General features: G+C 72.0%; 99 protein-coding genes and 1 tRNA gene (2 of these 100 running past the window's edge). 59 read left to right on the top strand and 41 right to left on the bottom strand.

Features of this window, described 5'->3' with window-relative positions:
• The 5 genes in view from rsmA to lptF are tightly spaced (at most 10 nt apart) and all read right to left on the bottom strand, a layout consistent with a single transcriptional unit that may run on beyond the window.
• On the bottom strand, nt 1-701 hold the 5' portion of the coding sequence (rsmA, locus tag ABL310_RS00745; RefSeq protein ID WP_349369815.1) for a 16S rRNA (adenine(1518)-N(6)/adenine(1519)-N(6))-dimethyltransferase RsmA. The gene continues 166 nt to the left of window position 1, outside the view; only the first 701 of its 867 coding nucleotides appear in the window; it begins with the start codon at nt 699-701; its stop codon lies off the left edge, out of view.
• A gap of 10 nt (nt 702-711) precedes the next feature.
• The gene (gene pdxA / locus ABL310_RS00740; protein ID WP_349369814.1) at nt 712-1,737 is read right to left on the bottom strand and encodes a 4-hydroxythreonine-4-phosphate dehydrogenase PdxA; all 1,026 of its coding nucleotides are present in this window, start codon (nt 1,735-1,737) and stop codon (nt 712-714) included.
• A gap of 3 nt (nt 1,738-1,740) precedes the next feature.
• Nucleotides 1,741-4,257: an LPS-assembly protein LptD gene (locus ABL310_RS00735; RefSeq protein ID WP_349369813.1), complete on the bottom strand. Its 2,517-nt coding sequence runs from the start codon at nt 4,255-4,257 to the stop codon at nt 1,741-1,743.
• Nucleotides 4,257-5,342: an LPS export ABC transporter permease LptG gene (lptG, locus tag ABL310_RS00730; protein WP_349369812.1), complete on the bottom strand. Its 1,086-nt coding sequence runs from the start codon at nt 5,340-5,342 to the stop codon at nt 4,257-4,259. The genes ABL310_RS00735 and lptG overlap by 1 nt, the downstream gene beginning before the upstream one ends.
• A 2-nt stretch (nt 5,343-5,344) precedes the next feature.
• Complete coding sequence (gene lptF, locus ABL310_RS00725; RefSeq protein ID WP_349369811.1) at nt 5,345-6,508, bottom strand: LPS export ABC transporter permease LptF; 1,164 nt, start codon at nt 6,506-6,508, stop codon at nt 5,345-5,347.
• Between the two features lie 149 nt (nt 6,509-6,657).
• Here lptF and purB point away from each other — a divergent pair, with 149 nt between their 5' ends.
• Together purB and ABL310_RS00715 are read left to right on the top strand one after the other, a co-directional pair.
• Entirely contained in the window at nt 6,658-7,971 is a 1,314-nt protein-coding gene (purB, locus tag ABL310_RS00720) for an adenylosuccinate lyase (RefSeq protein WP_349369810.1), read from the top strand.
• A gap of 61 nt (nt 7,972-8,032) precedes the next feature.
• Entirely contained in the window at nt 8,033-9,295 is a 1,263-nt protein-coding gene (locus ABL310_RS00715; RefSeq protein ID WP_349369809.1) for a cyclopropane-fatty-acyl-phospholipid synthase family protein, read from the top strand.
• Between the two features lie 55 nt (nt 9,296-9,350).
• Here the strand turns inward: ABL310_RS00715 and ABL310_RS00710 are convergent, their stop codons facing one another.
• Nucleotides 9,351-10,259 (bottom strand): aldo/keto reductase, encoded by a 909-nt coding sequence (locus tag ABL310_RS00710; protein ID WP_349369808.1) that lies wholly within the window; start codon nt 10,257-10,259, stop codon nt 9,351-9,353.
• A 140-nt stretch (nt 10,260-10,399) separates the two neighbouring features.
• On the opposite strand from ABL310_RS00710, the gene ABL310_RS00705 reads away from it, so the two are divergent.
• The 9 genes from ABL310_RS00705 (at nt 10,400) to ABL310_RS00665 (ending at nt 19,283) form a co-directional block, all read left to right on the top strand.
• The gene (locus tag ABL310_RS00705) at nt 10,400-11,359 is read left to right on the top strand and encodes a C45 family autoproteolytic acyltransferase/hydolase (protein WP_349369807.1); all 960 of its coding nucleotides are present in this window, start codon (nt 10,400-10,402) and stop codon (nt 11,357-11,359) included.
• 114 nt (nt 11,360-11,473) lie between these two features.
• Entirely contained in the window at nt 11,474-12,382 is a 909-nt protein-coding gene (locus tag ABL310_RS00700) for a lipid kinase (protein WP_349369806.1), read from the top strand.
• 87 nt (nt 12,383-12,469) lie between these two features.
• Nucleotides 12,470-13,312 carry an N-formylglutamate amidohydrolase gene (locus tag ABL310_RS00695; protein WP_349369805.1) on the top strand — a complete coding sequence of 281 codons (843 nt, stop codon included), beginning with the start codon at nt 12,470-12,472 and terminating at the stop codon, nt 13,310-13,312.
• A complete protein-coding gene (locus tag ABL310_RS00690) occupies nt 13,309-15,168 on the top strand; it encodes a tyrosine/phenylalanine carboxypeptidase domain-containing protein (protein WP_349369804.1) in 1,860 nt (619 codons plus the stop codon). Before ABL310_RS00695 ends, ABL310_RS00690 begins: the two co-directional genes overlap by 4 nt.
• Before the next feature lie 391 nt (nt 15,169-15,559).
• Entirely contained in the window at nt 15,560-16,594 is a 1,035-nt protein-coding gene (locus ABL310_RS00685) for a glutathione synthase (RefSeq protein WP_349369803.1), read from the top strand.
• Nucleotides 16,595-16,674: 80 nt separating this feature from the next.
• Nucleotides 16,675-17,091, top strand: a complete 417-nt coding sequence (locus ABL310_RS00680; RefSeq protein WP_349369802.1) for a hypothetical protein — start codon at nt 16,675-16,677, stop codon at nt 17,089-17,091.
• 211 nt (nt 17,092-17,302) lie between these two features.
• Complete coding sequence (locus ABL310_RS00675) at nt 17,303-17,818, top strand: L-2-amino-thiazoline-4-carboxylic acid hydrolase (protein ID WP_349369801.1); 516 nt, start codon at nt 17,303-17,305, stop codon at nt 17,816-17,818.
• Nucleotides 17,815-18,927 carry an alpha/beta hydrolase gene (locus ABL310_RS00670; RefSeq protein ID WP_349369800.1) on the top strand — a complete coding sequence of 371 codons (1,113 nt, stop codon included), beginning with the start codon at nt 17,815-17,817 and terminating at the stop codon, nt 18,925-18,927. The genes ABL310_RS00675 and ABL310_RS00670 overlap by 4 nt, the downstream gene beginning before the upstream one ends.
• Nucleotides 18,928-19,013: 86 nt before the next feature.
• A complete protein-coding gene (locus ABL310_RS00665) occupies nt 19,014-19,283 on the top strand; it encodes a hypothetical protein (RefSeq protein WP_349369799.1) in 270 nt (89 codons plus the stop codon).
• Between the two features lie 10 nt (nt 19,284-19,293).
• Here the strand turns inward: ABL310_RS00665 and ABL310_RS00660 are convergent, their stop codons facing one another.
• Nucleotides 19,294-20,787: a ferredoxin reductase family protein gene (locus ABL310_RS00660; RefSeq protein ID WP_349369798.1), complete on the bottom strand. Its 1,494-nt coding sequence runs from the start codon at nt 20,785-20,787 to the stop codon at nt 19,294-19,296.
• A 137-nt stretch (nt 20,788-20,924) separates the two neighbouring features.
• Between ABL310_RS00660 and ABL310_RS00655 the strand changes: the two genes are divergently transcribed.
• Genes ABL310_RS00655 through ABL310_RS00635 form a run of 5 tightly spaced genes read left to right on the top strand, consistent with a single transcriptional unit; the run spans nt 20,925 to nt 25,773 of the window.
• On the top strand, nt 20,925-21,740 hold the full coding sequence (locus tag ABL310_RS00655) for a cytochrome c oxidase assembly protein (protein ID WP_349369797.1): 816 nt from the start codon (nt 20,925-20,927) through the stop codon (nt 21,738-21,740).
• 11 nt (nt 21,741-21,751) lie between these two features.
• Nucleotides 21,752-22,744: a c-type cytochrome gene (locus ABL310_RS00650; RefSeq protein WP_349369796.1), complete on the top strand. Its 993-nt coding sequence runs from the start codon at nt 21,752-21,754 to the stop codon at nt 22,742-22,744.
• A gap of 4 nt (nt 22,745-22,748) precedes the next feature.
• Nucleotides 22,749-24,761, top strand: coding sequence for a cytochrome c oxidase subunit I (gene ctaD / locus ABL310_RS00645; RefSeq protein ID WP_349369795.1), 2,013 nt, complete (start codon nt 22,749-22,751; stop codon nt 24,759-24,761).
• 4 nt (nt 24,762-24,765) lie between these two features.
• Entirely contained in the window at nt 24,766-25,368 is a 603-nt protein-coding gene (locus tag ABL310_RS00640; protein WP_349369794.1) for a cytochrome c oxidase subunit 3, read from the top strand.
• Between the two features lie 9 nt (nt 25,369-25,377).
• A complete protein-coding gene (locus ABL310_RS00635) occupies nt 25,378-25,773 on the top strand; it encodes a hypothetical protein (RefSeq protein ID WP_349369793.1) in 396 nt (131 codons plus the stop codon).
• A gap of 287 nt (nt 25,774-26,060) precedes the next feature.
• Here the strand turns inward: ABL310_RS00635 and ABL310_RS00630 are convergent, their stop codons facing one another.
• Together ABL310_RS00630 and ABL310_RS00625 are read right to left on the bottom strand one after the other, a co-directional pair.
• Nucleotides 26,061-27,437 (bottom strand): PleD family two-component system response regulator, encoded by a 1,377-nt coding sequence (locus ABL310_RS00630; RefSeq protein ID WP_349369792.1) that lies wholly within the window; start codon nt 27,435-27,437, stop codon nt 26,061-26,063.
• A 14-nt stretch (nt 27,438-27,451) separates the two neighbouring features.
• A complete protein-coding gene (locus tag ABL310_RS00625; protein ID WP_349369791.1) occupies nt 27,452-27,823 on the bottom strand; it encodes a response regulator in 372 nt (123 codons plus the stop codon).
• A 111-nt stretch (nt 27,824-27,934) separates the two neighbouring features.
• Between ABL310_RS00625 and ABL310_RS00620 the strand changes: the two genes are divergently transcribed.
• Nucleotides 27,935-28,234: a DUF3572 family protein gene (locus ABL310_RS00620; protein WP_349369790.1), complete on the top strand. Its 300-nt coding sequence runs from the start codon at nt 27,935-27,937 to the stop codon at nt 28,232-28,234.
• A gap of 11 nt (nt 28,235-28,245) precedes the next feature.
• Nucleotides 28,246-29,538: a DNA polymerase IV gene (locus tag ABL310_RS00615; RefSeq protein ID WP_349369789.1), complete on the top strand. Its 1,293-nt coding sequence runs from the start codon at nt 28,246-28,248 to the stop codon at nt 29,536-29,538.
• Between the two features lie 69 nt (nt 29,539-29,607).
• Here ABL310_RS00615 and clpX read toward each other — a convergent pair whose 3' ends face one another.
• From clpX to ABL310_RS00585, 6 genes are all read right to left on the bottom strand, one after another.
• A complete protein-coding gene (gene clpX / locus ABL310_RS00610) occupies nt 29,608-30,870 on the bottom strand; it encodes an ATP-dependent Clp protease ATP-binding subunit ClpX (protein WP_349369788.1) in 1,263 nt (420 codons plus the stop codon).
• A 266-nt stretch (nt 30,871-31,136) separates the two neighbouring features.
• Nucleotides 31,137-31,763: an ATP-dependent Clp protease proteolytic subunit gene (locus tag ABL310_RS00605; protein WP_349369787.1), complete on the bottom strand. Its 627-nt coding sequence runs from the start codon at nt 31,761-31,763 to the stop codon at nt 31,137-31,139.
• A gap of 88 nt (nt 31,764-31,851) precedes the next feature.
• Nucleotides 31,852-33,258, bottom strand: coding sequence for a trigger factor (tig, locus tag ABL310_RS00600; protein WP_349369786.1), 1,407 nt, complete (start codon nt 33,256-33,258; stop codon nt 31,852-31,854).
• A gap of 129 nt (nt 33,259-33,387) precedes the next feature.
• Nucleotides 33,388-33,472: transfer RNA gene (locus ABL310_RS00595), tRNA-Leu, on the bottom strand.
• Nucleotides 33,473-33,557: 85 nt separating this feature from the next.
• Nucleotides 33,558-33,704 carry a hypothetical protein gene (locus ABL310_RS00590; RefSeq protein WP_349369785.1) on the bottom strand — a complete coding sequence of 49 codons (147 nt, stop codon included), beginning with the start codon at nt 33,702-33,704 and terminating at the stop codon, nt 33,558-33,560.
• 117 nt (nt 33,705-33,821) lie between these two features.
• Nucleotides 33,822-35,330, bottom strand: a complete 1,509-nt coding sequence (locus ABL310_RS00585) for an NAD(P)H-hydrate dehydratase (protein WP_349369784.1) — start codon at nt 35,328-35,330, stop codon at nt 33,822-33,824.
• Between the two features lie 225 nt (nt 35,331-35,555).
• On the opposite strand from ABL310_RS00585, the gene ABL310_RS00580 reads away from it, so the two are divergent.
• Together ABL310_RS00580 and glnA are read left to right on the top strand one after the other, a co-directional pair.
• Nucleotides 35,556-35,894, top strand: a complete 339-nt coding sequence (locus ABL310_RS00580; protein ID WP_349369783.1) for a P-II family nitrogen regulator — start codon at nt 35,556-35,558, stop codon at nt 35,892-35,894.
• Between the two features lie 94 nt (nt 35,895-35,988).
• The gene (glnA, locus tag ABL310_RS00575) at nt 35,989-37,398 is read left to right on the top strand and encodes a type I glutamate--ammonia ligase (RefSeq protein ID WP_349369782.1); all 1,410 of its coding nucleotides are present in this window, start codon (nt 35,989-35,991) and stop codon (nt 37,396-37,398) included.
• Between the two features lie 571 nt (nt 37,399-37,969).
• Here the strand turns inward: glnA and ABL310_RS00570 are convergent.
• The 4 genes from ABL310_RS00570 to ABL310_RS00555 form a co-directional block, all read right to left on the bottom strand.
• Nucleotides 37,970-38,755, bottom strand: a complete 786-nt coding sequence (locus ABL310_RS00570) for an ABC transporter permease (RefSeq protein ID WP_349369781.1) — start codon at nt 38,753-38,755, stop codon at nt 37,970-37,972.
• A gap of 17 nt (nt 38,756-38,772) precedes the next feature.
• A complete protein-coding gene (locus ABL310_RS00565; RefSeq protein WP_374730358.1) occupies nt 38,773-39,564 on the bottom strand; it encodes an ABC transporter ATP-binding protein in 792 nt (263 codons plus the stop codon).
• Nucleotides 39,565-39,658: 94 nt separating this feature from the next.
• Nucleotides 39,659-40,720 (bottom strand): ABC transporter substrate-binding protein, encoded by a 1,062-nt coding sequence (locus tag ABL310_RS00560; RefSeq protein WP_349369780.1) that lies wholly within the window; start codon nt 40,718-40,720, stop codon nt 39,659-39,661.
• A 295-nt stretch (nt 40,721-41,015) separates the two neighbouring features.
• Nucleotides 41,016-41,495, bottom strand: coding sequence for an Lrp/AsnC ligand binding domain-containing protein (locus ABL310_RS00555; protein ID WP_349369779.1), 480 nt, complete (start codon nt 41,493-41,495; stop codon nt 41,016-41,018).
• Nucleotides 41,496-41,618: 123 nt separating this feature from the next.
• Between ABL310_RS00555 and putA the strand changes: the two genes are divergently transcribed.
• Entirely contained in the window at nt 41,619-44,723 is a 3,105-nt protein-coding gene (gene putA, locus ABL310_RS00550; RefSeq protein ID WP_349369778.1) for a bifunctional proline dehydrogenase/L-glutamate gamma-semialdehyde dehydrogenase PutA, read from the top strand.
• Nucleotides 44,724-44,798: 75 nt separating this feature from the next.
• On the opposite strand, the gene ABL310_RS00545 is transcribed toward putA, so the two are convergent.
• Nucleotides 44,799-45,026, bottom strand: coding sequence for a hypothetical protein (locus ABL310_RS00545; protein WP_349369777.1), 228 nt, complete (start codon nt 45,024-45,026; stop codon nt 44,799-44,801).
• A 13-nt stretch (nt 45,027-45,039) separates the two neighbouring features.
• On the bottom strand, nt 45,040-45,414 hold the full coding sequence (locus ABL310_RS00540) for a hypothetical protein (protein WP_349369776.1): 375 nt from the start codon (nt 45,412-45,414) through the stop codon (nt 45,040-45,042).
• A gap of 193 nt (nt 45,415-45,607) precedes the next feature.
• Here ABL310_RS00540 and ABL310_RS00535 point away from each other — a divergent pair, with 193 nt between their 5' ends.
• Complete coding sequence (locus tag ABL310_RS00535; protein ID WP_349369775.1) at nt 45,608-47,686, top strand: CHASE domain-containing protein; 2,079 nt, start codon at nt 45,608-45,610, stop codon at nt 47,684-47,686.
• A gap of 69 nt (nt 47,687-47,755) precedes the next feature.
• On the opposite strand, the gene ahcY is transcribed toward ABL310_RS00535, so the two are convergent.
• From ahcY to ABL310_RS00510, 5 genes are all read right to left on the bottom strand, one after another.
• Complete coding sequence (ahcY, locus tag ABL310_RS00530; protein WP_349369774.1) at nt 47,756-49,156, bottom strand: adenosylhomocysteinase; 1,401 nt, start codon at nt 49,154-49,156, stop codon at nt 47,756-47,758.
• 133 nt (nt 49,157-49,289) lie between these two features.
• Nucleotides 49,290-49,943, bottom strand: coding sequence for a LysE family translocator (locus tag ABL310_RS00525; RefSeq protein WP_349369773.1), 654 nt, complete (start codon nt 49,941-49,943; stop codon nt 49,290-49,292).
• 220 nt (nt 49,944-50,163) lie between these two features.
• Nucleotides 50,164-50,874 (bottom strand): helix-turn-helix domain-containing protein, encoded by a 711-nt coding sequence (locus tag ABL310_RS00520; RefSeq protein WP_349369772.1) that lies wholly within the window; start codon nt 50,872-50,874, stop codon nt 50,164-50,166.
• Nucleotides 50,875-51,062: 188 nt separating this feature from the next.
• Entirely contained in the window at nt 51,063-51,401 is a 339-nt protein-coding gene (locus ABL310_RS00515; RefSeq protein WP_349369771.1) for a response regulator, read from the bottom strand.
• A gap of 270 nt (nt 51,402-51,671) precedes the next feature.
• Complete coding sequence (locus tag ABL310_RS00510; RefSeq protein ID WP_349369770.1) at nt 51,672-52,172, bottom strand: universal stress protein; 501 nt, start codon at nt 52,170-52,172, stop codon at nt 51,672-51,674.
• 187 nt (nt 52,173-52,359) lie between these two features.
• Here ABL310_RS00510 and ABL310_RS00505 point away from each other — a divergent pair, with 187 nt between their 5' ends.
• The gene (locus ABL310_RS00505) at nt 52,360-54,129 is read left to right on the top strand and encodes a cation:proton antiporter (protein ID WP_349369769.1); all 1,770 of its coding nucleotides are present in this window, start codon (nt 52,360-52,362) and stop codon (nt 54,127-54,129) included.
• A 199-nt stretch (nt 54,130-54,328) separates the two neighbouring features.
• Nucleotides 54,329-54,685 (top strand): hypothetical protein, encoded by a 357-nt coding sequence (locus ABL310_RS00500; protein WP_349369768.1) that lies wholly within the window; start codon nt 54,329-54,331, stop codon nt 54,683-54,685.
• Nucleotides 54,686-54,692: 7 nt separating this feature from the next.
• Here ABL310_RS00500 and ABL310_RS00495 read toward each other — a convergent pair whose 3' ends face one another.
• From ABL310_RS00495 to ABL310_RS00465, 7 genes are all read right to left on the bottom strand, one after another.
• Nucleotides 54,693-55,544 carry an inositol monophosphatase family protein gene (locus ABL310_RS00495; RefSeq protein ID WP_349369767.1) on the bottom strand — a complete coding sequence of 284 codons (852 nt, stop codon included), beginning with the start codon at nt 55,542-55,544 and terminating at the stop codon, nt 54,693-54,695.
• Between the two features lie 28 nt (nt 55,545-55,572).
• Nucleotides 55,573-56,478: a diacylglycerol kinase family protein gene (locus ABL310_RS00490; RefSeq protein WP_349369766.1), complete on the bottom strand. Its 906-nt coding sequence runs from the start codon at nt 56,476-56,478 to the stop codon at nt 55,573-55,575.
• A gap of 44 nt (nt 56,479-56,522) precedes the next feature.
• A complete protein-coding gene (locus ABL310_RS00485; protein ID WP_349369765.1) occupies nt 56,523-56,855 on the bottom strand; it encodes an HPr family phosphocarrier protein in 333 nt (110 codons plus the stop codon).
• A 1-nt stretch (nt 56,856) separates the two neighbouring features.
• The gene (locus ABL310_RS00480; protein WP_349372133.1) at nt 56,857-57,258 is read right to left on the bottom strand and encodes a PTS sugar transporter subunit IIA; all 402 of its coding nucleotides are present in this window, start codon (nt 57,256-57,258) and stop codon (nt 56,857-56,859) included.
• Between the two features lie 92 nt (nt 57,259-57,350).
• Nucleotides 57,351-57,833: an HPr kinase/phosphatase C-terminal domain-containing protein gene (locus ABL310_RS00475; RefSeq protein ID WP_349369764.1), complete on the bottom strand. Its 483-nt coding sequence runs from the start codon at nt 57,831-57,833 to the stop codon at nt 57,351-57,353.
• Nucleotides 57,833-59,581 (bottom strand): stimulus-sensing domain-containing protein, encoded by a 1,749-nt coding sequence (locus ABL310_RS00470; protein ID WP_349372132.1) that lies wholly within the window; start codon nt 59,579-59,581, stop codon nt 57,833-57,835. The genes ABL310_RS00475 and ABL310_RS00470 overlap by 1 nt, the downstream gene beginning before the upstream one ends.
• 179 nt (nt 59,582-59,760) lie before the next feature.
• Nucleotides 59,761-60,459: a response regulator transcription factor gene (locus ABL310_RS00465; RefSeq protein ID WP_349369763.1), complete on the bottom strand. Its 699-nt coding sequence runs from the start codon at nt 60,457-60,459 to the stop codon at nt 59,761-59,763.
• Between the two features lie 198 nt (nt 60,460-60,657).
• Between ABL310_RS00465 and ABL310_RS00460 the strand changes: the two genes are divergently transcribed.
• The 3 genes from ABL310_RS00460 to ABL310_RS00450 all read left to right on the top strand — a co-directional run bounded on the left by ABL310_RS00460 (nt 60,658) and on the right by ABL310_RS00450 (nt 63,785).
• On the top strand, nt 60,658-61,452 hold the full coding sequence (locus ABL310_RS00460) for a DUF2470 domain-containing protein (protein WP_349369762.1): 795 nt from the start codon (nt 60,658-60,660) through the stop codon (nt 61,450-61,452).
• Nucleotides 61,449-61,964, top strand: coding sequence for a GNAT family N-acetyltransferase (locus ABL310_RS00455; protein ID WP_349369761.1), 516 nt, complete (start codon nt 61,449-61,451; stop codon nt 61,962-61,964). Before ABL310_RS00460 ends, ABL310_RS00455 begins: the two co-directional genes overlap by 4 nt.
• Before the next feature lie 210 nt (nt 61,965-62,174).
• A complete protein-coding gene (locus tag ABL310_RS00450) occupies nt 62,175-63,785 on the top strand; it encodes a phosphoenolpyruvate carboxykinase (protein ID WP_349369760.1) in 1,611 nt (536 codons plus the stop codon).
• A gap of 10 nt (nt 63,786-63,795) precedes the next feature.
• On the opposite strand, the gene ABL310_RS00445 is transcribed toward ABL310_RS00450, so the two are convergent.
• Complete coding sequence (locus ABL310_RS00445; protein WP_349369759.1) at nt 63,796-64,305, bottom strand: 2'-5' RNA ligase family protein; 510 nt, start codon at nt 64,303-64,305, stop codon at nt 63,796-63,798.
• 157 nt (nt 64,306-64,462) lie between these two features.
• On the opposite strand from ABL310_RS00445, the gene ABL310_RS00440 reads away from it, so the two are divergent.
• The 4 genes from ABL310_RS00440 (at nt 64,463) to ABL310_RS00425 (ending at nt 68,646) form a co-directional block, all read left to right on the top strand.
• Entirely contained in the window at nt 64,463-66,163 is a 1,701-nt protein-coding gene (locus tag ABL310_RS00440) for a histidine kinase dimerization/phosphoacceptor domain -containing protein (RefSeq protein WP_349369758.1), read from the top strand.
• A gap of 108 nt (nt 66,164-66,271) precedes the next feature.
• A complete protein-coding gene (locus ABL310_RS00435) occupies nt 66,272-67,141 on the top strand; it encodes a YicC/YloC family endoribonuclease (protein ID WP_349369757.1) in 870 nt (289 codons plus the stop codon).
• Between the two features lie 5 nt (nt 67,142-67,146).
• Complete coding sequence (gene gmk, locus ABL310_RS00430; protein ID WP_349369756.1) at nt 67,147-67,812, top strand: guanylate kinase; 666 nt, start codon at nt 67,147-67,149, stop codon at nt 67,810-67,812.
• 111 nt (nt 67,813-67,923) lie between these two features.
• Nucleotides 67,924-68,646 (top strand): tyrosine-protein phosphatase, encoded by a 723-nt coding sequence (locus ABL310_RS00425; RefSeq protein ID WP_349372131.1) that lies wholly within the window; start codon nt 67,924-67,926, stop codon nt 68,644-68,646.
• Here the strand turns inward: ABL310_RS00425 and ABL310_RS00420 are convergent.
• Entirely contained in the window at nt 68,591-69,415 is an 825-nt protein-coding gene (locus tag ABL310_RS00420; protein WP_349369755.1) for a methyltransferase domain-containing protein, read from the bottom strand. The genes ABL310_RS00425 and ABL310_RS00420 overlap by 56 nt on opposite strands.
• Before the next feature lie 229 nt (nt 69,416-69,644).
• On the opposite strand from ABL310_RS00420, the gene ABL310_RS00415 reads away from it, so the two are divergent.
• Nucleotides 69,645-71,534 carry a DEAD/DEAH box helicase gene (locus tag ABL310_RS00415; protein ID WP_349369754.1) on the top strand — a complete coding sequence of 630 codons (1,890 nt, stop codon included), beginning with the start codon at nt 69,645-69,647 and terminating at the stop codon, nt 71,532-71,534.
• Between the two features lie 24 nt (nt 71,535-71,558).
• Here the strand turns inward: ABL310_RS00415 and ABL310_RS00410 are convergent, their stop codons facing one another.
• Nucleotides 71,559-76,403, bottom strand: coding sequence for an NAD-glutamate dehydrogenase (locus ABL310_RS00410; RefSeq protein ID WP_374730357.1), 4,845 nt, complete (start codon nt 76,401-76,403; stop codon nt 71,559-71,561).
• Nucleotides 76,404-76,518: 115 nt separating this feature from the next.
• Here ABL310_RS00410 and ABL310_RS00405 point away from each other — a divergent pair, with 115 nt between their 5' ends.
• The 5 genes from ABL310_RS00405 (at nt 76,519) to tenA (ending at nt 80,230) form a co-directional block, all read left to right on the top strand.
• Nucleotides 76,519-77,148, top strand: coding sequence for a peroxidase-related enzyme (locus ABL310_RS00405; protein WP_349369753.1), 630 nt, complete (start codon nt 76,519-76,521; stop codon nt 77,146-77,148).
• A gap of 75 nt (nt 77,149-77,223) precedes the next feature.
• Nucleotides 77,224-78,606 (top strand): S8 family serine peptidase, encoded by a 1,383-nt coding sequence (locus tag ABL310_RS00400; protein ID WP_349369752.1) that lies wholly within the window; start codon nt 77,224-77,226, stop codon nt 78,604-78,606.
• A 124-nt stretch (nt 78,607-78,730) separates the two neighbouring features.
• The gene (locus ABL310_RS00395) at nt 78,731-78,973 is read left to right on the top strand and encodes a hypothetical protein (RefSeq protein WP_349369751.1); all 243 of its coding nucleotides are present in this window, start codon (nt 78,731-78,733) and stop codon (nt 78,971-78,973) included.
• A gap of 115 nt (nt 78,974-79,088) precedes the next feature.
• Nucleotides 79,089-79,463 carry a DUF2794 domain-containing protein gene (locus ABL310_RS00390; RefSeq protein WP_349369750.1) on the top strand — a complete coding sequence of 125 codons (375 nt, stop codon included), beginning with the start codon at nt 79,089-79,091 and terminating at the stop codon, nt 79,461-79,463.
• A gap of 104 nt (nt 79,464-79,567) precedes the next feature.
• Nucleotides 79,568-80,230 (top strand): thiaminase II, encoded by a 663-nt coding sequence (gene tenA, locus ABL310_RS00385; RefSeq protein WP_349369749.1) that lies wholly within the window; start codon nt 79,568-79,570, stop codon nt 80,228-80,230.
• Between the two features lie 4 nt (nt 80,231-80,234).
• Here the strand turns inward: tenA and ABL310_RS00380 are convergent, their stop codons facing one another.
• Nucleotides 80,235-81,509, bottom strand: a complete 1,275-nt coding sequence (locus tag ABL310_RS00380) for a D-alanyl-D-alanine carboxypeptidase family protein (RefSeq protein ID WP_349369748.1) — start codon at nt 81,507-81,509, stop codon at nt 80,235-80,237.
• A gap of 202 nt (nt 81,510-81,711) precedes the next feature.
• Between ABL310_RS00380 and ABL310_RS00375 the strand changes: the two genes are divergently transcribed.
• From ABL310_RS00375 to ABL310_RS00295, 17 genes are all read left to right on the top strand, one after another.
• A complete protein-coding gene (locus tag ABL310_RS00375; RefSeq protein WP_349369747.1) occupies nt 81,712-82,611 on the top strand; it encodes a DMT family transporter in 900 nt (299 codons plus the stop codon).
• Nucleotides 82,612-82,824: 213 nt separating this feature from the next.
• Nucleotides 82,825-83,865, top strand: a complete 1,041-nt coding sequence (locus tag ABL310_RS00370; protein ID WP_349369746.1) for a thiamine pyrophosphate-dependent dehydrogenase E1 component subunit alpha — start codon at nt 82,825-82,827, stop codon at nt 83,863-83,865.
• The gene (locus ABL310_RS00365; protein WP_349369745.1) at nt 83,865-84,866 is read left to right on the top strand and encodes a pyruvate dehydrogenase complex E1 component subunit beta; all 1,002 of its coding nucleotides are present in this window, start codon (nt 83,865-83,867) and stop codon (nt 84,864-84,866) included. Before ABL310_RS00370 ends, ABL310_RS00365 begins: the two co-directional genes overlap by 1 nt.
• 27 nt (nt 84,867-84,893) lie before the next feature.
• Nucleotides 84,894-85,922, top strand: a complete 1,029-nt coding sequence (locus tag ABL310_RS00360) for a DctP family TRAP transporter solute-binding subunit (protein ID WP_349369744.1) — start codon at nt 84,894-84,896, stop codon at nt 85,920-85,922.
• A 268-nt stretch (nt 85,923-86,190) separates the two neighbouring features.
• Nucleotides 86,191-86,745: a TRAP transporter small permease gene (locus tag ABL310_RS00355; RefSeq protein WP_349369743.1), complete on the top strand. Its 555-nt coding sequence runs from the start codon at nt 86,191-86,193 to the stop codon at nt 86,743-86,745.
• Entirely contained in the window at nt 86,745-88,043 is a 1,299-nt protein-coding gene (locus tag ABL310_RS00350) for a TRAP transporter large permease (RefSeq protein ID WP_349369742.1), read from the top strand. The genes ABL310_RS00355 and ABL310_RS00350 overlap by 1 nt, the downstream gene beginning before the upstream one ends.
• A 240-nt stretch (nt 88,044-88,283) precedes the next feature.
• Nucleotides 88,284-90,005 carry a thiamine pyrophosphate-binding protein gene (locus ABL310_RS00345; RefSeq protein WP_349369741.1) on the top strand — a complete coding sequence of 574 codons (1,722 nt, stop codon included), beginning with the start codon at nt 88,284-88,286 and terminating at the stop codon, nt 90,003-90,005.
• Complete coding sequence (locus ABL310_RS00340; protein WP_349369740.1) at nt 89,995-90,798, top strand: hypothetical protein; 804 nt, start codon at nt 89,995-89,997, stop codon at nt 90,796-90,798. Before ABL310_RS00345 ends, ABL310_RS00340 begins: the two co-directional genes overlap by 11 nt.
• Nucleotides 90,799-90,914: 116 nt before the next feature.
• Entirely contained in the window at nt 90,915-92,456 is a 1,542-nt protein-coding gene (locus ABL310_RS00335; protein WP_349369739.1) for an aromatic amino acid lyase, read from the top strand.
• Between the two features lie 65 nt (nt 92,457-92,521).
• Nucleotides 92,522-93,427 (top strand): ABC transporter substrate-binding protein, encoded by a 906-nt coding sequence (locus ABL310_RS00330; protein WP_349369738.1) that lies wholly within the window; start codon nt 92,522-92,524, stop codon nt 93,425-93,427.
• Between the two features lie 169 nt (nt 93,428-93,596).
• Entirely contained in the window at nt 93,597-94,799 is a 1,203-nt protein-coding gene (locus tag ABL310_RS00325) for an ABC transporter permease (RefSeq protein ID WP_349369737.1), read from the top strand.
• Entirely contained in the window at nt 94,796-95,731 is a 936-nt protein-coding gene (locus ABL310_RS00320) for an ABC transporter ATP-binding protein (RefSeq protein WP_349369736.1), read from the top strand. The genes ABL310_RS00325 and ABL310_RS00320 overlap by 4 nt, the downstream gene beginning before the upstream one ends.
• Nucleotides 95,728-96,468 carry an ABC transporter permease gene (locus tag ABL310_RS00315; protein ID WP_349369735.1) on the top strand — a complete coding sequence of 247 codons (741 nt, stop codon included), beginning with the start codon at nt 95,728-95,730 and terminating at the stop codon, nt 96,466-96,468. The genes ABL310_RS00320 and ABL310_RS00315 overlap by 4 nt, the downstream gene beginning before the upstream one ends.
• A gap of 115 nt (nt 96,469-96,583) precedes the next feature.
• On the top strand, nt 96,584-97,963 hold the full coding sequence (locus ABL310_RS00310) for an amidohydrolase family protein (RefSeq protein WP_349369734.1): 1,380 nt from the start codon (nt 96,584-96,586) through the stop codon (nt 97,961-97,963).
• Nucleotides 97,960-99,231 (top strand): Zn-dependent hydrolase, encoded by a 1,272-nt coding sequence (locus tag ABL310_RS00305; protein ID WP_349369733.1) that lies wholly within the window; start codon nt 97,960-97,962, stop codon nt 99,229-99,231. Before ABL310_RS00310 ends, ABL310_RS00305 begins: the two co-directional genes overlap by 4 nt.
• Nucleotides 99,232-99,234: 3 nt before the next feature.
• On the top strand, nt 99,235-100,329 hold the full coding sequence (locus ABL310_RS00300; RefSeq protein ID WP_349369732.1) for a DUF917 domain-containing protein: 1,095 nt from the start codon (nt 99,235-99,237) through the stop codon (nt 100,327-100,329).
• Nucleotides 100,330-100,576: 247 nt separating this feature from the next.
• On the top strand, nt 100,577-102,238 hold the full coding sequence (locus ABL310_RS00295; protein WP_349369731.1) for a urocanate hydratase: 1,662 nt from the start codon (nt 100,577-100,579) through the stop codon (nt 102,236-102,238).
• A 32-nt stretch (nt 102,239-102,270) separates the two neighbouring features.
• Here ABL310_RS00295 and ABL310_RS00290 read toward each other — a convergent pair whose 3' ends face one another.
• Both ABL310_RS00290 and ABL310_RS00285 read right to left on the bottom strand, forming a co-directional pair.
• Complete coding sequence (locus tag ABL310_RS00290) at nt 102,271-102,963, bottom strand: transglycosylase SLT domain-containing protein (protein WP_349369730.1); 693 nt, start codon at nt 102,961-102,963, stop codon at nt 102,271-102,273.
• Between the two features lie 275 nt (nt 102,964-103,238).
• Nucleotides 103,239-104,384: a GlxA family transcriptional regulator gene (locus tag ABL310_RS00285; protein WP_349369729.1), complete on the bottom strand. Its 1,146-nt coding sequence runs from the start codon at nt 104,382-104,384 to the stop codon at nt 103,239-103,241.
• Nucleotides 104,385-104,709: 325 nt separating this feature from the next.
• Here ABL310_RS00285 and ABL310_RS00280 point away from each other — a divergent pair, with 325 nt between their 5' ends.
• Nucleotides 104,710-107,220 carry an FAD-dependent oxidoreductase gene (locus ABL310_RS00280; protein WP_349369728.1) on the top strand — a complete coding sequence of 837 codons (2,511 nt, stop codon included), beginning with the start codon at nt 104,710-104,712 and terminating at the stop codon, nt 107,218-107,220.
• Nucleotides 107,221-107,325: 105 nt separating this feature from the next.
• Nucleotides 107,326-108,390 carry a GlxA family transcriptional regulator gene (locus tag ABL310_RS00275; protein ID WP_349369727.1) on the top strand — a complete coding sequence of 355 codons (1,065 nt, stop codon included), beginning with the start codon at nt 107,326-107,328 and terminating at the stop codon, nt 108,388-108,390.
• A 7-nt stretch (nt 108,391-108,397) separates the two neighbouring features.
• Here ABL310_RS00275 and ABL310_RS00270 read toward each other — a convergent pair whose 3' ends face one another.
• Complete coding sequence (locus ABL310_RS00270) at nt 108,398-109,081, bottom strand: NAD-binding protein (RefSeq protein WP_349369726.1); 684 nt, start codon at nt 109,079-109,081, stop codon at nt 108,398-108,400.
• 18 nt (nt 109,082-109,099) lie between these two features.
• Nucleotides 109,100-110,590, bottom strand: a complete 1,491-nt coding sequence (locus tag ABL310_RS00265) for a potassium transporter TrkG (RefSeq protein ID WP_349369725.1) — start codon at nt 110,588-110,590, stop codon at nt 109,100-109,102.
• A 317-nt stretch (nt 110,591-110,907) separates the two neighbouring features.
• Between ABL310_RS00265 and ABL310_RS00260 the strand changes: the two genes are divergently transcribed.
• The 3 genes in view from ABL310_RS00260 to ABL310_RS00250 are tightly spaced (at most 12 nt apart) and all read left to right on the top strand, a layout consistent with a single transcriptional unit that may run on beyond the window.
• On the top strand, nt 110,908-112,164 hold the full coding sequence (locus ABL310_RS00260) for a sarcosine oxidase subunit beta family protein (RefSeq protein WP_349369724.1): 1,257 nt from the start codon (nt 110,908-110,910) through the stop codon (nt 112,162-112,164).
• Nucleotides 112,165-112,176: 12 nt separating this feature from the next.
• A complete protein-coding gene (locus tag ABL310_RS00255) occupies nt 112,177-112,470 on the top strand; it encodes a sarcosine oxidase subunit delta (protein WP_349369723.1) in 294 nt (97 codons plus the stop codon).
• A protein-coding gene (locus ABL310_RS00250) for a sarcosine oxidase subunit alpha family protein (RefSeq protein WP_349369722.1) crosses the window boundary here: on the top strand, nt 112,467-113,073 show its 5' portion. Its footprint extends 2,390 nt past the window's final position; only the first 607 of its 2,997 coding nucleotides appear in the window; it begins with the start codon at nt 112,467-112,469; its stop codon lies beyond the right edge, outside the window. Before ABL310_RS00255 ends, ABL310_RS00250 begins: the two co-directional genes overlap by 4 nt.

The following is a 113,073-nucleotide window of genomic DNA, read 5'->3' as shown; positions in this document are numbered from 1 at the left end:
AAGGCGGCGGCGGTGACGGCTTCGAGCGCGCGGACGTCGCAGGGCGCGGGGTCCGGGCGGGGGATCAGCTGGACGACGCTGGAGGTCACCTTCGGCGGGGGCACGAAGGCGGAGGGCGGCACGTCGAAGAGGATGCGCGCCTGCGTGCGCCAGCCGCAGAGCACGCCGAGGCGGCCGTAATTCGCCCTGTCGCCCTCGTCCGCGACGATGCGCTCGGCCACCTCGCGCTGGAACATGAGGGTGAGGCTCTCCCAGAAGGGCGGCCAGTCCCGCGTCGCGACCCAGCCGGTGAGGAGCTGGGTGCCGACGTTGTAGGGCAGGTTGGCGACGATCCGCGGCCTCCCCTCCCCCGGGCCGTTCTCGAGCAGAGCCCGCGGGTCGAAGGCGGCGGCGTCCGCCTCGACCACCGTGAGCCGGCCCGGATAGCGCTCGGCGATCATCGCCAGCGCCGGCAGGCAGCGGGCGTCGCGCTCGACGGCCACCACATGCGCCGCGCCGCCGGCGAGAAGCACGCGGGTGAGCCCGCCGGGGCCGGGGCCGACCTCCAGCACCCGCGCGCCGGCGAGCGGCCCTGAGGCGCGGGCGATGCGGCTCGTCAGGTTGAGGTCGAACAGGAAGTTCTGGCCGAGCTGCTTCTTCGGCGCGAGGTCGAAGTCCCGCACCACCTCCCGCAGCGGCGGGAGGTCGTCGATGGCGCTCATGGGGCCGCGCTCATGCCGCGCGCTCGCGCGCCGCGAGCCGCCCGGCGAGCCGGATCGCGGCGATCAGGCTGTCGGGCCGCGCCATCCCCTTCCCCGCGATGTCGAAGGCCGTGCCGTGATCCGGCGAGGTGCGCACGAAGGGCAGGCCGAGCGTGACGTTCACCGCCTCGTCGAAGGCGATGGTCTTGATCGGGACGAGCGCCTGGTCGTGATACATCGCGAGCGCGGCGTCGTAGGTCGACCGGGCGCGCGCGTGGAACAGCGTGTCCGCCGGATGGGGCCCGGTGGCGTCGATCCCCTCTTCCCGCAGCGTCGCGATGGCGGGCGCGATGATCTCGATCTCCTCGCGGCCCATGGCCCCGCTCTCGCCGGCATGCGGATTGAGACCCGCGAGCGCGAGACGCGGCTTGGCGACGCCGAAGCGGCTGCGAAGGTCGTGCGCCACGATCCGCGCCGTGGCGAGGATGCGTTCGCGCGTCAGCGCCTCCGGCACGTCCGCGAGGGCGATGTGCACCGTCACCGGGACCACGGCGAGCCCCTCGCTCCAGAGCATCATCACCGAGAGCGGCGGCGCCTCGCCGGGCTTCGCCGCGAGCGCCGCGAGATATTCCGTGTGGCCCGGATGCGCGAACCCGGCTTCGTAGAGCACGGCCTTGGCGATGGGGCAGGTGACGACGCCGCCGGCGCGCCCCGCCTGCGCCAGGGAGACGGCGCGGTCGATCGATTCGATCACGGCGGCGGCGTTGGCGCTGTCGGGCCGGCCGGGCGTCGCAGAGACCGGGGCCTCGAGCGGCAGCACGGGAAGCGCCTGGGCGAAGGTCGCCGGCGCCTCCTCGATGGTCGCGACGGCCTTCACCGGCGTCGGCGCGCCGAGCTCGGCGGCGACGCGCTCCAGATGCGCGGGATCCGCGATGATCGCGAAGGGCGGCAGGGCCTGCGCCTCCCGCGCCCGCCATGCGGCGAGCGCGATCTCCGGGCCGATCCCGGCCGGGTCCCCGAGGGTGAGGGCGAGGGGAGCGGGACGCGCCGCGCTCATGGCTCAATCGCGCCCGTCGCGCTGGTCGAGGTCCTGCGAGACGCCGACCTCGCCCAGAGTCAGCAGCTCGAGCCGCGCCAGGAGGGTGCGGTTGTAGCGCGAGCCGCCGGTCGTGCCGCTCACCGGGGTCGACGTGAGCGTCACGGTGAACGTCGTGCACTCGTCGACATAGCCCGCGCCGACCGCCAACGACGCGATCGCCTGGCTGTTGAGCCCGCCGGTCGCCTGCTGACGGTACTTGTCGAGATCGAGCGTCACGGCGCTCGACAGGAACCAGTTCTCGTCGAGGTTCAGCCGGCCCGACGCGACGACGCCCTCACGCGCTCGCGAATTGCCGAGCTCCGGCTGCGGCGAGAAGCGTGCGTAGAGCACGGAGCCGGTCAGCGGCCCCAGCCGGCCCGCCATGTCGGCCTCGAGGCGCTCGATCGAGAAATCCTCCCGGTCGAAGCGCGCCCGTGCGCCGAAGCGCAGGTCCTGATGCGGCCGGAACTCCAGGCGCCCGACGTAATCCGAGAAACGCCGGTCGAGCCCGGACGAGAGGCCGGCATTGACCAGCCCGTCCTCGCGGAACGAGTTCCGGCCGGCGAGCTGCGCGGACTGGCCGAAGACGCCGTGGACGAACACGCCGTTGTCGCCGTTGAACGTGTACTGAACGCCGTAATTCGCCCGCACGCCGCCTTCGGTGCGGTCGAAGCCGGAGAACTTGTCCCACTCGAACAGGGTCGAGGTGTCGAAGACGAGGCCCTGCGCGTCCTCGTTCGGGAACTCGCCCGCATGGATCTCGTCGGGCCGCGCGATCACCTGCACGATGGGCTCGATCACCTGGGTGCCGCCGGCGATCGAGCCGACGAGCGGGAAGCGATAGTCCAGGCCGATCGCCGGCATAACGCGGCCGTAGAAGCTGTCGTCGCGTCCGGTGAAGCTGCGGATGTTCGCGTTCTCGAAGCCCTGCGTGTCCGGCGAGAACCAGATCCCGTCCGCGCGCGCATAGGCGAAAGGCGTCCAGGCCTGGCCGATCCCGTCGACGAAGCGCCGCCGCCAGCTGGCCTGCGTGGTGAGGCGCGTGTAGCTGCCCGACAGCCCGAGCGCCAGGCAGTCGCGATCGTAGACGGTGCAGGTCCGGTAGTCGGCGGCGAGGCCCGGCGTCACGACGGTCCGAGCGTTCCCGTTCAGCCCCTGGAACTGCGCCGCCTCGCGGGTCAGGCTCGTGAGGTTCGCCGTGAGGCCGAGCTCTCCCCCGATCGGTTCCGGCGCCGCGAATCGCCGGTCGTAATCCACCACCGGGTGGACCACCGGCTGATGCTTCTGGAAGTCGGCGGAGGACAGCCCCTCGAAATAGTAGGCGCGGGCGTCGAAGAACGAGCGCTCGCCCTGCCCGGTGAGATAGACGGTCGAGACCGCCTCGCTGCGGTAGGTCGAGGTGACGTTCTCGCTGGCGAGACCGTAATCCTCCAGGAAGAACCGGTCCGACAGAAGGGTGATGTCCCAGCCGAAGCTCCAGCGGGGATTGATGGTGAAGCGCGCGACGGACTCGATCATGCCGCGCGCGTCGTCGTACCCCTCCGGAGGCTTCGACCGGTTGAAGGCGTCGGGCTCGTTCTCGAAGATGCCGACGGCGCGGATCGAGTAGGAGCCCGTCAGCAGCCGGTGGCGCCATTGCACGTCGCCCAGGACGCCCTGCCGGGACAGGTAGGCCGGCCGCAGCGTGATGTCGTAGTTGGGCGCGAGATTGATGAAGAACGGCACCCGCGCGCCGTTGCCGAGCTTTTCGGAGACGATCGCGGTCGGGGTCAGGAAACCCGTCTTGCGGCGCACCGACGGGTCGGGGGACCAGAAATAGGGCACGTAGGCGATCGGGACGCCGGCGAACTCGAGCGTCGCGTTCTCGTAGTAGATCGTGCGCTCTTCGTTGTCATGGATGATCCGCGCCGCCTTGACCTGCCACAGCGGCGGGCGTTGCGGATTGCGCGCGCAGGGCTCGCAGGTCGTGTAGGTGCCGCGCTCGAAGACGAGCTGCTCGCCCTCGATCCGCTCCGCGCGCGGCGCGGTGAAGCGACCCGTGGCCGTGCGGCCGTTCTCGACGACCGTCTGCTCGACGCGCAGGGAATCGATGAAGCCGGAGCGGAAATCCTCGGTGAGCTCGAAGCGCTCTCCGGTCACGACCGTGCCGTCGGCCTGCACGAGCCGCGCGTTGCCCTGGGCGAAGACGCGCCCGGTATTGCGATCGTAGACGACGCGATCGGCCTGCAGGGTGCGGCCGTCGTAGTTCATCTCGACGTTGCCGACCGCCGCTACCGTGTCGCGATCGTTGTCGTAGACGATCTGGTCGGCCTCGACGAGAAGACGGGCGTTCGGATCGGCAGCGGCGTCCTGCGCGAACGAATCGGCGAGCGTGCCCTGGGCCAGCACGGGGCCGTGCAGGAAAGCGGCCCCCAGGGCGGTCGCCAGGGCCAGCCGTGCGATTCCGTACTTCACCCGTCCCATCCCGGTCCCGCGCCGGCGCGCCCGGAAGGCGGCCATCAGCCGTCCTCCTTGTGCAACAGCACGAGCACGCCCAGCAAACTCCCTACCGCTGCCGGAAACCATGCGGCGAGGGTGGTCCCCACCAGACCCGATCCGCCGAGGTCTTCCATCAGCTCCGTCGCCACATAAAGCAGGAATCCTGCCGCTACGCCACCCAGAACCATCTGCCCCACGCCACCGAACCGGAAGAATCTTAAGGAAACGGAAGCCGCCACCAGGATCATGGCGACGAACAGGAGCGGGCGCGCCATCAAGGCCTCGCGCTGAAGCCGGTAGCGCGTCGCGTCGAGGCCGGCGCGCTCCGTCGACTCGGCGATGTCGTCCAGCGCCCAGAAGGGCACGGAATCGGGCGGCGTGAAGCTGGTACGCAGCTGATCCGGCGCGAGGCTCGAGGCGAGCTGGTAGCGCGCATAGCTCTGCGGCTCGACGTCGAGCGCGGTCACCCGCGCGTCCGTCAGCTCCCAGAAGCCCTCGCGCAGCATGCCCTCGCGCGCCTCGATGCGCTCGACGAATCGCCCTTCCCGATCGAAGACGAAGGCGGTGAGGCGGGCCACGCGCGTCGAGCCCTCGACGGCGCCCTCGGCCCGGATGATGGCCGTCCCCTCGGGGCTGCGCTGCCGGATCCAGACGTTCCGGCTCGCGGCGAGCCCTTCAGGGCGCGCGAAGAGCTGCGCCTCCCAGGCGCTGGCCTGCTGCTTCAAGGTCGAGGCGAGCGGGTTGTAGACGAGGACCGCGAAGAGCCCGATCACCACCGCGACGAGGACGCCCGGGGCGAGGAACTGCCAGGCGGAGACGCCGGACGCCCTGGCCACCACCAGCTCGAGCTTGCGCGACAGGTTGAGGAGCGTGATCATCGCCCCGAACAGCACCGCGAACGGCAGCACCTGCTCCGCCACGGCCGGCGTACGCAGGAGCGACAGGAGCGCCATCTCCGCGGCGCCGACGTTCTCCGCATCGCCCGCCTGACGCAGCCCCTCGACGAAGTCGAGCACGTAGACCAGCACGAACACCGTCAGGAAGACGCCGAGGATCGTGCGCACGAAGCGTATGGCGAGGTAGCCGCCGAAGGTCGCGCCGACCATGCTCACGGCCTCCGCAGGGACGAGACGAGCCGCGCGGGGCTCGCGACCCGCGCCAACGCGTCGATCCGCGCGTGGAGCGCGGACGCCTGCTGCGGGCGCAGGATCACCCAGAGGCCGGCGGCGATCGTCGCGAGCGGCACGGCGTAGACCAGGATCACACCCCCTGCGGAGCCCACCGCCGCGCTCGTCGCGGCGAAACCCGCCCCGCGCACGGCCCCCATGGCGAGGATCGCGCCGCCGATCGCGGCGCCGCGCCCCTGCCGGGTCGTGACCGCCTGGCCGAGCGCGGCGAAGGCGATCGCCACGCCGGCGAGGGGGTAGAGCCAGCTGGTCAGGCGATCGTGCAGCTCCGCGCGGAAGCGTCCGGGCACGACCTTGTAGTAGGGATCCTCGGGGTCCGGCGAGAACAAAGCCGCCGTCGACTGCTCGCGCGGCTTGTAGAGGATCGCGCCCTGCTCCGGTCCGAAGGCGGCGAGGTCGATGGCGTAGCGCTCGAAGGTGACGATGGAGCCGTCTCCGCGGCTGCCCTGCTGGCGGTGGATGCTGCCCTTGTCGAGGATCAGGTAGCTGGCGCCGTCGCTCTCCGCGACCAGCCCGCGCTCGGCCACGTAGACGACGACCCGCTGCGGGTCGCGGGAATCCTGGAGGAAGATGCCGAGCAGCGCGTCGCCCGCCCGGTCGCGGTAGGAGAAGGTGATGCCCTGGTCGAGCTCGGTGAACTGGCCGGCGCGCACCAGGTTGGCGACGAAGTCGGCACGGATCTGCGTGATCAGCGTGCGCAGCTCGGCGAAGCTCGCCGGCATCAGCCACAGCGTGTTGAGCGCGATCACCACGGCGACCCCGGCGCCGAGCACCGCGAAGGGCCGCATCAGCCGCGCCGGCGACATGCCGGCCGCCGCCGCCACCACCCATTCGGAATCGCCGTTGAGCTTGTTGAGCGTATAGATCGCGGCGATGAACAGGGCCACCGGTGCGATGACGGTGACGAGGGCCGGCAGGGAGAGCGCGGTCACCACCAGGAAGACCACGAAGGTCTGGCCCTTGCCGGTGATCAGGTCGAGCTCCCGCAGCGCCTGCGTGATCCAGATCACTCCGGTCAGCCCGACGAGGATCGTCAGGAACGCGGACAGCACGGTTCCGAAGATGTAGCGTTCGATGCGCGTCATGCGGCGATGGCTCCGCCGACGTCGCTAAACCCGTCTCGCGCCGCGCGCAAGCGCAGCCGGGACACAGCTGCGCGAGCACGGGCCCGCTTCACCCGCCCGCCCGCGCGTGCTAACGCGCTCCCTCGCGCCGCCCAGACAGGAAGACAGCCATGGTTCCCCGCTATTCCCGCCCCGAGATGACCGCGCTCTGGGAGCCGCAGGCCAAGTTCCGGATCTGGTTCGAGATCGAGGCGCACGCCACCTCGGCGATGGCGGAGCTCGGGATCGTGCCTCGGGAAGCGGCGGACGTGATCTGGGAGAAGGGCTCGGCCGCGACCTTCGACGTCGATCGCATCGACGCCATCGAGCGCGAGACCAAGCACGACGTCATCGCCTTCCTCACGCATCTCGCCGAGATCGTCGGCCCCGAGGCGCGATTCGTGCACCAGGGCATGACCTCGTCCGACGTGCTCGACACGACGCTCTCCGTCCAGCTCACCCGCGCCGCCGACATCCTTCTGGCCGATCTCGACGCGCTGCTCGCGGCGCTGGAGCGGCGCGCGCACGAGCACAAGCTGACCCCGACCATCGGCCGCTCGCACGGCATCCACGCCGAGCCGACCACCTTCGGCGTGAAGCTCGCCCAGGCCTATGCCGAGTTCGACCGCTGCCGCGCCCGCCTCGTGGCCGCCCGCGCCGAGATCGCCACCTGCGCCATCTCGGGGGCCGTCGGCACCTTCGCCAACATCGACCCGCGGGTGGAGGAGTACGTCGCCGAGAAGCTCGGGCTCGCGCCGGAGCCGGTCTCGACGCAGGTGATCCCCCGCGACCGCCACGCCATGTTCTTCGCCACGCTCGCCGTGATCGCCTCCTCGATCGAGCGGCTCGCCACCGAGATCCGCCACCTGCAGCGCACCGAGGTGCTGGAGGCGGAGGAATACTTCTCCGCCGGCCAGAAGGGCTCCTCGGCCATGCCCCACAAGCGCAACCCGGTTCTGACCGAGAACCTCACGGGCCTCGCCCGCATGGTGCGCGCCTATTGCATCCCGGCCATGGAGAACGTGGCGCTCTGGCACGAGCGCGACATCTCGCATTCCTCCGTCGAGCGCATGATCGGCCCGGACGCCACCATCACGCTGGACTTCGCGCTCGCCCGCCTCACCGGCGTCGTCGACAAGCTGCTGATCTATCCCGAGCGGATGCAGGCCAATCTCGATCGGCTCGGCGGGCTGATCCACTCCCAGCGCGTGCTGCTCGCGCTCACCCAGAAGGGCGTCTCCCGCGAGGACGCCTATGCGCTCGTCCAGCGCAACGCCATGCCGGTCTGGCGCGGCGAGGGGGACTTCCTGACGCTGCTGAAGGCGGACCCGGAGGTTTCGGCGAAGCTGACGGACGGGGAGCTCGAGGCGCTGTTCGATCTGGGATATCATCTGAAGCACGTCGATACGATCTTCGCGCGCGTCTTCGAGCGAGCGCGGCAGTAATCGAAACCGATCGGCATTCTCCCGCGTTGGCGTCCTGCGACAAACCTTCGCGGGGGATGCCATGGAACCTGTGTTGCGTCGCTTCTGCGACATGGCCGTGCGGGGCGGCCGTCTCGAGGTCGTCACCGCCGGGGGAAACCGCTTCGTCTCGGGCGACGGCCTCGGCGAGCCCGACGTGACGATGCGCTTTACCGACAAGGCCGCCGAGCGGGCGCTCGTCCTCTATCCCGAGATGAAGCTCGGCGAGCTGATCATGGACGGGCGTATCGTCCTCGACCGCGGGACGATCTACGATCTGCTCGAGCTGCTGATGCGCGGGCGCCCGGGCGGGCGCGGCGTCTTCGGCTCGCGGCTGATGAAGAAGCTGCGGCGGGCGGCGCTCGCTCTGTTCTCGCGCAACGGCGAGCGCCGGGCGCGCGAGAACGTGCACCACCACTACGACCTCGACCACAGGCTCTACGACCTCTTCCTCGACGTCGACCGGCAGTACAGCTGCGCCTATTTCGCCCGGCCGGACATGACGCTCGACGAGGCGCAGCAGGCCAAGAAGCGCCACGTCGCCGCGAAGCTGCTGGTCGAGCCCGGGCAGAGCGTGCTCGACATCGGCTGCGGCTGGGGCGGGCTCGCGCTTTATCTCGCCGGCGTCGCGGGGGCGGGTCGGGTCACCGGCGTCACGCTCTCCACGGAGCAGCACGAGATGGCCCGCGAGCGCGCCGCGCGCGAGGGCCTCGCCAACCGGGTCGAGATCGCGCTCGAGGACTACCGGCGCGTCCAGGGCACGTTCGATCGCATCGTCTCGGTGGGCATGTTCGAGCATGTCGGCGCGGCGCATCACCAGGAATTCTTCGACACCGCGGCGCGGCTCCTCGACCGCGACGGCGTGATGCTGCTGCACACGATCGGCGCCACGGGCGAGCCGGGGCCGACCAACCCCTGGATCAAGCGCTACATCTTCCCCGGCGGCCACATCCCGGCGCTGTCCGAGATGATGCCCGCCATCGAGCGCTCGGGGCTCAGGCTCGCCGACGTCGAGGTGCTGCGCCTGCACTACGCCGAGACCTTGAAGGTCTGGCGCGAGCGCTTCCTGGCCCGGCGCGAGGAGGCGGCGCGGCTCTACGACGAGCGCTTCTGCCGGATGTGGGAGTTCTATCTCGCGAGCTGCGAGGCGGTCTTCCGCTTCGAGGATCTCGTCGTCTTCCAGCTGCAGCTCACCCACCGCAACGACGTCGTTCCGATCACGCGCGACTACGTCGCCGAGCGCGAGCGCATGCTGGCGGATCTCGAAGCCGGCACCGGGCGGGAGGGGCGGCGTCGGACCGGATGACGCGGGGCGATCCTTCGCGAGGCGCGCCCGCCGCCGCGCCTCGCGGGCGGCCGAGCTAGGGAACGGCGCGCCCCGTTGCGGCTTCGAGCAGCGCGAACCAGTCCTGCAGCTCCATGCGCACGCCGTCCGCGGCGGCGAGATCCGCGAGCCGGGCGGCGCTCGTCGTGCCGAGCACGGGAACCGGCTTCGAGGGCAGCCGCAGCAGCCAGGCGACGGCGAGCGGGCCGGGACCGGAGAGGCCGTACCTGTCGGCGAGAGCCGCAAGGGTCTGCGCGAACGCGCCCTGCGGCGGGCTCGAGAACAGGCGCCCGCCGCCGAGCGGCGACCAGATCATCGGCGCCATGCGCTGCGCCTGGAGATGGTCGAGCACGCCGCTCGTCAGCGCCTCGGTCTGCAGCACGGAGAGCTCGATCTGGTTCGTCACGAGCGGGATCGACAGACGCGCGGCGAGGAGGCGCATCTGCTCGACCGTGTAGTTCGACACGCCCACGTGCCCGATCTTGCCCTCGGCGACGAGCGCCTCCATCGTGGCTGCGACCTCGTCGGCGTCGAGCAGCGGGTCGGGGCGGTGGAGCAGCAGCACGTCGACGCGCTCGACCCCGAGATTGGCGAGCGAGCGCTCGACCGAGGCGCGGATATGGGCCGCGCTCGAATCGTAATGCTTCACGCGATGCCCGGGACGTGCCGGCGAGATCAGCGCGATGCCGCACTTGGTCACGATCTCGATGCGGCTCTTCAGGGCCGGCGCCAGGGCCAGAGCCTCGCCGAACAGCGCCTCGATGGCGTAGTGGCCGTAGATGTCGGCGTGGTCGAAGCTGGTGATGCCGAGATCGAGGCAGGTCTCGATCATGCGAAGCAACCCCTGAGGCGTGCGGGTCTCCGGCGCGTCGAGGGCGCGCCAAGGACCCCAGACGAGCCGCGAGAGCGTGGGGCCGTTCGGATGCAGAGCTTGACGGGCGACCATGGAACCTCTCCTGCGTCCGTGGCAGATACCGCGGGCGGCGCGCATCGGCAACCCTCGCGGCGCGCCACGGCCGAGATCCGACTTGCGCGCACGTCGAAATTTCACCTAGCGTACGCGCATGGCAGGCGGAGGACGATGACGTGCGTCTCGTCGCGATCGCGGAAGACAGGCCCGGGCCGAAATGGCGCGCGCGCTTCGAGGCGCTGTGGCCACGCTACCGGCCCTGGATGAGCCGGGCCGCCTTCGACCGGCCGCTCGCCGAGCGCCGCGCCGCGCTCGCCGCGCACATGCCGGAGCTCGTGCCGGTCTACGAGCGGCTCTGCGATCTCGCCGGCGACGACCCGGTGGCGCACGCCCTGCTCACGGGGTGGGGGCCGCCGCCGGTGGTGAGGGGCTGCGCGGTGGCGGTCTCTCCGGAGACCGAGCCGGTGCTCGTGCGCAACTACGACTTCACCTCGGATTTCTTCGAAGGCACCCTGCATCACGGCCGCTGGAGCGGCGGCCCGACGGTGATCGCGTCCAGCGAGGTGCTGCTCGGCGCGCTCGACGGGATCAACGACGCGGGGCTGGCCGCGGCGCTGACCTTCGGCGGACGGCCGGTCGTAGGCGAGGGGTTCGGCAATCCCTGGCTCGTGCGCTACGTGCTCGAGACCTGCGCAACGGTCGAGGAGGCGATCGCCGCTCTCGTGCGCATCCCCTCGGCCATGTCGACCAACATCGTCGTCATGGACCGCACCGGGGCGCACGCGGTCGCCATGCTGAATCCGGATCGCGAGCCGGTCGTGACGCGCGCGCCGGTTTCGACCAACCACCAGACGACCATCGACTGGCCGGAGGGCGCCGCGCGCTCGCAGACGCTCGAGCGGCGCGATCTCCTCACCCGCCTGCGCGAGACGCCCGGCGCGACGCGGGAGGACCTGGTCGCCGCCTTCCTCGCGCCGCCGATTCTGCGCGAGGACTTCACGGGCGTGATGGGCACCTTCTACACCGCCGTCTACCGCCCGGCGGAGGGCGCGGTGACCTTCCGCTGGCCGGATCGCCCCGCCTGGGAGCAGCGGCTCGACCGCTTCGAGGAGGGCGCGCGGGAGATCCCCGGCTAAGGGGGGGGGCGGAACCCTCCGCGCCCGCCGGGGTTCGTTGCCCGCCGCGGGGCGCGGCCCCATATGCGCGGGGCGGGCCCGCATGCGGAACCGCCGTCCGGAGACCCCGCCTCGATGACCGTCCTCGCCCAGACCGAGACCACCGCGCCCGCCCGTCCCGGGCGCGTGCTGCTCCTCGTCAACCCGCACAGCCGCCGCGGGGCGGCGTGCCTCGACGCCGTCGCGGGGGCGCTGGAGGCGCGGGGCATCGCGGTCGTGACGGAGACCTTCTCGGCGGCGCGGGAGGTGTCGGAGGACATCCGCCGCCGGGCCGGGGAGGTCGACGCGGTCGTCGTCTGCGGCGGCGACGGGACGGTGAACGCCGCCCTGCCCGGCATTCTCGAGACCGGCCTGCCGCTCGGCGTCGCGCCCTGCGGCACGGCGAACGATTTCGCGCGCACGCTGGGCCTGCCGGCGGACCCCGTCGCGGCCATGGACGCCGTCGCCGCCGGGCGCACGCGGCGGATCGACCTCGGCACGGTGAACGGCCGGCCGTTCCTGAACGTGGCCTCGATCGGGCTCTCGGTCGATCTGGCCAAGGCGCTCTGCAAGGAGCGCAAGCGGGTGTGGGGGCGGCTCGCCTACGCGCTCGTCGCGCTGCGGGTGGGCCTGAGGGCGCGGCCCTTCCGGGCGACCATCGTCTCGCGCTCGGGCGAGGCGCGGGTGTCGTCCTACCAGATCGCGGTCGGGAACGGGCGCTTCTACGGGGGCGGCGTCGTGGTGGAGGAGACCGCGACGATCGACGACGGCACGCTCGACCTCTACAGCCTCGAGGCGAAGAACGTCTGGCGGCTCGCCCTGATGATGCGCTGCTTCGCGCGCGGCGCGCACGGGGCCTGGGCGGACGTGCGCACGGAGCGCTGCGTCGATTTCGAGGTGCGCACCCGCCGGCCGCGGGAGGTGAACGCCGACGGCGAGATCCTGGCGCGGACGCCGGCGCGGTTCTCCATCCTGCCGCAGGCGATCGCGGTGTTCGCGGCCTGAGGCGTGGCGGGGCGCGGGCCGGAACCCGCACGCGGCCGCCGGGCTTGAACGGGAGGTTCACCCGCGCGAGGGAGGGCGCCCGTTCCGATGACCGCATCCGACGCTGCGACGCCCCGCCCGCCGATCCATCCGGCGCTGGTCTCGCCGGATCATCTCTTCCCCGTGGTCGAGGGGCCGGGGCCGGTGGTGGCGCTCGCGGTGCATGCGGGCCACGAGATCCGCGCCGACCTCCTGGCGTACTGCCTGCTGTCGGAGGCGGAGCGCCTGCGCGAGGAGGATCCGTTCACGGAGGTGCTGGCCGAGGCCTGCCCGACGCGGCTCGTCGCGCGCCGCTCCCGCTTCGAGGCCGACCTGAACCGCACGCGCGCGAGCGCGCTGTGCGAGACGCCGGAGGAGTGCTGGGGCCTGCGGGTCTGGCGCGAGGAGGCGGCGCCCGGCCTCGTGGCGATCGCGCAGGCCGAGCACGACGCGTTCTACGCGCGGCTGGCGGATCTGCTGCGACGCATCGAGGCGCGGCACGGGCGCTTCGTCGTCTTCGACCTGCACAGCTACAACCATCGCCGCGACGGCCCGGACGCGCCGCCGGCGCCGGCGGAGGACAATCCCGAGATCAATCTCGGCACCGGCACGATGGACCGCGCCTATTGGGCGCCGGTGGTGGAGCGCTTCCTCGCCGAGATGCGCGCCGTGCGGATCGCGGGCGCGGCGCTCGACGTGCGGGAGAACGTGAAGTTCGAAGGCCGCGAGGTCGCGCGCTTCGTGCACGAGGGCTTTCCCGAGACGGGCTGCGTGCTGGCGATCGAGGCGAAGAAGACCTTCGTGGACGAGTGGACGGGCGCGCTCGACCTGGCCCGCCTCCTGGCCCTGCGCGAGGCGCTCGGGCGCGCGGCGGCGGGCGTCGCGCAGGCGCTGGGCGAGGTAGGGCGATGAGGGATGCGCCCGATCCGGATCCCGCGCGCCACCCCGCCGAAATCGCCGCGCGGCTGCGGGCGGGCGAGCCCGTCGACGTCGCCTGGCCGGGCGGGCGGCTGCGGGTCGAGCGGCCGCAGCCCACCCTGTTCGTCGCGCGCGCCGGGGCGGAGACGCCCCTCGCCTCGCTGCTGGTGGGGCAGGATTCCGTGCTGGTCGGCGCGGACGAGACGGTGGACGCGCTCGCGCCCGCGGCGCTGGCGGCGCTCGCCGAGCGCTTCGGCCGCGCGCTCCTGGTCGAGCTGTGGGTCGACGGGGAGGCCGCGGGGGAGCGCGACGGCGTGCTCGTCGCGCCGGAGCGCGGCGCGCCGGACCGGATGATGGAGACCTTCGAGCACGCGCTCGCCCGCGATGCGATCAACCACCGCCCCTGGCGGCTCGGCATCACGGTCGTCGACGCCGTCGCACCGCCGGGGCGTGCGCCCCTCGCGCCGCGGGAGGGCGTCTATGCGCTGGGCCTCGCGCTCGCGCCGCTGTGGGGCGAGGACGGCGTGACCCGGCCGGTAGCCTTGCGCGACGCGCGGCGCGGGCTCGGGCGGGCCCTGCGCGAGGCCGCCTACGATTTCGGCCATCGCCACGCCCGGGTGGGCGCGCCGCACGTCCACGCGCTCGGCCGGCGGGACGTGACGCGGGCGGCCTTCGAGGCCGACGCCGCCCTGTGCGCGGTGGGCGAGACCTATTCGCTCCTCCTCGACGTGACGCCCGTGAACGTCCCCGCCGCCCGCGCGGCCTATCGCGCCGGCGAGGGCGCGCGGGCGCCGGACTTCCACTACCGCCCGCTCGGGCTCGATCCGGCGACGATGAAGCGCGCGCTCTGGTCGGTGGATCTCGACCCGGTGGAGGACCCCGCCCTTCACGATCTCCTCGCGTCGAAGCGCGAGGAGATCGACCGCGAGATCTCCCTGCTCGCCGGGCGCTGCGGCCCGCGCTTCCTGGCCGACGCGCTCGCCTTGTTCGGCGGCGTCGATCCCGGCCTGCGGGCCCTGGCGCGGGACCTCCTCGCCATCCTGCCGCCGCCGCGGGCGGAGACGGCAGGGGCGGATAGGACTGGGGCGCAGACGACGGGGGCGCGGGTCTCGGTCGAGGCCCTGTGCGCCCGGGCCGAGGCGGAGATCGCCGCGCTCAAGGCCCGCGACCCGAGCCTCGCCGCGCGGGTGGAGCGGCGGGACGACGCCGCCGGGCTCCTGGTCGCCAAGGGCGATCTCCTGGTAGGGCCGGACGCGGCGGTGACGGAAGGCCGGCTCGAGGCCCTGATCCAGCACGAGATCGGCATCCACGTCGTCACCCGCCACAACGGCGCGCGCCAGCCGCTGCGCCAGCTCGAGACCGGGATGGCGGGCTACGAGGAGACGCAGGAGGGCCTCGCCGTGCTCGCCGAATACGCGGTGGGCGGGCTCGGCCGCGGGCGGCTGCGGCTCCTCGCCGGGCGGGTGCTCGCGGTGGACGCGCTGGTCGACGGGGCGGGCTTCGTCGAGATCGTCCGGCTGCTGGCCCGCGAGCACGGCTTTCCCGGGGACGTCGCCTTCACGGTCGCCGTGCGCGTCGTGCGCGGCGGCGGGCTGACCAAGGACGCGGTCTATCTGCGCGGCTTCGCGCGGGTGCTGGAGCGCCTCGCCGCCGGCGCGCGGCTGGAGGACATGCTCGTCGGCAAGATCGCCCTCGACGCCTGGCCGGTGGTGGAGGAGCTCGCCTGGCGCGGCGTTCTCGCCCCGCCGCGCCTCCTGCCCGGCTTCCTCGACGACCCCGCCGCGCGGGAGCGCCTGGAACGCGCCCGCGCCGGCCTCGACGTCCGCGCCATCGCGCGGGCGTGCCCGTGAGGCCTTGGTCGCGTTCCCCTCTCGCCGGTGGCTGGTCGGTCCAAACGTCTCCTGCGGCGAAGGCGCTTCGCGGGATGGTCGCGACCCGAAGCGCAGAGCGCCGACGGGCTCCCCTCGCCCTCGCGGCTGTTCAGACGCTGGACATGGTGGACGGGTGTGCCCAGACATGGTGGACGCTTGACAGGGACGGAAAGCGTCTCGCGTCGGCCCTTTGCGCCCCGCACCGTCGGCCGTCGGCGTCATGCCGCACGAGACGTGTGCATCAGCCAGCCGCGAGGAAGCGGGGAGTCCGCCGGCAGCGCCGATCCGGGAGACGGGACCCTCCACCCGCCTCGCTCGTTTCGCCCGCGGGCGCCGCGCGGTCGCGCGCGCCTCGCACGGGAGACGCCAGATGCGCATCGGGTTCGTGGTCAACGACATCGCGGGCGAGACGGCGGGCTACACCACGACGCTGATCGCGCGGGAGGCGCTGGCGCGGGGGCACGCGGTGTTCTACCTGCCGGTCGACGCCTTCTCGCTCGGCGGAGACGACGTGGCGGCGGCGCACGCCCGCCGGCCGCCGCGGGAGGCGGCGGGGTCGACGGAGGCGCTGGTCGCGGCTTTGCGCGAGGCCGCGCCGGAGCGCGTCGGGCTCGCCGGGCTCGACGTCCTGATGCTGCGCAACGACCCGGCCGAGGACGTGGGCGCACGGCCCTGGGCGCGGCTCGCGGGCGTGTCCTTCGCGCGCTTCGCGGCGGAGGCGGGGGTGATCGTGCTCAACGATCCCGACGGCCTCGCCCGCAATCTCGACAAGCTCGCCCTCGAGCACTACCCCGCCGAGATCCGCCCGCGCTCGCTGGTCACCCGCGAGCTCGACGAGGTCCGCGCCTTCGCCGACGAGACCGAGGGCGCGATCGTGATCAAGCCGCTCGCGGGCTCGGGCGGGCGCAACGTCTTCTTGGTGCGGAGCGAGGACCGGACGAACCTGAAGCAGATGGTGCGCGCCATCCTGGCCGAGGGCTACGTGCTGGCGCAGGAGGCGCTGCCCGAGGCGGCGGGGGGCGACGTGCGGCTCTTCCTGATGAACGGGCGCATCCTCGACTGCGACGGCCGCGCGGCGGCGCTGCGGCGCATCCCGAAGGGCGGCGAGGCGCGCGCCAACATCAGCCAGGGCGCCGGGGTCGAGCCGGTGGAGGTGAGCGACGCCATGCGCCGGCTGGCCGACCTGGTGCGCCCGCGCCTCGTGGCGGACGGGCTGTTCCTCGTCGGCCTCGACGTGGTGGGCGACAAGCTCCTCGAGATCAACGTCTTCAGCCCCGGCGGCCTCGGCCGCCTCGCCGCCGCGGGCGGCCCCGACGCCGCCCCCGCCATCGTCGACGCGCTGGAGCGCAAGGCGGCGATCAAGGCGCGCGGGACCTGGCCGAACGGGCTCCTCGCCACGCTCTGAGGATCGGTGACCACCGGATGGCGCCGGGCCCGCGCCTCGCGCAGGATGGGCGGCGCTTCTTTCGGGTGGGGAGGGACACGATGTCCGAGATGGAGGTGATCGGGCTCGCCGGCTTCGCGGTTGCGGCGACGATCATGCTGCTGGTGACGCAGACCAAGGAGCGGGTCTCCTGGCCGGCCTGGCTCGTGCCGGCGGCGGCGGTCGTCCCTCTCGCCGGCTTGGCGGGCATCGCCATGGCCGAGGCGGGGCTCTTCGGCTTCTGGCCGCTGATGACGGGCTCGCCCTGGGGCCTGCAGATCTGGCTCGATCGCCTGGCCAGCGTGGCCGTGGCCTTCTTCCTCCTGCAGAACCGCGCGCGGGCGGCGGGGATGAAGTCGGAGGTCTGGGTGCTCGCGGTGATCTTCACCGGCGCCGTCGGGCTCGTGGCGATGCTGGCGCGGACGGTCCACCTCGAGGGCCGCAAGCCCGCCGCGACGCCGATGCGAACGGCGCGGTGAAGGGACGCCGCCTTCCCGCCGGGGAGGTGGGCCGCGAAGCGGTCCGGAGGGGCGGCGCATCGTGCCTCGCGAAGGGTGCTCGTCGGGCGCGGAAGCCTGTCCTGCCCCTACGGGGAAGGAAGAACGGGGCGCCGCTCCTTTCGGGCGCGGGGCTCGCGCTCTATGCTCGCTCCCCGGTCGACGCCCCCTGCCGCCCGCGAAGGAGCCCTCCATGGATCCCTCCACGATCCCCGTTCTCGTCAAGCGCCGCCTGCAGGCGGAGGTGATCGGGCCGATCTATGCCGAAATGGTCGCGGCGCTCGGGGAGGAGCAGGCCTCGGCCATCCTCGATTCGGCCATCCGCAAGGCGGCGATCGCCGAGGGGCGGGGCTATGCCGCGCGGGCCGAGGGCGGGACCTCGATGGCGGACTTCATCGCGCTCTACGAGCACTGGATGCGCGGCGGCGCGCTCGAGGTCGAGGTGCTGGAGGCGAGCGACACGCGCTTCGACTTCGACGTCGTGCGCTGCCGCTACGCCGAGACCTACAGGGAGATGGGGCTCGGGCACGTGGGCCATCTCCTCTCCTGCAACCGCGACGGCACGTTCTGCCAGGGCTACGATCCGCGGATCCGCATGGAGCGCGAGACCACGATCATGCAGGGCGCCCGGCGCTGCACCTTCCGCTACGGCTGGGTGGAGGACGAGGACGCCGAGGCGGGGGCGCGAAACGAAGGCGGCGCGGCATGAGCCTTCCGGGATTGCCCCCGGGCGTCTCCTCGCGCCGCATCGACAACGGCAACGGCCTCGTCATGCACGTGCTGGAGGCGGGGCCGGAGGACGCTCCCCTGCTCCTCCTGCTGCACGGGTTTCCGGAGCTCGCCTATTCGTGGCGCAAGGTGATGCCGCTCCTCGCCGCGGCGGGCCATCGGGTCGTCGCGCCCGACCAGCGCGGCTACGGCCTGACCACCGGCTGGACGGCGGATTACGACGACGATCTCGCGCCCTACCGGATGACGAACCTCGTCACCGACGCGCTCGGCCTCGTGACGGCGCTCGGGCGCACCCGCGTGACGGCGGTGATCGGGCACGATTTCGGCTCGCCGGTCGCGGCCTGGTGCGGGCTGATCCGCCCCGACGTGTTCCGCGCCGTGGTGATGATGAGCGCGCCCTTCGCCGGCCCGCCGTCCCTGCCGCGCCCGGCGCCGGACGAGGCGATCCATCGCGCGCTGGCGGCCCTGCCGCGGCCGCGCAAGCATTATCAAGGCTACTATGCCACCCGCGCCGCCGACGCCGACATGCGATACGCGCCGCAGGGTCTCGCCGCCTTCCTGCGCGCCTATTATCACGTGAAGAGCGCCGACTGGCCGGACAATCGTCCCCACCCGCTCCCGGGCTGGACGGCGGAGGCGCTCGCGACGCTTCCGACCTACTACGTCATGGACCGCGATCGCACCATGGCGGAGACGGTGGCGCCGCACGCGCCCTCGCCGGAAGAGGCCGCGGCCTGCTCGTGGCTGACGGAGGCGGAGCTCGCGGTCTATGCGGAGAGCTTCGCCCGCACCGGCTTCCAGGGCGGGCTCGACTGGTATCGCTGCGGCGTCGACCCCGAGATCGCCGGCGCCCTGGCGCTCTTTTCCGGGCGACGCATAGACGTGCCCGCCACCTTCGTCGCGGGAGCGGCGGATTGGGGCGTCTACCAGGTCCCCGGCGCGTTCGAGGCCATGGCGACCCGCGCCAGCTCGGACTTCCGCGGCGCGACGCTGATCGAGGGCGCGGGCCATTGGGTGCAGCAGGAGCAGCCGGAACGGACGGCGGCGGCCGTGCTCGCTTTCCTGGAGGGCTGCGCGAATCGGTGAGGCGGCTAGCGACGCTTGCATGCGCGCAAGGGCCGCCGCACCATGGGTGCGGGGCCGCGTCGGGCCTCGACGACAAGGAGCACGCCATGAACGGGATCGGTCGCGCCGTCCTCGCCCTCGCCTTCCTCGCCGCCCCGTCCGCGCTCGCCCAGGAGATGGGCGACGTCGCCGCGGGCGGGGCCTATTACGCGGAGAATTGCGCCGAGTGCCACGAGGCGCCCGCAGAGCTCGCGGGGCAGCTCGACCAGGCCGACCCGCAGGCCACCCGCGCGGAGCTCGAGGAGTTCCTCGCCGACCACTTCGCCGAGGACGAGACGGACCGGGCGAACGTGATCGCCTACCTGCTGTCGATCTGACCCGGCGCGCTCAGCGCAGGGCGAAGACCAGCACGCCCGCCGCCAATGCCGCGCCGATGAGGCGGACGCGCAGGCGCTCGGCGCGGTCGTGGCGGGAGAGCGTGCCGTCGGCGTAGTCGAAGCGCTCGTAGAGCACGTTGTCGAAGGGCAGCCCGCACGCGAGCAGCCCGTCGGCGGCGGCGACCATGAAGGGGCCGGGGCCGCAGATCATGGCCAGCGCCCGGGCCGGGTCGAGCCCCGCGAGGAGGTCGTCGAGCGTGCCGCGGTCGAGCCGGCCGAGCGCGCCCTCGTAGCCGGGCCCACCTTCCTCGCAGAGCGTGGTGACGGTCAGATCTCGGCGCGCGGCGATCTCCCGCAGCGTGTCGAGGCCGACCAGCCGGTCCGGCCCGCCGGCCGCGACGAGGACGCGGATCGGGCGGAGATCGTCGGCGAGGTCGAGATCCCGGGCGAGGCCGAGGATCGGCGCGATGCCGGCGCCGCCGGCGATCAGCAGGATCGCGTCCGCTTCGCGGTCCTCGCGGGCGAAGGCGCCGTGGGGGCCGTCGAGCCCCGCGCGCGTGCCGGGCGCGAGCTCCCCGATGCGGCCCGTGTAGTCGCCGGCCTCCTTGATCACCAAGGCGACCTCGGATTCGCGTGGGGAGGAGGCGATGGAGAAGGGGTGGTCGAAGAGCGGGAAGAGCCGCGGGGCGGTGGTGAGCCAGACGAACTGGCCGGCGCGGAACGGGAAGGGCTTCCCGCTCTCGCGCCGGAAGGCGAGCCGCCAGAGGCCGCGCCCGACGCGCTCGTTGCGCACGAGCCGCCAGGGATCGGAGCGGATCGCCCAGGTGCGAAAGACGTAGACGAGCACGACGCTCGCCGCCGCGCCCGCGGCCGCGACGAGCCAGAACCCGGCGAGCGCGGCGACGTCCTGCGCGTAGCCGCCGACCTCGATCGCGTGCGCCGCGCCGAAGCCCACCGCGGCGAGGCCGAGGATCACGTGCGAGGCGCGCCAGGCCTCGTAGCTCACGGGCAGGCGCGGGCGCAGCACGGCGAGGCCGACCACGGCGATCGCCGCGAGCCAGGCGACGAGGCCGAGCCGGTATTGCGCCGAGGTGAAGTAGATCTCGAGCGTCATCCATCCCCGCGAAGGCGAGCGCAGGAAGCCGGGCACCGCGTAGAGGAAGGGGTGGGCGATCACGAAGAGCGCGAGGATGCGCGCGGCGACCTTGTGGAAGGCCATGGTGCGGTCGATGCCGACGCGGCCCGACAGGGTCGGGAAGCGGCCGGAGCTGGCGAATTGCAGGGCGAGCATGGCGAGGCCGGCCATGCCGAGCCCCGTCGCGGCCTCGCGCCATGCGTTCCCCGGCCCGTCCGGGGCGAGGGCGGCGAGGAGGAGCGGCAGGAGCGCCAGCGCGAGATAGGCGGCGGCGAGCGCCCAGCCCGGCAGGCCGCGGGCGGACGGCGGCGGCGCGAGGGCGGTGGGCGTGGAGGGCTTCGGCGAGCTGGCGGGGCGGGTTTCGTCCATGATCCGTCCGGGAGGGCGCGTCGTCGGCCGCAGACTGCGTGGCGACGGCGCGCCGCGCAAGCGCGGGGAAGCCCGAACGGGGCCCCGCCGAACTCTCCTCGGCTCCGGGGCGTTGCCGAGCCGTGACGGAGGCCCTCATGTCCCCGACCGACATCCCCTATTGCGGTCCGCCGCCCGGGCCGGGCGCGGCGACGTGGAATCTCGATCCGGTGCTGCTCGCGGCCTTCGCGGCGGCGGCGATCGGGTACGCGCGCGGCGCACGGGCGGCGGGCGCGAGCGGTGCGGAGCGGGGGAGCTTCGCCGCGGGCTGGGCCGTTCTGCTGCTCGCCTTCGTCTCGCCGCTCTGCCAGATCGGCGTCGCGCTGTTCGCGGCGCGCGTGGGGCAGCACGTCCTGGCGACGCTCGTGGCCGCGCCGCTGATCGTGGTCGGCCGCGGGGGGCTCGCGCTCGCCGGCCTGCTGCCCCGCCCGCCCGTGCGATCGGCGCCCGCGGCGGCGCCCGCGGCCCTGCTGGCGGTCGGTCCCGTCGCGTTCGCGCTCATGCTGTGGACCTGGCACGTGGGCCCGCCCTACGACGCGACGCTGACCAGCGACGCGATCTACTGGGCCATGCATCTGAGCCTGTTCGGCGCGGCGCTCCTGCTCTGGTGGGGGCTCGTGCGCGCCCCACGCGATCTCGGCGTCGCCGCGATCCTGGTCGCGCTCGTCACCGGCATGCAGATGAGCCTGCTCGGCATCGCGCTGACCTTCGCCGGGGGGCCCTGGTTCGCGTCCCACCTCTCCACGACCGCGGCCTGGGGGCTCACCCCGCTCGAGGACCAGCAGCTCGGCGGGCTGACCATGTGGATGCCCGGCATGATCCTGATGGTCGCGAACGCGCTTCTCGCCTTCTGGGCGGCGCTGCGGCGGCTCGAGGCGCGCGCGCCGGGCTGGAGCGCGCAGCACACACGATGAACCTGCGCCCGATGATCCATCGCACCGCCGCGCTCTCGCTCGTTCTCCTCCTCGCCGCCTGCTCCTCGGAGCAGGCGATGACCGCGCCCGCCTCGGAGGACGCGGCGCGCGTGGCGGGGCTGTGGTGGGCCTTCCTCGGCTTCGCGAGCTTCGTCTTCGCGCTCGTGATCGGCCTCGTGATCGCGGCGATGCGCACGACCTTCACCGAGCCCGCCATGCCGATCGAGACGCGGCGCGGCTGGACGCTCGTCATCGGGGGCGGCGTGGTGCTGCCGCTGATCGCCGTGGTCGGCCTCGTCGGCTCGGGGCTGTGGATCGGCGGCGTCGTCGCTCGAAACGAGGAGCCGGCGGACCTCACCGTCGAGGTCGCGGGAAAGCGCTGGTGGTGGGAGGTGATCTACCGCGACGCGGACGGCGAGGAGATCGCCCGCACGGCGAACGAGATCGTGCTCCCCGTCGGGCGCACGGCGCGTGTGCTGCTCACCTCCGACAACGTCATCCACTCCTTCTGGGCGCCCAACCTCCAGGGCAAGACCGACATGATCCCCGGCCGCGTCAACGAGAGCCGGCTCACCCCGGCGAGGACCGGCCGGTTCCGCGGCCAGTGCGCCGAGTTCTGCGGCGTGCAGCACGCCTACATGGCCTTCGTCGTCGAGGTGATCGAGGCGGACGCCTTCGACGCCTGGCTCGCCCGGCAGGCGCGCCCGCGGACCGTTCCCGCCGACCCGCTGCTGCGCCGGGGCCTCGCGGTCTTCCTCGAGGCCGATTGCGGGACCTGCCACGCCATTCGCGGCACGCCGGCCGAGGGCGAGATGGGGCCCGACCTCACCCACCTCGCCGCCCGGGAGACCCTCGCGGCCGGCACGATCCCCAACACGAAGGGCCACCTCGCCGGCTGGATCGGCGATCCGCAGAAGGTCAAGCCCGGGGTGCTGATGCCGGCGACCGCCCTCGAGCCCGACGATCAGGAGGCGCTCCTCGCCTACCTGACGTCGCTCCGGTGACGCCATGGACGAGCGACGCGAGGACGGGCGTCCGGGGGACGTGGACTGGCGCGAACGGCGCGGGGCGGACCCGTCGGAGAGCCGCGAGGCGCCGGGCGGGCCGCCCACGGAGGAGCGCCAGGAGCCGCTGCACCCGGCGATCGAGGACGACGCGGAGGAGACGCGCCGCCTCGCCGAGACCTGGGCGGCGCCCACGGGCTTCGTCGGCTGGTTCACGCCGGTGAACCAGCGCATCATCGGCCGGCGCTTCATCGTCACCGCCTTCGTCTATTTCGTGCTCGCGGGGCTGCTCGGCGTCGCCATGCGGCTCCAACTCGCGGTCCCGGAAAACGATCTGCTCGCCCCGGACATCTACAACCAGTTCTTCACCGTGCACGGCACGGCGATGATGTTCCTCTTCGCCATTCCGGTGCTCGAGGGCTTCGCGCTCTTCGTCGTGCCGATGATGATCGGCACGCGGGACATGGCCTTCCCGCGGCTCAACGCCTTCGGCTACTACGTCTACCTGATCGGCTCGGCGATCTTCTTCCTGATGCTCGTCGTCGGCATGGCGCCCAAGGCGGGCTGGTTCAACTACGTGCCGCTCGCCGGCAAGCTCTACGAGCCGGGCATCGGCGTCGACATCTGGACGACGATGATCACCTTCATCGAGGTCTCGGCGCTCACCGCGGCGGTCGAGCTCATCGTCACCATCCTCAAGCTGCGCGCGCCGGGCATGACGTTGAACCGCATGCCGGTCTTCGTCTGGGCCTCGCTGGTGATGGCCTTCATGATCGTCTTCGCCATGCCGGCGATCATCGTGGCGTCGAGCCTCCTCATCCTCGACCGGCTCGTCGGCACCGGCTTCTTCGTGCCGGAGATGGGGGGCGACCCGCTGCTCTGGCAGCACCTGTTCTGGTTCTTCGGCCACCCGGAGGTCTACATCGTGCTGGTGCCGGCGCTCGGCATCGTCTCGACCATCGTCACCACCTTCACCCAGCGCTCGCTGTTCGGCTACACCGCGATCGTGATCTCGATCGTGGCGACGGGCTTCGTCTCCTTCGGGCTGTGGGTGCACCACATGTTCGCGACGGGCCTGCCGCATCTGGGCATGTCCTTCTTCATGGCGGCGTCGGCCATGATCGCCATTCCCAACGGGGTGCAGGTGTTCTGCTGGATCGCGACCATGTGGGGCTCGCGCATCCGCCTCGCGACGCCGATGCTCTACGTGCTCGGCTTCTTCTGGGTGTTCGTCATGGGCGGGCTGACGGGGGTGATGGTCGCCTCCATCCCGTTCGACCTGCAGGTGCACGACACCTATTTCCTGGTGGCGCACTTCCACTACGTGCTGATCGGCGGCTCGGTGATGCCGGTGATCGGCGCCCTGTACTATTGGTACCCGCAGCTCACCGGGCGGATGATGAACGAGGTGGCCGGCAAGATCTCCTTCGCCCTCGTCTTCGTCGGCTTCAACGTCGCCTTCTTCCCGATGCACCAGCTCGGCTTGGACGGCATGCCGCGGCGGGTCTACACCTATCTCGAGGAGAGCGGCTGGGGCGACCTGAACCTGCTCGCCACGATCGGCGCCGTGGTGCTGGCCGCCGGCTTCGCCACGACGATGGTCAACGCGTTGGCGAGCCTGCGCTGGGGCGCGAAGGCGCGGCGCAACCCTTGGGACGCCGAGACGCTGGAATGGGCCACCGAGAGCCCGCCGCCGCCCTACAACCACCGCCACATCCCGATCGTGAAGAGCCGCGAGCCGGTCTGGGACTGGCGCGAGATGAAGGAGCGGCCCGTCGTCACCGGCCTGCGCTCGGACCGGCGCGAGGTGGTCGTCACCTCGATCCTCGACGCCGAGCCGCAGGCGGTGCAGGTGCTGCCGGCGCCGACGATCTGGCCGTTCCTGTCGGCGGTGGCGGCCTCGGTCGGCTTCATCGGCATCCTGTTCCACCCGATCTTCTTCGTGGTGAGCTTCTTCCTCGCCTTCTTCTCCTTCGTCGGCTGGTTCTGGCCGCGGCGGCCCTGGCAGGAGGATTGAGCGGATGCGGCAATATTCCGGCGCGGACGTCTCCGGCCTCACTCGCTTCTCCAAGCAGAAGCACCCGCTCTACGTGGGCATCCTGGGGCTGATCGCGATCGAGCTCTCCGTCGTGGCGCTGCTGACGGTGAGCTGTCTCTACCTGATGCTCACCGCGCCCGCCTGGCCGCCGGCCGGGCTCGAGCCGGCGCCGCTGCTGTGGCCGTCGATCAACCTGGGACTGCTGATCGCCTCGATGGCCGCCATGCGCGTCGCCGGAAACCGCATCACGGCAGGCGACCGGCGCGGGCTGATCGTCGGCCTGCTCACGGCGGTCTCGCTGCACGCGCTCGTCCTCGTCTTCCGCAGCCTGGAGATGGCGGCCTACGACTTCCGCTGGGACGACCACGTCTACGGCTCGTTGATGTGGACGATCTCGGGCTTCCACTTCACCCACGTGGCCTCCGCCATCGTCGGCACCCTCGTCGTCGCGATCCTGGCGGTGAAGGGCTACTTCACGCCCGAGCGCCAGCTCGGCGTCGTGGTCGACACGCTCTACTGGAACTTCGTCTCCGCCGCCTGGATCCCCTTCTATCTCGCCCTCTATTGGGGCCCGCGGCTGATCTGAGGAGGCTCGATGGAGACCGACGACGAAGCGCATGCGCGCCGCTACCGCACGCCGGCCGGAATCATGGCGCTCTGGGCCGGCTGGGCGCTCGGGCCGCTCGCCTGGGCGCTGCACCAGAACGCCTCGTTCTGGATCATTCCCGCCCTGTGCGAGGGCGACACGCTCTGGCCGCTGTGGACCATCTCCGCCGTGACGCTCGCCATCGCCGCCGCCGGCGGCGCGATCTCCTACCGCGCCTTCCGCCGCCTCGGCGACGGATGGCCCCGCGGCGAAGGCGGGGACGTGCCGGCGCGCTCGCGCTTCCTCGCGGCTGCGGGGGTGGCGATCGCGGCCTTGTCCGTGCTCGGGATCGTCGTTGAGAGCGCAGGGCTCGCGGTGCTCGACGTCTGCGCGGGCGTGCCCTGAGGCGCGGCGGGGCGGGCGCCGGGAAGAGGTGGCCGGCCGGAAGCGGTCATGAGGAGGCCATTGTCCGCTTCCAGGCCGGCCTTGCCCTACGAAAACCCAGGAGATGCGGCGGACCTGGACATCGAGGGCGTTCGAGAGGCGCCGATCCCCGTGCGAAACCTTCGGGAATGCGACGCCGTTGGGGACACCCTACAGCAAGCCGCATGCGGCGCAACAGCGATCGCGCCGCACCCGGCATTCATTCTTCGTAAAGGTTAAGATTGGCGGCGGCGAGGGCCCTGGGCCACTCAGGCGGCCGAGGCGACGACCCGGTTCCGGCCCTGCTGCTTGGCCTGGTAGAGAGCGAGGTCGGCGCGCTTGAGGATCTCGGCCGGCGAGCGATCCTCGAGCGTGCGCGCGGCGACGCCGATGGAGACCGTGACAGGGATGGCGCGCGTGCCCTGGTGGATGGCGAAGGGCTCGGACTCGATCCGCTCGCAGATGCGCTCGGCCACGGCGCGGGCGCTCTCGAGCCCCGTATCGGGCACGACCACCACGACCTCCTCGCCGCCGAAGCGGGCGACCACGTCGATGCCGCGGGTCTGGGAGCGGATGCGGGTCGCGAACTCGCGCAGCACCTCGTCGCCCGCGTCGTGACCGAAGGTGTCGTTGACGGCCTTGAAGCGGTCGATGTCGAGGACGAGCACCGAGAGCGGGCGCGCGCGAAGCGTCGCCTCGTCGAAGAGGGCGGCGAGATGGCTGTCGAGATAGCGGCGATTGTGCAGGCCGGTGAGCGCGTCGGTGACGGCGAGCTCCATCGAGACCTGCACGCTCTCGCGCAGGCGCTCCGAGAAACGCTTGCGCCGCACCTGGGTCCGCACGCGCGCGACGAGCTCGTTGCGGTCGACCGGGCGCACGAGGAAGTCGTGCACGCCGATGTCGAGGCCGCGCAGGATGCGCCCGCGATCCTCGGCCTCGGCGATCATCAGGACCGCGAGATCGCGGGTGCGCTCCAGCGAGCGCAGCTGCGAGCACAGGCGCAGGCCATCGAAGTCGACGAGGTCGAGGGAGACGAGAACGACGTCGTAGCTGGCCTCCGCGGCGCGAATCAGCGCCTGGTGCGGGTCGGTCTCGACCTCGACCCGGTGCTGCTGCGAAAGCGTCGCGAACAGGCGCTCGTAGGAGGAGCGGCGGTCGTCGACGATCAGCACCTGGGCGTCCTGGCCGTGCTCCGCGGCTGCGGCGGCGAGCGGGTCGCCCACGAGGCCGTAGTCGCGCGAGGCCATGGCGCGGGTGCGCAGCTCGTCCGTGACGGACTTCAGCCTGACGAGGGAACGCACGCGCGCGAACAGGGCCGCGTCGTCGACGGGCTTCGTCAGGAAGTCGTCGGCGCCGGCGTCGAGGCCCTTGAGCCGGTCGCTCGGCTGGTCGAGGGCGGTGACCATGACGACCGGGAGGTGCGCGGTCGCCGGCGCGTTCTTCAGGCGGCGGCAGACCTCGAACCCGTCCATGCCCGGCATCATCACGTCGAGCAGGACGATGTCGGCGAGGCCCTGCTCGCAGATCGCCAGCGCGTCCGGCCCGTTCATGGCCGTGACCACGTCGAAGTACTCCGCCGAGAGCTTGGCTTCGAGCAGCTTGACGTTGGGAAGGATGTCGTCGACGACGAGCACGCGGGCGGTCATGTCAGGTCCCTCCCTCAGGCCGCGCCGACATAGGTGCGCACGGTCTCGAGGAACTTCGCCACCGAGATCGGCTTCGACAGGTAGGCCTCGCAGCCCCCCTCCCGGATGCGCTCCTCGTCGCCCTTCATGGCGAAGGCGGTCACGGCGACGACGGGGATCGCGCGCAGCTCCTCGTCCTCCTTCAGCCATTTGGTCACCTCGAGGCCGGAGACCTCGGGGAGCTGGATGTCCATCAGGATCAGGTCGGGGCGATGCGCGCGGGCGAGCTCCATCGCCTCGATGCCGCTCGCCGTCTTCAGCGTGGAGAAGCCGTGCGCCTCGAGAAGATCGTTGAAGAGCTTCATGTTGAGCTCGTTGTCCTCGACGATGAGCACGGTCTTGTTCATCCTGGACCCCTCGGACCGCGAACCGTCGGACATGCCCGCCGCTTGCGTTCGATCGATGCCCGCGTTCTACCCTATACCTATTGACGAATGGTCAAATTGGAAGTCGACGCCGTGAGAACCGAACGGAACTTAGCACGCCTGAGCAGAGCCGAGGCCGAGGAGATCGCCGGGGGCGCGCTCGGCGTGATCGCCGCCGACGAGGAGCGCCTCTGGCGCTTCCTCGATCTCACCGGGCTCGCGCCCGATTCGCTGCGCGCCGCGGCGGCGCGGCCCGGCTTCGCGGCGGCGGTGCTCGACCACGTCGCCGCCGACGAGGCGCTGCTGCTCGACGTCGCGCGTGCCCTCGACGTCCCGCCGGAACGGGTGGCGCGGGCCCAGGCGCTTCTGTCGCCGCAGGCCTTCGAGGAATAGGAGCGCGGGCCATGGGCGCCGAGGCTCCGAGCGCCGTCCTGTGCCGCGACTGCCTCGCCCTCGCCCCGGCGGCGACGGCAGGCCGGCCGCGATGCCGCGCCTGCGGCTCGCCGCGCACCGTGTCGCACGCGGAGCTCCTCGCGCTGTCGATGGCGCACATCGACTGCGACGCCTTCTTCGCGACGATCGAGAAACGCGACGATCCCGCGCTCGCCGACAAGCCGCTCATCATCGGTGGCGGGCGACGCGGCGTCGTCTCGACTTGCTGTTACATCGCCCGCACCTACGGGGTGCGCTCCGCCATGCCCATGTTCAAGGCGCTCGACGCCTGCCCGGATGCGGTGGTGATTCGCCCGAACATGGCGAAATACGCCGCCGTCGGGCGGGAGGTCCGCGCCCTGATGCGCGACCTCACGCCGCTGGTCGAGCCGCTGTCGATCGACGAGGCCTTCCTCGACCTCTCCGGCACGGAGCGGCTCCACGGGGCGCCGCCGGCGGCGACGCTGGCGCGCTTCGCGGCGCGCGTGGAGAAGGAGATCGGCATCACCGTCTCGGTCGGCCTCGCGCCGAACAAGTTCCTGGCCAAGATCGCCTCCGACCTCGACAAGCCCCGCGGCTTCGCCGTGATCGGCGCGGCCGAGGCGGCGTCCTTCCTGGCGGAGCGCTCCGTCGGGCTCCTGCCCGGGGTCGGGGCCGTGGCGCAGAAGCGGCTCGCCCAGGCCGGCATCACCCGGATCGGGCAGATCGCCCGCGCCGACCCGGCGCGCCTCGTCGCCGTCGCGGGCCGCGACGGGCTGCGGCTGCAGGCGCTCGCGAAGGGCCGCGACGATCGGAAGGTCGAGCCCGAACGCGAGACGAAGAGCGTCTCGGCCGAGACGACGTTCGAGACGGACATCGGAGCGCTGGAGGCTTTGGAGCCGATCCTCTGGCGCCTCTCCGAGAAGGTGGCGGCGCGGCTGGTCGCGGAGGGGCATGCGGCGCGCGCGGTGACGCTGAAGCTCAAGCAGGCCGACTTCAAGCTGCGCACGCGCACGGTCTCCGGGCTGCCGCCGACGCAGCTCGCGAGCCGGCTCTACGAGGCGGGGCGTCGGCTGCTCGTCGAGGAATGCGACGGCGCCGCCTTTCGGCTGATCGGCATCGGGGCGGGCGATCTCGACGATCCGGCGCTCGCCGACCGCGGCGACCTCGCAGACCCGAACGCACCGCGCGAGAAGAGCCGCGCGGAGGCCATCGCCGCCCTGCGCGCTCGCTTCGGCGACGCGGCCGTGCAGCGGGGAATCGTGCTGAGGGACAAGGATCGCTGACGGGGCCCGCCAACGAAAAGGGCGCCCGGCAGGGCGCCCTCTCGTGGTTCCGTAGCCGCGCGCGTCGCCTCAGGCGCTGGCGCTCTGCTCGCCGCGCTCGGCGTGGATGAGGAGAGGACCGGACTTGCCCTCGATCGTCTCGGGGCTGATCACCACCTGCTCCACCGATTCCATGCCCGGCAGGTCGTACATCGTGTCGAGCAGGATCGCCTCGAGGATCGAGCGCAGGCCGCGCGCGCCGGTCTTGCGCTCGATCGCCTTGCGGGCGACCATCTTGAGCGCCTCGTCCTGGAACGTGAGCGTCACGTTCTCCATGTCGAACAGGCGGGCGTACTGCTTCACCAGCGCGTTCTTCGGCTCCTTCAGGATCTTGACGAGCGCCTCCTCGTCGAGGTCCTCGAGGGTGGCGAGAACCGGCAGGCGGCCGACGAACTCGGGGATGAGGCCGAACTTCAGCAGGTCCTCGGGCTCCACCTCGCGGAAGATCTCGCCGGTGCGGCGGTCGTCCGGCGCGGCGACCTTGGCGCCGAAGCCGATGGAGGAGCCCTTGCCGCGCTGGGAGATGATCTTCTCCAGCCCCGCGAAGGCGCCGCCGCAGATGAACAGGATGTTCGTCGTGTCGACCTGCAGGAATTCCTGCTGGGGATGCTTGCGCCCGCCCTGCGGCGGCACGGAGGCGACGGTGCCCTCCATGATCTTGAGGAGCGCCTGCTGCACGCCCTCGCCCGACACGTCGCGGGTGATCGAGGGATTGTCCGACTTGCGGGAGATCTTGTCGATCTCGTCGATGTAGACGATGCCGCGCTGCGCCCGCTCGACGTTGTAGTCGGAGGCCTGCAGGAGCTTGAGAATGATGTTCTCGACGTCCTCGCCGACGTAGCCCGCCTCGGTGAGCGTGGTGGCGTCGGCCATGGTGAAGGGCACGTCGAGGATGCGGGCGAGCGTCTGGGCGAGCAGCGTCTTGCCCGAGCCGGTGGGCCCGATGAGCAGGATGTTCGACTTGTTCAGCTCGACGTCGGAATGTTTCGAGGCGTGCGCCAGGCGCTTGTAGTGGTTGTGCACCGCCACCGACAGGACCTTCTTCGCGTGGCCCTGGCCGATCACGTAGTCGTCGAGGACGGCGCGAATCTCCTTCGGCGTCGGCACGCCGTCGCGGGACTTGACCAGCGAGGTCTTGGATTCCTCGCGGATGATGTCCATGCACAGCTCGACGCACTCGTCGCAGATGAACACCGTGGGCCCGGCGATCAGCTTGCGCACCTCGTGCTGGCTCTTGCCGCAGAAGGAGCAGTACAGCGTGCTCTTCGAATCGGTGCCGCCGGTCTTGCTCATGTCCCATCTCCAATGCGAGCCCGGATTGCGAGGCCCGGGCCGTTCTCAGTCATATAGGCGGCGGGCTAACAAAATGTAGCCCCGTTCTCGAACGCATCCGTCCGCACGGCCCGCGCCGCGCGCCCGGCCCCCCCGCCAGGGTCAAGCGACGCGCCCGATCGGCGGTTCCGGCTTCATGCAAACACGCGCGGGCGCGCCGATCAATAGGCGAACGGGCGCGTGCGACATAAGCCGCACACGCCCGTGCAGATGGCATGGCGACGGGCTCAGACCGGCGCCGCTTCCGGACGCTGCGTCAGCACCTCGTCGATGAGGCCGAACTCCTTGGCCGCGTCGGCGGTCATGAAGTAGTCGCGCTCCAGCGCGTTCTCGATCGCGGCGAGGTCCTTGCCCGTGTGCTTGACGTAGATCTCGTTGAGGCGACGCTTCAGCGCCTCGATCTCGCGGGCGTGGATGAGGATGTCCGTCGCCTGGCCCTGGAAGCCGCCGGAGGGCTGGTGGACCATGATCCGCGCGTTCGGCAGGGCGAATCGCTGGCCGGGCGTGCCGGCGCAGAGCAGCAGCGAGCCCATCGACGCCGCCTGGCCGACGCACAGCGTCGAGACCGGATTGCGGATGAACTGCATGGTGTCGTAGATCGACAGGCCCGAGGTCACCACGCCGCCGGGCGAGTTGATGTAGAAGGAGATCTCCTTCTTCGGGTTCTCGGCCTCGAGATAGAGGAGCTGCGCCACGATGAGCGACGCGGAATAGTCCTCCACAGGGCCGGTCATGAAGATGATGTTCTCGCGCAGGAGGCGCGAATAGATGTCGAAGGCGCGCTCGCCGCGGGCCGATTGCTCGACGACCATCGGCACGAGCGTGTTGTTGTAGACCTCGAAGGGATCTCTCATCGTCTCACGGCTCCCGGTGACGGACGGGCCGCGCCGGAGGGCGCGGCCGCTCTTTGTCTTCGTGAGGTGGGTTGAAGAACCCGCCCGATCAAGCCTCGTCGGACTTCGCCGGCTCCGCCGTCTCGGCGCTCGCCGTCGGGGAGGCGCTCTCCTCCTCCTCGTCGGCGAACAGCTCCTCGCGGGAGACCGTCTTCTCGTCCACCTTCACCTCCGAGAGGATATGGTCGACGACCTTCTCCTCGAACAGGGGCGCACGGATCTCGGCCAGGGCCTGGGGGTTCTTCTGGTAGAACTCCCACACCTGGCGCTCCTGGCCGGGATACTGCCGGGCGCGCTCGATCAGGCCCTGGGTGACCTCGTCGTCCGAGACCTTGATCTCGTTCTTCTCGCCGATCTGGGCCAGCACGAGGCCCAGCCGCACGCGCCGCTCGGCGATCTTGCGGTACTCGACCTTGGCCTCCTCCTCCGTGGTGCCTTCGTCGGCGAAGGACTTCCCGGAGCGCTGCATGTCGGCCATGACCTGCTGCCAGACGCTCTGGAACTCCTGGTCGACGAGCGTCGGCGGCAGCTCGAAGGCGTACTTCTCGTCGAGCCGGTCGAGCAGCTCCTTCTTGACCTTCCGGCGCGACTGGGCGTCGAAGTCCTTCTGGACGGCGCCGCGCAGGGCGTCCTTGAGGGCGTCGAGGCTCTCCATGCCGTAGGTCTTGGCAAACTCGTCGTCGAGGGTCACCTCGCCCGGCGCCTGGATCTCCTTCACGGTGACCGCGAACGACGCCTCCTTGCCGGCGAGATGCTGCGCCGGATAGGCCTCGGGGAAGGTGACGACGACCGTGCGGTCCTCGCCGGCCTTGGCGCCCTTCAGCTGCTCCTCGAAGCCGGGGATGAAGGTGCCCGAGCCGATCTCGACCGTGACGCCCTCGCCCTTGCCGCCCTCGAACTCCTCGCCGTCGATGGAGCCGACGAAGTCGACGACCACGCGGTCGCCCTCGTCCGCCGCCGCGTCCTCGCCCTTGGGCTCGAAGGGCTTCGTCTGCGCGGCCATGCGGTCGAGGCCTTCCTGGACCTCGGCGTCGGAGACCTCGGCGACGGGCTTCGTCACCGCGACGTCCGAGAGATCCGCCAGCTCGAAGGCCGGCAGGACCTCGAGCGCCACCTTGAAGGCGAGATCGGTCTTGGCGTCGAGCGCCTTCTCCATCTCGTCCTTGTCCTCGGGGAACTCGTAGCGGGGCTGGTTGGCGAGCTTGAGCGCGTTCTCGTCGACGATCTTGCGCTCCGCCTCGGCGACGGCGTTCTGCACGACCTCGGCCATGACCGAGCGGCCATAGAGGCGGCGCAGATGCGCGACCGGCACCTTGCCGGGCCGGAAGCCGTTGATCCGCACGCGGTCCTTCAGGGTCGCGAGCTCGTCGCCGAGCCGCTTCTCGAGCTCGGAGGCCGGCAGGACCACCTGGAATTCCCGCTTCAACCCGTCCGACAGCGTCTCCGTCACCTGCATCGCGTCTATCCGTTCTCGTCCTCAGAAATGCGCGTGAGGCCTCCAGCGCTCCCGACGATCGGGGCACGGCCGCAGGCCGCGCCGCCCCATCGTACCGGAAAGCTCCGGAAACCCCGTTTCCGACGGCCTTGGTGCGGGCGGAGGGACTCGAACCCCCACGACTTTCGCCACCGGAACCTAAATCCGGCGCGTCTACCAATTCCGCCACGCCCGCGCCTCGGGGCGGCGGACCGCCCCTCACCGGGTCGCGGCTCTATATCACGCCCGAACGCGGACGCACCAAAAAAATCGAGCCACCCTCACGCGTCGCGCAGGAGGGCGTAGATCACCACCGCGACGAAGGCGCCGCCCACGACGAGCGTGCTGGCGGCGAGGGAGAGATTCAAGTCCTCGACGAAGGCCGCCCCGCCGATCGCGAGGCCGGCGACGAACAGGAGACGCAGCATGCGACGATCCTCCGGCCGGATTGTCCCGAAACGGCACGAATCGGGCCCGTCCGGGCGGCATCGCGCGCGTTCCGCAGGGTGAGGCGCAAGCGGCGTGCCGGGGGTGGGCGGTGGAGTTCAGGCCGACAGGAAGCCCGCGAGCACCCCCGGCAGCGCCTCCGGCAAGTCCTCCGCGATCAGCCCCGGCCCCAGCCGCTCGGCGCAGCGCCCGTGCAGGTTCACCGCCGCGCAGGCGGCCTCGAAGGCGGGCATGCCCTGCGCCAGGAGGCCGGCGGCGAAGCCGGCGAGCACGTCGCCGGCGCCGGCGGTGGCGAGGAAGGGCGTGCCCGTGGCGTTGATCGCGGCGCGGCCGTCGGGGGCGGCGATGACGCTGTCGGGGCCCTTGTGGACCAGGATCGCGCCGGTGGCGGCGGCGCCGGCGCGGGCGGCTGCGAGCTTCGAGGAGGCCTCGCGCGCGGGCGCATGGGCGGAGAAGAGCTTGCCGAACTCCCCCGCATGCGGGGTCAGCACCGCCGCGCGCATGCGCCGGCAGGCGGCGGCGAGGGCCTCGTGCTCGCCGGCATAGGCGGTGAGCGCGTCGGCGTCGAGGACGAGGGCGCGCTTTGCGGCGTGCGCGGCGCGTGCCGCCGCCTCGACCAGCGCCCGGGCGCGGTCGCGGCCGAGCCCGGGGCCGAGCGCCACGACGGTGATCCGCTCGTCGGCGAGGAGCCCCTCCAGATCGGCGGCGTCGTCGCAGGGGCGCAGCATGATCGCGGTGAGCTGGGCCGCGTTCACGGCGAGCGCGTCGCGCGGCGAGCCGACGGTGACCGCGCCGGCGCCGATCCGCAGCGCGCCGCGGGCGACCATGCGCGCCGCGCCGGTGGCGTCGGCGGGGCCGGAGAGGACGAGGGCGTGGCCACGGGAATATTTGTGCGCGTCGAGCGCCGGGCGCGGGAAGCACGGCTCCCACAGGGGCGCCTCGTCGGCGAAGGTCGTCGGCGCGAGGCTCGCGATCACCCCGTCCGGGATGCCGATGTCGGCGAGGCGCAGGCGGCCGCAGAGGGTGCGGCCGGGCAGGAGCAGGTGCCCGGGCTTGCGCCGCGCGAAGGTGACGGTGACGCTCGCCTGCGCGGCGTATCCCCTCACCGCGCCGGTGTCGCCGTCGAGGCCCGACGGCACGTCCACCGCGACCACGGGCGCGCCGCTCTGCGCGACGGCGCGCAGGAAGGACGCCGGGTCGCCCTCGATCGGGCGGGCGAGCCCCGCGCCGAACAGGGCGTCGATCACGAGATCCGCCGCGGCGGGATCGGCGGCGCAGAGCGGGATCGTGTCGCCGGGCCAGCGCGAGGCGGCGTCGGCGGCGTCGCCCTTCAGGGCCTCGCGGGCGCCCAGCAGAGCGACGACCACGGCGTGGCCCGTCTCGGCGAGGAGGCGCGCGGCGACGAAGCCGTCTCCGCCGTTGTTGCCCGGTCCGCAGGCGACGAGCACGCGGCGCCGGCTCTCGGAGGCGGGCGGCAGCAGCTCGGCGGCGGCCGCGGCGACGGCGGCGCCCGCCGCCTCCATCAGGGCCGGGCCGGAGACGCCGCCGGCGATCGCGCGACGGTCGGCCTCGTGCATCTCGGCCGTCGAGAGCAGACAATGCATCATTTTTCGCCGCCTCCTGCCTGCCTCGCGCCCCCTCTGCGCGGCCGCGACTCAGAGCGTATCGCCAGACCGCCTCGGGGATAGGCGATTGCACAGAATATGTGCAATCGCCGCCGCAAAACCGATCAGCTCGCCTTCTCGCCTGCGCGCGCGTGGTGATATGACATCCTGCGCGGACCCGCGGCCCGCGCCGAAGACGCTCAACCGACGACCGAAGGCGAAGCCGACATGCGAAAGATCGAGGCGATCATCAAGCCGTTCAAGCTCGACGAAGTGAAGGAAGCGCTTCAGGACGTCGGGCTGCAGGGGATCACGGTCATCGAGGCCAAGGGTTTCGGCCGCCAGAAGGGCCATACCGAGCTCTATCGCGGCGCGGAGTACGTCGTGGACTTCCTGCCCAAGGTGAAGCTGGAGATCGTGCTGGCCGACGAGCTCGTCGAGAAGGCCGTCGAGGCCATCCGCAAGGCCGCGCAGACCGGCCGCATCGGCGATGGCAAGATTTTTGTATCGACGATCGACGAGGCGATCCGCATCCGCACCGGCGAGACCGGGGCAGACGCGATCTGACCCGCGCTCACCCGCCAAGACCAAGCCGCGGCCGCCCGGCCAGCGGAAACACAATCCTGCCCTGAAGACCCCCTGAGAAGAGGACTACCCGGACATGCAGACCGCCAACGACGTGCTCAAGGCGATCAAGGACAACGACGTCAAGTACGTCGACTTCCGCTTCACCGATCCGAAGGGCAAGTGGCAGCACGTCACGTTCGACGTGTCCTTCGTGGACGAGGACACCTTCGCGGACGGCATCATGTTCGACGGCTCGTCGATCGCCGGCTGGAAGGCCATCAACGAATCCGACATGACGCTGATGCCGGACCCGGAGACGGCCTGCATCGACCCGTTCTTCTCGGCGACCACCATGTCGATCGTCTGCGACGTGCTCGAGCCCGCCTCCGGCGAGCCCTACGGCCGCGACCCGCGCGGCACCGCCAAGAAGGCCGAGGCCTACCTCAAGACGCTGGGCCTGGGCGACACCGCCTTCTTCGGCCCCGAGGCCGAGTTCTTCGTCTTCGACGACGTGAAGTTCGCCGCCGACCCCTACAACGTCTCCTTCCAGGTCGACTCGACCGAGCTGCCGACCAACGGCATGCGCGCGTACGAGGGCGGCAACATGGGTCACCGGATCCAGATGAAGGCCGGCTACTTCCCGGTCCCGCCGCTCGATTCCGGGCAGGACATGCGCTCGGAGATGCTCGCGGCCATGGCCGAGATGGGCGTCAAGGTCGAGAAGCACCACCACGAGGTCGCCTCGGCCCAGCACGAGCTCGGCATGAAGTTCGACACGCTGGTGCGCATGGCCGACCTGATGCAGGTCTACAAGTACTGCATCCACAACGTCGCCGCCTCGTTCGGCAAGTCGGCGACCTTCATGCCGAAGCCGGTCTACGGCGACAACGGCTCGGGCATGCACGTCCACCAGTCGATCTGGAAGGACGGCAAGCCGCTCTTCGCCGGCGACAAGTACGCCGACCTCTCCCAGGAGTGCCTCTACTACATCGGCGGCATCATCAAGCACGCCAAGGCGCTCAACGCCTTCACCAACCCGTCGACGAACTCCTACAAGCGTCTCGTCCCGGGCTTCGAGGCGCCGGTGCTGCTGGCCTATTCCTCGCGCAACCGCTCGGCGTCCTGCCGCATCCCGTGGACGACCTCGCCGAAGGCCAAGCGCGTCGAGGTCCGCTTCCCCGACCCTACGGCGAACCCCTACCTCGCCTTCGCCGCGCTGCTGATGGCCGGTCTCGACGGCATCACCAACAAGATCGACCCCGGCTCGGCGATGGACAAGGACCTCTACGACCTGCCGCCGCGCGAGCTCAAGAAGATCCCGACCGTCTGCGGCTCGCTGCGCGAGGCCCTCACGGCGCTGGACAAGGACCGCGGCTTCCTCAAGGCCGGCGGCGTCTTCGACGACGACCAGATCGACGCCTATATCGAGCTGAAGATGCAGGAAGTCATCAAGTTCGAGCACACGCCGCACCCGGTCGAGTACGTGATGTACTACTCGGTCTGATCCGGCGTCCGGACGACCTTCCGAAACACGGGAAGCCGGGGCCTCGCGCCCCGGCTTTTCGTTTCGGGGCGCGAGGGGTGGACCGCTCGTGGGTCGCACGGCATCGACGACGCGACAGGCCTGTGCGCCTCTCACCCCCGCACCCTCTCCACGAGGGATAGCCGATGCACACGTCTATGGCTTGAAAGGTGTAGGAGCGACGCACAGTCCTTCCTTCCCTGTAGGGGAAGGTGGCGCCGCGCGTAGCGCGGTGACGGATGGGGCGCGGCGCGAAGCGACGCGTTCCGCGAAGCGGAACCTCCGGGCGGCGTCCCTCGCGACCGTCGCATTTCGGCTTCGCCGAACGCGCGTGCCGCGCGCCCCATCCGTCTCGGCTTCGCCGAGACACCTTCCCCTACAGGGAAGGAAGAAAGTCGGCGCGCTCCGCGAACCCTTCCGGACCAGCACTTTCTCGGCCCTCTGCGGTCCGGACCATTCGGGAAGCGACCAGCTACGAGGAGAGGGGAGACCGTCGCCGCTTCCGCCTGCGGGTCGCGCGCATCCGAGGGAGCGCCCTCGCCGCAGAGGCGCCCTACCCCGCCGCCATCTGCGAGCGCTGGGCCCAGCCGGTCATGCGCTTCTCGACGATGGCGGTGGCGGCGTACATGATGACGCCCAGCACGGCCAGCGCGATCAGGGCGGCGAACAGGAGCGGGACGTTGAAGTCGGCCGAGGCGCGGGCCATCAGGTTGCCGACGCCGAAATTCGAGGCGTTGTACTCGGCGATGACGGAGCCGACGAAGGCGAGCGTGATCGCCACCTTCAAGGAGCCGAAGAAATAGGGCATCGCGCGCGGGATGCCGACCTTGACGATGATGTCGCGCTTCGAGGCGCCGAGCGCGCGCAGCACGTCCTCGGTCTCGGGCTCGATCGTGGCGAGGCCCGTCGCGACGTTCACGACGATGGGAAAGAACGAGATCAGGAAGGCGGTGAGCACCGGCGGCAGCCAGCCGACGCCGAACCAGATCACCAGGATCGGCACCACGGCGACCTTCGGGATGGCGTTGAAGCCCACCAGCAGCGGGTAGGAGCCGGCGTGCACCAGCCGCGAGGCGCCGAGCGCCATGCCGAGCAACAGCCCGAAGCCGACCGCCAGCGCGAAGCCCGCGATCGTCATCCAGGCGGTGTGGAACGAGTGCAGCATCAGCGGATCGCGGAACTGCCAGAGCGCCTCCGCGACGACGCTCGGCGCCGGCAGCACGAAGACCGACATGCCGGTGATCCGGACCAGGATCTCCCACAAAACGAAGAAGCCGATGGTGAACAGCCACGGCGCGGCGGCGAGGGTCGCCCGGCGGCGGCGCTTCTGATGCGTCATGGTCGCTCCCCGGCGCCTCAGGCCGCCTGCCGCGCGTCGGCGATGTGGCCGCGCAGCTCGTGGACGATGTCGGTGAACTGGGAGGTGTACATCACCTCGATGTCGCGCGGGCGCGGGATGTCCACCTCCCGCTCGGCGATGATCCGGCCGGGCCGCGCCGACATGCAGAACACGCGATCGGCGAGGAACACCGCCTCGCGCAGGTCGTGGGTGACGAGGATCACGGTGAAGCCCTGCTCCGCGTGCAGATCGCGGATGATGCACCACAATTCCTCGCGCGTGAACGCGTCCAGCGCGCCGAAGGGCTCGTCCAGCATCAAGAGCTTCGGCTCGTGGATCAGCGCGCGGCACAGCGAGGCGCGCTGCTGCATGCCGCCCGAGAGCTGCCAGGGATATTTCGACCCCTGCCCCTTCAGCCCGACCTCGGCGAGGAGATGCTCGGCGCGGGCGACGTATTCGGCCTTGTTGCGGCGCAGGCGCGCGCGGTGGGGCTGGACGATCTCGAGCGGGAGCAGCAGGTTGTCGAGGGTGGTGCGCCAGGGCAGCATCACCGGGTTCTGGAAGGCCATGCCGGCGAGCTTGACGGGCTTCGTCACCTCCTCGCCGCCGACGATGACGGTGCCCTTGGCGGGAAACTGCAGGCCGGTGGCGAGCTTCATCACGGTCGACTTGCCGCAGCCCGACGGGCCGACGATGGCGGCGAACTCGCCCTCGCGCACCTTCAGCGACATGTGCTCGACCGCGGGCGCGCCGTCCTCGGCGCCGGAATAGATGTGGGTGACGTCGTGGATGTCGACGAAGGCCTGCAAGAACACTCTCCCGAGGAACGCCTCCTCTTCCCGAAGGCGAGGCCCCGGCGCGGACGCCGGGGCCGGCATGGTCTCGTACGCCGGAAGCGGAGGCTCAGTTGAGCATCCGCTCCTCCTTCGGCGGCAGGTACTCGGACGTGAACACGTCCTCCAGCGCCGGGCGGTTCTCGAAGTCGAAGGTCAGGTCGATCTGGTCGAGGGCCGCCTCGTAGCGCTCCGGATCGATGTCGCCGAAGCCGCGCTCGGCGGTCTCCTCCGTGAGGATGTTGTTCTCGATCGTCATGCGCCAGCGGTCGGCCTCGACCTCCTGGCGGGCGACGTCGTTGTACTGCACCACGTAGGCCGCCCCGGCTTCCGGATCGGCGATCGTGTCCTCGAGCCCGCGCAGGAAGGCGCGCAGGAAGCCGGCCACCGCCTCGGGATCGGACTCGAGGAAGTCCGGATCGGCCATGATCACGTTGCCGTAGAGCTCGACGCCGTAATCGCCGAAATTGATCACGACGATGTCGTCCTCCGGCACGCCGCGGGCGGCGAGGTTGATGGCCGAGGACATCGAGAAGCCGAACACGGCGTCGACCTCGCCCTGGGCGAGCATCGGCTCGCGGACGGGGAAGCCGACGTTCTCGAACGTCATGTTCCAGGCCTCCTCGTCGATGTCGTTGACGTCCTTGAAGATCGGCCACTGGGCGTAGGCGGCGTCGGCGGCGGGCGCGCCGAAGGTCTTGCCCTCGAGGCTCTCGAGATCCTCGGTGATGCCGCGCGAGGCGCGCCCGACGATGGCGAAGGCCGGCTTGTTGTAGACCATCATCACCGCCTTGACCGGCTCGGAATCCGGCGAGGAGCGGTAGCGGATCAGCGAGTTGAAGTCGCCGAAGGCCATGTCGTAGGGCCCGGACGCGACGCGGTTGATCGACTCGACCGAGCCGGCGCCGGCGTCGATGGTGACGTCGAGCCCCTCCTCCTCGAAATAGCCCTTCTCCAGCGCGGCCAGGAACGGCGCGGACGGGCCCTCGAAGCGCCAGTCGAGGGAGAAGCGCAGCGGCGTCAGGTCGCCCTGCGCGAGCGCGGGCGCCGCGGCGAGGCCGGAGAGCGCGACGCCTCCGGCGAAGGCGGCGAGCAGGCTGCGGCGGGTGAGGCGGGCGAGGCGGGATGTCATCGGATCGACGCTCCTGGGGACTCGTGCGGGTCGGTGGCGGCTGCGCGGCTTCTGGCAAGGGCCGTGCCGGTTCGGACGGGTCCGTCGCGGCCCGACCATGCAAGCACAAAGCGCCGCTGCGTCAAGCGCGTTGCCGCTTTGTTGGGCAGAAATGTGGAATACGCCCGCACAAGACGAAAGCAATTCGAACATCTGTGAAGTGTAAAAAGAGGCGGTGCGGTGATCGGGCCGCGCCGCGCCGATTTGGCGCCTCCCGAGGGCGCGCGGAGCGCCGGCGCCGACGGGTGACCCGCGCCTACCCTCGAACCGGCAGCGCCCCGTCGGTCTTCACCTCCTCCATCACCGCGTAGGTGCGCGTCTCGCGCACGCCCGGCAGCGCCAGCAGCACGTCGCCGAGGAAGCGGCGATACGCCGTCATGTCGGAGACGCGGGTCTTCACCAGGTAGTCGAAGCCGCCCGCCACCATGTGGCACTCGAGCACCTCGGGCGCGCGGCGCACCGCTTCGGCGAACCGTTCGAAGACGTCGGGCGTCGTCTTGTCGAGGGAGACCTCGACGAAGACGAGCAGGCCGAGCCCGACGCGGTGCGGGTTGAGCCGCGCCGAGAAGCCCTCGATCACGCCCTCCTTCTGCAGCCGCCGCAGGCGCTCGCCCGTGGCGGTGGGCGAGAGGCCGATCCGCTCGGCGAGATCGACGGCGGAGATGCGCCCGTCCTCCTGCAGGACGGCGAGGATGCGGTGGTCGGTCCGGTCGAGATCCGCGGGTTTCACGGCCATACGCCTCTCCAGCCGCGGAAGATGCGGCCGTACCTAGAATACGCCACTGGAGGCGCGGCGCAAGACGGATTATGCTGGACATATCTCCGGCGCATCGTCGCCGATCCTCTCGGGAGCCCGCCCATGGACGCCGCCGCCCCTGTTCCCGTGCCCGCGTTCGCCGCCCCCTATGCGGAGGACGACGTCGTCCTCGCCCGCCGCCTGTTCGCGCAGGCGCCCGCCGACGCCGCGACCGAGACGCGCGCCGACGGTCTCGCCCGCGACCTGATCGGCGCGATCCGCGCCGAGGAGCGCGGCTTCGGCGGCGTCGAGGACCTGCTGCGGGAATACGCGCTCTCCACCCGCGAGGGGCTCGCGCTGATGGTGCTCGCCGAGGCGCTCCTGCGCGTGCCGGACGCCGAGACCGCCGACCGGCTGATCGAGGACAAGCTCGGCCAGGGCGACTTCGCCCACCACGAGGCGAAGTCCGGCGCCTTCCTGGTCTCCGCCTCGGCCTGGGCACTGGGGATCACGGCGCGCGTCATCCGCCCCGGCGAGACGCCGGAGGGCATCCTCGCGCAGATGACGAAGCGGCTGGGCCTGCCCACCGTGCGCACGGCGACCCGCCGGGCCATGCGGGTGCTCGGCTCGCATTTCGTGCTGGGCCAGACCATCGAGGAGGCGCTGAACCGGGCGCGCTCCGGCAAGGCGCGGGTCTACCGCTATTCCTTCGACATGCTGGGCGAGGGCGCGCGCACGGCGGAGGACGCCGAGCGCTACTTCCGGAGCTACGCCGACGCCATCGACGCCATCGGCCGCGGGGCGGGCAACGAGCCCCTGCCGAACCGCCCCGGCATCTCGGTGAAGCTCTCGGCGCTGCATCCGCGCTACGAGCCGCTCTCGCGCGAGCGGGTGCTGGCCGAGCTGACGCCGCGGGTCGTCGATCTCGCCCGGCAGGCGAAGGGCTACGACCTCAACTTCACCGTCGACGCCGAGGAGGCGGACCGGCTCGAGCTCTCGCTCGAGGTGATCGAGGCCGCCTTCGCCGACCCCTCCCTCGCCGGCTGGGACGGCTTCGGCCTCGCGGTGCAGGCCTACCAGAAGCGCGCCCTCGCCGTGATCGACCACGTGGCGGCGCTGGCCGAGCGCTTCGACCGGCGCATGATGGTGCGCCTCGTCAAGGGCGCCTATTGGGACACCGAGGTGAAGCGCGCCCAGGAGCGCGGCCTGCCGGACTATCCCGTCTTCACCCGCAAGGCGATGACGGACCTGAACTTCACGGCCTGCGCCGAGCGCATGCTGCAGGCGCGCCCGCGGCTCTTCCCCCAGTTCGCCACCCACAACGCGCTGACGGTGGCCGAGATCGTCGCCCGTGCGGGCGACGGCGAGGGCTACGAGTTCCAGCGCCTGCACGGCATGGGCGAGGCGCTCTACGGCCGCCTGCGCGAGCGCTCGCCGGGCATCGGCTGCCGCGTCTACGCGCCGGTCGGCGGCCACCGCGACCTCCTCGCCTATCTGGTCCGCCGCCTGCTCGAGAACGGCGCGAACTCCTCCTTCGTCTCGGTGGCGGCCGATCCGAGCGTGCCCGTCGAGCAGCTGCTCACCCGGCCGCAGGACGCGATCGGCGATCCGCGTCGGGCGCGGCACTCGAAGCTGCCGCTGCCGCGGGACCTCTACGGGGCCGAGCGGGCCAATTCGCGGGGCGTCGAGCTCGGCGACCGCGCGGCGCTCGCCGCCTTCGCCGAGGAGATCGAGGCCGGCCGCGCCGGCGAGGCCGAGGCCGCGCCGATCGTCTCCGGCAAGCGCCTCGACGGCGCGCGGCGCCCGGTGACGAGCCCGGTCGACGGCCGCACGACCGCCGGCCACGTGGTCGAGACCCGGCTCGAGGACGCCGACGCCGCCGTCGCCGCCGCCGCGGCGGCCTGGCCGCGCTGGGCGGGAACCGCGGCCGCGACCCGCGCCGGCGCCCTGAAGCGCCTCGGCGACCTGCTCGAGCGCGACCGCGGCCGCCTCGTCCACCTGATGCAGGTCGAGGCCGGCAAGACCATCGACGACGCGCTCGCCGAGATCCGCGAGGCGGTGGATTTCTGCCGCTACTACGCGATCGAGGCCGAGCGCCTCTTCGGCGCGCCGCGGGACCTGCCGGGGCCGACCGGTGAGACCAATCGGCTGACGCTGCGTGGGCGCGGCGTCTTCGTCGCGATCTCGCCCTGGAACTTCCCGCTCGCCATCTTCACCGGCCAGATCGCCGCCGCGCTCGCCGCCGGCAACACGGTGGTGGCGAAGCCGGCCGAGCAGACGCCGCTCGTCGCCGCGCACGCCGCGCGGCTGTTTCACGAGGCCGGCGTGCCGGCGGACGCCCTCGCCTTCCTTCCCGGGGACGGCTCCGTCGGCGCGCGGCTCGTGGCGCATCCCGCCATCGCAGGCGTCGTCTTCACCGGCTCGACCGAGGTGGCGCGGCTGATCGCCCGGGCGCTCGCGGCGAAGGACGGGCCGATCGTCCCGCTGATCGCGGAGACCGGCGGCATCAACGCCATGATCGTCGACGCGACCGCGCTGCCCGAGCAGGTGGCCGACGACGTCGTCATGTCCGCCTTCCGCTCCGCCGGCCAGCGCTGCTCGGCCCTGCGGCTGCTCTGCGTGCAGGAGGACGTCGCCGACAAGATGATCGCCATGATCGCCGGCGCGGCGCGCGAGCTGAAGGTGGGCGATCCGCGGGACCTCTCGGTCCAGGTCGGCCCGGTGATCGACGCGGAGGCGAAGGCCGGGCTCGAGGCGCATATCGCCAAGAGCGCGAAGGCCGCGAAGGCGACGCATCTGGCCATGAAGGGGCCCGCCGAGGGGACCTATGTCGGCCCGCATCTCTTCGAGCTGGCGAAGCCGGAGGACCTCGGGGTCGAGATCTTCGGGCCGGTGCTGCACGTGATCCGCTACCGCGCGCCGGACCTCGACCGGCTCCTCGACGCGATCGACGCCAAGGGCTACGGCCTGACGCTCGGCGTGCATTCGCGCATCGAGGCCACGGTCGAGCGCGTGGTGCGGCGGATGACGACGGGCAACGTCTACGTCAACCGCAACATGATCGGCGCGGTCGTGGGCGTGCAGCCCTTCGGCGGCCACGGCCTCTCCGGCACCGGCCCCAAGGCCGGCGGCCCGCACTACCTCCTGCGCTTCGCCACCGAGCAGGTGGTGACGATCAACACCGCCGCGGCGGGCGGCAACGCGGCCCTGATCGCGATGGAGGAGTGAGCCGGCATGCGAAAAGCGCCCGCGGCGGGGCCACGGGCGCTCCGGGTTCGTTCGGCCGGTGACGGCCCGGTCGGCTCATTTGGAGCCCTTGTCCCCCTGGCGCACCCCGTGAGAGCGCGACAGAGCCGGCTCCTGGCCCTCGTGGTCGAGGGCGCCGGAGGGCGGCGCCTCGGGGGACGGGTGCGGATGCATGCCCTCGTCCGCCGTGCGGTGCTCGGGGATGTCGGCGTGCGGATCGTTCTTGCGCTTCATCTCGAGCGCCTTCTCGGCGTTCTTCTGCTGCTCGGTCTTCTCGCCTGCCATGGCGATCGCCTCCTTATTTCCTCGACGTCTCGTCCGGGGTCTTGTCGCCCGGCTCGGCCGGCTCGCCGGTGATCGTGCGCTCGAGATCGCTGATCCCGGAGACGTGCCGGTGACCCATGTGGGTGTCGGCGTGGCCGTGGCCGTGCTGGCGGGGATCGTTGGGATCGCCCGCGTGCTTGTCCGGCGCGTCCGAGCCGTCTTCCGCGTGCTCGCGCGCCGTCTGCTCGCGCTCGAGCTCCTCGGGCGCGCGGCCCGGATGCTCGCCGAAGGTCTCGTCCGTCGTCGAGGGCTTGCGGGTGAGCGGGCTCTGCTTGGGCGCGTGGCCCATCTCCTGGTTCCGCTTCAGCGCGGCCCGGGCCTTCTCCTCCTCGGAGCGGGGATCGTGCATGGCGCCCTCCTTTCGGCTGCTTCCTGTGGGCCGCTCGGCCATCTCGGAAAGGCAACGCCGGGCGCGGAAGCCGCGTTCCGCCGGGTTCGGCGCCCCGGTGCGTCGGGCCGCGCGCTGGAGCTTCGCGCCGCGATCTGGCACACTTCCGCATCGGGAGGCGAACGACCGCAAGGTGGCGCCACACGAGGAACCCATGACCGAATCGCCTGCAGGAGGCCGTACCGGCCATCGCGCCTGGCCGGAGATCGCGGCCGTCGCCACGGGCCTCCTCCTCACCGCCATCGCGACGCTCCTGATCTGGCGGAGCGCCGCGGACCGCCGCGCCGCCGAGCTCGCGGGCGCGGCCGACAGCTACGCCATCGCGGTGGAGCGCCGGCTGGCGCTCGGCGCCCAGGTGCCGCGCGCGCTCGCCGCCCTGATCGAGGCGCAGGGCGGGACGGTCGGGCGCGCCGCCTACGAGAGCTTCGTCGCCAATCTCCTCGACGAGGCGCCGAGCCTGGTGATCACGGGCTGGTTCCCGGCGACCCGCGTCGCGGACGTCCCGACCTTCGAAGCGCGCCTCGCGTCCGAAGGCTACGCGCAGACGCGCCTCCGGGGGCCAGACGGCTGCGATCCGCGCGCGGCCGCGCGGCCGCTCTACCCGACGGCTCTCGTCGCGCCTCTCGCCGGCAACGAGGGCGTGATCGGCTTCGACATCGGCTGCATGGACAATCGCCGGGCCGCGGTGGAGCGCGCCCGCGACACGGGCCGCACCTCGGCCACGCGCCGGCTGGTGCTGGTCTCGCCGCCGGGCGTCAGCGCGGTCAACCTCTATGCGCCCGTCTACCGCGAGGCCGCGACCGGCGACTCGGTCGCCGCTCGGCGCGAGGGCTTCATCGGCGCGGTGGGCGTGGCGATGCGTCTCGACCTGCTCGTCGGCGACGCCTTCGCGCCGCTCGTGTCGGCGCCTCTCTTCGTCAGCCTCCACGATCTCGACGCCCCGCCGGCGGACCGGCTCCTGCTCGAGGCCTCGGCGCAGACCCGCTCCGTGGTGCGGGATCCTCTCCCCGTCGATCCCGCGGCGGCGGCGCTCGAGCGCGGATTCGACTTCGCCGGCCGCCGATGGCTGCTGCGCTTCGAGCCCTTGCCCGGGGCGCTCGCGGTCTCGCCGCTCCTGCCCGGCCTCGTGCTGATGAGCGGCCTGCTCGCCACCTTCGTGGCGTCGGGCGCGCTCTGGATGCTGCGCCAGCGCGCGCTGCAGGCCGCGTCCGCCGCGACGCACGCGACGAAGCTCAACCGCGTCCTGCGCGACAGCGAGGAGCGCATGCGGCGCATCCTCGACAACCTGTTCGCCTTCGTCGGGATATTGGAGCCGGACGGCACCGTGCTCGAGGCGAACCGGGCGCCCCTGCGCGCGGCCGGGCTCGACATCTCCGACGTGCGCGGCAAGAAGTTCTGGGAATGCTTCTGGTGGTCGCACGACCCGGCGATCCAGGCCGATCTCGAGGCCGCCGTGGCGCGCGCCCGGGCCGGCGAGACGGTGCGCTACGACGTCCCGGTGCGCGTCGCCGGCGACGGGCGGATGATCATCGACTTCCAGCTCGCTCCCGCCCGCGACGAGGCCGGGCGGGTGACGCACATCATCCCCTCGGCCATCGACGTCTCCGAGCGCAAGAAGGCGGAGGACAGCCTGCTGCTGCTCGCCGCCGAGGTCGACCACCGCGCCAAGAACATGCTCGCCATCGTCCAGGCCATGCTCAACCTCGCCCGCGGCGACGACGTGCCGACCTTCCGGGCCGCGCTGCAGGGCCGCATCGCCGCCCTGGCGCGCGCGCACACGCTGCTCGCCGACAGCCGCTGGGAGGGCGCCGATCTCGGCCGGCTGGTCCACGAGGAGCTCGCCCCCTACGGACCGGGACGCGTCGAGATCGACGGACCGGCGGCGCGGATGACGCCGCCCGCGGCGCAGGCGATCGCCATGGCGCTGCACGAGCTCGCCACCAACGCGGCCAAGCACGGCGCCCTGTCGACGCCGGAGGGCCGCGTGTCCGTCACCTGGCGGCCGGCGCACGAGGGCGCCCTCGCCCTGACCTGGTCGGAGACCGGCGGACCGACGCCGCAGCCGCCGAAGCGCCGCGGCTTCGGCTCGACGGTGATCGCGCGCGCCGTCGAGGGTCAGCTCGACGGCGCGCTCGCGCTGCGCTGGCGCGACGAGGGGCTGATGTGCCGGATGACCATCCCGCCCCATTGCCACGGCCCGCCGCCGCCGGCGGAAGCCGCCGCGGAGGCCTGATCGGCTCGACGAAGAAGCCCGGCGGACGCGCGTCCGCCGGGCTCGATGACGTCGCCGGGATGGCGCCGCTCAGTAGCGGTAGTGCTCCGGCTTGAACGGGCCGGTCTCCTTGACGCCGATGTACTCGGCCTGGTCCGGACGCAGCTTGGAGAGCTTGGCGCCGATCTTCTCGAGGTGGAGCATGGCCACCTTCTCGTCGAGGTGCTTGGGCAGCACGTAGACCTTGTTCTCGTACTTGCCCTGGTTCGTCCACAGCTCGATCTGGGCGAGCGTCTGGTTGGTGAACGAGGCGGACATGACGAAGGACGGATGGCCCATGGCGTTGCCGAGGTTCACCAGGCGCCCCTCCGAGAGGAGGATGATGCGCTTGCCGTCGGGGAACTCGATCTCGTCGACCTGCGGCTTGATGTTGTTCCACTTGTAATTGCGCAGGGCCTGAACCTGGATCTCGTTGTCGAAGTGGCCGATGTTGCAGACGATGGCGCGGTCCTTCATGGCGCGCATGTGGTCGGCCGTGATCACGTCCTTGTTGCCGGTGGCGGTGACGAAGATGTCGGCGCGCGGGGCGGCGTCCTCCATCGTCACGACCTCGTAGCCCTCCATGGCCGCCTGCAGGGCGCAGATCGGGTCGACCTCGGAGACGACGACGCGGCAGCCGGCCTGGCGGAGCGACGCGGCCGAGCCCTTGCCGACGTCGCCGTAGCCCGCGACCATGGCGACCTTGCCGGCCATCATCACGTCGGTGCCGCGGCGGATGCCGTCGACGAGCGACTCGCGGCAGCCGTACAGGTTGTCGAACTTCGACTTCGTGACCGAGTCGTTCACGTTGATGGCCGGGAAGAGCAGCTTGCCCTCCTTGGCCATGATGTAGAGCCGGTGCACGCCCGTGGTCGTCTCCTCCGAGACGCCCTTGATCGAGGTGGCGAGCTCGTTGAACCAGCCCTTCGGCTTCTCGCCCAGCAGGCGATGGATCAGCGCGAAGAGGATCTCCTCCTCCTCGGAGCCCGGCTTCGACAGGAAGGCGGTGTCGCCGTCCTCGGCGCGCTTGCCGAGATGGACGAGCATGGTGGCGTCGCCGCCGTCGTCGAGGATCATGTTGGGCATGCCGCCGCCGTGCCAGTCGAACAGCTTGGCGGTGTAGTCCCAGTAGTCCTTCAGGCTCTCGCCCTTCCAGGCGAAGACCGGGATGCCGGCGGCGGCGATGGCCGCGGCGGCGTGGTCCTGCGTCGAGTAGATGTTGCACGACACCCAGCGGATGTCCGCGCCGAGCGCCTTGAGCGTCTCGATGAGCACGGCCGTCTGGATCGTCATGTGCAGCGAGCCGGCGATGCGCGCGCCCTTGAGCGGCTGGCTCGGCCCGTATTCCTCGCGCGTGGCCATCAGGCCCGGCATCTCGGTCTCGGCGATCGAGATCTCCTTGCGACCCCAGTCTGCGAGCGAGATGTCCTTGACGATGTAATCGTGCGCCATCGTGAAAAATCCTCTGCGTATGTCGGTTCGCGCCCCCTGTAGCAGAGGACGGACCGCATGGCAATCAACATATAAACATGTCTTTATGTCCTTTCCGCGGCGACACGGACGCCGCGGAGCGGAGGCGGCCGCCTCAGCGCGTCGCGGTGAGGATCTTGAGCGCGAAGACGCCGAACACGCCGGCGAAGGCGAGGTCGATGCCGCGCAACAGCCGCGGACGGGCGCGCACCGTCGCGAGCACGCGCTCGGCGCCGAGAATCATCAGCACCGCGAGCGGCACCGAGACGGCGATGAAGTAGAGCCCCAGGAAGACGAGCTTGCCCGTGGCGTCGGGGTCCCCGGCGACGACGAACTGGGGGAGGAAGGTGACGAAGAACAGGATCACCTTCGGGTTCGTCAGGTTGACGCCGAGCCCCAGCAGCCAGGTGGCCCGCAGGCCGATCCGGTTCGGCCCGGTCGCCTTCACGCTCAGCGCCGAGCCGTTGCGCACGGCGTCGACGGCGAGCCAGAGCAGGTAGAGCCCGCCGACCCATTTCAGGACCGCGAAGCCCGTCTCGGACGCCGCGAGCAGCGCCGAGACGCCGAGCGCGGCGAGCAGCGTGTGCACCGCGGCCCCCGTCATGGCGCCGGCCATGGCGGCGATCCCCGCCGCACGGCCGCCCTGCACGGTCTTGGCCAGGAACAGGCTCATGTCCGGCCCGGGCGTGGCGAACAGCACGACGGAGGCCGCGGTGAAGAGGAACAGGGTGTCGAGGTCGGGAAGGAAGCTGAAGGCGGAGAAGCTCATGCGGCGCCTCGGAGGCGTCGGCGCGCGCCGGCGCGCCGTCGGACGCCTACATGCCGCGCCGCGGGCGCGGGCGCCAGGGGGAACGCCGGGCTCCGCTCGAAAAAAAGGCCGCCTCGGCGAGGCGGCCTCTTGCAGGCGGGGAAGAGCTGCGGCGCTTCCCTCGGGAGGAACGGATACGCTCGGGAAACGGGATCGGGACGATCGGCCCGGCGCGAGCCGGTCAGTGCGACCCGGTGAGATGGCACAGGCGGCAGACGTTGGCGATCTCGACGCTGTCCTGCTTGTCGTAGGCGATGACGCCGTCGCGGCGCAGGCTCGAGAAGGCGCGGCTGACCGTCTCGATCGTCAGGCCGAGATAGTCCGCGATCTCCTGGCGCGTCATGGCGAGGTCGACGCGGGTCGCGCCCTCGCCCTTCACCGGGCCGGCGCAGGCGAAGCCGCCGCGATTGGGCACGAGGCGCATGATGAAGGTCGCGACGCGCTCCTGCGCCGACTTGCGGCCGAGCAGCAGAGCGTGGTCGTGCAGAGCGCACATCTGCTGGCGCAGGCGGGCGAACAGCCGGTCCCGCAGGGGCGCCTCGGAATCGATGGTGCGCTTGTCGTAGACGACGACCCGAACCGCGGTCAGCGCCTCGGCGGCGACGTCCGAGACGTCCGTGGCCGAGAGCCCGAACACGTCGCCGACGCCGAGCACCTCGATGATCTGGCGCCGGCCGTCGGGCAGGAGCTTGAACAGGATCACGCCGCCTTCCAGCACCTCGTAGACGGAGCTGGCGGCGTCGCCCTCGTCGAGAATGAGCGCGCGGTGATGGTAGGAGAAGACCTTTCCCTTCTCCGGCTTCTCCGCGGCGGGCGCGCCGGAGAAGCGCAAGCTCCAGCCGGAATCGAACTTCGCGTTGGTGAAATCGGAGCGGTAGTGACGCGCATCCATATGACAGATCCTCGACAGGGTGCCCGGGGGAACGGAGCGATCGAACGCGTCGAGGATTACGGCGAGCGGCCCCGATGCGCATCGGGAGATGCCCTTAAGCATGATGCCGTCGGGAAATTCCCGCGGGCGAAAATGCCGCAGAGAAAGGCGCGGTTCACGGAGCGTTCGAAGAAGGCATGCCGCGACCGCTACAGAAAAGCGGTGATCTCCTCCGCCTCGAGCGGCTTGCGCAGCAGCGGCGTCGTCGGCAGCCCGCGCAGCATCGCGTCGATGTCGGCCCGCGGCTTGCCGGAGATGGCGACGATCCGCGGCGCGCGCTCCTGGGCCGAAAGCCAGCGGATCACGTCGGACCCGGAGATCCCCGGCAGGCCGAGATCGACGAAGACGATGTCGCGCGGTCCCGGCGGGCCGGCGCGCAGGAAGCTCTCCCCGTCCGCGTAGGCGCGGGCGGCGAAGCCGAGGGCGGACACGAGCTCGATGAGGGAGTCGCGTACGCCGAAATCGTCTTCGACGATGTGAATTCTCACAGGGGGCCTCTCGCCTTCGGGCGGCATTCTACGCGACGTTCCAGGTCGAAACGGTACCCACTCCATGTCAGGATCGCCTTGAGCGGTATCAAGTAAGCAGTTATCCCGGCGTGGGCGTCGGTCGAAGGCGGGGGAGCGGCAGCGACTATGCACGGCCCGCGGCCCGCCGCTCAAGTATCGCACAAGCACGTATGCGGATGCGTCCGGAGACGGCTATGCAACGCGCGGCCCGTTCCGGCCGTTGCTCGACGGGCGTCACGGGCGGCTCCGTCAGCCGGCCAGCGCGTCGATCTCCTCGTCGGTGAGGCTGCCCGGCACGATGACGACGGGGAGCGGGAACGTGCTCGCGGCGACCCCGGCGAAGTTGGTCACGAGCGGGCCCGGGCCTTCGCTGGAGGTGCCGGCGGCCAGCACCATGAAGGCGATGTCCGCGTCCTCGTCGATGAGCTTGAGGATCTCGTCCTGCTTCTTGCCGACGCGGATCACCCGCTCGGGCTCGACGCCCGCGGCCTCGCGAGCGAGCTCGGCCGCCTTGTCCAGCTGCTCGTTGGCCTCTTCCTCGGCCTCCGCCCGCATGACGTCCCCGACCCCGAGCCACTCGAAGCTCTCCGGCGGCGCCGAGACCGCGAGCATCACGAGCTTCGCGCCGAGCCGGGCGACGCGGCGAGCGGCGAAGCGCACCGCGCGCGAGCATTCCGGCGTGTCGTCCACGAAGACCAGGAACTTCGGGCGATGGCCCTGCTCGTAGGACCGTCGACGAGAGAAAGGCATGCAGCGGCTCCGCCGTCCCGCGGCGCCCCACCGCGCCGCGCAGCGATGCTGCCTCTCGACGCCGCGCGAGGCAAGCGCGGCCGTCGGGAGAGAGCGCCCGCGCCGGCCCGCGCGTTGATCTCCCGCATTGATTTCGCGCGCCGAAGGGGCGAGCGTCGGCCGTATATTTCACAGGAGCGCGCTGCGTATGGAGCATCATGTCGGCATCCCCCATCTGCGCGAGATCATCGTCTTCCTGATCGCGGCCGGCGTGATGGTGCCGTTGTTCCACCGGATGCGGATCAGCCCGGTGCTCGGCTATCTCGTCGTCGGCGGCGCGATCGGGCCCTTCGGGCTCGGCCTGTGGGCGGCGGATTTCCCCGTCCTGCACTGGGTCGTCATCGACGATCTCGCGGGCGTGCAGGCGCTCGCCGAGCTCGGCGTGATCTTCCTCCTCTTCGTCATCGGGCTCGAGCTCTCGCTGGAGCGGCTGTGGGCCATGCGCCGGCTGGTCTTCGGGCTGGGCTCCGCGCAGATCCTGATCACGGGGACGATCATCGGCGTCATCGCCTGGGAGTTCGGCAACTCGATCCCCGCCTCGATCGTGCTCGGCGCCTGCCTCGCCTTGTCCTCGACCGCGATCGTGATGCAGCTCCTGATGCAGCGCCGTCGGCTCGGCACGCCGCTGGGGCGCTCGTCCTTCTCGATCCTGCTGATGCAGGATCTCGCGGTGGTGCCGATCCTGTTCGTCGTGGGCGTGCTCGGCGCCAAGGTCGAGGGCAATCTCGGGCTCGACCTCGCGATCGCGCTGGGCAAGGCGGTCCTGACCATCGGCGGCATCTACGCCATCGGCCGGCTGGTGCTGCGCCCGGCCCTGCGCATCGCGGCGCAGACGCGCAGCCCCGAGATGTTCATGGCGGCGATCCTGCTCACCGTCATCGGCATCTCCGCCATCACCGGCGCCGTCGGCCTGTCGATGGCGCTCGGCGCCTTCCTGGCGGGGCTTCTGCTCGCGGAAACCGAGTACCGGCACACGGTCGAGGTCGACATCGAGCCGTTCAAGGGCCTGATGCTCGGCCTGTTCTTCATGTCGGTGGGCATGGGGATCGACTGGCGGGTGATCGCGCAGGAGCCCTTCTGGATCGGCGCCTCCGTGATCGGCCTGTTCGTGCTCAAGGCGCTCGTCACCGCCGGCCTGTGCCTCGCCTTCGGGCTGGGCCGCTCGACGGCCATCGAGACCGGGCTGCTGCTCGGCCAGGGCGGCGAGTTCGCCTTCATCGTGGTCGGCCTCGCCATGAGCCTGACGCTCATCCCGCTCGACGTCGGCCAGTTCATGCTGATCGTCGCGGGCCTGACCATGCTGGTGACGCCGCTCGTCGCGGGCGCGGCCGAGCGGCTGGCGAGCCTGCTCGACACGGGCTCGTCGGACGTGGCCGCGCACGCGGTCGAGACCATGGGCAAGGTCGAGGGCCACGTCATCCTCGCCGGCTTCGGACGGGTGGGGCGCACCCTGGTCGAGTCGCTCCAGGCGGAGGCGCTGCCCTTCGTCGCCATCGACGCGGACGCCCCGGCCGTCGCCGCGGCGCGCAAGCAGGGCCTGCCGGTCTATTACGGAGACGCCTCGCGGCTGGAGATGCTGGAGCGCGCCCATATCGAGCGGGCGAGCGCCGTGGTGCTGACGATGGACAGCCCCCAGGCGGCGGAGGCCATCGCCAAGGCGATCCGCAAGGCCTGGCCGATCATCCCGATCTACGCCCGCGCCCGCGACCGGGCCCATGCGGCGCGCCTGATCGAGGCGGGCGCCACGGTCGCGGTCCCGGAGGCGTTCGAGGCGAGCCTTCAGCTCGCCGGGCGCGTGCTCGAAGGCTTCGGCGTCGACGAGGACGTGGTGCGCCGCCGGCTGGAGCAGCAGCGGGACATCGCCGCGCTCGGGCCTCTCAGCGGCGGCGTCGGCGCACGAGGCGCAGGACTTCCCTGAAAAGGATGGCGCGGCGCAGGAAACGGAACATGACGGCGTCCTTTCGGCTGATGTCGGGGAACACCGTCAACCGTCGGCGCGCGCCGGGGTTCGACGCGAGCGGCGGGTCGCCGACAAACGGGCGCGCGATTGCGAAATCTCAACCGGCGGCTCCGACGGGGAGGAGAGACTTCCTGTCCCACCACGGAAGGAGGTTCTCATGACCCTGATCCACCGCACGCTCCTCGCCGTCGCCGCCGCGCTGATCGCCGCGCCCGCCTTCGGGCAGGTGACCCAGCAGGAGGAGATCACGCAATACGACCAGCCGCAGCAATGCGACTGCTTCTTCCTGCAGGACCGCGTGGCCGTGCCCGGCGTCGGCCGCTCCGAGGGCGGCGAGCTCACCCCGCGCCAGGAGATCACCCAGTACGACGCCCCGGCGCAGTGCGACTGCTTCATGGAGCAGGGTCGGATCGTGATCGAGGATCCGGAGGCGACCGGCACGATCATCGTGCGCCGCCCCCTCTCGGCCCGCGAGCTGGAGACCCTGTACCAGGACGGGAACGGCAGCGACTGAGCGCCCCTCAGGCGCCGAGGCGCGCGTCCAGCGCCTCGGCCGAGCCCAGCGCGATCTCGCCGCGCCAGCGGGCGAGATCGCCGTCTGGCGCCTGAAAGCGCTCGAGGCGCCGCCAGGGGCCGTCGCGGTCGCGGGTGCGCGCCTCGCCGCCCGCGGCCTCGACGAGCGCGATCCCGCCCGCCACGTCCCAGACGTTGGGCGCGGCGAAGCGCGCCGCGGCGAGCAGCCCGGCCGCGACGAAGGCGCACTCGATCGCGGCCGAGCCGGTCTTGCGCAGGTCGTAGGGACCCGCCTTGCCGGCCCCGCCGTGCGGATCGCCCGCGAGGCGACGGCGCACGGCCGGGTCCGGCGCGGGATCGAGCGGCGTCTCGTCGAAGCCGAGCCCGCCGCCCATGCGGGCGTGATACACGCCGGCGCGGAGCGCGTGGCTCGTCGAGCACCACAGCGCCCCCGCCACGGGCCGGCCGCGATGCAGCACGCCGATCGAGGCGGCGAAGAGCGGAAAGCCGTTGACGAAGTTCGTCGTGCCGTCGACGGGGTCGACCGCCCAGATCACGTCGTGGCCGCGACCGGGACGCTCCGGCATCTCCTCGCCGATCACGTCGTGATCCGGGAAGCGCTCGGCCAGCGTCGCGCGGATCAGCGCCTCGACGGCGTGGTCGACCTCGGAGACCGGGTCGAGCCAGGCGCCCTCCTCGCGGGTCTTGTAGCGCACGTCCCGGCGGCCACCGAGCGCGGAGACGATCTCCGCGCCCGCGAGGCGGGCGAGCACGATGGCGGTGCGCTCGATGGCGACCAGCGTGTCGTGGGGCAATGGGGCGTCGGTCTCGGAGGAGGCTTGGTGGGAGGAGGCGGTCATGGCGGGTCTCTCCGTCGGGGTCTCGCGCTCACGGCGCACGGCGCGGCGGCGGGACGAGCACCGCGATGGGGTGGGCGCGCGCGGCGATGGCGAGCCGCTCGGAGGCGCGCGCCTCGCGCATGTCGTCGTCGACCCGCAGCGCGGCGCCCTCGGGCGGCGCGAGCGTCACCTGCCGCGCACGACGGCGGGCGAGCGGCGCAGGCGCGTCGCCACCATGCTCCAGCCAGGCCAGGAAGGCGCCGCGATCGGCGGCGGGCAGCGTCGCGATCTCGAGCACGCCCGAGCCGGGCCGCATCGCGGAGAGCCGCAGGTTCGGGCCGCTGAGCCCGACGTTCAGCACGGCCGCGAGCAGGACGTCCTCGGCCACCGGCGCGGCGCCGTCGAGCCCCAGCGCCACCCGGATCGCCGGGGCGTCGCGGACCGCCTCGGCGAGGCGCGCGCGGCCGTGGGCGAGCTTCGCCGCGCCGTCGAGCCCGGTTCCGCCGGCGGCCGCGAGCCCCGCCGCGAGCGCGCCGACGTCCACGGTCTCGACGAAGGGCGTCTCGCCCGAGCCGTCCGCGACGAGGCCGAGCCGGAACGCCGCCGGCTCGGCCGCGCCGATCCCGGCGACGAGGTCGCGCCAGGGCCGGCAGACGCCGATGGCGCGGGCGAGATTGTTCGCCGTTCCCAGCGGCAGGAGGGCGAGCGGCGGCGCGGCGCCGTCGAGGCGCGCCATCGCCTTCGCCACGGTCCCGTCCCCGCCGGCGACGACGACGAGGTCGACAGGCTCGGTGCGCGCGGCGGCGAAGGCGGCGTCGAGATCGTCACCCTTCGCGGAGACGGCGCGTGCGGCATAGCCGGCGGCGCGCAGGGCGTCCGTGATCGCCTCGCAGGGAACGGGTCGATCTCCGGCTGTCGGGTTGTGGACGAGAAGCGCGGTCCGTGCGGGCGTCATGCGGGCTGAGACGCGCCGCACGCGCCGGAGTTCCGCGCACGCGTCTACTCGTCCTCGCCGAAGCGGCCGGCGAGGAGCGCCGCGAGCGCGTCGAGCACGCCCTCGGCCTGCGGGCCCGTCGCGTCCACGCGGATCGTCGTGCCCTGCGCGGCGGCGAGCGTGAGGAGCCCCATGATCGAGCGGCCGCCCACCGTCTCCCCGCAGCGGGAGACGCTGACCTCGGCCTCGAAGCGCTCCACGGTCTGGACGAACTTCGCGGAGGCGCGGGCGTGGAGGCCCTTGCGGTTGACGATGGCGAGCTCGCGGCTCAGCGCGCCGGCGGCGGGCGCCTCGTCGGCGGGGCACTCGTCGAGATCGGGGCGGGGCTCGGCGCTCATCTCATTTCCCCGCGAGCACGTGGGAGGCGACGTTGATGTACTTGCGCCCGGCCTCCTGCGCGTGGAGCACGGCCTGCGCCAGCGGCTCGAGATCGCGCACGCTCGCGAGCTTGATCAGCATGGGCAGGTTGATGCCGGCCACCACCTCGACCATGCGGCCGTTCATGCAGGACAGAGCGAGGTTCGAGGGCGTGCCGCCGAACATGTCGGTGAGCACGACGACGCCCGCGCCGGACTCGACCCGGCGCACGGCGTCGAGGATGTCGCCGCGGCGCGCTTCCATGTCGTCGTCGGGGCCGATCGTGATCGTCTCGATCTGCTCCTGGGGGCCGACCACGTGCTCCAGGGCGGCGCGGAACTCCGTCGCCAGCTGGCCGTGGGTGACGAGCACCATTCCGATCATGTGGACCTGCATCCGTCGCTCGGCTGAGCGGAGCCGCTATTTTGTGCACTGCGAAGCCGAACGCAAGGGCATCCCGCCATTCCGCCAGCCGTTCACGTCACCAGTGTGACAGATAATCCCCCAAGGCGCTCCAGCGCAATCGCCGCAATTCCGTCGTCGGCGAACGACAGGAGACGCGGCAGTCTGACGCGGAGAATCGTGGCGTCAAGCGCCTCCGCATCGGGCAGGCGCGGCGGCGGCGTCGCGTCGCGGTCGATCACGAGGCGCAGGACCGCCGCCTCCTGGTGCGTCACGGCCAGGATCCCGAGCCCGCGCCGCTCGATCCGCCCGGCCAGAACGGGGTGCGGCCTCGCGACGAGACGCCCGTGCCGATGCGCCACGCGCACCCGGTCGTCGCCGACGAGGCGGGCATGGAGCCCGCGCAGGCGCGCCGCGTCCAGGATCTCGAGCGCGAGCCGCGACTTCCCCGCGCCCGACGGTCCCCGGATCAGGATCCCCGCCTCGCCGACGACGACGCAGGTGGCGTGGAACGTCGTCTCCTCGCTCGCGACCGGCGTCTGCGCCGCCGGCGCCATCACCCGCGCTCCCGGGCGGGGAGCGTCACCACGAAGCGGGCGCCGAGGCGGCGGGGCTCGCCGTCGGGCCCGGCGGCGCCCAGGCGGTTCTCGGCGCGGATCGTGCCGCGATGGGCCGCGACGATCTGGCGGGAGATCGAGAGGCCGAGGCCCGAGTTCTGGCCGAAGCCCTGCTCGGGCCGGTCGGTGTAGAAGCGCTCGAAGATGCGCTCCAGCGCGTGATCGGGGATGCCCGGCCCCTCGTCCTCCACCGTCATGCGCACGACCTCGCCCTCGCGTTCCAGCGCGACCCGCACCGTGCCCCCGGGCGGGGAGAAGGAGCGGGCGTTGTCGAGGAGGTTGCGCACGACCTGTCCGAGGCGGCCGTCGTTGCCGAGCACGACGAAGCCGCGCCCCTCGCCGTTCGCGCCGCCTTGGGCCCCGCCCTTGCGCGGATGCGGCCGGCGGATCTCGAGCGCGATCGGCGCGTCCTCGGGACGGCGCACGTCGTTCGAGATCGAGACCACCGCGCCGAGGAGCCTCGCCATGTCGACGGGCTCCGCCTCCGAGCGGGCGAGCTCGGCGTCGAGGCGGGAGGCGTCCGAAATGTCGGAGATCAGGCGATCCAGCCGGCGCACGTCGTGCTGGATGATGTCGAGGAGCCGCGCGCGCGAGTCGTCGGACCGCGCGAGCGGCAGCGTCTCCACCGCGCTGCGCAGCGAGGTGAGCGGGTTCTTCAGCTCGTGCGCGACGTCGGCGGCGAAGCTCTCGATCGCCTCGATCCGGTCGTAGAGCGCCTCCGTCATCTCGCGCAGCGCGCCGGAGAGATGGCCGATCTCGTCGGCGCGGCCGGTGAAGTCCGGGATCTCCTGACGCGACTTGATGCCCCGGCGCACCCGCTCGGCCGCCTCGGCGAGGCGCGAGACCGGCCCGGCGATGGCGTTGGCGAGGAGCAGCGAGAGCACGATCATCACCGCCGCCGCCACCATGAACACCTGGAGCAGCGCGAAGCGCTCGGAGGCGATGATGGCGTCGATGTCGCCGCCCTGCGTCGAGAGCAGCAGGACGCCGCGCACGGCGCGCTGGCGCTGGATCGGCACCGCCACGGAGACGATGGTCTCGCCGGCGGGGTTGAGCCGCACGACCGAGGAGCGTTCGCCGGAAAGCGCCTGGCGCACCTCCGGGAAGGTCCGTCCGTCCGTCGGACCGATGGTCTCGAGCGAGGGCGCGGCGCGCGGCGCGAAGACGTCGCGCACGGCGATCCAGGCGCGCTCCAGCGCGGATGGCGGCTCGGTCTGGATCGGCGGGAGGTCGAGGCGCAGGATGTCGCCGCGCGAGTAGAGAGCGCGGGTGTCGAGCAGCAGGATCGCCTCGCGGTCGTAGACGCGCGCGCGGGTGCGCGTCGGCGTCACGAGTCGGCGCAGGAGGGGGGCGACCTGCTCCGGGTTGATCGAGAACTCGAGCGGCGAGAACAATTCGTCGGTGAGGACGGAGCTCTCGCCGGTCTGCATCTGCAGGAGCCGGTCCGGGTCGATCAGGATCGTGTCGGAATCGACGGTGGCGGAGGCGGCGATGGCGCCGGCGATGATCTCGCCCTGGGTCAGCAGGCTCTGGACGCGGGCCTCGATCAGCCCCTCGCGAAACTGGTTGAGGTAGAGGAAGCCGAAGAAGAGCGCGACGAGCCCCGCGAGGTTGAGCACCACGATGCGGCGCACGAGGCTCGACGAGGCCCGGCTCGTCGCCCGGCGCCAGGTGGCGCGCAGCTTCAGGACGAGACCCCTGCGCGCCCGCCGGCTGGCGAACCCGGTCTCCCCGCGCGGGAGCTCCGCCGGAAGCGGGCCGGCCGAGAGCTCGCCCGCCGCGCCGTCGCGCCGGACGTGGTCCTCGTCGTGCCCGTGCCGGCCTGCATCCACGCGCGACCCCGTTCTCTCGGGTTTTCCGAATCCGCTCAGGTTTCCTTGAAGCGATAGCCCACGCCGTAGAGCGTCTCGATCATGTCGAAGGACGTGTCCACCGCCTTGAACTTCTTGCGCAGGCGCTTGATGTGGCTGTCGATGGTGCGGTCGTCGACATAGACCTGGTCGTCGTAGGCGGCGTCCATCAGGGCGTTGCGGCTCTTCACCACGCCGGGGCGCTGGGCGAGCGACTGCAGGATCAGGAACTCGGTGACCGTCAGCGTCACCGGCTCGCCCTTCCAGGTGCAGGTGTGGCGCTCCGGGTCCATCACCAGCTGGCCGCGCTCCAGCGCCTTCGTGTCCGGCTCGCGCGCGACCGTGACGTCCTTGGGCGCGAAGCGGCGCAGCACCGCCTTGACGCGCTCGACGAGGAGGCGCTGCGAGAACGGCTTCCGGATGAAGTCGTCCGCGCCCATCTTCAGGCCGAACAGCTCGTCGATCTCCTCGTCCTTCGAGGTCAGGAAGATCACCGGCAGGTCGGACTTCTGCCGCAGCCGGCGCAGCAGCTCCATGCCGTCCATGCGCGGCATCTTGATGTCGAAGATCGCGAGGTCGGGCGGGGTCTGCCGCAGGCCGTCGAGGGCGGAGGCGCCGTCGGTGTAGGTCTGGATGCGATAGCCTTCCGCCTCGAGCGCGATGGACACCGAGGTGAGGATGTTGCGATCGTCGTCGACGAGGGCGATGGTGGGCATCGAAGCTCCCGATGTCTGTCGGCCGGCGCTGCGCCGGACGGCGCGGGGCGCGTATCGTCCCGCGACGCTTCCGAGAGGGTGCGGCGAACCGATCCGCCCCTCTCGCCACAATGTGCAAATCGGCCGAATTTATGGCGGTTTACCACGGATCACCGCATGTGGGCAAAGCGGGGCGGGTTCGAAAGAGGGACGGAGTCGATGGCCGGCGAAAAGAATCTGGGCGAGAGCGGGGTCTCCGAGGAGGCGCGCGCCATCCTCGAGCGGGTGGGGCCGGACCCGTCCTACGACGGGCTCACGGTGGCGAAGACGCTTTTGCGCGCGATCCGTTCCGGCGCGCTGGCGACGCTCGACCGCGAGAGCGGCTTTCCCTTCGCCACCCTCGTCACCGTGGCGACCGACGTCGACGGCGCGCCGCTCTTCCTGATGTCGCGCCTGTCCGGCCACACGGCGAACCTCGAGCGCGACGAGCGCGCGAGCGTGCTCCTCGCCGAGCGCGGCAAGGGCGACCCCCTCGCCCATCCCCGCCTCACCGTCCTCGGCCGGATCGCCCGCACGGACGATCCGCGCGCCCGCGCCCGCTTCCTCGCCCGCCATCCGAAGGCGCAGCTCTATGCGGGCTTCGGCGATTTCGCGATCTTCCGCATGGACGTCGAGGGCGCGCATCTCAACGGCGGCTTCGCCCGGGCCATGGCGGTCGGCGCGGGCGACCTCCTCACCCGCATCGACGACGCCGAGAGCCTGCTCGCGCTCGAGGAGGGCGCGGTGGCCCACATGAACGAGGATCACAGCGACGCGCTCGCCCTCTACGCCACCCGCCTCGCCAAGGCGCCGGAGGCGGACTGGCGCGCCACCGGGATCGACCCCGACGGCATCGACCTCGCCGCCGGCGACCTGACGGCGCGCGTGCCCTTCCCCGAGCGCGTCGCCGAGGGCGGGCGGCTGCGCAAGGCGCTGAAGGAGATGGCCGATCGGGCGCGGGAGATGGACGTGTGAATGCGCCGGCCGCCCCGCCCCTGCGCATCCGCCCGGCCACGCCGGCGGATGCCGACGCCGTCTCCGCCGTGCTCGCCGCCTCCTACGGAACGCTGTTCCAGGGCTGGTACGCTCCCGCCGTGCTCGAGGCGGCGCTGCCGCTGATGATCCGCGCCAACCCCGCGCTCCTCGCCTGCGGGACCTATCGTGTCGCGCAGGACGAGACCGGCCGGATCGTCGCCTGCGGCGGCTGGACGGCCGAGGCCCCCGGCGGCGCCGAGAGCCCGCCGGACACGGGCCACATCCGCCACGTCGCCACGCATCCCGACCTTCTGCGCCGCGGCGCGGCGCGCCTCATCGTCGAGACGGCGCTCGCGGAAGCCCGCGCCCGCGGCAAGAGCCGGATGGAGTGCCTCTCGACGCTCCAGGCGGAGGCGTTCTACGCGCGCATGGGGTTTGCGGCGGTGGAGCGGGTGGTCGCGCCGATCGGGCCCGGCGGGTTCCCTTCGGTCAGGATGGTGCGGTCTTTCTGATCCACGTCTTCGCGCCCCCCGCCCAAAGTCGCGCTTCCCCTGCTGTTGCAGCGTCGCTCCCGACCCTCTAAACCCTTGTTCCACGTGCGGAATGCGCAAAAAATCATGCATCCGCACGCAGAACGGGGGCGTTGACCGTCCGCTCGCGACGCCTCGGCGGCGGGCGCAGGGTCACGATGAGGCAAGCTCACGAGAAGGAGGGCGAAACCCGTGGAGAATCTCGGCGTCTACAACAGCGCTCAGGGCGCGGACACGTTCGGCCTGCGCAAGCTCGCGCGCGTGTACTGGAACCTCGAGGCGCCCGCGCTCTACGAGCGGTCCATCGCGCGCGGCGAGGCGCAGCTCGCGGCCGGCGGGTCGCTCGTCGCCGAGACGGGAGTGCATACGGGCCGCTCGCCGAAGGACAAGTTCCTGGTGCGCGACGCGACGACCGAGAGCACGGTGTGGTGGGACGCGAACGGCGCCATCACGCCCGAGCAGTTCGACGCGCTGCTCGAGGACTTCCGGGCCCACGCCGAGGGCAAGGAGCTCTTCGCGCAGGACCTGTTCGGCGGCGCCGATCCGGCCTACCGCGTGCGCACCCGCGTCTACACGGAATACGCCTGGCACTCGCTGTTCATCAGGAACCTGCTGCGCCGGCCCGAGATCGACACGGTGCGTTCGTTCGTGCCCGAGCTCACCATCATCGACCTGCCCTCGTTCAAGGCCGACCCCGCCCGCCACGGCTGCCGTTCCGAGACGGTCATCGCCATGGACCTCACCCGCAAGATCGTGCTGATCGGCGGCACGTCCTATGCGGGCGAGATGAAGAAGTCGGTCTTCACCTACCTGAACTTCGTCCTGCCCGAGAAGGGCGTCATGCCGATGCACTGCTCGGCCAACATGTCCGAGCCGAAGGACGTGGCCCTGTTCTTCGGCCTCTCCGGCACCGGCAAGACCACGCTCTCCAACGATCCCGGCCGCCCGCTGATCGGCGACGACGAGCACGGCTGGGGGCCGCAGGGCGTGTTCAACTTCGAGGGCGGCTGCTACGCCAAGACCATCCGCCTCTCCGCCGACGCCGAGCCCGAGATCTACGCCACCACCCGGCGCTTCGGCACGGTGCTGGAGAACGTCGTCCTCGACCCCCACACCCGCGAGCCGGATTTCGACGACGCGTCCAAGACCGAGAACACGCGCTGCGCCTACCCGCTGGACTTCATCCCGGGCGCCTCCGAGAGCGGGCGGGCGGGCCAGCCCAAGAACATCGTCATGCTCACCTGCGACGCCTTCGGCGTCTTGCCGCCGATCGCCAAGCTGACGAGCGCCGAGGCGATGTACCACTTCCTGTCCGGCTACACGGCGAAGGTCGCGGGCACCGAGAAGGGCGTGACGGAGCCGCAGGCGACGTTCTCCACCTGCTTCGGCGCGCCCTTCATGCCGCGCCCGCCGTCGGTCTACGGGAACATGCTGCGCGAATTGATCGCGCGTCACCACGTCGACTGCTGGCTCGTCAACACCGGCTGGACCGGGGGCATGCACGGGGTCGGACGGCGCATGCCGATCCGCGTCACGCGGCGCCTCCTCTCGGCGGCGCTCGACGGGTCGCTGGCGAAGGCGGATTTCCGGCAGGACCCCTATTTCGGCTTCGCCGTGCCCACCTCGGTGCCGGGCATCGAGCCGCACATCCTCTATCCGGTCAAGACCTGGCAGAACAAGGCGCTGTTCGCGCAGACGGCGAAGAAGCTGATCGGCATGTTCGAGGAGAACTTCAAGCGCTTCGAGGCGGACGTCGACGACGACGTGCGCGCCGCCGCGCCGTCCATGTCGATCGCGGCCTGAAGCGGGCGGCTCACGCGCCGCCCGCGAAGGGAAAGCGCCCGGCCGGCTCCCACGGGCCGCCGCGATAGCGCCACAGCAGCAGCCCCTCCCCGGTGACGGGGAAGGGCGCGAAGCCCGCCTGGAGCCTGGCGAGCAGCGCCTTCGCCGCGCGCGGATCGACCTTGTTCTGGATCGTCACGTGCGGCGCGATCGCCTGCGCGTCCTGCGGGCCGAGAGAGGGCGCGAAGCGCCGCGCCAGCGCCCGGCGCAGGGCGACGACGCCCTCGCCCTCCAGCCGATAGGCCACGCCGCGCCCGAGAAAGCGCAGGCCCGCGCAGGTCATCGGCAGCGGCCCGCGCGCCGCCGCCGCCTCCGCCAGCCCCGCCGCGATCGCCTCCTCCTCCGCGCCCGGCAGCTTGTGGAAGAGGGTGAGGTGCGCCGGGATCAGGTTCCGCTCGGGCGGGAAATGCGCGCGCCGCGCGGCGTCGAAGACCGCGAAGGCGGCCTCGTCGAGGGCGAGGGTGACGATCAAGGGGTCCATGAGGGGGAGGTAGGGCGCGGACCCGCCGACGGCGCGCCGTCGACCCCGGTTTTACGCGCGCGCCTTCTCGGCGTATGCTTCGACGCTTGGCGACGGTCGCGTCCACGAGGCCCGATCGTCGTCGCGGACCGCCGCCGCGTCCGCCGAAAGCCGCGCCATGTCGCTCGCCGCACGCCTCGCCGTGCTGATCCTCGCCGCCGTCCTGCCCCTCGTCGTCGCCCTCCTCGCCGGACAGAAGGACCTCTATCGGGAGATGGAGGCCGACGTGCGCGCGGAGGCGCTGCAGCAGGCCCGTTTCCTGGCCGGAGACCTGTCGCAGCTCGTCGACGGCATCCGCCAGGTCCAGGCCGTGCTCGCCGGCACGCCGCAGATCCGCGGCGGCGACGCCGAGGGCTGCAGCGAGACCCTGCAACGCATCGTGGACGGGCAGGCGCTGATGAACAACGTCCTCGTCGCCGATGCGAAGGGCGACATCTGGTGCGACGGCGTGCACCGGCCGGAGGACGTGCGCATCTTCAACGTCGCGGATCGCCGCTACTTCCGGCGGGCGCGCGCCGAGCGGGCCTTCAGCGTCGACGGCTACGCCATCGGCCGCTCGACGGACGCGCCGGTGGTGCACTTCGCGACGCCCGTCGAGACCGCGACGGGCGGCTTCGCCGGCGTCGTGATCACCGCGGTCGACCTGCGCGCCCTCGCCGCGCGGCTGCAGCGGCCGATCTGGACCGACGGCCAGGCCATCCTCGTCGCCGATCGCGACGGCGTGGTGCTGGTGCGCCATCCCGACAACCAGGCCTATCTCGGCCGGCGCATGACGCCGGAGCTGCTCGCGCTTCTCGACGATCCGGGCGCCGGAGGCGTCGAGATCGCCGCCACGGTGGACGGCGTGCCGCGCGTGATCGGCTACGTGCCGCCCGCCGCCAACCCCGGAGGCTTCTACGTCGGCGTCGGCGTGAGCCGGACGGAGGCCTACGCCATCCTCGACCGGGCGAACCTCCAGGGCGTGCTGCTGACGCTCGGCGCCGGTGCGGCCGCGGCGCTCGCCGCCTGGCTGGTCGCGAGCCGGACGGTCCGCCGGCCCGTGGGCCAGCTCCTCGCCGCGACGGAGCGTTGGCGGGGCGGGGATCTCTCAGCCCGCGCGGACCTCTCGGGCGCCGGCGAGATCGCCGAGCTCGGCCACGCCTTCGATGCGCTCGCGAACGACCTCGAGGGCACGCTCGACCGCAAGGAGATGCTGCTGCGCGAGCTCGCGCACCGGACGATGAACAACCTCCAGGTTCTCGGCTCCCTGCTCACGCTGCAGAAGCGCAGCGTCGGCGACGACGCGGCCCGCCGCGAGCTGGACGAGGCGGCCGGCCGCGTGAAGGCGATGGCCGCCGCCTACCGCAACCTGCACCGTTCCGACCACGCCGGAGCCGCGGTCGATTTCGCGCAGCTCCTCGACGAGCTCTGCGCCAGCATGCAAGACGGGCTGATGCGCGAGGGCGCCCGGATCGAGGTGCGTTCGATGCCGCTCGTGCTCACCGCCGATCGCGCGATGCCGCTCGCGCTCGCGGCGAACGAGCTCCTCACCAACGCCGTGAAATACGGCGGCGCGCGCGACGTGGTGGTCGAGCTCGCGCCGGAAGAGGCCGGCTGGCGTCTCGCCGTCGGCAACCAGGGCCCGCCGCTGCCGGAGGGCTTCGATCCGAGCCGCAGCTCCGGCTTCGGGCTGCGCATGGTGGCCACCATGGCCGAGCAGGCCGGCGGGCGGCTCGCCTGCGACTCGCGGGACGGCTGGACGCGATTCACCGTGCTGTTCGTCCCCGCCGTGCCGGGGAAGCGAGCGGACGTCGCCGAGGCCGGCGGCGAGACCGCGTGAGCCGCGTGGGCGCGCGGCGCTCTTGCCGCTTGTGAGCGCGCGCCGGCGCGCCTATGGTCCCGCGCACTTTCGGGATCGGGGAGGCCGAGGCGCGTGGGCGTTGCGAGCATGACGGGATTCGCCCGCGAGGCGGGCGCGACGGGCGCCGTCTCCTGGGCGCTCGAGGCGAAATCGGTCAATGGCCGCGGGCTCGACGTGCGCCTGCGCACGCCGCCGGGCTTCGACGCCGTCGGCGAGGAGGCGCGCCGGATCCTGTCGAAGGCGCTCGCCCGCGGGCAGGTGCAGCTGTCGCTGACGCTCCAGCGCGCGGCGGGCGCCCCGAAGGTGCGCGTCAATCGCGAGGTGCTGCAGGGCCTGCTCGACGCCCTCGCCGAGGTCCGCGTGCCCGACGGGATCGCCCCCGCCTCCCTCGACGGGCTCCTCGCCGTGCGCGGCGTGGTCGAGCTCGACGAAGGCGAGCGCGACGCGGATCCCGCCGCGCTCGATGCCGACCTGCGCGCCGCGCTGCCGCGGCTCGCGGAGGCGCTCCTCGCCGCGCGACGCGAGGAGGGCGCGGCGCTGGAGAGCGTGATCGAGGGGCATCTCGCGACCATCGCCGATCTCGTGGCGCAGGCGGAGGCTCATCCCGGCCGCAGCCCGGAGGCGATTCGCGCCCGGCTCGCGGCGCAGGTCGCGGCGCTCGGCGAGACCGGCGGCGGCCTCGACCCCGCGCGGCTCCATCAGGAGGCGGCGCTGCTCGCCACCCGCGCCGACATCCGCGAGGAGCTCGACCGGCTCTCCGCCCACGTCGCCCAGGCGCGGGCGCTCCTCGCCGAGGGCGGCGCCGTGGGCCGGCGCCTCGATTTCCTCGCCCAGGAATTCGGCCGCGAGGCCAACACCCTGTGCGCCAAGGCGAACGACGTGACCCTCTCGCAGATCGGGCTCGCGCTCAAGCACGTCGTCGACCAGCTGCGCGAGCAGGTGCAGAACGTGGAGTGATTCGGATGCCCTCCGAGACGAGCCGCACGCGACGCGGCGTGATGCTGATCATCGCCTCGCCCTCCGGCGCGGGCAAGTCGACCCTCGCCCGCCTCCTGCTCCAGACCGACAAGGACATCACCATGTCGGTCTCGGTCACCACGCGCCAGCGCCGCGCGTCCGAGGTCGACGGCGTGCACTACCGCTTCATCACCGTGCGCGACTTCGAGCTGATGCGCGAGCGCGGCGAGCTGCTCGAGCACGCCGAGGTGCACGGCAACTTCTACGGCACGCCCCGTGCGCCGGTCGAGCAGGCGCTGGAGGACGGCCGCGACGTCCTGTTCGACATCGACGTCCAGGGCACGCTGCAGCTCTACGAGACCATGCGGCCGGACGTCGCCTCGGTGTTCATCCTGCCGCCCTCCATCGCCGAGCTCGAGAAGCGCCTCGCCCGCCGGGCCGAGGACGACCACGCGACCATCCGCCGCCGGCTGAAGACGGCGCTCGGCGAGATCGCCCGCTGGCGGGACTACGACTACGTGCTGGTCAACGACGATCTGGAGCGGACCTTCCACGATCTCGAGGCGATCCTGAAGGCCGAGAGGGTGCGCCGGACGCGCCGCGAGAATCTGGCGCCGCTGGTCGACGGGCTCGTCGGGGATCTCGAGACCGTGCTCGCCTCGGAGGCGTGACCGGCAGCGACGCGCCGCCGCGACCCGCGCTCTTGCCCGCGGGCCCCGCCGCTGCTAGTCGCCATGGCGAAGCCGCCCTACCCGGACGGGGCGGCCTGGGAAAACCCGAACGTGCTCAACCGCTTCCGCACCGACGAGACCCGCCATGCGCGGCGCCTGGCGCGCATCGCCCGGTGGGATCGCCCGATCGAGGGCGTGGCGGGTCGGCTGCGGGCGTGGGCGAACATGATGCTCGTCGACCACGGCGTCTTCCGGCTGGCCTATCTCAACCTGCACAAGGTGTCGGAGACGCTCTGGCGCGCGGCCCAGCCGGCGCCGCATCAGCTGGCGCGCCTGCGCGACAAGGGCCTGCGCACGGTGGTCTACCTGCGCGGCGGGCGCGAGCACGGCTCCTGGCAATTGCAGAAGGAATGCTGCGACGCGCTCGGGCTCACCCTCGTCGACTTCGTGGTGCGCTCGCGCGCCGCGCCGGACAAGGAGACGATGCTGCGCGCGCGGGAGTTCTTCGCGTCGGTGCAGTACCCCGCTCTCGTCCATTGCAAGTCGGGCGCGGACCGCGCCGGCTTCGTCTCGGCGCTCTACCTCCTGGTCCACGAGGGCCGCAGCGCCGACGAGGCTCTGGGGCAGCTCTCCCTCGCCTACGGCCATTTCCGCTTCGCCAAGACCGGCATCCTCGACGCCTTCTTCGAGGCCTATCGCGACGAGGGCGAGGCGCACGGGCTCTCCTTCGAGGAGTGGATCGAGACCCGCTACGATCCCGAGCGGCTGGAGCGGGACTTCAAGCCGGGCGTCCTGTCGGACATCCTGGTCGACAAGGTGATGCATCGCGAGTGAGGGATGCGGCCTCGCCGCCCCCGCCGTCCCGCCGCACGGCCCCCGCGCCGTTCGCCGCCGGCACCAGCACCGGCACGAAGCGCGTGCCGCGCCGGGTCTGGCGCACCATGAGCGGCCGGTGCAGCTGCTTCGTCGCCTCGACCACGTGAACACCGGCGAAAGGCAGGTTGAGCCGCGTGCCGATCCGCTCCCAGGCGGGCGCCGAGGAGCGCAGCGTCCGCGAGCGGAGCGGCGGGACGTAGAGCGTCTCCGTCCAGCTCTCCGGCGTGAACAGGGTGCGGCGCATCAGGGCCTTCAGCTGGCCGCGGGAATAGGGCTGGCCGTGGCCGAAGGGGGTGACGTCCATGCGCGCCCAGAGCCCCCCGCGATTGGGCACTACGGCGGCGAGCCGGCCGCCGGGGGCGAGCACCCGCCAGATCTCGTAGAACAGCTCGTTGGGGTCCTCCGAGTTCTCGAGCGCATGGACGAGCAGCACCCGGTCCATGCAGCCGTCGGGGAGCGGCAGCATCAGGCTGTCGGCGAGGCAGGAGGCCGAGCGGCCGTCCGCCGGCCAGGCCTCCACGCCCTGCGCCGCCGGCATGAAGGCGAGCGTGCGCTCGGCCGTCCCGCGCGCGGCGTCGAGATAAGGCGTCGCGTAGCCGAGCCCCATCACGCGCGCGCCGGCGCTCGGCGCGAGAAAGCCCGCCAGCGCGCGCCCGACGAATCGCTTCGCGGTCTCGCCGAGGGGGCTGTCGTAGAACGCACGCAGCGCGACGACGTCCAGGGTCATGCTTCGCGCTCTCCTCCCTGAGACAGGAATGACGCGCCGCGGCGCGATGCGCAACCCGGGGCGCAGCCATGCGCGGATCGGCCCTCGCATTTCGGGCCGCGATCGACTATGTAGCCTTCACGCGCGCGGCTCGCTCGGCCGCCTTTCTCCTCGTCAGACGTCGGACTCGATCGGCGACGCCGGCCTCCATGGCCGGTCGGGGAGCCTTCTGCACGGTACGAACGACCACATGCCCTTTCCCGCGACCCATCCCCTCATCGCCGAGGCGCTCGACGCGCGCGGCTATTCCGAGCCGACGCCGGTGCAGGCCGCCGTGCTGGCGCCCGGGCACGAGGGGCGCGATCTCCTCGTCTCGGCCCAGACCGGCTCCGGCAAGACCGTCGCCTTCGGTCTCGCCCTCGCAGAGACGCTGATCGGGGCCTCGCCGCTCCTGGTGCCCTCGCTCGCGCCGCGCGCGCTGGTGATCGCGCCGACCCGGGAGCTCGCGCTCCAGGTCGAGCGCGAGCTCGCCTGGCTCTACGGCGAGACCGGCGCGCGCATCGTCGCCTGCGTCGGCGGCATGGATCCGCGGCGCGAGCGCCGCGCGCTCGAGGTGGGCGCGGACATCGTCGTGGGCACGCCGGGGCGCCTGCGCGACCATCTCGAGCGCGGCGCGCTCGACCTCTCCGGGCTCGAGGCCGCGGTGCTCGACGAGGCCGACGAGATGCTCGATCTCGGCTTCCGCGAGGACCTGACCTTCATTCTCGAGGCCGCGCCGGCGGAGCGCCGCACGCTGCTGTTCTCGGCCACGATCCCGCCGGACATCGCCAAGCTCGCCCGCGACCACCAGCGCGACGCCATGCGCATCGACACGGTGCGGCGCGACACGCCGCACGCCGACATCGCCTACCGCGCCATCCGCGTCTCCCCGCGCGAGGCGGAGCTCGCGGTGGTCAACGTCCTGCGCTATTTCGAGGCGCGCGGGGCCATGGTGTTCTGCGCCACCCGCGAGCAGGTGCGCCACCTCCATGCGAGCCTCGTCGAGCGCGGCTTCGCCGCCGTGGCGCTCTCGGGCGAGCTCTCCCAGGCCGAGCGCGGCCACGCGCTGCAGAGCCTGCGCGACGGGCGCGCCAAGGTCTGCGTCGCCACCGACGTCGCCGCCCGCGGCATCGACCTGCCGCATCTCGACCTCGTCGTCCACGCCGACCTGCCGAACGACCGCGACACGCTGCTCCATCGCTCGGGCCGCACCGGCCGCGCCGGCCGCAAGGGCGTGTGCGCGCTGATCGTGCCCGTGAACCGCCGCCGCAAGGCGGAGGGGCTGATCGCCGCCGCGCGCATCGACGTCGAATGGTCCGGTCCGCCGACCTTCGAGGACATCCGCGCCGAGGACCGCAAGCGCTTCCTCGCCGACCCGTTGCTCTCGCAGGCGCCGGCCGAGGACGAGCTCGAGACGGCGCGCGCGCTGATGGCGGAGAAGTCCCCCGAGGAGATCGCCGCGGCCCTCGTTCGCCTCCACCGCGCCCGCCTGCCGGCGCCGGAGGACGTCTGCGATCCCGGCGAGCGCCCGCAGCGCCGCCCGCGCGAGGAGCGCGGCGAGCGTCCCGAGCGGGGCGCGAAGCCCTACGAGCCGCGCGGCTTCGAGCCGCGCGAGCGACAGCCCCGAGAAGCGCGCGAGCGCCAGCCGATGGCGTGGTTCTCGCTCAGCGTCGGCCGCCGCGCCAACGCGGATCCGAAATGGCTCCTGCCGCTGATCTGCCGCCTCGGCGGGATCACCCGCGACGAGGTCGGCCCGATCCGCATCTTCCCCGAGGAGACGCGGGTGGGCATCGCCCTCGACGCCGCCGACCGGTTCGCCGAGGGCGCGCTCGGCGCCAACGACGAGAACGTCCGGGTCACCCGCGCCGAGGGCGCGCCGGGACCGCAAGGCGGCTTCGGCGACAAGCGCGGGTCCGGCCCGCGCCGGGACGGGCCGAAGGGCTTCGGCGGGAAGGGGTCCGGCAAGGGAATGGGCAAGGGCTTCGGCAAGGGCGTCGAGAAGGGAGCCGGGAAAGGTCCCGGCTGGAAGGGCGCGGCGACGGGCGCCGCCGCCGCCGACGCCCGCCCGCCGCGCAAGGAGCGCCGCCACGCCGGTGCGTGACGGCGCACCGCGTCCGGCGAGACCTCACCCGCGGGTGAGGTCGCCGAGCAGGCTCGCGGCGACCGTCAGCTTCGAGAGCGTCAGCCCCGACGAGACGATGCCGTCCACCGCGGTGCGGATGCGGGTGACGTCGGGGCGGCGCGCGCACCAGGCCTCCACCGCCTCGCGGCCGGAGCCCTCCTCCTGGGCGATCTCGGCGGTGAGCCGGCGATGGGCGTCGGCGACGCCGGAGAGCGCGCGCTCGAGCGCCAGGCGGTCGTAATAGTCCGCGATCGGCACGTCGCGCCCCTGCGCCGCGAGGACGCCGAGCCGGAACGTCTCGTCGAGCGCGAAATAGGTCGCCGCCACGTCGCGGATCGAGCGCCCCGCCTCGCCGGCGATGAGCGTGATGTCCGGCGCGGCGACGAGGATCGGCAGCGCGGCGAGCCGGCTCGCCAGCATCTCCGGCACCGCCTGCGCGGTCAGCGTCGCCGTGCGCTCGCGCCAGAGCAGCTGCGCCGCGTCCGGCAGGCAGTCGACCAGCGCGTCCTCCACCGCGACGACGCCCTCCCGGAAGCGCCCGACGATGGCCTCGAGCGGCGCCTCGTCGAGATCGACGTTGCGGATGAACCAGCCGATGCGGTTCATCGCGAGCTCCTCGAGCTCGGCGTAGAGCCGCAGCTGCATCGACCCGGTCGCGATCGTGTCGAGCCCGTCGACGCCGGCGTTGAGCGCGACGAGGCCGAAGGAATCGCGGGCCGCCGCATAGGCCGCCGCGATGGTCGGCGCGTCGGCGCCGGTGGCGTCGGCGAGGCGGGCGATCACCGTCGGGCCGCCCCGATTGACGATGGCGTTGGAGAGCTGGGTGGCGATGATCTCCCGGCGCAGCCGGTGCGTCTGGATCGCGTCCTCGAAGCGCTCGCGCAGCGCGGCGGGGAAGTAGCGGTCGAGCTCGCGGCCGAGATAGGGGTCGTCCGGCACGGCGCTCTCGAGCAGCTGATCGTAGAGCTGCAGCTTGGCATAGGCGAGGAGCACCGCGAGCTCGGGCCGCGTCAGGCCCTCGCCGGCCTCGGCGCGGGCCGTGAGCGCAACGTCGTCGGGGAGCTGCTCCACGCTGCGGTCGAGCCGGCCCTCGTGCTCGAGCCCCTGCATCAGGCGCCGCACGAAGCCGACGTCTCCCGCCCCGCGCCGCTCGGCAAGCGAGAGCGAGAGCGTCTGGAGGTAGTTGTTGCGCAGGACGAGCCCGGCCACCTCCTCCGTCATGTCGGCGAGAAGCGCGTTGCGGGCCTCGGGCGTGAGCCGCCCGTCGCGCTCGGGCGTATCGAGGGCGATCTTGATGTTGACCTCGACGTCGGAGGTGTTGACCCCGGCCGAGTTGTCGATGGCGTCGGTGTTGAGCCGCACGCCGTGGCGGGCCGCCTCGATGCGGCCGAGCTGGGTGACGCCGAGATTGGCGCCCTCGCCGATGACCCGCGCGCGCAGCTCCGCCCCCGTGACGCGGATCGCGTCGTTGGCGCGGTCGCCGACCTGCTCGTCGCTCTCGCCCGCGGCACGGATGTAGGTCCCGATGCCGCCGAACCAGAGCAGGTCGACGCGCATGCGCAGGATCGCCCGCATCACCTCGAAGGGCGTCGCCGTGCGCTGGTCGAGGTCGAGCAGCGCGCGCATCTCGTCGGAGAGCGGAATGGCCTTCATCTGGCGCGAGAACACGCCGCCGCCCTTGGAGATCTTCGCCGCGTCGTAGTCCGCCCAGGAGGACCGGCCCATCTCGAACAGGCGCTGGCGCTCGACGAAGGAGGCCTCCGGATCCGGGTTCGGATCGATGAAGACGTCGCGGTGGTCGAAGGCGGCGACGAGCTTGACCGCCCGCGAGAGCAGCAGGCCGTTGCCGAAGACGTCGCCCGACATGTCGCCGACGCCGGCCACCGTCACGGGCTCCGACTGCACGTCGACGTCGATCTCGCGGAAGTGCCGCTTCACCGCCTCCCAGGCGCCCCGCGCCGTGATGCCCATCTTCTTGTGGTCGTAGCCGTTGGACCCGCCCGAGGCGAAGGCGTCGCCGAGCCAGTGGCCGCGCTCCAGCGAGATGGCGTTCGCGGTGTCGGAGAAGGTCGCCGTGCCCTTGTCGGCGGCCACGACGAGATAGGGGTCGTCGCCGTCGTGGCGCACCGTGTCCGCCGGCGGGCGGGTGTCGTCGCCGACGATGTTGTCCGTGAGCTCGAGCAGGGTGTCGATGAAGACCTTGTAGCTCTCCCGCCCCTCCTCGAACCAGGCCTGGCGGTCCTCGTGGGCGGGCGGGAGCTTCTTGGGCACGAAGCCGCCCTTGGCGCCCACCGGCACGATGACCGCGTTCTTCACCTGCTGCGCCTTGACGAGGCCCAGCACCTCGGTGCGGAAGTCCTGCGGCCGGTCCGACCAGCGCAAGCCCCCGCGGGCGACCTTGCCGAAGCGCAGGTGCACGCCCTCGACGCGGGGCGAGTAGACGAAGATCTCGTAGAGCGGCCGCGGCAGCGGCATCGCCTCCACCCTGGCGCAGGCGAACTTGAAGGCGATGGTCCGGCGCGGATGGCCGCTTGCCTCGAGCTGGAAGTAGTTCGTCCGTAGCGCCGCCTCGACCAGGTTGACGAAGCGCCTGAGGATGCGGTCGTCGTCGAGGCTCTGCACGGCGCCGAGCATCTCCTCGATCGTCTCGCGCGCGAGGCTCTCGGCCTCCTCGCGCGGGCGCGTCTCGGAGGCGCGGGGGTCGAAGCGGGCGTAGAAGTAGGCGACGATCGCCGCGGCGATGGCGGGATGCCGCGCCAAGGTCGTGGCGAGGTAGTCCTGGCCGTAGGGGATGCGCACCTGGCGCAGGTAGCGGCCGAGCGCGCGGATCATGGCGACGTCGCGCCAGCCGAGCTCGGCCTCGAGCACCAGCTTGTTGAACCCGTCCGACTCGGCGAAGCCGCGGAAGAGCGCGAGCAGCGCCGCCTCGATCGGCTTCTCGATGCGCTCGATGGTGATCGGCCCGCCGGCGGCGCGGGTCAGCGTCATGTCGTGCAGCCAGACCCGCTCCGCCTCGCTCGCGCCGGCGGGGACGACGCGGTAGGTCCGCTCGTTCACCACGTGGAAGCCGAGATTCTCCAGAAGCGGCACGCGCTCGGACAGGGGCAGGCCGGCGCCGCGGGAGAGCACCTTCAGGTTCACGCGCGTTTCCGGATCGCCCTCGCGCCGGTAGAGATCGACCGCCCGCGGCCGCTCGGCCGAGACGCGCTCCACGATCAGGATGTCCCGGATCGCCTCGTGAGCGGAGAAGGCTTCGCGATAGGCGGCGTTGAACGCGTCGGCGTAGCGCGCGGCGAGGTCCCGTCCCCGAGGGCCGCCGATCTCCTCGCGCAGCGCGTCGCGCAGCGCGTCGCCCCAGGTGCGCACGATCGCCCCGACGCCGTCCTCCAGAGCCTCCCGCGAGACGTCCGGCGTGGCGCCCTCCTCGCGGCCGATGATGTAGTGCGTGCGCGCGAGCGGGCCCTCCGGATAGGCCGGGTAGGCGGCCGACACGCGGCCCTGGTAGACGCCGGCGAGGAACTCGCCGACCCGGCGGCGCACCTGCGTGTCGTAGCGATCCTTCGGGATGAAGACGAGGACGGAGACGAAGCGGTCGAACTCGTCCGGCCGCGCCAGCACGCGCACGCGTGGCCGATCGGACAGGTTCATGATCTCCAGCGCGAAGCGGTAGAGCGTCTCCTCGTCGATCTGGAAGAGCTCGTCGCGCGGATAGTTCTCGAGCACGTTGATCAGCGCGCGCCCGGCATGGCTCTGCGGGTCGAAGCGGGCACGTTGGAGCACCTTCTCGCGCTTGAGCCGCAGCACGGGCACGTCGTCGGTGGATTCGGTGTAGGCGCTCGCGGTGAACAGGCCGACGACGCGCAATTCGCCCATCACCTCGCCGGTGTCGGAGAACAGCTTCACGCCGATATAGTCGAGATGCGCCCGGCGGTGGACGCGGGACTTCACGTTGGCCTTGGTGATGATCAGCGCCGAGGGCTTCTGCAGGAAGGCGCGCACCTCGGGCGTCATGGCGACGAGCTCGCGCCCGCGGCGCAGCACCTTGACCGAGCGATCGCGCAGGATGCCGAGGCCCGAGCCCTCGATCGGCTCTGCGGCCACGTCGCCGTGGGGGAAGCGGTACTCGCGCACGCCCAGCAGCGTGAAGTTGTCGGCCGCGATCCACTCGAGAAAGGCCAGCGCCTCCTCGGTCTCCTGCTTCGGCAGGGGCGGGGGCGTCTCGCGGTAGCGCCGAATCGCGCCGTGAAGGCGCTCGCGCATGGCCGGCCAGTCGGCGACCGCGACCGCGACGTCGGAATAGACCCGCTCGAGCCCGGACCGCAGCCGCTCCAGCGCGGCGTCGTCGACCTCGTCGAGATGGATGTGGATCAGGCTCTCGCGGATCGCCCCTTGCGGCTCCACGTCGTGGGCGGGGCCGAGAAGCTCGAGGAGGCGCCCCTCTCCGTCCCGCCGCACGGCGAGGATCGGATGCGCGACGAGGCGCGGCTCGTGGCCCTGGTCGACGATCTCGGCGAGCGTCGAGTCGAGCAGGAACGGCATGTCGTCGTTGACCGCCTCGATCACGGTGAGCTCGAGGGCGCGATCGGCGCGCGGAAACTCGCGGTCGACGACGGCCAGATCGTGCCGCGGCGCGTGCGGATCGATCACGCGCGGCTTGCGCAGATGGGCGAAGGCCTCCGCGGCGAGGGCCGCGAGCTCCTCGGGGCCGTAGCGGTCGAGATCCTCGCGCGGCGTCTGCCCGAACAGGTCGTCGACCGTTCGGGGCGGGGTCTGCTCGCTGCGCTTCTCCTCGAGCGCCGCCATCGCCGCGGCGATCGCCGCCGTCTCCTCGCCCTCGATCCGGTCCATCCCGCACGCCCCTCGCTTCGGCTGTCGTCGGTTCGGCTACGGCCAGGCTTGGCATAGGCCGCACCCGGCTGCAACAATTCGCCACACACCAACGCGTGAGGAAGGATCCCGTCCCATGGCCGAGCCGAAAAGACCGGAAGCGGGGGCGCCGCCCCTGCGTCAGCGCGCCGAGAAGGCTCCCACCGCACTCGACCTTCCGCAAGGGGATCTGTCGCCGGACATGCGGGCCTATTTGGCCAAATGCGACGAGAAGATCGGCTTCGTGCCGAACGTGCTCGCGGCCTACGCCCACGACGACGCCAAGCTCTCCGCCTTCGCCGCCTTCTACAACGGCCTGATGCTCGCGCCCTCCGGGCTGTCCAAGCTCGAGCGCGAGATGATCGCGGTCGTCGTCTCGGCGGCCAATCGCTGCGTCTATTGCGTCGTCGCCCACGGCGCGGCGGTGCGGCAGATGTCCGGCGATCCCGTGCTCGGGGACACGCTCTCGGTGAACTGGCGCGCCGCGCGTCTCGCGCCGCGCCACCGCGCCATGCTCGCCTTCGCCGAGAAGGTGGCGCTCGCCTCCTGGACCATCGAGGAGCCGGACCGCGAGGCGCTGCGCGAGGCCGGCTTCTCCGACGTCGACATCTGGGACGTCGCCGCGGTGGCCTCGTTCTTCGCCATGTCGAACCGCCTGGCCTCGGCGACCGACATGCGCCCGAACGCGCAATATCACGCCAGTGCACGTGATATGGCCGATTCTTGATTGCTTTATAGCTTCACCCTAGCGTGTAATGCCCGTCCGTCACGGCGAGCGTGGCGTCGAGCGGAGGGAAGCGATATGCCCGGGAGGAAACGCAGCAGGAGCAATCAGGGCGGAGTCGGCGGCGGTGGCGGCGACCGGCCCCGCATCATGCCGGTCGGCGGCGGCGGGACCACGGGCGCGACCGTGGTGCGGCTCAATCGCGAGGCCCGCCATCGCGGGCTCGGCGCGTTCGAGGACATGAAGCTGCGCATCGCGTCGACCGCGGACGTCACCGCCGAGGCGGCTTTGGCCAGCACGTTCGACGGCGCGGACATGATCGTGTTCGAGCGCTTCGGCATCGCCATCGTCCAGGCCGACCCCGATCGCATGGCCGCAGCCGTCTCCGCGGGCGTCGCCGAGCACGGCGTCGTCTCCGCGCGTCCCGAGCGGATCTACCGCGCCATCGGCGCCGGGCGCGGTCCGCGCACCTTGGCGGGCGCGAGCCGGGACTACCTCCTCGGCTACCGCGCGGGCGTCGACGCGCTCGTCGAGGATCTGCTCGGGGGCGAGGCGGGCGGCGCGGGGGCGCGACGCGCGGAGGAGCCGCAGGACCCGGAGGAGATCACCGAGACCTGGGGCCTGCGCGCCACCGGCGTGACCGGCTCGTGCTTCAGCGGACGCGGTATCAAGGTCGCGATCCTGGACACCGGCATCGACGCGGGTCATCCCGATTTCGAAGGCCGCATCGTCGCCTCGAAGTCCTTCATTCCCGACGAGACGGTCGAGGACGCCCAGGGCCACGGCACGCACTGCGCCGGCACCGCCTGCGGGCCGATGCAGCCGGCCGAGAACCAGCCGCGCTACGGCGTCGCCTACGGCGCGGAGCTCTACGTCGGCAAGGTGCTCTCGAACCAGGGCCTCGGCTCGGACCGCACCGTCATCGCGGGCCTCGAATGGGCGCTGAACGAGGGTTGCCAGGTGATCTCGATGTCGCTCGGCGCCGCCGTCGCGATCAACCAGCCCTTCGACGAGAACTACGAGCTGATCGGACAGGACGCGCTCCGGTCGGGCTCGCTCCTCGTCGCGGCGGCGGGCAACGAGAGCCGCCGGCCGACCTTCGTCGCGCCCGTCGGCTCGCCCGCCAACTGCCCCTCCATCTTCGCGGTGGCGGCGGTCGACCGCTTCGATGCGGTGGCGTTCTTCTCCTGCGCGAAGCGCACGATGCATCCCGGCGGAGAGATCAACATCGCCGGACCGGGCGTGGACGTGCTCTCCAGCATGCCGCGCGCTCTCGGCGGCTGGGACTTCCTGTCGGGCACCAGCATGGCGACGCCGCACGTGGCCGGCATCGCGGCGCTCTACGCCGAGTCCGATCCCGGCCTGCGCGGCATGGCGCTGTGGGGCGCGCTGGTGAAGAACGCGCGCCATATCGGCGGCGAGGTGGCCGACGTGGGCGCGGGCCTCGTCTACGCGCCCTGACGCGCGGCGTGCGTCGCGGCGCTTGACGGGCGGCGCGGCCCGGCCGACTTCTAGAGCGCCCGATCCGTTTCGGCGGACCGGGCGTTGTCGGTTCGCGATCGGCATTCATCGCGGGAGGGTCGACATGGCTGAGGACAAGTCGGTGAGCGGGCCGAAGCACGAGGTCACGGTGCGCGTCACGGCCGACGCCCGCAAGGACGTGGAGCAGGTCGCGCAGGAGCTCGCGCGGCGCGGCCTCGGGGACGTTTCGGTCAGCGCCCGTTTCGGGATGATCCACGGCGTGGCCGACGAGAAGGCCGAGGCCGACATCCGCGGTGTCGACGGCGTCGCCTCGGTGAAGCGCTCCCAGACCTTTCGCGCGGTCTGAGGCCCGGCTCGCCTCGCCGCCGCACCGCCCCCACGCTTGCGCCGCACGGCCGGTCCCCCCATCATGACGGGACGATGACGCGCAACGGCGAAAGAACCACGGGGGAGGAGGCGCGATGAGCGACGGCGAGACGGTGCAGCAGAAGCGCGGCGGGACGGTGGTGCCCTTTCCCGCCGCGCGACAACAGGACGCCCGGGTCTCCTTCGACCGCGACGAGCTGCGCGAGATCCTCAACGTCTACGGCCGCAAGGTGGCCGCCGGCGAGTGGCGCGACTACGCCATCGACTTCCGCAAGGACAAGGCGGTCTTCGCCGTCTACCGGCGCACCTCCGAGATGCCGCTCTACCGCATCGAGAAGGACCCCAAGCTCGCCCGCCGCCAGGGCGCCTATTCCGTGGTCGCGTCCTCGGGGCTGGTGATGAAGCGCGGCCAGGAACTGGGGCGGGTGCTCAAGGTGCTCGAGGGCAAGGAGCTGCGGCTGGTGGATTGAGGCAAGCGTCGAGGGGCTGGAAATCGCTGCCTGGATGCGCGATGTGCAGGGGAACAGCCGCGCTTTCCGCGCAATCCGCTCACAGCGTACGAGGTCCAGCCGCCATGCCCTTCTCGACGGACGCCTGGGAGAGCAACCTCCCCGCCTACGAGACCATCCGCACCATGCCCTTCAACGCCGAGCTCGCCGAGGGCCGGCTCGCGCGCGAGCGCTTCACCCACTACATCGTCCAGGACGCGCATTACCTGATCGGCTTCGGCCGCGCGCTGGCGCTCGCCGCCGCCAAGGCCCGCGATCCGGACCGGATCGTCCAGTTCGCCAAGGGCGCGGAGGTGGCGATCGTGGTCGAGCGCTCGCTGCACGGGTCGTTCTTCGAGCGCTACGGCATCTCGCCGGACGCCTTCCAGGCGACGCCGGTGCAGCCGTCCTGCCACCATTACGTCTCCTACCTGACGGCCACCGCCTTCGCCGAGCCCTACGAGGTGGTGCTCGCGGCGCTCCTGCCCTGCTTCTGGATCTACGCCGAGGTCGGCCGCGACATCCACGGCCGCGCCGCGCCGGGCAACCCCTACCAGGCCTGGATCGACACCTATGCGGGCGAGGAGTTCCACGAGGCCGTGCAGGCGATGATCGCCGCGACCGACGAGGCGGCCGAGCAGGCCGCGCCGGCCATGGTCGCGCGGATGCACGAGGCCTACACGGCGGCGACGCGGCTCGAATACCTGTTCTGGGACGGCGCCTACCGGCTGGAGAGCTGGCCGGTCTGAACCGTCAGATCCCGCGCGGCCGGCGCGGGGGCAGCGGCAGCGTCACGGTCGGGCCGGCCGGCGCGGCGGCGCTCGCGGCGGGACCCGGCAGGCCGTCGATCAGCGGCACGTTGCGCGGCGGCGGCAGGATGTCGAGCGGCGTGCCGGCGCTCGCGACCTCGGCGCCGCGCGGCTCCGGCCCCGGCGACACGCCCGCCGGCAGGCCGAGGAAGACGGCGACCGGCTCCACCGGGCGGCGCTGCGGCAGGTCGACCCGCGGCAGCGTGCGGCTCTGCGCCTGGAAGAAGGCGAGGGCGTCCGAGCCGCCCGGCGTCGCGCCGGCGATGACGATGGCCTGGGTGTCGTCGTCGCTCTCCCCGCCCCGGCGGCGGTTCGGGTCGCAGACGATGGGCCGCAGGTCCGGAGGCGCGCTCACGGAGGAGCGCGGCAGGCTGGTGAGGGTGCGCAGGCCGCCGAAGCCGAACAGGCCGCGATTGGAGAAGCCGTATTCCAGAAGCGAGGCGGAGAGCGCCGTGCGCTCGCGCGAGGACATCTGGCCCATGACGACGGCGACCAGCCGCCGGCCGCCGCGCTCGGCGGTGGCGACGACGTTGAAGCCGGACGAGCAGATGTAGCCCGTCTTCATGCCGGTGGCGCCCTGGTAGCGCCCGATGATGCCGTTGTGGTTGTTCATCACGCTGGAGCCGAAGGCGATCGCCTGCAGGCCGAACAGGTCGCGCCGCCGGGGGAAGTCGCGCCACAGCGCCTGGGCGAGGAGCGCCATGTCCCGCGCCGTGGTGCTCTTGCGCAGATCCGGCAAGCCGCTCGGGTTGGTGAAGCGCGTGTCCGCCATGCCGAGCCGGCGGGCGGTGGCGTTCATGCGCTCGACGAAACGGTCGACGGTGCCGCCGACGTTCTCGGCGATGGTCCAGGCCACGTCGTTCGCCGACTTGACCATGATGATCTTGAGCGCGTTGTCGAGCGTGATCTGCGAGCCCGGCTCGAAGCCCATCTTCGAGGGCGGCATCGAGGCGGCGTCGTGCGAGACGGTGAGGAGCGAGCTCATCGACACCCGGCCCTCGCGCACGGCCTCGAGCGCCACGTAGGCGGTCATCAGCTTGGTGAGCGAGGCGGGGTACCACGGCATGGTGCCGTTGCGCTCGAAGATCACGGCGCCGGTGTCGAGATCGGCGAGGAGGAGCGGCGCCTCGTCGATCTGCGCCCGCGCGGGCGCGAGGGCGGCGAGGACGAGGAACGCGGCGAGGAGAACGCGATGGGTCGCAGGAAGGAGCGCGCGCATGAGCAGGGTCTGAGCTCCGGGCTCTCGAGGCGGGCTGTGTCGGACGCGACGCGGCCGGGCGGCGTGTCGCGACCATAACCAAGACGCGCGCCCTTTTCCAGATCGCGAACGGAATTCGCCCCACCGGCTCTTGCGCCCGCCGCCGCGGCGGTGTTCGAGAAACGGGCGCCGCGCGTCGGCGCCCAGCCGGACCCGGACGCCGATGGACCTCTCCCTCCTCTGGATTCCCGTGACGCTCGCCGCCGCCGTGGCGCAGACGGGGCGCAACGCGCTCCAGCGCGACCTGACGGCGCGCATCGGCACGATCGGCGCGACGCAGGTGCGCTTCCTGTTCGGCCTGCCCTTCGCGGCGCTCTTTCTCGCGGGCGTGCTCGCCGTCACCGGCGAGAGCCTGCCGGCGCCGCAGCCGGGGTTCCTCGCCTTTCTCGTCCTCGGCGCGCTGATGCAGATCGCGGCCACCGCGCTGATGCTCGCAGCCATGCGCGAGCGCGCCTTCTCGGTGGTCACCGCCTACCTGAAGACCGAGCCCGTGCAGACCGCGCTCTTCGCCATCGCGGTGCTCGGAGATCCGCTCACCGGCCCGATGCTGATCGCCATCGGGGTGGCCACGGCGGGCGTGATCCTCGTCTCGCACACCCCGGGCAAGCTCGCGAGCGGCGGCCTGCGCCCGGCGCTCCTCGGGATCGCGGCCGGCGCGGGCTTCGGGCTCTCCGCCGTGGGCTATCGCGGCGCCATCCTGGCGCTCGAGGGCGGCGGCTTCGTGGTACGGGCCTCGACCGCCCTCGTCGCGGCCCTGGCGCTGCAGACGGCGATCCTCCTCGTCTACCTCGCCCTTCTCGACCGCCACGCGCTGATCGGCTCGCTGCGGGAATGGCGCGGCTCCGCGACGGCGGGCTTCCTCGGCGCGCTGGCCTCGCAGTTCTGGTTCATCGGCTTCGCGCTGACCTCGGCCGCCAACGTGCGCACCCTCGCGCTGGTCGAGGTGGTCTTCGCGCAGATCGTCTCGCGGCGGCTGTTCGACCAGGCCGCGACGAAGCGCGAGCTCCTCGGGATGGCGTTGATCGTCGGCGGCGTCGGCGTGCTTCTCGTGAAAGCCACCTGAGACCGCGGGTGAGCCCCTCCGCGTGCGCCGCGTGCGGAACTGCGCGCTTGCGAGCCGCGCGACAACGGGTCTAGGCTTCCCTCACGTCCGCGAAGCCGGACGAACGAGGCCGAAACGGTCCGGCACGAGGGAGGACGGCATGGTGAGGGCGAGGCGCGCCGCCGCGCCGGGCGCGGTCGCGCGGATGGGCGCGGCAACGGACGGGAGCGGCCCGTGAGCGGGCTCGGCGAGACGTCGCCCGAGACCTCACAGAAGGCCGGGCGGCCTGCGCGCAATCTCGACGCCGCGCGCCTTGTCGGCCATCTCGAGACCATGTGGCGCATCCGCGCCTTCGAGGAGGCGGCGATCCGCGGCCTGAAGGATGGGCTCGTGCTGGGCGCGATCCACCCCTCCATCGGCCAGGAGGCGGTCGCGACCGGCGTGTGCCTCAACCTCGATCGCGCCGACCTCCTCCTCTCCACGCATCGCGGCCACGGCCATACGCTCGCCAAGGGCGCCGACGCCGGCGCGATGATGCGCGAGCTCTTCGGCCGCGACGGCGGCACCTGCGGCGGCAAGGGCGGCTCGATGCACATCGCCGACTTCTCCGTGGGCATGCTCGGCGCCAACGGCGTGGTGGGCGCCAACATCCCCATCGCGGTGGGCGCCGCGCACGCGATCCGGCTGCGGGGCGGGAGCGAGATCGTCGCCTGCCTGTTCGGCGACGGCGCGATCAACCGCGGCCCGTTCCTCGAGGGGCTGAACTGGGCGAAGGTCTTCGATCTGCCCGTCCTGTTCGTCTGCGAGGACAATACCTGGTCCGCCACCACCCGCACGGCGGACCTCACCGCGGGCGCGGGTGCGGCCGCCCGCGCGGAGAGCCTCGGCATCCCCGCCGAGACGCTGGACGGCAACGACGCGCTCGCCCTCGACGAGGCGGCGCGCGCCGCCGTCGCCGCCCTGCGCGCGGGCTCGGGGCCGCGGCTCCTGCACGTGAAGACCTATCGCCTCACCGGTCACACGGCGGCCGACGCCGCCCCTTACCGCGACCCGGCGGAGGTCGAGGCCTGGCGGGAGAAGGACCCGATCGCCCGCCTCGCGGCGGCGCTCGCCGACGCCGGAATCCCCGCGGAGCGGCTCGAGGCCGCGCGCGCGGGCGCCTATGCCGAGATGGAGGCGATCTACGACGAGGCGCGCGCCGCGCCCTGGCCGCCGGTCGCGGGCGCCTATGCGGACGTGCAGGACGTCGGCCATCCGGCGCAGAGGGCGTTCTGATGGCCGCGAGCACCACCACCACCTACATCGCCGCCTCCACCCGCGCGCTCGCCGAGGAGATGGCGCGCGACCCGCGCGTCTGGGCGCTCGGCGAGGATCTCGGCCGCGGCGGCGTCTTCGGCCAGTACGAGGGGCTGCAGGAGCGCTTCGGCGCGGCCCGTATCGCCGATACGCCGATCTCCGAGGCCTGCATCATGGGCGCGGCGGTGGGTGCGGCGCTCGCCGGCACGCGGCCCGTGGTCGAGATGCGCTTCTCCGACTTCGCGCTGTGCGCCACCGACGAGCTGGTCAACCAGGCGGCCAAGGCGCGCTTCATGTTCGGCGGGCAGGCGAAGGTGCCGCTCGTCGCGCGCCAGCCGGTGGGCATGTGGCGCTCCTCCGCCGCGCAGCATTCGCAGTCGCTGGAGGCCTGGTACGCCCACGTTCCGGGCCTGGTCGTCGTCGCCCCGGCGACGCCCGCCGACAATCTCGGGCTCCTGAAGAGCGCCATCCGGGCGGACGACCCGGTCGTCTATCTCGAGCACAAGGGCCTGTGGCCGCTCGAGGGCGCGGTTCCGGACGGCGAGCACCTCACCCCCATCGGCGTCGCCGACGTGGCGCGGGAGGGGCGCGACCTCACCCTCGTCACCTGGTCGGCCATGCGCTGGCGCTGCCTCGAGGCCGCGCGGGCGCTCGCGGCGGACGGCGTCGAGGCCGAGGTGATCGACCTGCGCACCCTCTGGCCCTGGGACCGCGACCGCGTCCTCGCCTCGGTCGAGAAGACCGGGCGCCTCCTCGTCGTGCACGAGGCGGTGACCGTCGGGGGCTTCGGGGCCGAGATCGCGGCCTTCGTCGCCGAGCATCTGCACGCACGCCTCGAGGCGCCCGTGCGCCGTCTCGGCGCGCCGCGCATCCCCATCGCCTACGCGCCGCCGCTCGAGAACGCGGCGCGGGTGACCCCGGACGCGATCGCGTCCGCCGCGCGGGCGATGACCGCGCCGGCGGCCGCCGACGCGTCGTAAGGAAACGAGACAGGGAGGAACGAACTCATGCGCATCTTCAAGCCCCTGGCGGTCCTCGCGGCCGCCGCCGCGCTCGTGCTGCCGCTCGCCGGCGGGGCGCTCGCGCAGGACTACAAGGAGGAGTACCGCGTCTCCACCGTCGTGCCGCCGCCCTTCCCCTGGGGCATCGCGGCCCAGCGCTGGGCCGATCTCGTCGCCGAGCGCACCGACGGGCGCATCGTCATGAAGCTCTATCCCGGCGCGCAGCTGGTCCAGGGCGAGCAGACCCGCGAGTTCACGGCCATGCGCCGGGGCATCATCGACATGGCGGTGGGCTCGACCATCAACTGGTCGCCGCAGATCCCCGAGCTCAACGTCTTCGCCCTGCCCTTCCTGATGCCCGACTACGCGGCGCTCGACGCGCTGACGCAAGGGCCCGTGGGCGAGCGGATCTTCGAGCTGATCGAGGAGAACGGCGTCGTGCCCCTCGCCTGGGCCGAGAACGGCTTCCGGGAGGTGACGAACTCGCAGCGCCCGATCCGCACGCCCGCGGACATGGAGGGCCTGAAGATGCGCGTCGTCGGCTCGCCGATCTTCAACGACATCTTCTCGGCGCTGGGCGCCAACCCGACCCAGATGTCCTGGGCCGACGCCCAGCCGGCGCTCACCACCGGCGCGGTGGACGGGCAGGAGAACCCGCTAACCATCTACACCGTGCTGAAGATGCACGAGCTCGGCCAGGCCAACGTCACCCTCTGGCACTACGTCGCCGACCCGCTGATCTTCGCGGTCAACCAGGAGGTCTGGGATTCCTTCACGACCGAGGACCAGGAGATCGTGCGCGAGGCCGCCCTCGAGGCCGGCGCGCACGGCATCGAGGTCGCCCGCAAGGGCCTCACCGAGGGCGACCAGAGCCTCGTCGAGGAGATCGAGGGCTTCGGCGTCACCGTGGTGCGGCTCTCCGACGAGGAGCGGCAGGCCTTCGTCGACGCCACGCGTCCCGTCTACGAGGACTGGAAGCAGAGGATCGGCGCGGACCTCGTCGAGACGGCCGAGGAGTCGATCGCCAATCGATGATCGGCCAGCGACGCGGCGCCATTCTTCTCCTTCCCTGTAGGGGAAGGTGGCGCCGCGCCGACAGGCGCGGTGACGGATGGGGCGCGGAGCGAAAGCGACGCGTTCCGCGAAGCGGAAATCCACGGCTGCCGGCGGCCGCGCCCGTCCTCGGCTTCGCCGAACGAGCTTCGCGCGCCCCATCCGACTCGGCTTCGCCGAGCCACCTTCCCCTACAGGGAAGGAGCGGAGCGGTCGCGCGGAACGCGATACGACCCCATACGAGCCGACCATGAGCACCGATCGAGATCCCGCTCGAAATCCCGCCCGAGACCCGCGCGACGCGACCCGCACGGAGACCGGCACGGATCTCGCGCCGCACGCGCGCGTTCCGGTGAAGATCGAGGAGGCGCTCGGCGCCGCCGCGATGGCGCTGATCGTCGCGATCTCCTTCGGCAACGTGGTGGTTCGCTACCTCACCAACGCCTCCTTCGCCTTCACCGAGGAGTTCTCGGTCTTCCTCCTCGTGTTCATGACCTTCGTGGGCGCCTCCGCCGCCTTCGCCACGAACGAGCACATCCGCATCACCTTCTTCCTCGAGCGCATGGGCCGCCGCGGGCGGATCGCGGCGGAAGCCGTGACGCTCCTCGCGACGACCGCGATGTTCGCCCTCGTCGTCTATTACGGCGGCCAGGTGACCTTCGACGAATGGTACTGGGAGGAGACGTCGCCGGGTCTCGGCTACCCGGCCTGGATCTACACGGTATGGCTGCCGCTGCTCTCCCTCGTGATCATCGGCCGGGTGATCGGGCGCGGGATCGCGGTCTTCCGCGGGCGGGCGCGCTGATGGATCCGAACCTGATCCTGCTCCTCGCCTTCGCGGCCCTCCTCGTCATCGGCACGCCGATCGCGGTGGCGCTCGGCATCGCCGGGGCGATCGGCATCGTCATCGGGCTCGACCTCACGGCGCTGGCGATGGTCGGCACCAACACCTACAACGCCATCGCCAAGTACCCGCTGATCGCGATCCCGCTCTTCATCCTCACCGGCATGGTGTTCGAGCGCTCCGGCGTCGCGAGCCGGCTCGTGACCTTCGCGCAGGCGATCGTCGGGCCGCGGCGGGGCGGGCTCGCGCTCGTCGCGATCCTGGTCTGCCTGATCATGGGCGGCATGTCCGGCTCCGGCGTCGCCGACGCGGCGGCGGTCGCGACCGTGATGCTGCCCTCGATGATGAAGGCGGGCTACCCCAAGCCCTTCTCCGCCTCCGTCATCGCCGCCTCGGCGGCGACCGCGATCCTGATCCCGCCCTCGATCGCGCTCATCGTCTACGCCATCCTCGTGCCGGGCGTCGACCTGCGCGCGCTGTTCGCGGCGGGACTGCTGCCGGGCCTCCTCGTCGGCGCGGCGATCGCGGTCCCCACCCTGCTCCTCTCCCGAAAGCACGATTTCGGCGCGAACGAGGGCTTCAAGCGCCCGCCCTTCTGGCAGAGCTTCTACCGGGCGCTGCCGGGGCTGATGGCGCCCGTGATCATTCTCGGCGGCCTGCGCTCGGGCCTGTTCACGCCCACGGAGACCGCCGTGGTCGCCGCGGTCTACGGGCTGATCGTCGGCACTCTCTTCTACCGCAACATGGGGGTCGCCGAGGTCTACCGCACCTTCGTCGATTCGGCGAAGATCTCGGGCGTGCTGATGCTGATCATCTCGCTCGCGGGCCTGTTCGCCTGGGCGGGCTCGACCATGGGCGCCTTCCGCGCCGCGGCGGACCTGATCATCTCGCTGTCGGATTCCGAGTGGATCACGCTCCTCGTCGTGATGGCGCTGCTGCTTCTCGCGGGCATGGTGCTCGACGGGGTGTCCATCTTCCTGATCACGCTGCCGCTGCTCGTCCCCGTCATGCAGACCTTCGGCTGGTCGCAGGTCTGGTTCGGCGTGGTGATGGCGATCAACATCGCCATCGGCCAGGTGACGCCGCCGGTGGCGGTGAACCTGATGGTCACCGCCAAGGTCGCGAACGTGCCGATGGAGACCACCTTCCGCTGGGTGTTCTGGCTCGTCGGCGCGATGGTGGTCGCGCTCGCCTTGGTGATCGTGTTCCCCGAGATCGCGCTGTGGCTGCCGCGCGTGCTCGGGTATCGGGTGACGTGAGATGGGGGGACGCCAACGCTGTCATCCCCGGCCGGAGCCGCGCAGCGGCGCAGGGGAAGGGGACCCAGCGCAAGAATTCGCGCCGAAGGCGCTCGATTGCCGCCGACCAGGCGGCTGGTCGCCGCCGAAAAGGAGCGCCTCCGGCGCGACGAGTGGTGCTGGGTTCCCTTCCCCTCCATTCGCTTCGCTCATTCCGGCCGGGAATGACAGCGGAGAGCTTCACGAGATGAGGACATCGCGATGACCAACGAGATGACCGGCGGCGAGGTGCTCGCGCGGATGCTGCAGGCGCACGGGGCGGGGCCGATCTTCGGGATGGGCGGCTTCCAGCTCCTGCCCTTCTACGACGCCTGCCGGCGGCTGGGGCTCGCCCACTCGCTGATCAACGACGAGCGCTGCGGCGCCTTCGCCGCGGACGCCTACGCCAAGGTCTCGGGCCGCGTCGGGCTGGTCGACGCGACGCTGGGGCCGGGCGCGACGAACCTCGTCACCGGGCTCGTCGAGGCGCTCAACGCCGGCTCGCCGGTCGTCGCCATCGTCGGGGACACGCACCGCGCCCATTCCTGGAAGAACATGACGCAGGAGGCGCATCAGGCCGAGATCCTGCGGCCGGCGGTGAAGGAGCTGATCCGCGTCGATGTGACGGCGCGCCTGCCCGAGCTCGTGCGCCGCGCCTTCGCGGTCGCGACCACGGGCCGGCCGGGGCCGGTCGCCCTGATCGTGCCCGAGGACGTCTGCCACGACACGCTCGCCGTCGATCCCGAGAGCCTCACGGCCAATACCCGCTACCAGATGGCTCCGGCCTTGCGCGCCCGCCCGGACGCGCACGCGCTGGCCGAGGCGGCGGCGCTGCTGGCGAACGCCGAGCGCCCGCTGATCCTCGCCGGCGGGGGCGTGCACATCTCCCGCGCCGCCGAGGCGCTGCAGGCCTTTGCCGAGCGCTTCTCGATTCCCGTCGCGCACACCATGTCCGGCAAGGGCGCGATCTCCTGCGCCTCGCCCCTCTCGGCGGGCCTGTTCGGCCGCTACGACCGCATCGCCAACGGCCTGATCGCGGAGGCGGACGTCATCCTCGCTGTGGGCTGCAAGCTCGGCGAGATCGCCACCAAGCGCTACACCGTGCCCCCGCCCGGCAAGACCCTGATCCATCTCGACATCGTGGCCGAGGAGATCGACCGCACCTATCCCGCCGCGGTGGCGCTCTGGGGCGACGCCAAGGCGGGCGTCAACGCGCTCAACGACGCCATGGCGGGCCGGTCCCCGCCGACGGGACGCGGCGCCTGGTGCGACGGGGTCGTCTCGCGCATGGCCGCCTGGCGCGAGAGCGCCCGCGAGCGGCTGGAGAGCGAGGAGGTCCCGGTCGCCATGGGACGCCTGATGGGCGAGCTCACCCGCCTCCTGCCCGCGGACGCCGTCCTCGTCGCCGACGGCGGCTTCGCGGCGCATTGGGGCGGGCTGCTGTTCGACCAGAAGCGCGCCGGCCGCGGCTTCCTGCCCGATCGCGGCTTCGCCTCCATCGGCTACGGCCTGCCCGGCGCCATGGGCGCGAAGCTCGCCGCGCCGGAGCGCCCGGTGCTCGCCATCACCGGCGACGGCGGCTTCAACATGGTGCTCGGCGAGCTCGAGACCGCCCGGCGGATGGGGCTCGCGGTGGGGATCATCGTCGTCAACAACGCCGCCTCGGGCTACGTCAAGGCGCTCCAGCACCTGATGTACGGCGAGGGCGCCTACCAGTCCTCCGACCTCGCCGAGACGAGCTACGCCCGCGTCGCCGAGGCGATGGGCTGCGCGGGCGTGCGGGTCGAGACGCCGGACGCTCTCGCCCCCGCGCTGAAGCAGGCGCTCGCGCACCGCGACGGGCCGTTCGTCATCGACCTCGTCGTCACCCGCGATCCCGCGAAGATGCTCCCCGCCGCGGACAGCCGCGCGGTCCAGGTGAAGAAGGGCGACCGTGTCGCCTGAGGCCGCCACCCGCGGGCCGATCCTGGCCGACACGATCACCCGCCTGCCCGAGGGCGCGGCGGGCGCGGTGGTGGTGACGGGCTCGCACGGGGGCGTCTACGCCGCCTACGTCGCCCGGCGCGACGGGGTGCGCGCGGCGATCTTCAACGATGCGGGCGTGGGGAAGGACGACGCCGGCATCGGCGGCCTCGCCTGGCTCGACGACGCCGGGATGGCGGCGGCGACGGTGGCGGCCGCCTCCGCCGACATCGGCGATGCGGCCGACATGCTGGCCCGCGGCGCGATCTCGCACGTCAACGCACGCGCCGCCGCGCTCGGCGTCGCGCCGGAGATGGCCTGCGCCGAGGCCGCGTCGCGCCTCGCGGGGGCGCCGCCCCCGGTGGGACCGTACGCCGCGCTGGCGGAGACCCGCCGCACGCTCCCCGGCGGCGCGCGACCCGTCGTCCTCGTCGACAGCGCCGCCCTGGTGACGCGAGAGGATTCCGGCGCGATCGTCGTCACGGGCTCGCACGGCGCGCTCTTCGGCGGCGATCCGCGGAACGCCCTCAAGGCCGACGCCGCGCTCGCGCTGTTCAACGACGCCGGCGGCGGCGTCGGAATCACCCGCCTGCCCGCGCTCGAGGGCCGCGGGATCGCGGCGGCGACGGTCTCGGCGGCCTCCGCGCGTATCGGGGACGCGCGCTCGACGCTGGAGGACGGGATCGTCTCGGCCGTCAACGCCCATGCGGCGGCGCTCGGCGGGCGCGTCGGCATGACGGCCCGCGACCTCGTCCGGCGCGCCCGAGGCGCCTGAGGCGCGATCGGACGCCGAACGCTCTTGCGGCGGAGCCTTTCGCGTGGTGATGTCCGGCCCCGGGAAGCGTCCCGGGTTGGCGGGACGATCCGTCACCAGCCCGAGCCCAGAGCCCGATGTCCCCCCGCCAGATCGTCACGCTCTCCGGTAGCCCGCTCTCCTTCGACACGCTGGTGCGCGTCGGCGCCGGCCTCGCCGTGCCGCGGGCGGACGAGGACGCGCTCGCGCGGGTGCGGCGCGCGCGGGCGGCGGTGGACGACGCCATGGCCGCGGGCGTCCCGGTCTACGGCGCGACGACGGGGGTCGGCGCCATGAAGGACGTGAGCTGGTCGGAGGACGAGCTCGACGCCTTCAACGCCGGCCTGGTGCGCGCCCACCATTTCGGCACCGGCGCGCCCTTTCCGCTCTCGACCGTGCGCAACGCCATCACCATCCGCATCAACACGGCGCTGACGGGCCGCGTCGGCTGCTCGACCGAGCTCGTCGCCGCCTATATCGCGCTGCTCGAGCGCGACGTGATCCCGGTCGTGCGCCGCACGGGATCGATCGGCTGCGCCGATATCGGCCTCATGGGCCAGATCGGCGCCATGCTCACGGGCGTGGGCGAGGCGATCTACAAGGAGCGCCGGCTGCCCGCCTCCATCGCGCTGGAGGAGGCGGGGCTCGCGCCCATCCGCCTGCGCCCGCGCGATTCGCTCGCCTCGATCTCGGTCAACGCCATCGGCCACGCCGCCGCGGCGGAGGCGACCCGCGCGGCGGCGCACGCGCTGCGCGTCCTCCTCGCCACGAGCCTCGCCACCGCCGGCGCGCTCGGCGCCTCGCGTTCGCCCTGGAAGGCCGTCGCCCATGTCGGCACCGAGCGCGAGGCGACGATCGGCGCCTGGCTCTACGAGAACGCCCGCGGCTGGGACTGGCCGAACGCCACCCACGTGCAGGACCCGCTCTCCTTGCGCATGATGGCGCAGGTCTTCGGCACGCTGTTCCAGAGCCTGCTCGTCTGCGCCAATACCGTGCTCGCAGCCACCGGCCGAACCGACGACAATCCCGTCGTCATCGACGGGGAGGTGCTCACCTCCGGCGGCTCGCTGCCCCTCGACGTGACCGTGTTCATGGAGACGCTGCAGCTGGCGCTGACCCATCTCGCGCGCAATTCCTTCAACCGCTGCGTGCTCCTCGGCAACGGCGTGCGCCGCGAGCTGCCGGTGAACCTCGTGCCGCACGGCGCCATCGCCACCGGCTTCGGCCCGGTGATCAAGCTCGCGGGCGAATTGTTCACGCGCATCCTCTCGATGTCGAACCCGGTCTCGCCGCAGCCCCTCGTCGTCGCGGGCGGGCTCGAGGACGAGGCGGCCTTCCTGCCGCTGGTCAACGAGCGCGTCGACCGGCAGGTGCGCGCCCTGCGCCGCATGGCCGCGCTGGAGGGGCTTCTCGCCGCGCAGGCGATGGATATCCTCGGCGACCGTCCCAAGGGCGTCGCCGGCTTCGTCTACGACCTCGTGCGCAGCCACGCCGCCTTCTACGACGTCGACCGCCCGCTCTCGGCCGAGGTCGAGGCCATCGAAGGGGAGCTCGCCTCCGAGCGCGTGCTCGGCGAGTTGATCGCGCTGGCGCCGCTTCCGGAAATCGACGACGTTTTCGCCCTGCGACCGATCCATTAGCCCCGCTTCACCGTTCCCCGAGAGAGCCCGGCGGCGCCGGGACCCGACGAGAGAGGGAGAACAGCATGCGTCACGTCCTCACGACCCTGTCCGCCGCGGCGTTCCTGGCGGCAGGCGCCGCCCAGGCCCAGGTCGTCGTCTCCTCGAAGATCGACACCGAAGGCGGCGTCCTCGGCCAGATCATCCTCCAGGCGCTCGAGGATGCGGGCGTCGAGACCCAGAACCGGCTTCAGCTCGGCGGCACGCCCATCGTGCGCGAGGCGATCGTCGCCGGCGAGATCGACCTCTACCCGGAATACACCGGCAACGCGGCCTTCTTCTTCAACGAGCCCGACAGCGCGGTCTGGAAGAGCTTCGAGGAGGGCTACGCGCGCGCGGCCGAGCTCGACCGCGAGGCCAACGACATCGTCTGGCTCGAGCCCGCCCCGGCCAACAACACCTGGGCCATCGCGGTGCGCGCCGACCTCGCCGCGGAGCACGGCCTCGAGACGATGAGCGATTTCGGGGAGTACGTCTCCGGCGGCGGCGAGATCGTGCTCGCGGCCTCCGCCGAGTTCGTGAACTCCCCGGCCGCGCTGCCGGCCTTCCAGGAGACCTACGGCTTCGAGCTCTCCCCCGACCAGCTGATCACGCTGTCGGGCGGCGACACGGCGGCGACGATCGCGGCCGCGGCGCGGCAGACCTCGGGGGCGAACGCCGCCATGGTCTACGGCACCGACGGCGGCATCGAGCCTTCCGGGCTCGTCGTCATGGAGGACGACCAGGGCGTCCAGCCGGTCTACGCGCCCGCTCCGCTGGTGCGCGCCGCGGTGCTCGAGACCCATCCGCAGATCCCGGAGATCCTGAACCCGGTCTTCGAGAAGCTCACGCTCGAGACGCTCCAGGAGCTCAACGGTCGCGTCCAGGTCGGCGGCGAGGCCGCGAGCGGCGTCGCGCAGGACTTCCTCATCCGCGAGGGCTTCCTGCAGTGAGGCGAAGCCCGACACCTCCCCGCAGGGGAGGTCGACGGCTCGCAGAGCCGGCGGGTGGGGATGGCGCACCTCACGCGCCCTGACGCGCCCGCCCCTCCGGGCCGCTTCGCGGCCCACCTCCCCTGCGGGGAGATGGCGGGCGGCGCGGGATCGAACGGAGGAGACGCGCATGGCCAGCGGGACAGAGGCCGCCGTCGCGCCGCGGGCGCGGGTCGCGCTCGACAAGCTCGGGGTGCTCCTCGCCGCCCTCGTCGCCGGCGGCGCCCTGGCTCTGCCTTTCGCGACCTTCCGCGCCAACCGGATCGTGCTCGGCGAGGCCCGCGGGATCCTGGAGGCGCTGCCGGCGCTGCCGGGCTGGACGCTGCTCGCCCTCCTCGCCGCCGCCGGCGCGATCGCGCTCGTTCGCACGCCGATCCGCTGGCGGCTCTCGGCGAGCCTCGTCGCGCTCGTCGCGCTCCTCGTCGCCATCGGGCTCGCCGGCTCGTTCCTGACGCCGGAGGGGAACACCTTCGCCCGGGTCTCGCCCGGCTCCGGCTTCTGGGTGCTGGTCTTCGCCTTCGCGCTGATGGCGGCGGACGCGCTCTCGCGGCTCTCGCTCTCGCCGGTGAAGCGGCTCGTCGGGCTCGCCGCCGTCGCCGGCGTGATCGGCGCGATCCTCCTCTCGGGCCTGTGGGACGACCTCTCGATGCTGAAGGAATACGCGACCCGCGCCGACGCCTTCTGGCGCGAGGCCGGCACCCACGTGCTCCTCGCCTTCGGCTCGCTCGCTGCAGCCACCGCGACCGGCATCCCGATCGGCGTCGCCTGCTATCGCTCGCGGCGGCTGCGCGCGCCGGTGCTGAACGGGCTCAACATCGTCCAGACCATCCCCTCCATCGCGCTGTTCGGGCTCCTCATCGCGCCCATGGCCTGGATCGCGGCGAACGTGCCGGGCGCCTCCGCGCTGGGCATCGCCGGCATCGGCGCGGCGCCGGCGCTCGTCGCGCTCTACGCCTATTCGCTGCTCCCCGTCGTCTCGAACACGGTCGTCGGCCTCGACGGGGTGCCGCGCCAGACCGTCGATGCGGCCGCCGGGATGGGCATGACCGCGGGCCAGCGGCTGGCGCAGGTGGAATTCCCCCTCGCCTTTCCGGTGATCCTCACCGGCATCCGCATCGTGCTCGTGCAGAACATCGGGCTCGCCACCATCGCGGCGCTCATCGGCGGCGGCGGCTTCGGCGTCTTCGTCTTCCAGGGGATCGGCCAGACGGCGATGGACCTGGTGCTGCTCGGCGCCGTCCCGACGGTGGCGCTGGCCGTTGGCGCGGCGGTGGTCCTCGACGCGCTGATCGAGCTGAGCGAACGCCCCGGCGTGAGGGAGGCGCGCGGATGATCGAGATCGACACCGTCACCAAGGTCTATGGCACGGCGACCGTCGTCGACCGGGTCTCGCTGACCGTGCCGTCCGGCACCATCGCCGTGATCGTCGGCACCTCGGGCTCGGGCAAGACCACCCTGATGCGGATGATCAACCGCCTGGTGGAGCCGACCTCGGGCGCGGTGCGTATCGACGGGGAGGACAACCATGCCCTCCCCGCCTACGAGCTGCGCCGCCGCATCGGCTACGCCATCCAGGGCCACGGCCTGTTCCCCCACCGCACGGTGGCGCAGAACATCGGCACCGTGCCGAGCCTGCTCGGCTGGGAGAAGAAGCGCATCGCCCACCGCGTCGACGAGCTGCTCGACCTGTTCCAGCTCGAGCCGGAGGCCTTCCGCGAGCGCATGCCGCACGAGCTCTCCGGCGGCCAGCAGCAGCGCATCGGCGTCGCCCGGGCGCTCGCGGCCGAGCCGAACATCCTCCTGATGGACGAGCCCTTCGGCGCGCTCGACCCGATCATCCGCGCCAAGGCGCAGGAGGATCTCCTCGGCATCCAGAAGCGCTTCGGCACGACGATCGTGCTCGTCACCCACGACATGGAGGAGGCGATCCGCCTGGGCTCCTGCATCGCCGTGATGGACGAGGGGCGGCTCCTGCAATACGCGCCGCCCGCCGAGATCATCGCGAAGCCCGCGACGCCGTTCGTGAAGGAGCTGATCGGCGCGGCGGAGCGACCCTTCCGGCTCCTGTCCCTCGCCCATGTGGGCGATCTCGTCGAGGAGGGCGAGGCGCCCGGCGCGCCCGTGCCGGCCGCGCTGTCGGCGCGCGACGCCTATGCGGAGCTGCTCTGGTCGGGCCGCGAGGCCGCGCCGGTGGAGCAGGACGGGGCGGTCGTCGGGCGCGTCACGCTGTCCAGCCTCACGCGACGCGCCGCGAGGCCGTCATGAGAGCCGGGCTCGTCCTGCGGGCCGTGGCGCTCGTCCTTCTCCTCGCCTTCCTGATCGCGCCGGAGGCCTTCACGCCGGTCTTCGCGCCGCTCACCGAGCGCGGCGCGCCGCCGATCTACCTTCAGGCCGACATGCTGGCGCTGGCGGCCAACCACCTCGCCCTCGTCGTCGCGGCGACGGTGGCGGCGACGCTCGTCGCGGTCGGTCTCGCTGTGGTGGTGACGCGCCCCTTCGGCGCGGAATTCCTGCCGCTCTCGCGCTCGATCGCGAATATCGGCCAGACCTTCCCGCCCATCGCCGTGCTGGCGCTCGCCGTGCCGGCGCTCGGCTTCGGCGCGGCGCCGACCTTCGTCGCGCTCTTCCTCTACGGCCTCCTGCCGATCTTCGAGAACGCGCTCACCGGGCTGACCACGCTCCAGCCCACCGTGCGCGACGCCGCCCGCGGCATGGGCATGACCGGCCGGCAGCGGCTCGTGCAGGTGGAATTGCCGCTCGCCCTCCCCGTCATTCTCGCCGGCATCCGCCTCTCCACCGTGATCGCGCTCGCCACCGCGACGATCGGCTCGACGGTGGCGGCCTCGACGCTCGGCGAGGTGATCATCGCCGGCTTGCTGACGAACAACGTCGCGTTCATCCTGCAGGGCGGCCTCGTGGTCGGCGCGCTCGCGGTCTTGATCTACGACGCCTTCCTGTGGGTCGAGCGCGCGCTGGCGCGGCGGATGGGGCGGTTCGCATGAGGGTGAGGACGTCGATCCCGACGCGCGGCAGGCTCCCCTCTCCCTCGTGGAGAGGGGAGCCCGTGGCGGCCCGCATGACGCGTGACGAGACCTTCTGAAAGGGGCCAGAGCAGCCATGTCCGACTTCGATCTCGTCCTCTCCGGCATCGTCGTCCTGCCGCATCGCGTGCTGGAGACCGGCTGGGTCGCCGTGCGGGGCGAGACCATCGCCGCGATCGGGGAGGGCGTCCCGCCCGCCGGGCGCGAGACGCATGCGCTGGGCCGGGCGCTGATCCTGCCCGGGGCCATCGACGCGCAGACGCATTCGCTGTCGCAGAAGGGCCAGGAGGACTTCGTCTGGTCGACGCGCACCGCCGCGGCGGGGGGCGTCACCACGCTCGTCGACATGCCCTACGACGAGGGCGCGGTGGTCAACAAGGCGGCGCAGGTGGCGGCGAAGGCGGCGAACGCCGAGGCGCAGGCGCGGGTCGATTTCGCCCTCTACGGCACGATCGACCCGGAGGAGGGCGTCTACCGCATCCCCGAGCAGGTCGAGGCCGGCGTATGCGCCTTCAAGTTCTCGACCTTCGGCACCCACCCGACGCGCTTTCCCCGGATCGACCCGCCGCTCCTCGCCGACTGCTTCGCGGCCGTGGCGAAGACCGGGCTCGCGGCCGGCGTGCACAACGAGGACGACGAATCGGTGCGCGCCGGCATCGCGCGCACGCAGGCGGCGGGCATCACCGACTGGCGGGCCCACGGCCTCTCGCGCCCGCCGCTGACCGAGCTCCTCGCCATGGCGCAGATCTACGAGACCGGCGTCGCCACCGGCTGCCCGGCGCACGTAGTGCACTGCTCGCTCGCCCGCGGCTACGAGCTCGCGGCGAGCTACCGCGCACAGGGCTTCGCCGCCACCGCCGAGTGCCTGATCCACTATCTCGTGCTCGCCGAGGAAGAGGACATGCCCCGCCTCGGCGGGCGGGGCAAGGCCAACCCGCCGATCCGCTCCGCCGCCGAGCGCGAGGGCCTCTGGCGGCAGGTCGCGGCGGGGAACGTCTGGCTGGTCTCGACCGACCACGTCTCCTGGTCGCTCGACCGCAAGAGCCACGCGAACATGTTCGACAACGCGTCCGGCGTACCGGGGCTGGAGGCGCTGGTGATGGCCTTCGTCGCGGGCGCCGTGAAGCGCGGCGTGCCGCTCACCTGGGCGGCGCGGCTGATGGCGGCGAACCCGGCGCGGCATTTCCGCATCGACCACGTCAAGGGCGCCCTCACCCCCGGCCGCGACGCGGACATCTGCGTCCTCACCCCCGAGCCGATCACGTTCGACGCGTCGAAGACCGGCCACAACGTGATCGGCTGGTCGCCCTACGACGGGATGACCTTCCCCTACCGCGTCGCCGCCACCTGGTCGCGCGGCGCGCAGGTGTTCGACGGGACGCACGTCGCCGATCCCGGGCGCGGGCGCTTCGTGCGCCCGCCCCTCACCCACATCCTCGCAGAAGACAGAGCATGAGAGCCAATCTCCCGGTCGACCCCGCCCGCCTCGCCGCCGACATCGACGGCCTCGCCGCGATCACCGAGCCGGACCGGCCGTGGACGCGCCGGGCCTTCACGCCGATCTTCCTGGAGGGCCGCGCCTTTCTCGAGGCGCGCATGCGCGAGGCCGGCCTCGAGCCGCGCCTCGACGCCGCCGGAAACCTGATCGGTCGTCGCGCCGGCGTGAAGCCCGGGCTCGGCACGATCATGGTCGGCTCGCATTCGGACACCGTGCCCTCGGGCGGGCGCTACGACGGCATCGCCGGCGTCGCCGCGGGGCTGGAGGTGGCGCGCGCGCTCACGGACCGGGGCGTGACGCTCGACCACGATCTCGAGGTCGTCGACTGCCTCGGCGAGGAGGTCACGGTCTTCGGCGTCTCCTGCGTCGGCTCGCGGGGCATGGCGGGGCTCGTGCCCGAGGCCTGGCTCGCGCGCCGCGACGCGGACGGGCGTACGCTGCCCGAGGGGATCGCCATGGTCGGCGGAGACGTGGCGAAGCTCGCGCAAGCGACGCGCGACGACGTCCGGGCGTTCCTCGAGCTGCACATCGAGCAGGGGCCGGTTCTCGAGGCCGAGGGCGAGGACATCGGCGTCGTCTCCGCCATCGCCGGCATCACCCGCTTCGAGATCGTGGTCGAGGGCCGGGCCGATCACGCCGGCACCACGCCGATGACCGGCCGCGCCGACGCCCTCGTCGCGGCCTCGCGCATCGTCGGCGAGATCCGCGCCCTGGCGCGGGGCCTCGCCGCCGGGCCGGAGCATTTCGCGGCCACCGTCGGCGAGTTCGCCATCGAGCCCGGCGCGGCGAACATCGTGCCGTCCCGGACCCGCATGCTGATCGACGCGCGCGCCGAGAACCGGGCGGCGATGGAGACCTTCGCCGCGCGTCTCGCGCAGATCGCGGCGGAGGTCGCAGCCGCCGAGGGCGTGACGATCGCCCCGCCGGGGCGGGTCTCGGACGCCATGCCGACCCCGCTCGACCCGCTCGTGATCGAGACGCTCGCCGCCGCCTGCGACACGGTCGGCGCCCGGCGCCGGCCGATGGCCTCGGGCGCGGGCCACGACACCGGCTGGATGGCGAAGATCGCCCGGGCCGGCATGATCTTCGTGCCCTGCGCCGGCGGGCGCTCGCACGCGCCGGAGGAGAGCGCCGAGATCGCAGACGTGGCCCTCGGCGCGGCCGTGCTGGCGGAGGCGGTCATCCGCCTCGACAAGAGCCTGCAAGACATCCGAGAGGAGACCTGACGCATGGGCCGCATCCTCACCGAGACCGACGTCGAAGCCGCCGTGAAGGGCGGTTCCGTCTACGCCGCCGGCGGCGGCGGCTGGGCCGACCACGGCCGCATGCTCGGATACGCCGCCGTCTCGATCGGCAAGCCCGAGCTCGTCTCCATCGACGAGCTCGCCGACGACGATTGGGTCGCCACCGCCGCCGCCATCGGCGCGCCGGCCTCGACGACGCCGTGGGAGATGCGCGGCGTCGACTACGTCAAGGCCGTCGAGCTCCTCCAGGAGGCGCTCGGCGCGCGGGTGGCGGGGCTGATCGTCGGCCAGAACGGCCGCTCCTCGACGCTCAACGCCTGGCTCCCCTCCGCCATCCTCGGCACGAAGGTGGTGGACGCGGTGGGCGACGTGCGCGCGCACCCGACCGGCGACATGGGCTCGATCGGGCTCGCGGGGAGCCCCGCGCCGATGATCCAGACGGCGGTGGGCGGCAACCGCGCCGAGAACCGCTACATCGAGCTCGTGGTGCGCGGGGCGACCGCGAAGGTCTCGCCGATCCTGCGCACGGCCTCCGACCAGTCCGGCGGCTTCATCGCCTCCGCCCGCAACCCGGTGCCCGCGTCCTACGTGCGCGCCAATGCGGCGCTCGGCGGGATCTCGCTGGCGCTCGCGCTCGGCGAGGCGATCCTGGCCGCCGAGACGAAGGGCGGTTCCGCCGTGATCGACGCGATCGTCGAGACGACGAAGGGCGCGATCATCGCGAAGGGCGCGATCACGAGGAAGGCGGTCGTCTACACCAACGAGGCCTTCGACATCGGCACCGTGACGGTGGGCGCGGGCGACGGGGCGCGCACGCTCCACGTCATGAACGAGTACATGGCGGTGGAGGACGCGGGCGGCGCCCGCCTCGCGACCTTCCCGGACGTGATCACCACGCTCGACCCCGCCGGCGAGCCGCTGTCCGTGGGCCAGCTGCACGAGGGCATGGAGGTCGTGGTGCTCCACGTGCCCAAGAGCGTGATCCCGCTGGCCTCGAGCGTCCTCGACCCGGCGGTGTACCCGTCGGTGGAGAAGGCGATGGGGATCGCGATCGCGCGATACGCGCTGGACGGGGGGTGAGGTGCGCATCGGTGTCATCCCCGGCTGGAGCGCCGAAGGCGCGCAAGGGAAGGGGACCCAGCGCAAGGATTCTGCGCCGCAGGCGCTCGATCGGCGGCGACCAGCCGCCTGGACGGCGGCGGCGGAGCGCCTGCGGCGCCCCATTCTCGCGCTGGGTCCCCTTCCCCTGCGCTCGCTTCGCTCGCTCCGGCCGGGGATGACGGGCGTTGCCGCTCATCGGTGCCCGGTGAAAACATAGGAATCCGCCATGCCGACCCATAACCCCCGCCACCCGAACTTCCCCATTCCCGGCGGCGAGGCGCTGCGCGCCAAGGGCTGGCGGCAGGAGGCGCTGCTGCGGCTGCTCGAGAACGTGCTGGCGGTGGGCGAGAACCCGGACGAGCTGATCGTCTACGCCGCACTCGGCAAGGCGGCGCGATCGTGGCCGGCGCACCGGGCCATCGTCGAGACGCTGCTTTCCATGGACGAGGACCAGACCCTGGTGATCCAGTCGGGCAAGCCGGTGGGGCTCATCAAGACCCATACCGACGCGCCCCTCGTCATCATGGCGAACTGCAACATCGTGGGCCAATGGGCCAAGGCGGAGATCTTCTACGAGCTGGAGAAGAAGGGCCTCATCGCCTGGGGCGGGCTCACCGCGGGCGCGTGGCAGTACATCGGCTCGCAGGGGGTGATCCAGGGCACCTACGAGATCTTCATGCGCATCGCGGAGCAGCGTTTCGGCGGCGATCTCGCCGGGCGCTTCGTGCTGACCGCGGGGCTCGGCGGCATGGGCGGCGCGCAGCCGCTCGCCGGGCGCATGGCCAAGGCCGCGATCCTGTGCGTCGAGGTCGACCCCGAGCGCGCCCGCACCCGCAAGGCGATCGGCTACCTCGAGGAGATCGCCCCCGACCTCGACGCGGCGCTCGCCATGATCGAAGCCGCGGTGGCGGAGCAGCGGCCGCTCTCCGTCGGCCTCGTCGGCAACGCCGCCGACCTCTACCCGGAGATCGCCCGGCGCGGCATCACGCCGGACGTCGTCACCGACCAGACCGCGGCGCACGACCTCGTCTACGGCTACGTCCCGCGGGGCTTTTCGCTGGAGGAGGTGCGGCGGCTGCGGAAAGAGGACCCCGCCCGGCTCATGCGCGAGAGCCGCGCCTCCATCGTCGAGCACGTGAAGGCGATGCTGACCTTCCAGGAGCGCGGCGCGGAGGTGTTCGACAACGGCAACCTGATCCGCTCCCACGCCAAGGACGGCGGGGTGGAGGACGCGTTCTCGATCAAGATCTTCACAAAAGCCTATCTGCGCCCGCTGTTCTGCCGCGCCATCGGCCCGTTCCGCTGGATGGCGCTCTCCGGCGACCCGGACGACATCCGCGTCATCGACGACCTGGTTCTGGAGATGTTTTCCGGCAACGGCATCGTCACCAACTGGATCGCGCTCGCCCGCGAGCATGTGCCCTTCGAGGGCCTGCCGGCCCGCATCGCCTGGCTCGGCCACGGCGAGCGCACGCGGCTCGCCCGCGCGGTGAACGGGCTCGTGGCGCAGGGCCGGCTGAAGGGCCCGATCGCCTTCTCCCGCGACCATCTCGACGCCGGCGCCATGGCCCATCCGCGGATCATGACGGAGAACATGAAGGACGGCTCCGACGCCATCGCCGACTGGCCCTTGATCAGCGCCATGACCCTGTGCGCCTCGATGGCCGATCTCGTCGTGATCCATTCCGGCGGGGGCGGCTATGCCGGCTACATGACCTCGTCGGGCGTCACGCTGGTGGCGGACGGCAGCGAGGCCGCCGACCGGCGCCTCGACCACGCGCTGACGAACGACACGGCGCTCGGCGTCATCCGCTACGCCGACGCCGGCTACGAAGAGGCGCTCGAGGCGGCGGCGGCGCAGGAGGTGGGGCACATTCGCGTGGAGTGACGGGGCGCGGGCGCGCCCCGTCCCGCGCCGGATCAATCCAGCGAGGCCACCTGCACGCGGGTCATCTGGGCCATGACCTTGCGGCCGTAGCCGTTGCAGAAGCTGGCCTTGCGGTGGATGCCCATGTTGTAGGCCGAGACGCCGCCGCAGCCCTCGCCGTGGCGGTCGAGGGCGGCGCGCAGGTAGCGCATGCCGGCCTCGATGCCGGTGGCGCAGTCGCGCAGGTTGCCGGTGACGCCGACCGAGCGGGCGGTGGCGGGCTTCACCTGCATGACGCCGAGCTCGCCGGCGCGGCCCACCGCGTTGCAGCGATAATGGCTCTCGACGGTGGCGACGGCATGCGCCAGCGCCGGGTCGATGCCGTGGCGCAGGGCCGCCTGCGTCACCATCGCCTGGACCGAGCCCGCGGCGGCGGCCGACGCGGCGGCGGCCCGGGTTTCGGACGGGGCCGCGGCCGGGACCTCGGCTGCGGGAGCCTCCACGTCGCCGCGGGCGGCGGCGTCGGCGAGGAAGAAGGCCTGAGCGGTGGCGGCCGGCGCGGCTGACGCCGCCTCGACCTCGGCGGCCTCGGCAGGCGTGGTCTGGGCCGTCTCGGCCTGGGCGGTCTCCACCTGGGCCGCCTCGGCCTCGATCTCGGCCTCGGCCAGGAACAGGGCCGCATTGTCGTTGGCGAGCGAAGGGGTCGCCAGAATCAAGGCGAGCGCGGTCGCGAGAGCGATTCGCATCGTCTCGTTCTCCTCGAGCAATCATGTCCCGCGTCTTCGGCGGGAGGGATGGGACGCGGGATCGAGCGCCGCCGCTTCGGGGGCGGGCTCTCCGCAAGGACGCGGCCCGGTTCTCCGGACGCGGTCGGGGTGCGCCCTGGAGCGGGCGCGGGGACGACGGCGCCTCACGCGCCGACGCTCACGTTCTCGGGGGCGTTCGGGACGAGAATAAGGCGCGTGTCGGGCGCGGTTCTGACGAGCGCGGCCGAAATTCGGGCGTGAGGGCCGCTATCGCCTCAGCTCACGCCGGCGAGCGCCGCCTCGACGTAGCCGTCGGCGAAAGGCGCCTCGCCCGAGAGCACGCCGCCGGCGAGGGCCGCCTCGGCGAGATCGCCCGCGGTCGCGGGCGCCGTCGCGGCCCCGCGGCGGCGGCGCGGCGTCGCGCCCGTCGGCGGCGTGACCGCCATGCTCTCGCGCGCGCCGGGCTTGCGCTCGGCCGAGGGCGAGCGCCCGAAATGCTCGAGATAGGTCTTCGAGAAGTACGAGGCCGAGACGAAGCCGCAGGAGAGGGCGATCTCCAGCACCGGCAGGCTCGTCTGCCGCAGCAGCTGGCGGGCGCGCTGCAGGCGCACCTTCATGTAGTAACGCGTCGGCGGCTCGCCGAGATACTTGACGAAGAGCCGCTCCAGCTGGCGCTGCGAGAACCCGGCGGAGCGGGCGAGCTCGGCGCAGGGCAGCGGCTCCTCCACCGTCTCCTCCATCTTCTGGATGACGGTGAGGAGCTTGGGGTGGGCGACGCCGACGCGGGCGCGCAGGTCCATGCGCTGGCGCTCGCGCGCCTCGCGGATGCGGTTGTGGATCAGCAGCTCGGTCACCTGCGAGGCCACGTCCGCCCCGTGGTCCTGCGCCACGAGCGAGAGCGCCATGTCGGCCGCGGCCATGCCGCCGGCGCAGGTGAAGCGGTTGCGGTCGATCTCGAACAGCTCCTGGCTGACGTCGAGCTGGGGGAATTCCGAGGTCAGGCCGGAATGGTAGACCCAGTGGATCGTCGCCCGGTAGCCGTCGAGCAGGCCCGCCTTGGCGAGCACGTAGGACCCCGTGCAGACCGCGCCGACGGACGCGCCGAACTTGGCGAGGCGCCGCACGGTGGCGATGGTCTCGCGATGGTCGAAGGTCTGAATCTCGTTGCCACCGCAGACGATGGCGCGGTCGAGCCCGCGCGCCTCGCTCGTCCGCGCATCCGCCGCCACCGCGACGTGGTTCGACCCCCGCACCGGCTCGCCGTCGGCCGAGTACAGCCGCCAAGCGTAGAGATCTCGGCCGGTGGCGTAGTTCGCCAGCCGAAACGGCTCGATCGCCGAGGTGAAGGCGATCATCGAGAAGTTCGGGGTGAGGAAGAAGCCGAGCTGAACGGTCTTTTCCCCGGCGAGCGTGGCCGTCATGTCCACCTCCGAAGCCGAAAGCCGCACAACTATAGTGTTTCCGCCAGGGCTGACGCAAAAACGCTAGTCGTGCAAAAAACGCATAACGGGCTACGAAAGTTCGAGCCATGCGGCCAATGGTCCGCGTCGCAAGGGGTTGCGGCGGGACCGCCATCTCCCGTCGCGCCCGCGCGACGCCGCCCCGCCGCGAGCCGCCCTGCACCGATGGCGCGCACGCGACATCGGATGTCGGAACAGCACAAGCGGCGGGGCGCGCCCCGAAACACGATCGGCGTAATCCGGGCAAGCGCCCGGTCCTCCCTTTCAGAGCGCCGAGGACGTGGCCATGAAGACGCATGCGCGGGTAGTCGTGATCGGAGGCGGCGTGGTCGGAGCGGGCACGCTCTACCATCTCGCCAAGAAGGGCTGGTCGGACGTCGTCCTGATCGAGCGCAAGGAGCTCACCTCCGGCTCGACCTGGCACGCCGCGGGCCTGCTGCCGCTGTTCAACATGAGCTACTCGGTCGGGCGGATCCACAAGTACTCGGTCGAGCTCTACGGCCAGCTCCAGGCGGAGACCGGCCAGGACGTGGGCTTCCGGCGCGTGTCCAACATCCGCCTCGCGCGGACCAAGGACCGCTGGGACGAGTACATGTACTACAAGAACATCGCCGACACGCTGGGCGTGACGGTCGAGGTTCTCACCCCCGAGCAGGTCCGGGAGCTGTGGCCGCTCGCGAACATGGACGGCCTCATCGGCGCCATCCGCCATCCCGACGACGGCTACATCCAGCCGGCCGACCTGACCCAGGCCTTCGCCATCGGCGCCCGCGCCCGCGGCGCGGAGATCTACCGCTTCACCACCGTCACCGGCATCGAGCGCACCGCCGACGGCATGTGGAAGGTGCGGACCGACAAGGGCGACATCACCTGCGAGCACGTGGTCTCGGCCACGGGCAACTTCGCCCGCAAGACCGGCGAGATGGTCGGGCTCGACATTCCCGTCATCCCGGTCGAGCACCAGTACATCGTCACCGAGCCGCATCCCGACATCCTGGCGCGCCAGAAGCAGGGCCTGCCCGAGATGGGCGTGCTGCGCGAGTCGGATTCGGGCTGGTACATGCGCGAGGAGGCCGGCGGCCTCATCCTCGGCCCCTACGAGAAGAAGGCGCCCGTCTGCTACGTCGACGGGCCCGACGCCGAGAGCGAGTACGAGCTGTTCCAGGAGGAGCTCGATCGCCTCGGGCCCTACATCGAGACCGCCATGGAGCGCGTGCCCGCCTTCGGCGAGGTCGGCGTCAAGAAGGTCTACAACGGCGCCATCGCCTACACCCCGGACGGCTCGCCGATCATCGGCCCGGCCTGGGACCTGCCGAACTTCTGGCTGAACGAGGGCCATTCCTTCGGCGTCACCGCCGCCGGCGGCGCCGGCTGGCAGCTGGCCGAGTGGATCGTCGAGGGCGAGCCCACCATCGACATGGGCGGCGTCGACCCGCGCCGCTTCGGCGCCCACGCCACCCGCGGCTTCCTCAAGGCCAAGAACGAGGAAGCCTACGAGAACGTCTTCACCGTCCACTACCCGGACGAGGAGCGGGCCGCGGCGCGCCCGCTGCGCCGCTCGCCGGTCTACGAGCGCATGGCCGCGCTCGGCGCGGTGTTCGGCTCGGTCTACGGCTGGGAGCGCCCGAACTGGTTCGCGCCGGAGGGCTACGGCCTCGACGCGGCGGATCTCGATCAGGACGACGTGCTCCTCAACGAGAACCATCCGCCGGCGAAGGAGGGCGAGAAGCCCCGCGAGCGCTGGTCGTTCCGCCGCTCGAACTATTTCGAGCACGTCGGGAACGAGGTGCGCAACGTCCACGAGGCGGTGGGCATCCAGGATCTCACGGCCTTCGCCAAGTACGAGGTCTCCGGCCCCGGCGCCGAGGCGTGGCTCGACCGCGTCCTGGCGAACCGCCTGCCGAAGAAGATCGGCCGCATCGCGCTCACCCACATGCTGGCGGCGAACGGCGGCACCCGGGCGGAGTTCACCGTCTTCCGCGAGGGGCCGGAAAAGTTCTATCTCGTCGGCATGGGCTCGGCCGAGCGGCACGACTTCGACTACCTGTCGAAGCTGCGCCCCCGCGACGGCTCGGTGGACCTGCAGAAGATCACGACGCAGGTCGGCGTCCTGGCGCTCGCCGGCCCGCATGCCCGCGACGTGCTCCAGAAGGTCACCGACACCGACCTCTCGAACGGCGCCTTCCCCTGGCTGACCGGCAAGTCGATCGACCTGGGCTGGGCCAACGCCAAGGCGCTGCGCGTCAACTTCGTCGGGGAGCTGGGCTGGGAGCTGCACCTGCCGGTGGAGATGACGGCCTACGCCTTCGACCTCCTGATGGAGGCCGGCAAGGCCTACGGCATCAAGCCCTACGGCGTGCGCGCCATGGACTCGATGCGGCTCGAGAAGTCCTACCGCGTGCTGCCGCGCGAGCTCTCGATCGAGTACGCGGCGCTCGAATCCGGCCTCGACCGCTTCGTGCGGCTCGACAAGGAGGACTTCATCGGCCGCGAGGCGCTCCTCGCCTGGCAGGCGCGCGGCTTCGAGAACCGGTTCGTCACGCTCGAGGTCTTCGACGTCACCGACGCCGACGCCCGCGGCAACGAGGCGCTCGTCAAGAACGGCGCGCTCGTCGGCCGCGCCACCTCCGGCGGCTTCGGCTGGCGGACGGGCAAGTCCATCGCGCTCGGCATGGTCCGCCCGGACCTCGCCGAGATCGGCACCGAGCTCGACATCGTCGTGCTCGGCAAGCCGCACCGCGCCATGGTCGTGGGCGAATCGCCCTTCGACCCGGACAACCAGCGCCTCCGGGCCTGATCGGGAGCGCGGCCGGCCCGTGGCGGAAGCCGCGGGCCCGCCGTACGGTCTTCCCTCACCCCTGCTTCTCTCCCCTTCGGGACGAGGAGATGGAGGACGAAACCGATGCTCCCCGAATCCCCCGTTCGCCCGGCGCTCGCGCTTCGCGTCGGTTTCATCCTGGCCCAGAACTTCACCCTCTCCGCGCTCTCGCTCTTCGTCGACCCGCTGCGGCTCGCCGCCGACGAGGGCGATCGCTCGCGGCCGATCCGCTGCTCCTGGGCGATCATGGCGGGGAGCGGCGAGCCGACGCGGTCGAGCTGCGGGCTGAGCGTCGGGCGCACCGCGCCCTTCGTCGACCCGCGCAGCTTCGACTACGTGGTCGTCGTCGGCGGGCTGCTCCATGCCGGCCAGCAGATCGACCCGGCGACGGAGACCTACCTGAAGACCGCGGCGCTCGCCGGCGTGCCCCTGATCGGCGTGTGCACGGGCTCCTTCGTGCTCGCCCGCGCGGGCCTGATGAAGGGCCGGCGGGCCTGCGTCTCCTGGTATCACCACGCCGACTACGAGGCGGAGTTCGACGACACGACGCCGCTCTCCGACCAGCTCTTCCTCGTCGACCACGACCGCATCACCTGCGCCGGCGGGGCGGGCGTCGCGGATCTCGCGGCCTACCTGATCGAGAAGCATCTCGGCCGCTCGGTGGCGCAGAAGGCGCTGCACGTGCTGCTCCTCCAGCACGCTCGCGCGGCGAGCGACGCCCAGCCCCATGCCTTCGCCCTCGACCGGATCGGCGACGAGCGCGTCAAGCGCGCGCTGCGGCTGATGGAGCAGAACATCGCCGAGCCGCTGACCATCGACGCCATCGCCGGCAAGCTCGCGCTGTCCACGCGCCAGCTGGAGCGGCTGTTCCAGGGCCGGCTGCGGCTGCGCCCGGCGGTGGTCTATCGCCAGCTGCGGCTGCGCCACGCGCGCTGGCTGCTCGAGAACACCCGCAAGCCCGTCACGGCCATCGCGGTCGAGACCGGCTTCTGCGACGCCGCGCATTTCTCGCGCCAGTTCAAGAGCTACTTCAACCTGTCGCCGAGCCTGGTGCGCGCCGCCCGCGTCGCCGGAGAGGCGGAGCCCGCGCCGTCCCTCGAGCCGTCCGCCCCGCTCGACCCGGCCACGCCGATCGAGGCGGCGGAATAGGCCGCCCTCATTCGAGGCCCGACAGCGCCCGCCCGGAATGGGCGCCGTGGGCCCATTTCCTCTCCAGCGTCTCGAGGTGCCGCGCCTTGGCGAGGATCACCACCTCGTCGCCCGGCCGCAGCTCCAGGGCGTCGTCGTCGACGACGATCGTCTCCTCGTCGCGATAGACCACGACGGCGCGGCTGCCCTCCGGCAGGCCGAGGCCGGAGATCGGGCCGGCGTCCGGCTTCTCCACCGTGAAGGCGAAGAGCCGCACGTCCCCGCGGATCATGCCGGAGAGGGCCTCGTCGTCGCGCCCCTCGATGAGCGCCGCGAGGCGCCGCGCATTGGCGCGGGCGGGGACGATCACCGCATCGAGGCCGATCTCCCGGCAGATCGGCTCGAGCGATTCGTCCTCGATCTTGGTGACGACCGTGCCGAAGCCGAGGGACCGGCCGACGACGCTCGCGATGATGTTGTCCTGGTCCGAATCGGACATGGCGACGAGCACGTCCGAATGCTCCGGGTCGGCCTCGCGCAGGAGGCCCGGCTTCGAGCCGTCGCCGTGGAGCAGGGCGACGTCGAGCTCGCCCTCGATGGCGGTGAGCCGCTCGCGGCTCTCGTCGATCATCACCACCTCGTGGCCGGATTCGCCGAGCCGTCGCGCGGCGTTGACGGCGGTCTGCGAGGCTCCGACGAAGACGATGCGCATGGGTTGGCCTCCTCGAGCTCAGGCGGGCGTGCGCCCGATCCAGGTCTGCGGGCGCAGGGCGACGATGGCGGCGAGGATCTCGACGCGGCCCACCAGCATCAACGCGCTGAAATAGAGGGAGAAGCCGGGGCCGAGATCCGGCCCGGCGATCCCCGTGGCGAGCCCCGTCGTGGTCAGCGCCGAGGTGACGTCGAACAGCGCGTCGAGCGGCGGATGTCCGGCGAGGATCACCGGCAGGGCGCAGACCGGCGGGGTGATCAGGAAGAGCAGCGCGATCGCCACGGCATTGAGCGCCTCCGCGTCGCTCGGCCGATGCGGGCCGAGCCGCAGGTGCACCACGGCCGAGCGCGGCAGGCTGGCGCGCAGGACCAGGATCTGGACGACGCGCAGCACGACGAGGAAGCGCACGACCTTCATCCCGCCCGCCGTCGAGCCCATGTCGCCGCCCACGAGCATCGAGAGCATCAGCACGAGCTTGCTCGCCGGGTCGAGCGCGCCGACGTCGAGCGTCGAGTAGCCGGTGGTGGTCTGGGCGGAGAGGGCGACGAAGAACAGGTCTCCCGCGCCAGGCCCCTCGCCTCCGGCGATCGCCGAAGCGAGCCACAGCAGCGCGAAGGCCCCCAGCGCCAGGCACACGAGCGCCCGCAGCTCGACGTCGCGGGCGAGATAGGAGATCCCGCGCTCGCGCACCCGGTCGGCCATGGTGAAGGAGACCGCGCCCGCGAGCATCAAGGCGCCGAGCACGATCGGACCCGCCAGAGGGTCGATCGCCCCGGCGCTCTCGGAATCCGGCGCGAAGCCCGCCGTCGAGACGGCGGTGAGCGCGAACAGAACGGCCTCGCCGACGGGCAGGCCCGCCAGCGCGAGGGCGCCGATGCCGGCGAGGGTCAGGGCGGCGTAGAGGCCGAAGAGCTTCCGGACGTGGCGGCGCGCATTGGCGACGAGGTCGTCGGTCTGGCCCTGCGCCGCCGCGAGGTGGCGCGCCGCGACCGAGCCGCCACCGGCGAGCGCCACGGCGAGCACGGTGAAGCCGAGCCCGCCGACCCATTGCAGCCAGGCCCGCCAGAACAGGATCGCGCCCGGCATCTCCTCCGGTCGCGCGGTGACGGTGAGCCCGGTCGTGGTGACGCCGGAGACCGCCTCGAACAGGCCGTGCGCCGGTCCGTAGCCGGCGAACCAGAACGGAACCGCGCCCGCGAGCCCGCCTCCGGCGAAGGCGAGGGTGGTCACGGCGAGGGTCTCGTGCGTGCGCAGGTCCGCCTTGCCGCCGAGCGCGCGGGCCCGCCGGCCGATCAGCGCGAGCCCAATCGCGACGCCCGCGCAGGCGCCGACGACGACGCCATCGCCCAGCGCGACGCCCACGGCGGCCGGAACCGCCGTCAACGTCGCGAGCGCGATGGCGAGGTCCCCGAGCGGGCGGGCGAGCGCGCGCGGGCGCACGGCGTAGCTGAGCGGGGCCGTTCGGCGGCTTCGGCCGAGGCGGCGGATCAGGCGCGTGGCGAGACTCATCGGCGCGCCTCGGTCCCGCCGGCCGCGCCGTCGCGCGCATCCTGTGCGCATGTCGGATTTCCGCGCGCCGCCATGGTGCGACAACGGCGGCCAAGCGCGACCGTTCCGGCAAGGCGACGGAAGGCCTTCGCGCCGCCGAGCCGGTCCGCCCGGCGCACAGCCCGGCTTGAGCGTAAACGACGCGCGTTGTCGCAAAAGCGCTAGAGAACGTCGCCGCCGATCAAGCGCCGGGAGGGCGCTTGCAGGCATGCTGCGTTCACGATCCCGCACCGGTCGACAGTCCCCGGACGAGCGCCGGTCACGAGCGAGCGAACGCCATGCGCCGTTTCAACCTGATGAACCTCCTGAGCGAGGCCACCCGCGCTCACCAGGGCTGGGGCCGCCAATGGCGCTCGCCCGAACCGAAGACGAGCTACGACGTGATCATCGTCGGCGGCGGCGGCCACGGGCTCGGCACGGCCTGGTATCTCGCCAAGGAGTTCGGGATCACCAACGTCGCGGTTCTCGAGAAGGGTTGGATCGGCGGCGGCAATACCGGCCGCAACACGACCATCATCCGCTCGAACTATCTCTACGACGAGAGCGCGCATCTCTACGACCACGCGGTCAAGCTCTGGGAGGGCCTCTCCCAGGACCTGAACTACAACGTGATGTTCTCGCAGCGCGGCGTGATGATGCTGGCGCACAACATCCACGACGTGCAGATCTTCAAGCGTCACGTCTACGCCAACCGGCTCAACGGCGTCGACAACGAGTGGCTGACGCCGGAGCAGGCGAAGGAGTACTGCCCGCCGCTCAACATCGCCCGCGACGCGCGCTATCCGGTGCTCGGCGCCGCCCTGCAGCGCCGCGCCGGCACGGCGCGCCACGACGCGGTGGCCTGGGGCTACGCCCGCGCCGCCGACAGCCGCGGCGTCGACATCATCCAGAATTGCGAGGTCACCGGCTTCCGCCGCGATCCCTCGAGCGGCGCCGTCACCGGCGTCGAGACGACGAAGGGCTTCATCGGCGCCAAGACGGTGGGCGTCGTCGCCGCCGGACACACCTCGGTGATCATGGAGCGCGCCGGCGTGCGCATGCCGCTGACGAGCTTCCCGCTGCAGGCGCTCGTCTCCGAGCCGGTCAAGCCGGTCTTCCCCTGCGTCGTGATGTCGAACGCGGTCCACGCCTACATCTCGCAGTCGGACAAGGGCGAGCTCGTCATCGGCGCGGGCACGGACCAGTACGTGTCCTACTCGCAGCAGGGCGGCCTGCAGATCTCGACGCACACGCTCGACGCCATCTGCGAGATCTTCCCGCAATTCGCCCGCATGCGCATGCTGCGCAACTGGGGCGGCATCGTCGACGTCACGCCCGACCGCTCGCCGATCATCGGCAAGACGCCGGTGCCGGGGCTGTTCGTCAATTGCGGCTGGGGCACGGGCGGCTTCAAGGCGACGCCGGGCTCGGCCCACACCTTCGCCTACACGCTCGCCAAGGGCGAGCCGCACAAGATCAACGCGCCGTTCACGCTCGATCGCTTCCGCACCGGGCGGCTGATCGACGAGGCGGCCGCGGCCGCCGTCGCGCACTGAAGGTCGAACGCCATGCTGCTGATCACCTGCCCCCATTGCGGGCCGCGGCCCGAGCTAGAGTTCCGCTACGGCGGCGAGGCCCACGTGGCGCGCCCGACCGACCCGTCCGCCCTCGACGACCAGGCCTGGTCCGAGTTCCTGTTCGTGCGCGACAACCCCAAGGGTCTCTACGCCGAGCGCTGGAACCACGCCCACGGCTGCCAGCGCTGGTTCAACGCGCTGCGCGACACCCATTCCGACAAGTTCGTCACCACCTACCCCGCCGGCGCGCCGCGCCCCGATCTGGCCGCGGAGGAGATCCGATGAGCGCCCGTCAGCCCTTCCGTCTGCCCCGCGGCGGCCGCATCGACCGGTCCCGCCCGCTGACCCTCACCTTCGACGGCCGGGCCTACGAGGGCTATGCCGGCGACACGGTGGCCGCGACCCTCATCGCCAACGGCGTCCACCTGATGGGCCGCTCGTTCAAGTACCATCGCCCGCGCGGCCTGCTCTCGGCCGGCACGGACGAGCCGAACGCGCTCTTCTCCGTGGATCGCGGCCCCGGCCGGGTCGACCCGAACAACCGCGCCTCCGTGGTCGAGGCGACGGACGGGCTCGTCGTCGGCTCGCAGAACCGCTGGCCGAACCTGTCCTTCGACGTCGGCGCGGTGAACGATCTGCTGTCGCCGGTCTTCGTGGCGGGCTTCTACTACAAGACCTTCATGTGGCCGCGGAAGTTCTGGGACAAGGTCTACGAGCCGATCATCCGCGCCGCCGCCGGTCTCGGCGTCGCGCCGAAGGAGGGCGATCCGGACCGCTACGCCCACCGCCACGCCCATTGCGACGTGCTCATCGTCGGCGCCGGCCCCGCCGGCCTCGCGGCTGCGCTCGCCGCCGCGCGCTCCGGCAAGCGGGTGATGCTCGCCGACG

Source organism: Salinarimonas sp. (genome assembly GCF_040111675.1).
In the GTDB taxonomy this organism is placed as follows: domain Bacteria; phylum Pseudomonadota; class Alphaproteobacteria; order Rhizobiales; family Beijerinckiaceae; genus Salinarimonas.
This window is presented reverse-complemented; position numbering and strand designations above follow the sequence as displayed.

Bases quoted from the DNA above. Each gene is read 5' to 3' on its own strand.
- pdxA (WP_349369814.1), bottom strand. From the start codon at position 1,737: ATGAGCGCGGCGCGTCCCGCTCCCCTCGCCCTCACCCTCGGGGACCCG.
- ABL310_RS00735 (WP_349369813.1), bottom strand. From the start codon at position 4,257: ATGGCCGCCTTCCGGGCGCGCCGGCGCGGGACCGGGATGGGACGGGTG.
- lptG (WP_349369812.1), bottom strand. From the start codon at position 5,342: ATGGTCGGCGCGACCTTCGGCGGCTACCTCGCCATACGCTTCGTGCGC.
- lptF (WP_349369811.1), bottom strand. From the start codon at position 6,508: ATGACGCGCATCGAACGCTACATCTTCGGAACCGTGCTGTCCGCGTTC.
- purB (WP_349369810.1), top strand. From the start codon at position 6,658: ATGGTTCCCCGCTATTCCCGCCCCGAGATGACCGCGCTCTGGGAGCCG.
- ABL310_RS00715 (WP_349369809.1), top strand. From the start codon at position 8,033: ATGGAACCTGTGTTGCGTCGCTTCTGCGACATGGCCGTGCGGGGCGGC.
- ABL310_RS00710 (WP_349369808.1), bottom strand. From the start codon at position 10,259: ATGGTCGCCCGTCAAGCTCTGCATCCGAACGGCCCCACGCTCTCGCGG.
- ABL310_RS00700 (WP_349369806.1), top strand. From the start codon at position 11,474: ATGACCGTCCTCGCCCAGACCGAGACCACCGCGCCCGCCCGTCCCGGG.
- ABL310_RS00695 (WP_349369805.1), top strand. From the start codon at position 12,470: ATGACCGCATCCGACGCTGCGACGCCCCGCCCGCCGATCCATCCGGCG.
- ABL310_RS00690 (WP_349369804.1), top strand. From the start codon at position 13,309: ATGAGGGATGCGCCCGATCCGGATCCCGCGCGCCACCCCGCCGAAATC.
- ABL310_RS00685 (WP_349369803.1), top strand. From the start codon at position 15,560: ATGCGCATCGGGTTCGTGGTCAACGACATCGCGGGCGAGACGGCGGGC.
- ABL310_RS00680 (WP_349369802.1), top strand. From the start codon at position 16,675: ATGTCCGAGATGGAGGTGATCGGGCTCGCCGGCTTCGCGGTTGCGGCG.
- ABL310_RS00675 (WP_349369801.1), top strand. From the start codon at position 17,303: ATGGATCCCTCCACGATCCCCGTTCTCGTCAAGCGCCGCCTGCAGGCG.
- ABL310_RS00670 (WP_349369800.1), top strand. From the start codon at position 17,815: ATGAGCCTTCCGGGATTGCCCCCGGGCGTCTCCTCGCGCCGCATCGAC.
- ABL310_RS00665 (WP_349369799.1), top strand. From the start codon at position 19,014: ATGAACGGGATCGGTCGCGCCGTCCTCGCCCTCGCCTTCCTCGCCGCC.
- ABL310_RS00660 (WP_349369798.1), bottom strand. From the start codon at position 20,787: ATGGACGAAACCCGCCCCGCCAGCTCGCCGAAGCCCTCCACGCCCACC.
- ABL310_RS00655 (WP_349369797.1), top strand. From the start codon at position 20,925: ATGTCCCCGACCGACATCCCCTATTGCGGTCCGCCGCCCGGGCCGGGC.
- ABL310_RS00650 (WP_349369796.1), top strand. From the start codon at position 21,752: ATGATCCATCGCACCGCCGCGCTCTCGCTCGTTCTCCTCCTCGCCGCC.
- ctaD (WP_349369795.1), top strand. From the start codon at position 22,749: ATGGACGAGCGACGCGAGGACGGGCGTCCGGGGGACGTGGACTGGCGC.
- ABL310_RS00640 (WP_349369794.1), top strand. From the start codon at position 24,766: ATGCGGCAATATTCCGGCGCGGACGTCTCCGGCCTCACTCGCTTCTCC.
- ABL310_RS00635 (WP_349369793.1), top strand. From the start codon at position 25,378: ATGGAGACCGACGACGAAGCGCATGCGCGCCGCTACCGCACGCCGGCC.
- ABL310_RS00630 (WP_349369792.1), bottom strand. From the start codon at position 27,437: ATGACCGCCCGCGTGCTCGTCGTCGACGACATCCTTCCCAACGTCAAG.
- ABL310_RS00625 (WP_349369791.1), bottom strand. From the start codon at position 27,823: ATGAACAAGACCGTGCTCATCGTCGAGGACAACGAGCTCAACATGAAG.
- ABL310_RS00615 (WP_349369789.1), top strand. From the start codon at position 28,246: ATGGGCGCCGAGGCTCCGAGCGCCGTCCTGTGCCGCGACTGCCTCGCC.
- clpX (WP_349369788.1), bottom strand. From the start codon at position 30,870: ATGAGCAAGACCGGCGGCACCGATTCGAAGAGCACGCTGTACTGCTCC.
- ABL310_RS00605 (WP_349369787.1), bottom strand. From the start codon at position 31,763: ATGAGAGATCCCTTCGAGGTCTACAACAACACGCTCGTGCCGATGGTC.
- tig (WP_349369786.1), bottom strand. From the start codon at position 33,258: ATGCAGGTGACGGAGACGCTGTCGGACGGGTTGAAGCGGGAATTCCAG.
- ABL310_RS00590 (WP_349369785.1), bottom strand. From the start codon at position 33,704: ATGCTGCGTCTCCTGTTCGTCGCCGGCCTCGCGATCGGCGGGGCGGCC.
- ABL310_RS00585 (WP_349369784.1), bottom strand. From the start codon at position 35,330: ATGATGCATTGTCTGCTCTCGACGGCCGAGATGCACGAGGCCGACCGT.
- ABL310_RS00580 (WP_349369783.1), top strand. From the start codon at position 35,556: ATGCGAAAGATCGAGGCGATCATCAAGCCGTTCAAGCTCGACGAAGTG.
- glnA (WP_349369782.1), top strand. From the start codon at position 35,989: ATGCAGACCGCCAACGACGTGCTCAAGGCGATCAAGGACAACGACGTC.
- ABL310_RS00570 (WP_349369781.1), bottom strand. From the start codon at position 38,755: ATGACGCATCAGAAGCGCCGCCGCCGGGCGACCCTCGCCGCCGCGCCG.
- ABL310_RS00560 (WP_349369780.1), bottom strand. From the start codon at position 40,720: ATGACATCCCGCCTCGCCCGCCTCACCCGCCGCAGCCTGCTCGCCGCC.
- ABL310_RS00555 (WP_349369779.1), bottom strand. From the start codon at position 41,495: ATGGCCGTGAAACCCGCGGATCTCGACCGGACCGACCACCGCATCCTC.
- putA (WP_349369778.1), top strand. From the start codon at position 41,619: ATGGACGCCGCCGCCCCTGTTCCCGTGCCCGCGTTCGCCGCCCCCTAT.
- ABL310_RS00545 (WP_349369777.1), bottom strand. From the start codon at position 45,026: ATGGCAGGCGAGAAGACCGAGCAGCAGAAGAACGCCGAGAAGGCGCTC.
- ABL310_RS00540 (WP_349369776.1), bottom strand. From the start codon at position 45,414: ATGCACGATCCCCGCTCCGAGGAGGAGAAGGCCCGGGCCGCGCTGAAG.
- ABL310_RS00535 (WP_349369775.1), top strand. From the start codon at position 45,608: ATGACCGAATCGCCTGCAGGAGGCCGTACCGGCCATCGCGCCTGGCCG.
- ahcY (WP_349369774.1), bottom strand. From the start codon at position 49,156: ATGGCGCACGATTACATCGTCAAGGACATCTCGCTCGCAGACTGGGGT.
- ABL310_RS00525 (WP_349369773.1), bottom strand. From the start codon at position 49,943: ATGAGCTTCTCCGCCTTCAGCTTCCTTCCCGACCTCGACACCCTGTTC.
- ABL310_RS00520 (WP_349369772.1), bottom strand. From the start codon at position 50,874: ATGGATGCGCGTCACTACCGCTCCGATTTCACCAACGCGAAGTTCGAT.
- ABL310_RS00510 (WP_349369770.1), bottom strand. From the start codon at position 52,172: ATGCCTTTCTCTCGTCGACGGTCCTACGAGCAGGGCCATCGCCCGAAG.
- ABL310_RS00505 (WP_349369769.1), top strand. From the start codon at position 52,360: ATGGAGCATCATGTCGGCATCCCCCATCTGCGCGAGATCATCGTCTTC.
- ABL310_RS00500 (WP_349369768.1), top strand. From the start codon at position 54,329: ATGACCCTGATCCACCGCACGCTCCTCGCCGTCGCCGCCGCGCTGATC.
- ABL310_RS00495 (WP_349369767.1), bottom strand. From the start codon at position 55,544: ATGACCGCCTCCTCCCACCAAGCCTCCTCCGAGACCGACGCCCCATTG.
- ABL310_RS00490 (WP_349369766.1), bottom strand. From the start codon at position 56,478: ATGACGCCCGCACGGACCGCGCTTCTCGTCCACAACCCGACAGCCGGA.
- ABL310_RS00485 (WP_349369765.1), bottom strand. From the start codon at position 56,855: ATGAGCGCCGAGCCCCGCCCCGATCTCGACGAGTGCCCCGCCGACGAG.
- ABL310_RS00480 (WP_349372133.1), bottom strand. From the start codon at position 57,258: ATGATCGGAATGGTGCTCGTCACCCACGGCCAGCTGGCGACGGAGTTC.
- ABL310_RS00475 (WP_349369764.1), bottom strand. From the start codon at position 57,833: ATGGCGCCGGCGGCGCAGACGCCGGTCGCGAGCGAGGAGACGACGTTC.
- ABL310_RS00465 (WP_349369763.1), bottom strand. From the start codon at position 60,459: ATGCCCACCATCGCCCTCGTCGACGACGATCGCAACATCCTCACCTCG.
- ABL310_RS00460 (WP_349369762.1), top strand. From the start codon at position 60,658: ATGGCCGGCGAAAAGAATCTGGGCGAGAGCGGGGTCTCCGAGGAGGCG.
- ABL310_RS00445 (WP_349369759.1), bottom strand. From the start codon at position 64,305: ATGGACCCCTTGATCGTCACCCTCGCCCTCGACGAGGCCGCCTTCGCG.
- ABL310_RS00440 (WP_349369758.1), top strand. From the start codon at position 64,463: ATGTCGCTCGCCGCACGCCTCGCCGTGCTGATCCTCGCCGCCGTCCTG.
- ABL310_RS00435 (WP_349369757.1), top strand. From the start codon at position 66,272: ATGACGGGATTCGCCCGCGAGGCGGGCGCGACGGGCGCCGTCTCCTGG.
- gmk (WP_349369756.1), top strand. From the start codon at position 67,147: ATGCCCTCCGAGACGAGCCGCACGCGACGCGGCGTGATGCTGATCATC.
- ABL310_RS00420 (WP_349369755.1), bottom strand. From the start codon at position 69,415: ATGACCCTGGACGTCGTCGCGCTGCGTGCGTTCTACGACAGCCCCCTC.
- ABL310_RS00415 (WP_349369754.1), top strand. From the start codon at position 69,645: ATGCCCTTTCCCGCGACCCATCCCCTCATCGCCGAGGCGCTCGACGCG.
- ABL310_RS00410 (WP_374730357.1), bottom strand. From the start codon at position 76,403: ATGGACCGGATCGAGGGCGAGGAGACGGCGGCGATCGCCGCGGCGATG.
- ABL310_RS00405 (WP_349369753.1), top strand. From the start codon at position 76,519: ATGGCCGAGCCGAAAAGACCGGAAGCGGGGGCGCCGCCCCTGCGTCAG.
- ABL310_RS00400 (WP_349369752.1), top strand. From the start codon at position 77,224: ATGCCCGGGAGGAAACGCAGCAGGAGCAATCAGGGCGGAGTCGGCGGC.
- ABL310_RS00395 (WP_349369751.1), top strand. From the start codon at position 78,731: ATGGCTGAGGACAAGTCGGTGAGCGGGCCGAAGCACGAGGTCACGGTG.
- ABL310_RS00390 (WP_349369750.1), top strand. From the start codon at position 79,089: ATGAGCGACGGCGAGACGGTGCAGCAGAAGCGCGGCGGGACGGTGGTG.
- tenA (WP_349369749.1), top strand. From the start codon at position 79,568: ATGCCCTTCTCGACGGACGCCTGGGAGAGCAACCTCCCCGCCTACGAG.
- ABL310_RS00380 (WP_349369748.1), bottom strand. From the start codon at position 81,509: ATGCGCGCGCTCCTTCCTGCGACCCATCGCGTTCTCCTCGCCGCGTTC.
- ABL310_RS00375 (WP_349369747.1), top strand. From the start codon at position 81,712: ATGGACCTCTCCCTCCTCTGGATTCCCGTGACGCTCGCCGCCGCCGTG.
- ABL310_RS00365 (WP_349369745.1), top strand. From the start codon at position 83,865: ATGGCCGCGAGCACCACCACCACCTACATCGCCGCCTCCACCCGCGCG.
- ABL310_RS00360 (WP_349369744.1), top strand. From the start codon at position 84,894: ATGCGCATCTTCAAGCCCCTGGCGGTCCTCGCGGCCGCCGCCGCGCTC.
- ABL310_RS00355 (WP_349369743.1), top strand. From the start codon at position 86,191: ATGAGCACCGATCGAGATCCCGCTCGAAATCCCGCCCGAGACCCGCGC.
- ABL310_RS00350 (WP_349369742.1), top strand. From the start codon at position 86,745: ATGGATCCGAACCTGATCCTGCTCCTCGCCTTCGCGGCCCTCCTCGTC.
- ABL310_RS00345 (WP_349369741.1), top strand. From the start codon at position 88,284: ATGACCAACGAGATGACCGGCGGCGAGGTGCTCGCGCGGATGCTGCAG.
- ABL310_RS00335 (WP_349369739.1), top strand. From the start codon at position 90,915: ATGTCCCCCCGCCAGATCGTCACGCTCTCCGGTAGCCCGCTCTCCTTC.
- ABL310_RS00330 (WP_349369738.1), top strand. From the start codon at position 92,522: ATGCGTCACGTCCTCACGACCCTGTCCGCCGCGGCGTTCCTGGCGGCA.
- ABL310_RS00325 (WP_349369737.1), top strand. From the start codon at position 93,597: ATGGCCAGCGGGACAGAGGCCGCCGTCGCGCCGCGGGCGCGGGTCGCG.
- ABL310_RS00320 (WP_349369736.1), top strand. From the start codon at position 94,796: ATGATCGAGATCGACACCGTCACCAAGGTCTATGGCACGGCGACCGTC.
- ABL310_RS00315 (WP_349369735.1), top strand. From the start codon at position 95,728: ATGAGAGCCGGGCTCGTCCTGCGGGCCGTGGCGCTCGTCCTTCTCCTC.
- ABL310_RS00310 (WP_349369734.1), top strand. From the start codon at position 96,584: ATGTCCGACTTCGATCTCGTCCTCTCCGGCATCGTCGTCCTGCCGCAT.
- ABL310_RS00305 (WP_349369733.1), top strand. From the start codon at position 97,960: ATGAGAGCCAATCTCCCGGTCGACCCCGCCCGCCTCGCCGCCGACATC.
- ABL310_RS00300 (WP_349369732.1), top strand. From the start codon at position 99,235: ATGGGCCGCATCCTCACCGAGACCGACGTCGAAGCCGCCGTGAAGGGC.
- ABL310_RS00295 (WP_349369731.1), top strand. From the start codon at position 100,577: ATGCCGACCCATAACCCCCGCCACCCGAACTTCCCCATTCCCGGCGGC.
- ABL310_RS00290 (WP_349369730.1), bottom strand. From the start codon at position 102,963: ATGCGAATCGCTCTCGCGACCGCGCTCGCCTTGATTCTGGCGACCCCT.
- ABL310_RS00285 (WP_349369729.1), bottom strand. From the start codon at position 104,384: ATGACGGCCACGCTCGCCGGGGAAAAGACCGTTCAGCTCGGCTTCTTC.
- ABL310_RS00280 (WP_349369728.1), top strand. From the start codon at position 104,710: ATGAAGACGCATGCGCGGGTAGTCGTGATCGGAGGCGGCGTGGTCGGA.
- ABL310_RS00275 (WP_349369727.1), top strand. From the start codon at position 107,326: ATGCTCCCCGAATCCCCCGTTCGCCCGGCGCTCGCGCTTCGCGTCGGT.
- ABL310_RS00270 (WP_349369726.1), bottom strand. From the start codon at position 109,081: ATGCGCATCGTCTTCGTCGGAGCCTCGCAGACCGCCGTCAACGCCGCG.
- ABL310_RS00265 (WP_349369725.1), bottom strand. From the start codon at position 110,590: ATGAGTCTCGCCACGCGCCTGATCCGCCGCCTCGGCCGAAGCCGCCGA.
- ABL310_RS00260 (WP_349369724.1), top strand. From the start codon at position 110,908: ATGCGCCGTTTCAACCTGATGAACCTCCTGAGCGAGGCCACCCGCGCT.
- ABL310_RS00255 (WP_349369723.1), top strand. From the start codon at position 112,177: ATGCTGCTGATCACCTGCCCCCATTGCGGGCCGCGGCCCGAGCTAGAG.